Below are 115,343 nucleotides of genomic sequence, written 5' to 3'. Positions count from 1 at the left end.
ATGACAGGATTTTTATACATACTATTAACATGACCTTCTAAGTTTTTTAGAAGATGCATTTTATAAATATCCTCCTTAGTCTTATCTCTTTGAAAAAAACTTAAGATATATATCCATATCTTTATCCAAAGTGACTCTTCCATGAATTCTTTAGACAGAAAATCATCAATCTGCACGGTAGAATCTGAATTTAAGTAATTAGAATTATTTTCAGACAACACGGAAGAATTCAAGCTTAGATTCTTTTTAATCTCCCTTATCAATTTAGCCCTTGAATCTTTTGAAAGCTCACCAATAGAATCATATATACTAACATTACTCTTGTTCATAAAACCCCATTTATAAATGTTTAAATACACATCAAACAAATATTATTTTATGATATTTTAAGAATAAACTAAAACTATATTTTAACCTTAAAAAAAATAGTATTTCAACTATAATATATTTCTATATGAATATAGGCACTAATACTAAAGACATAATGAAAATTAGTAAAATCTTTAATAATAATAACTATGAATTTTTTCTAGTAGGAGGTGCTTTAAGAGACTTACTTCTTAAAAAGATACCTGATGATTTTGACTTCACAACAAATGCAACTCCAAAAGAAATAATGCGACTATTTCCAAATAATATACAAACAGGAATAAAGCATGGCACAATAAGCATAGTTTTTAACAAAAAAATTTTTGAAATTACAACTTACAGAATAGACATAGACTACGAAAATAAAAGATCTCCTAAAGAAGTAAAATTTACAAAAAGCTTAAATGAAGATCTTCAAAGAAGAGATTTTACAATAAACTCAATCGCAATGAATATACTTAACTGTGAAATAATAGACTACTATAATGGCAAACAAGACCTTAATAAAAAAATAATAAAATGCATAGGTGAACCAAACAAAAGATTTGAAGAAGATGCTCTTAGAATACTCAGAGCTGCAAGATTTGCATCCACGCTTGACTTTACAATTGATCAAAATACATTAATCTCCATGAAATATAAAAAAGCAAATATCCTGTTTTTATCAAAAGAAAGAATAAATAATGAATTTATTAAACTTCTAGAAGGAAAAAACCCAAAGAAAGGGATTAATTATCTACAAAAAATAAATTTCTTCAAATATTTTTTCAATATAGAAATAAACAAAAAATTAAAAAATAAAATTACCCTTTTAAACAAAAATAAATTTTATTTAAAAGCAATAGTTATTTTTACAATAAAAAAAGATATAAAATGTTTAAGGAAAAAGTTAGAATTACTTAGATTTTCAAATAAAGATATCAAATTAATACTATTCTATAAATCCATTATTAATGAAATTAACATTCTAAGAATTAAAACATTATATGAAGTCAGAATGTTATTAAGCAAAGCCACCAGAGAAAACTATAAGGAAATATTTGACATATATAAAGCCCTTAAAGGAAGGGATAATAAGCTTAAGTTTATAATGAATAAAATAAAAAGCAAAAAGTTACTAAAAGATCCTCTATCTTTAAAAGAACTGAAAATCAACGGCAACGACATCAAAGACCTTAAGTTAACGGACAATAAAAACATTGGAGAAATCCTCAATTATCTATTAAGAGAAGTACTAACTAATCCCAAATTAAACAAAAAAGAGATTTTAATTAAAAAAATTAAAGATCAATATTTGCAATAGTCTTAAGAGCCATTTCAGCTGCTATCATTTCAGCCTCTTTTTTAGATCTTCCTTTGCCATTAGATATAAATTTATCATTAACATAAAGTTCAACACAAAAAATTTTATTATGATCAGGCCCTAACTCTTTAGCTAACCTATAATTTGGCGAAATCTTATATTTCTTTTGAACATATTCCTGCAGAAGGCTTTTATAATCCTTAAAGTCACCACGATTAAACATCAACCTTATGTGAACTTCAAAAAGCTCTACCACAAAAGCTGAGGCTTTTAAAAACCCACCATCAAGATAAAGTGCACCAACAAAAGCCTCAATAGCATCTGCAATAATACCCTTCTTATTGCGGCCATCATTATTCTCTTCGCCCCTACCAAGCAAAATATAGTTGCCAAGGTTAAGTTCCCGAGCAATACTAGAGAGAGACTCTTCACTAACAATATAAGATCTGGCCTTACTAAGTTCACCTTCGCTCTTTTCAGGATAAAATTTATACAAATAATCTGTAATAATAAGATTAAGAACAGAGTCCCCTAAAAACTCTAATCTCTCATTATTAGCATATTTTTGATCAAATTCATTTGCATATGATGAGTGACTTAAAGACATATTTAACAAATCAATATCATTAAAATCAATATGTAAACCCATTAAGAACTCATCTAACTTTCTTCTCCGATCCGCATCCAACTTCACTATAGCAGAACCCATTATATCTAACCCTTTTTTTTCTCAATAAAAGCAACAACATCACCTATAGTCTCAAATTCACTAGCCTCATTTTCTGGGATCTTATCATCAAATGCTTCCTCAAGTAAATATAAAAGTTCATAAATATCAAGACTGTCTGCACCAAGATCCTCAACAAACCTAGACTCCATAGTAATTTCATCTTCTTTTTTATCAAGTTGCTCGGATATGATAGACCTAACTTTTTTAAAAATCTCACTTTGATCCATAAACAAACATTCCTCGTTCAAACTACAATCCTAATTCTAAGTATTGAATATCCCTATAATAACCACATTTTAAACATACTCTGTGTCTTATTACAAGATAACCACAATTTGAACACTCTTGAAGTTGAGGTAGTTTTTTCCTCATATTTATACTGCGCCTCGTCCTACTTCTAGACTTTGAAGGCTTAAATTTTGGAACAGCCATCTCTTTGTCTCCTTAAACATAAACAAACATATCTTAATAATATATATATTATTAAGATAATTTGTCAATAAATTTAGATTTCAACTTTTTTTGCACTAACTCTGGAATAAAACTTGAGAGATCAAAATTTTTATTTTTTATCAATTCTTTAACAAGATCTGACCTTACAAACAGATATTTATCACTACTTGGTAAAAATATTGTGTCTACTAAAGGACTAAGCTTGTTATTAACAACATATCTTTCAAATTCAAATTCAAAATCATGAAAAGCTCTAACTCCTCTAACAATAAAACCAATATCATTCTTTAAAGCATAATCCAAAATAATTCCATCATACCTATCCACAGAAATTTTTGACCATCCTAAAGACGCAACAACCTCAAGAGTAAGCTCATATCTCTCAATATCACTAAGCAAATATTTCTTAGCACTATTATTGGCAACAAGAATAATAACCTTATCAAAAATTAATGATGCTCTCTTCACTAAATCAATATGTCCCCAAGTAACAGGATCAAATGAACCAGGAAATAATGCTACTCTCATAATTAATAAAATTTAAATCCTTTATTCATATCTTGAAGAATTTTTTTTCGCCAAATAGGACGACTCTCTAAACTTTCAAAATCAATTTCTTTAACTATTTTAAAAGCCAAGTTATTTCCTCTAACAGACTTATCAACAACAAAAAATTTACCAATACCTCTATACACCAAACTCTCATTCTTAACAAGCTCATTCTCAGACTTTAACTTATCAATAGCACAATCAAAATGTATAGGCTTGTCCTCACCATTAAACTTCATAGACATACAAGAAAGAATATCTTTGATCTGCTTCTCACAAATAGGACATACTTCTTTCAATCTTATACGCAATCTGCGGTCTTTACTAATGCCTTTCTGTCTATTGCCCTTATAATTCTTTTGGCTATTAGAGTTAATACCCACAGATTTAATGTCATTAGTATTCAAAGTTGCAACATTTTGTTTTTTAGGCTCAGATTTTACTTTTCTCCTTTTCGAAAAAGGAACTTTGTTCTTTTTTCGAAAATCATTGCCATGGGCTTTACTTTGATCAGACTTCAATGCTATCTCCTTCATTCAATTATATCAGGCAAATATTTAATCTCTCCCTTAAATTAAACACAAGGTCAAAAGAACACTCCAAATGATTTAAACTTAGACATGGTATATTCTAATGCTGTATTTACCATATTTCTCATATATTTTCTATTAATCGAATATTCCAAATTTTCAAACGAATAAACATCCAGGAATTTTACCTCTATAAAATGCAAAACCTTATTTTTCTGTGCAATAATATCATCTCCCTGATTCATTATAATAATTTCTATCTATCATCTCATAATCATTTTCAAGCAAATATTTAAAGCAAAAACCTCGCCTCGATTTCCAATCTGCCACTATTCATAGTTTATTACTCTTCAATTTATATACAACAGATAAAATCTGTGCAACTACTTTAAAATACTTAGAATCAATAAAACCACCCTCATTAATCAAAAATAAGCTCTCGGATAAATATTTATCTTCCACAATAGGAACACCCTCTCGCTTAGCAAGCTCTTTTATAAGTAAAGCCTTCTCTCCCCTGGCCTTAGCTAAAATAAAAGGCGCTGGAAATTTAGTATCATATTTAATTAATAAAGCTAATTTTTCTCCACTCATATCTTATAATTAATGCTTTTAACTACTATTACTTCACAATCAAAATCTTCAAACTCGTTAATTGAATCTAATATTTTTATATCAGTAATATTATGACAAAAAAGAGAACTCTTAAGCTCTCTAATGATATTATCTAAACTAAAATCTGCATATATTCTTAATTTAAAGTCAGAACCGGAATTATTAATCTCACAAATAATTTTTTCTTGTTCACTCAAAAAATAAACGAAACTCCATTTATAAACTATCTCTAAATCTTTATAAGAAAATAAAAATAACAAACCGGTTCCTTCCATAAATTTAAAGGGAATCGAAATAATAAAATTATTATCGCTTTCAATAAAAATTGGCAGTTTGTTATCCTGTTCTCTTCCCCTAACTTTACTACCAAAATAATCATAAATTCGCATAAAATCCCGTTCTGTTATGCCTTGACCATGCAAAGCTAAAAGAAATTTTAGAACAAACTCATCTTTTATATTATCAAAAACATTCTTAAATAATTTCTTAGTTTTTTGATCTAAAGGATTACCCCCTAGTTTAAGTATAAATTTATCATTGCTTTCAAATAAATCTAAATCTCTAAATAAAGATACATAATTAACATGAATCAAAAAATTACCCGAAGTACTAATCATCTTAGCAAAATACTTAAATCCAACTTTCAAAGGCAAACTACTCTTTACTTCAAAATAGCTGCCTACAAAGGATACAAGCCACTTATTAAGACCAAGGGACTTAATAATTTCCAATTTGCCATTCAAAGGAACATTTTTATTTAAAGTAACTTTGGGTATTTGGGCGTTATTTAAGCTTCTTAATATCAAGACGCTCCTTCACCTTCATAGCAGCTTTTCCAATTCTATTTCTCATATAGTAAAGTTTAGCCCGCCTTACCTTTCCTCGCTTTAAAACCTGAACCTTTTCTATAATAGGTGAATGCATTGGAAAAATTTTCTCAACTCCAATACCTGAAGAAATTTTTCTAACTAAAAAAGTTTGTCCAATACCTTTATTTTGAATAGATATAACAAGACCCTCAAAATTCTGGACTCTCTCATTAGTGCCTTCAATTATCTTATAACTAACACGTATAGTATCTCCTACCCTAAAATCAAAACTTTCTGTTCTCTTTCCTTTAGCTTCAATTTTTTTTATTAAATCCATCATTTTCTCCTCTCATTTCCAAATATTTAAGGTACAAATCATATCTATTTTTCTTTGTTTTTTCAACAGACTTAATAAATCGCCATTTTTTTATTTCCTCGTGATGACCTGAAAGAAGCACATCAGGAACTTCCAATCCCTTAAATTCATAAGGTCTAGTATAATGAGGGTACTCAAGTAGTCCACACCCAAAACTGAAAGATTCCTCAAACAAGGAACTTGGATTTATTACACCATCTAACAATCGATATACGCTATCTACTATAACAAGAGCAGCCACTTCACCCGAAGATAATACATAATCTCCAACCGAAATTTCAAAATCAACATACAAATCAATCACACGTTGATCAAGCCCTTCATATCTCCCACAAATTATAACAAGTTCACTCCTCTTTGACAAGTCATAAGCCAATTTTTGAGTATATTTCAATCCAGATGGACTTACAAATATTGTGGTTTTTGATTTTGCATTTATGTACTCAAGAGCAGCACAGATAGGCTGGGCTTTCAAAACCATACCCGCACCCCCACCATAAGGAATATCATCACATCTTTTATGTTTATCATCAGAAAAATCACGAATAGATATGACCTCATAACTTATTATGCCTCTATCTATAACTTTTTTCATTATTGAATTTTCAAAAAATGGAGTAATAATTGAAGGAAATAAAGAGAGAATCGTAATTTTCATTTTAAGAGATCTAATACCTTAAGCTCAATAGTTTTCAATTTCCTATTAATATCTCCAAGATAAACATTTAAAAAGGGGACAAAAAACAATTTACTTCCAACTTTAACTTCAAGAAGAATCGATCTTACACACTCAAAAAAAGATACAACAACTCCCAACTCTTGTCCATTATTAACAAGCTTATACCCAATAAGCTCGCCAAAGTAATACTCATCTTCTTCCAGTTTAGATGCAAATTCATCACTTACCCATAACTCAAAACCAATTAAATCCTTAATAGGCTCAGGAGCATCAAATTCCTCAAATTTTAAAAACAATGAATTATTTCTTAAAAATACATCTTCAACTTTAACTTCAATTGACGAACAACATTCCTTTTTTAAAACTAACTTACTACCCTTTAAATCAAAAAAATCATTAAAACCATTGGATATGCTCTTAACTTTAGCATATCCATTAATTCCATAAGATGACAATATTATGCCTTTTACAAACATAAAATTAGTCCAAAATTTCTAGCTGAACTCTCCTATTTGTTTTTGCAGCACAAGCACTAAGAAGTGTCCTAATAGCCCTTGCAATGCGCCCTCTTCTTCCAATTATCTTTCCAACATCATTTGCAGAAACTCTTAATTCTAAAATAGTTGATTTCTCACCTTCAACTACATTCAACTTGACCTCATCTCTCTTATCTACAAGAGATTTTACCACAAATTCTATAAGTTCAATTTCATTACCGTACTCTTTCATTAAGTCCTCCTAACTCTCAACTTTAAAATTATTTTTATTTAAAATCCTCTTAACCGTATCACTTGGAATAGCTCCTTTGCCTATCCAATCTCTAAATTTATCCTCATTTATTTTGACTTGATTTTGTCTCTCAACAGGATGATAATACCCAAGCTCTTCAATGGCTCGTCCATCTCTAGGCGAAGCAGAATCCATTACTACAATTCGATAATAAGGTCTCTTTTTTGCCCCCATCCTTTTTAATCTTATTCTAACACTCAATCTACCATTCCTCCTTTACCTCCCAAAAGAGATGCTATCTTATTTTGAAAGCTCTTATTTTTCATTTTTTTCATCATTAACATCGTCTGACTAAATTTTTTCATAAGCTTATTTACCTCAAAAACTGTTGTCCCACTTCCCAAAGCTATCCTTTTCTTCCTTGAAGGACTATTTAAAATAACAGGATTTAATCTCTCCTTTTTAGTCATAGAAAGAATGATTGCCTCTTCTCTTTTAAGTTCTCTCTCATTGATACTGCGACCTAACATTTCCGATGAAACGCCTGGAAACATTCCCACCAAACTAGAAATCCCACCCATATTACGCATATACTTAAATTGATTTAAATAATCTTCAAAACTAAAACTAGCTTTTCTAATTTTCTCTTCAAGTCTTAAGGCCTCTTCTTTATCTATAACACTTTGGACTTTCTCAACAAGACTAACAACATCTCCCATGCCAAGAATTCGTGAAGCAACTCTATCTGGATAAAAAATATCAAGATCCTCAGGCTTCTCTCCAACTCCAACAAATTTAATGGGAGCTCCGCAAATAGTCTTAAGTGAAAGTATTGCACCACCCCTAGCATCAGAATCAAATTTTGTAAAAATTACACCCGTAATCCCAACACTCTCATTAAATTCCTTAGCAATATTTACAGCCACCTGACCTGTCATTGCATCTGCAACTAATATCGTCTCTGTAGGAGTCACAATATCCTTAATCTTTTTGATCTCTTTTAACAATAAATCTTCAACCTCAAGGCGCCCTCTAGTATCTACTATTACAGTATCAAAAAGCTCCACTTTGGCATATTCAATGGATTTTTTTACAACCTTAATAGGATTATTCTCACTCTCAAGAGCAAAAACAGAAATGCCAATTTGCTCACCTAAAACTTTTAGCTGCTCAACTGCTGCTGCTCTAAAAGTATCTGCAGCGACAAGAAGAACCTTTCGATTCTCTGATTTAAGTCGCATCGCAAGTTTTGCACATGTTGTAGTCTTACCAGAACCCTGAAGACCAAGCATCAGAATGCATGACAATTTATTAACGGGGTTTAAAATAAGCTCGGAATTCTTACCACCCAGAAAATTTACGAGTTTATCATTAACAATTTTAATAAACTGAGACTTAGGATCAATATCTCTTAAAACTTTAATCCCCTTTGCCTCTTCGACAACAGAATTTACAAAACGTCTTACAACTCTTAAATTAACATCAGCTTCAATTAAGGCATTCTTAATAGTGTCAATGGCAGCTTCAATATTTTTTTCATTTATCACAGATTTCCCAGAGACATACTTTACAAAATCTCTAAAACCTGCACCTAACTTCTCAAACACTAAAAATCACCTTCACTTGTAAAAAATCCTACAAAATATACAATACAAAAAAAGAAAATATTAATCAATATCTCCCCCTGTCAAATAGAATTTATTGAATATAACACTAGAAGCAGGCCCAACAACAGATACTTCAGTATCCAAAGAACTAAGCTTCAATACTATGCTCTCTTTATTTAACCCCTTTATTTCTTCTTTTAATAAATCAAAAAAACTCTTAAGTTTAAAACTTTGCCCATAAAGCACTAAATAATTAAAATCAAGTACTCTTTGGACATTAATAATAACTATTGCCAAATATTTTACTGTATCTTTCATTATTTTATGTATAAATTCATATTTATCATGAAGAGCAAAAATATCATATATCGTAACTTTTTTAAGCCTACCCTCATACTTGTCATAAAGCTCAGGAATCTCTCCATTCATAAACTCTTTTGAAATCAAACGCTGAAGTGCAAAATTAGATATTAACATATTAACACACCCCTTATTTCCACATGTAGGACAATTCTTCTCGCCTCCATAATCAATGACCATATGACTAACCATACCAGATTTATTATTAAATCCAGAATAAACATTACCATCAGACCAGATAGAAAGCTCAGCGGTATCTGTATAATCGAAAAACATAATGTTATCCACATTCTTACCCATAAATTCAGCAAGAGAAAGATTTTTAACATAACTCTCAAGATACACTGTAAGTGAAAAATACTCTTCTAATATAGCCTTAACAGGCACATCCTTTTCAATCCATGCACCATGGCTATCATTAACAATACCAGATTCCTTATCCTTAATAATACCAGTAATACTAAATCCCAATCCAATAAATTTATCCCTTGAAAAATTATGTTTCCAGATAATTTCAATCATGTGATCTTTAATTTTTTCTAAGATCTCATAAGCGCTAACTGGTGGTTCAAAAGAATAAATCTCACTTATTAAAACCTCACATTTAAGGTTTGCAATTCCTATTTGAAAATAATTACTTGAAATAATTACTCCCATTGAATATGCAAAATCTTTATTGATATCAAGAAGTATTTCTTTTCGTCCATGCTTTTTGATGCCTGATTCCTTCGAACCAACTTCAACCAAGATATTCTCCTTGATCATATGATTAGTAAGAATAGTCACAGCCGCATTCGTCAATGATAATTTACGAGCCAGATCTGTCCTTGAATACTGCATATTCTTCAAACTAAGGAGTATTTTTTTTCTATTACCACCTCTAATTGAAACCATGTTCTCACCCTGCATAACACAACCTCCTTTATTTTTAAAATAAAAAAATATTAATAATAAGACATAATATCAAAAAATCATCCTAATATTCTAGTAGCACTTACAAGACAAAAAGAATCTTTTTTAACAAAAAAAAATATCTTATATTTATTAATTTTTGAAATAATCCAACAAAGTATTAAAATACAAACTTTAAAGCTAACTAACTAAAGGACAAAACTGCTAAAACTTAAAAAAACAGCAAAAAATAAAATATAAAACATGTATCATATAGCTTCAAGACATAAATTTATGCACAAATTACTCTAACAACATTTTTAAAATAATCACTCACATTTTTCTTTAAAATATGAAAATTCCATAGTAAAAACTCCTCTGCCCTTAGTAGCACTTCTTAAAATAGAAGTATATCCGAAAAGTTTTTCAAAAGCTGCTTCGGCTTTTATTATCTCATAATCCTCAATGTTACTAATAGAATGAATCATACCACCAACAAAATTTAATGTAGAGACAACCTCCCCAGTATATTCAATAGGAGTTCTAATTTCTAATATCATTATTGGCTCAAGTTTAATAGGATTTGCCCTTTTAAAAAATTCATTAAAAGCAAGACCTGCTATTGACTCAATGACAGACTCATTGACCTTAGACTTATCATAATCCAACGAAGTAATCTTAACCCCCGTATCAATAATCGGATACCCAATAATGCCACTTGAAAAGGAAGAAGTAATACCCCTTAATATTGCAGCTTTAAACAAAGGTTCAACATTGCACTCAAATTCAATTTTATTTCCCTCACTTCTCATCAAAGGACTAACAATCATCCCAATTTTTATATCAAGTTCCTTACCTGCAAATATATTAACAAATTCAAATACATCATTAACTGTAACACTTAAACTCTCTCTATAGCTTACTTGGGGTTTACCTGTATAAACATTAAGTTTAAAATCATCTCTAATTCTCATAACAATAATCTCAAGATGTAGCTCGCCCATCCCAGACACCAATAATTGCCCCGTTTCCTTACTCTCCTTATAACTAAACGTAGGGTCTTCTTTAGCAATAATTTCAAGAACTTCTTTAAGCCTACCATCATCAGATGCTCTCTCTGGCTCAATAGATATTAAGACAACTGGCTCTGGGAATACCAAGGACTCAAGCATAATATCATTTCCCTCTTCAACAAGAGTATCTCCCGTTATAGAATATTTAAGCCCAATAACCGCCCCAATATCTCCTGCTTTAACTTCATCGATTTGCTCATTTTTATTTGAAAAAACTCGAAAAATCCTTGTAAATTTCTCACGTTTATTCTTAGCAATATTAACAACCCTTTTAGACGAACTTAGCTCCCCTGAATATACCCTAATAAAATAAAGATGTGCAGCAATTGCACTAAAATATTGAACCTTAAACACAAGTGCAGATAACCTTTTCTCATCTTTAGGCTCAATTGACACACTTCTATCCGTTTTTAAAGAATACGCATTAATTTTTTTTTCAAAAGGACTTGGAAGGTAATCCACAATCGCATCAATTAAAGGCTCTATGCCAATATTTTTAAGACTAGTTCCCATCAAAACAGGAATAATAAAACCACTAATAGTACATCTTCTAATCTCTTCAATTATAAGAGAATCATCAATAACAGAATTTTCAAGAAAAAGCTCAGTAATCCTTTCACTAAAATTGCTAAGAGAATCTATTAAATTTTCCTTAAAAATTTTAACATTCTCAACAAACTCCTCACGAACCACATCCTCAAGCACAATAGGTTTGCCATCTCTAAGTTCAAAATGTAATTCTTTATTGCGAATAATATCTATAACTCCTTCAAAGTTATTCTCACTACCAATTGGAATTTGTAAAACTATTGGAACTATACCAAATTTATTTCTTATATCCTCAACTACTTTAAAAAAATTAGCTCCTACACGATCCATTTTGTTAACGTAAGCAAGCCTTGGGATACCATACTTTGATGCCTGTCTCCAAACCGTTTCGGTTTGTGCCTGAATTCCATCAACCGCACTAAAAACAACAATACCTCCATCAAGAACACGAAGAGACCTTTCAACTTCAGCTGTAAAATCAACATGTCCAGGAGTATCAATAATATTTATTTGATGATCCTTCCAATAACAAGTAATAGCAGCAGCACTAATTGTAATACCTCTATCTTGTTCTTGTGTCATCCAATCAGTAACAGTATTACCAGAATCAACATCGCCTATTTTATGAGTCTTACCAGTATAATATATAATTCTTTCTGTAGTAGTAGTCTTACCAGCATCAATATGTGCCATAATCCCAATATTTCTAATTTCCATAAATCCCTCAAACACTATGAAAGCTATAGATTCTGCTATAGCTTTTTTCAATTAGATCATAATTATACTTAATTAATGCATACAAAAAAATATTAAAATTATTTTTATATCATATCATAAGATCAAATAACGTAACCTTTCTCACAATGCTCCATCTTATGCAATAATGCACACCCGCAACCACTTAACAAAGAACTGTACATCCATAAATACTTTTCAAAAGAAACAATAATATCATCTAAAACATTAGCTGTCCCATAATCAGATGTACTATCAATAAAACATCTTGTCTCAGATATATTCTTAAGAATGTCTTTAAGATTAGAAACAATACTATTAATTGAAGGCATAAGACTTGAAGTTGCATCTAAACTAATCTCATTAATAAATGATTTCTTAATAAATTCAGAACATCTAAACTCAGAATCATATCCAAGCGCTCTAGACCGCTCAGCTATAATATCGATAACCTCTGCAACATAATCATAAAGTTTCTCAGTTTTTTTATGAATCACAAAAAAATTAATATCCTTTATGTTCCAATGGATACCTCTCAAATTAGCATAAAAAACATGAAGTCCTGCTAACAATTCTTGAAGTTTTAAATTTATTTTATCTAAATCATCCTTCTTTAAATAACTTAAATGATTTGACATATTACGCTCCTACTTAAAATGACTAGATATATGTTATAATAACATTATTTTAGTATAAGTAGGCTCACTATGCAAAAGAAATTTATTTGCATTATTTTAATTTTTACAAGTCAATTTACACTCTTAGGTATAAATGAAGACCTAAAATTTCTTTACTCATCAATCCATAAATTAAGAGATGATCTAAACTTAAAAAAGCTAGAAATAGATAAAACTCTTGAGATAGTGGCAAAAGAATATGCAATAAATCTTAATAAAAACAAAATATTAACTCATACACTCTTTGGAACAACTCCTATGCAAAGAGTCAAAAAATATGATAAATATTTCTGTAGGATAAGAGAAATTCTAGCATCAGGGCTAGATGTTCAAGATGTAACGGGTGCCTGGCTTAAAAGTCCAAAACACAAAGAAGCCCTTTTAAACAAAGATACAAGTAAAATGGGAGGCTACGTACTACGAACACAAGACAAAAAAAACATATTTGTAGTCCTTTTCGGGGAAAAATTTTAAATAAATTGACATAAATCAAATTTATTTTATATAATGTTTTTCAGTATTAAAAGGGTTCATAGCTCAGTTGGTCAGAGCGCCTGCCTTACAAGCAGGATGTCGGGGGTTCGAATCCCTCTGGACCCAAAACACTTTTTCAGCATGATCAAAAGCATACTTTCTGCTCTCTTTATTGTTAGAAAATCTAACAAAAGTGCAAATTAGAGGTACCTATAGTAATTTTATTATTTTTCTTTAAGTTACCATAAAACACTACATAAAATGCAATTCCTTAGCCCAATAAGATATTTCTCTCTAGTATGTCTTTATATAGTTTAACACTTAAATATTTTAAGTTTAAAAATCAAGTCAATATTATTCTTATCTAAATCCTTACTTAATTCTTCTAAACACAAGCTAGCTTCATTCTTATTTTGAAAAAGTAAAATAAAAGCCCCACCCCTACCAGCACCACTCAATTTACCAGCAAGAGCCTTAAATTTTCTACTTCTCTCTATTACATAATCAAGAGCTCCTGAAGATAACCCCAAAGAATTTAAATAATTATTTGCAACATTCATATTATTCGCCAATAAAGCAATATCTCGTTTCTCAAAAGCAACATAAGAATCCCTTGCAACACAACCAAGTTTTTTAATAATTTCAAATTGATTATTATCAAGTGAAATCCTGTACAACAAATCAGATATTATCTTATTTGTTGTACATTCCCTTTTAACTGCTCCGATTAAAAAGTAAAAATTACAAAATGATATTCTTAGGTAACTTAAAGTACCATTTTGACGCTCTAAATAAAAAGTTCCATCTAACTCAACAAGCAAAATATCCATACCAGAAGATCTGCCATGAAAAATATTTTCAATTTCCCTTGCCAACAAAATTTTATCGTAAGTACTATATTCATCATGACTTACAATATATTCAGCAAAACATAAACTAAGACTGGCAGAAGAACCAAATCCCAATCCAACTGGAACTTGAGAAAAAATTAAAAATTCAATGGGCCTAACTTTATTAAACCTTTTATTAATAAAATATATTACTTCATCTATTTTTAAAGAAGGAACGCCCAAGTACTTCCAAGAATCAGAAAAGGTATAAACTAAGTGCATATAAAGAGGTATCGTAGCACCAATTACTGGAAAACCATAAACGGCACTGTGCTCGCCTAAGAATAATATTTTAGAAGGTTTTTTTATTATAAACATCTACTGAAATTTAACACCATCTAAATCTAGATTTATTGGTTCAATATTAAATTGTTTAAAAACTTCAGGATTTGGATTATAAACTAAAAAAGTTTCATTTCCAGCACCCAAAGCCTTAATCAAGGTACATTCATTTTCAAGATAAGAAAGACTTAAGGGCAAATCAGCAGAAATGCCTATCCTCCTCCCAATTTCTAATCCTATATCTTTTGCCAACTTCAAACTAGGCAGCAAACAACCAGAAAAATTACTAGCATTAAGAATAATTTCTTCCATTACAATATTAAGGTCTTTTATAAAACTTATTAAAGAAGCCCTATGTTCATTATATTTAATAATCGAACTAGTAGTCTTAACTGGACTTAAACCTTGCATTAAATAAAAATTATTAAAACATATTTTATCTAAAAGTTCATACGTAGGAGAATCTCCTCCTCTAAACCTAACAACACCGCCAAAAAGACTCGTAGCAATATCATATCCACTACCCATACCTCCCTGAGCATATCTGTAAGCTTCTAGACAATACATAAAAATTTTATCTTTAACAAAATAATTATTATCATTTAAAATCAAAAAAATTCCACATACAATCCCAACAGCAACAACAGCACTTGAACCAAATCCTTTTTTGACGCCACTATTTAAAAAAAAATTACTCGTATCAATATAAACATCAAAGGGAAAATCTTCTAAATTAGCAAAATATTTCTGTTTTAAATATCTAAACATCCTAAAAACAAAATCATCATTATTTTCTATTAAAGTAAAATTATCAATTTTGGTTTTTTTAGCAAAAAAACGCCAAGTATCACTTTGTTTAAAAGAAAAATAAGCTCTTTCTTTGATTGCAATTGAAAGTCCAAGACCACTTTCTTCCAAAATAAAATATTCACCCATTAAAAGTAAATTACCAGGCACTGAAAAATTCATTATATCCATTCCAAACCACTTCCAATCCTTGAAACAACAAAATCAACATCTCTAAAATTGCTAGTAAGTTCAGTTAAAACTAATTCCAAATCTTTCTTTAAACATAACACCTTAACCTGTGGCCCAGCATCCATCGTTTCAAAAACAGAAATACCTCTACTTCTAAGAGCAGCAATATACTTTATTAACTCTATAGTATTACTTTTAAAATAAATAATGGAAGATGATAACATTAAAGCAAACATACACTGATAACTTTTTACAATCTTAAGACCAAATTCGTTAAAATCTCCTTTTAACAAAAAATATAAAGCTTCTTTAAATATATTTCGACTAGACTTAATCCAAGCATCCCAATAAAATTTCTCCTGCCTGCAAATCTCCATGGCAGCCCTTGAAGACATATCTTTTTTTCTGCTATTAACTATAGCAAATATTATGCACAAATCATTAAAATAATTAAAATTATTTAACTGAAATGCACTCCTGGCTCCTTCCTTTAAAAAGGTAAATCCACCATAAATAGCTCTTGCTGCTGAAGCTGAGCCTATTCTTGCAAGCTGTGAAGCTTTTTGATGGGAATATTGATTAAAATATCTTAAAATACAAGCAGCAATAGATGCAAACCCAGAACTTGAACTTGCAAGTCCTGCGGCTGTTGGAAAATTATTTTCACTAATCACCCTAAACCCAACATTTGGCTCATTTAAGATTTTCCTTGCATAATTAAAAAAATTTATTTCCCTCTCTTGTAATACAATAGCCCTTGAATTTAAAATTATTTCATCCTTACATGATAATTCAAGTTCACTTATTGAATAAAATTTATCAATACTTACGGCAATGCTTGAAGTAGCTGGAATATTTAAAAATTTATCTCTCTTGCCCCAATACTTAATTAATGCCAGACTAGGATTTACCTTACATCTAATCTTCACACTACACTCGCAAATCCTTTAAAAGTTTAAGAGCAAAATCAAGAGAATAAATTCCACTGTCACTCATTTTCAATAATATTTTTTCTCTCTCATCACTTGAAAGATTATAATCCCTTTTAAGAAGATATAAAATCTTATTAACATGAAGTTTCATATGCCCTCTTTGAATTCCATCAAGAGCAAGTGCTCTTAAAGCCGCAAAATTACTTGCAAGACCAACACAAGAGAGAATACCCATAAATTCCTCTTTGCAATCAATTCCCATAATCTTAAAGCTCAATATAGCTGCTTCATGAGAACTAGCTGAACCTCCTTTAACTCCAACTTGTAAAGGCAATTCAATCTCTCCAATTAAATTTTCATTAGAAATATAAAATTTACTAAGAGGTAAATATCTACCGCTTCTTGAAGCAAACTTATGTATGCATGCCGCAAGAGCCCTTGTATCATTAAGCGTAGCGACACATAAACCCGTTATGCCATTCATAATACCTTTATTATTAGTAACAGCACGTTCCTCTTCAAAAAATCCTATCTTAGAAATAAGAGATATATTCTGAGCCAAAGCCAAAGATTCTTCATTATCTTTAAGCAAAGCATTAACATTTAATTTAAAATTAGCTTTTATAACAAAATCATTTGAATCATTGCTTAAAATTTTTAAAACACACTCATACCCAAACTCCAAAGTAATATGATGAGCCACCCTTTCAGCTACCGAATTCAGCAAATTTGAACCCATAGCATCACAAACATCTACATAGATATTTAATTTTTGAATACTAATTTCCTTAATAAACTTAGTCGAAAGCCTTCTAAATCCGCCACCCCTAAGCTCCATATTATGCAAAAGAGGCTTAGACCAAAGATCAATTTTTTCAAAAAGACTAAGGAGCATATCACTTAAATCTTTATCTGTTCTTATATAAACTTGAGCAATACCTAACACTTCACCCACAGAATAACTTAAATTAGCACTCTCAAGAATCTTAGCTGCAAAATTTAATGCGGCAATAACTGAAGGTTCCTCTGTAGCAATAGGTACAGCATAATACTTTCCATTTACCTTCAAATTTTTTACAATACCAATGGGGAAAGACAAATACCCAACATAATTCTCTATCATGTGACAAAGAAAATTCTCATCAACAGAATCATAAAAAAAATCGCAAGGATTCAATTTTAAAATACTCTTTAGCTCTTGTCTTTTATCTGAAATATTTTTATTTCTAAAATTCTCACTAAGTCTCATAAAAATCCTTAAAACTCTTAACATTAAACGGTAACGGATGACTTAAGAAATATTTATTTAATCTAAATTGTGTCAAATTTTTACTATTACTTAAAAGCATAGACATCTTTAAAACATATTCATAATCTTTTAAAAGTTTATATAAGGCATCCTCACCTCCCGCATAAAAAGCTCTAAGAATGGCTGATGCAATACCTACCAACTTAGCCCCAAGAGCAATGCCTTTAGCAATATCTATTCCCGTCTCATATCCTCCTGATGCAAAAATCCTATCTTTAAAAGAATCCTTAATACTAAGTAATGTTAAAACTGAAGATATGCCCCAATTAGAAAAACAAGACGCAACATTCATATTTTCTTCTTTAATTCCTTCGACCAAAACCCAGTTAGTTCCACCACTACCAGCAAGATCAACATAGGACACTCCAAGATCTAATAAACTGATAACACAACCCGGTGAAATCCCAAAACCTGTTTCTTTAACAATAACTGGTAAATTTGATGCATCACAAAGCCTAGCAATTGAATCCTTAATTCCTTTAAAATTTCGATCACCTCTTGAATTCATTAATTCCTGGCCTGAATTTAAATGCACAATTATGGCATCAACCTCAAGCTTCTTAATTATCTCAATTACTTTAAATATTCCAAATTCTCTTAACTGAATAGCACCAATATTTGAAAATAAAGGAATATTATCAGCATACTTTCTTAAGGCGAAATCTTTAATATATTCAGGATATTTAAATATAAGCTTAAAAGATCCAAGACCCATTGGAATTCTTAAGTTATTTGCAATCTCAACAAGAGACTTATTCAGTTTATTGCCCTCTTGAATACCCCCTGTCATTGATGATATAAAAATAGGCATAGCAATATCATAACCAAATATACTCTCACTTGTATCTATCTCGTAAAAATCAAGCTCACTGAGTGCATCATGCTTTAAATTAATAAAATTTAAAAGATTAACACTCTTACTAACATCTTCTTTATTTAAACAAATTTCAATCTGTCGTTTTTTATTATTTAATATATTAGGCTCGATACCCATAAACCCGGTATCCATCCTCTCTAATTTCCTTTAAATAAAAGCCTTGGGATTCACCTGGCGCGATCTTATTTTCAAAAAAATCTCTATACTCATCAAAGCTTGCATTATGCCTTACTGAGAGTATTTTATCAATATCCCAAGTCTTAACAACATATTGAGCATGATCTTCAACTGTAAGCTCATAAATAACCATAATATTACCAGATCCATAAGAACAAAAAAGTATTTTCTCCCCACTAATATCCTTTTTTGCAAACACTCGTTTCAAATAAGACATTAAAGACAAAAATATCGAACCTGTATATAAATTTCCCACTTCCTTAGAAGCCTCAACAGAATCATAAAAGTCTATTGATTCTAAATAAGCATTTCGCTCAGATTCATCTTCGCTATAATATTTCTTTAAAACATAATGCATTGAGTCTATGGGCATTTTTGCAAAAGGTACATGTAAAATAAATCTATAGTTAGGAAATAAATCCTTAATACCCATATTTTTCTTATATGCAAAATCCGCTAAAGCTTCTTCATTTGCCTTATTATAGCATTCAATAGAATAACGTCCCTTTACCTTAGCCTCAAGACTTCCAAATGGCCTAAAGAAATCATCAACATCATCAGTATAAACCCCAAATTCAGACAAATTAATAGATAAAACTTTTGGATTTTGTTCAATAAGCACTGCGGTTGCTCCAGCCCCTTGAGTAATCTCTGCTGTTGTAAGATTATTATAATGTGCAATATCACTAGAGAATACTATGCCATATTCAGATCTATCTAACTGACTCAAAATACTTGCGGCACTGTGCAAAGCAAGCGCAGAACCTGCACATGCATGCTGAGCTTGAAAAGTCAAGAAATTATTCTTTAAATCAATGCCAGCCAATTTCAAAGCCCCATAGACATAAGATGAGATTGACTTTGAATAATCTACCCCCGTCTCAGTTCCGCCTAAAAATATTCTCATCTTATCTAATTTAAGATTATTATTATCAAAAATTAGCTTAACAGCAGAACTAGCCATTGTAACACTGTCTTCATTAGGACTTGTAAATCTAAATGCCTTCTGAAGGGTTGCATCAATTGCTCTATTAAATTTCTTAAAAAAAATCTCATCAGAATTATATAAAGAATTGCTTAAAAGAACATTAAAATTTAAATAATTTAAAGGTAAAAAAACCCTAATATCACTAATACCTACTCTCATCGATTTCCTCCAATTAAAAAAATGATTGCCAAGTATTATACTATAGATCATAAAAACAGCAAAGTTCAATATAATATTGAAAGGAGACGGAAATCATGAAAATAGCAGTACTTCTATCTGGTGGCGTAGACAGCTCTGTAGCTCTTTATACAATGATACAAAAAGGATATAAGAATATAAAATGTTATTATCTCAAAATTTGGCTTGAAGATGAACTTTCTTACATTGGAGAGTGCCCTTGGAAAGAAGATATTAATTATGTAGAAGCTGTGTGTACAAAATTCAATGTACCATATGAAATCATCAGCTTACAAGATGAATATTACAAAAGAGTAGTAACTTATGCTATTGAAGAACTAAAAATCGGAAATACCCCAAGTCCAGATATATTTTGCAATCAAAGAATAAAATTTGGCGCATTCTTTGACAAGATCAATGAACATTACGATTTAATTGTCACAGGACACTATGCCAAAATAGAAAACAAAAATAATCATTACATACTTAAACAGGCCAAAGATAAAATAAAAGATCAAAGCTATTTCTTATCCCATCTCTCTAGAGAACAAATATCAAAATTGCATTTTCCATTAGGAGACCTATTAAAAACTGAAATAAGACAAATAGCACACAAAATAGATTTACCTAACAAAAACAGAAAAGACAGTCAAGGGATCTGTTTTCTTGGAAAAATCAAATATGATGAATTTATAAAATACCACTTGGGAGAACTTAAAGGTAATATAATCGAACAAGAAACGGGCAAAATACTTGGAACACATAATGGATATTGGTTTTTTACAATTGGACAAAGAAAAGGCATCAAACTCAGCCACGGTCCATGGTTTGTCACAGAAAAGGATATTCAAAATAACATTATTTATATCTCAAACAGAGTAAATTATCTGGAACAAGGAAAACACCAATTTCTAGTTCATAAAACAAACTGGATAAATAAACCAGTAAATAATATCAACTTAAACGCCAAAATAAGACATGGAGAAAAAAAAATAAAATGCAAAATAGAAATGTTAAAAAACGATATTATAAAAGTTGACTTAGAAGAAAAAGACTATGGAATCTCACCGGGACAATTCTGCATATTTTATCAAGAAGATGAGTGCCTGGGCGGAGCTCAAATCCTTAAAACATTAATATAAAAACATATATTTTTAATATCACTATTTATAGGGATAATTTAAATATCCCTATAAATTATTTATCAATCTTAAAGTAATCTACGGATTCCTTTAAATGTTTAACACTCTCCAACATTCTATCAGACATTGCTGAGAGTTCCTCACTACTTGATGCTGTTGTTTGAACCAATTGACTAACTTGTTCTATTGCATTCTTAAATTGTCCAATCTGATTACTCTGGTTAGAACTCTCACGAGTAATACTCTTAACAAGCCCAGCTGTTTTCTCCATTCCAGGAACAATCTGCTCAAAATTATTACCTGCTTTACTTGCAATAGTTAAACTCTTATGTGCAATATCAATAATTTCTCTAGCAGACTCCTTGCTCTGATCAGCAAGCTTCCTAACCTCAGCAGCAACAACTTCAAATCCTTTACCCTTATCCCCTACTCTAGCAGCTTCAATAGAAGCATTTAAAGCAAGTAAATTGGTTTGCCTCGTTATCTCATCAATAACGCTTATTTTATCTGTAATAACTTCCATCGCCTCAATAGCTTTAACAACAGATTGATGTCCATCACGAGTTTTCTCATTAGTGTTAACAGCAATACTCTCAGTAGTAGAAGCATTATCGGTATTCTCACTAACACCTTGGGATATCTGCTCAATATTTGCTGTCATCTCTTCTAATGTAGATGCTTGTTCAACTGCTCCAGAACTTAAATTTTGACTCGCATTTGCTATCTGAATTGCATTTTCATAAAGATAATCAAGATTCTCAATAACTCCTCTGACAACAGATGAAAAGTTAGATCTTAAAAGCTCCAAATTTTCATATAATCCATAAAGTTCTAAAGTTTTCCACTCTAAAGAATAATTTGAAACAGTAAAATCCCCAGAAGCAAGTCTTCCAGAATAATTTAAAATTCCATTTAAAACAGCACTAAGTTTACCTACAAGATAAATAGTAACCAATCCAAGAACAACTAAAGTAACTACAAAACTTATTCCCAAAATTAAAGTAGTAAGTCTAGACATATAATAAAAATCTCTTTCATTAGTTCTCAAATATACTATAAATGACATATTAGACAATTTACACTTTATCTTTTGAGCAAGTCCAATATATGCTTCGTCAAGAGGATCAACATAACGTCCTAAACTAATTTCTTTATTTTTTTGCATTAAATCTTCAGAAGTCTTCTTAACTACGTCATCATAGTAAGGATTAACACCAACTAAATTATCGCCAGGAAACCAAGTATGATGGATAAGAAATGAACCCGTTCTGTCAAATACCATAGCCCGACCGCGGCCTAATGCTCCAAAAACAATACCTTTAAATGAATTATAAAGATGATCGGTAGCATAAAAGATCATAAAATAACCAAAAATATCATTGGTATCACGATCTCTTAAAGGAACTCCTATTAATAAATAAGGGATTTGTCCTGCCTTATTCCTAACCTTAGAAATATCCTTCATCAAAACCTCTTCAACAGACCCAGAATCTGCCAAAAGAATAGAAGAATTATAAACAGAACTAGTGTTCCTTAAATTAACAAAATATCCCTTATCTGCAACAGAAATGCCATAATCACTATTATCTTTAACAGCAGTAGTAAATACTATCTCGCCTTTCTTATCAGTTATCATCAAGTTACTACCTCTGCCTGTCTTAAGCAAGATCTCAATTTGATCTAAAATAGCCTCTGTTCTCTTAGGCTTACTTTTAGCAATAGATTCAAATCTATCTGAAGAGTCTAAATACATTGAATTAATTTTAACCCTTTCTTCCATTGAGGAGAGATATATGCTTACAGAATTTTTGACATTGCCAATAAGATTTTCCATAAGATCTAACTGCTGATCTATTAAACTAGAACTAATCGTCATCCCAAATACGAAAAATAATACAGAAATAAAAATTGATATAAGAATACTAACAATAAGTAATATCCTAACTTTCAGCTTCAGTTTCATACACTAACCACCTCTTACAAAAATAAATTCTAAAAATCTGAAAAGTCCTCATCAAAATCTAAATTCTTATCGACAACATCAATAGCTTTCTTAGGATCTACCCTTTTATTAATAGACTCATAACTTACATTTGAATCACCATGTATATCATCTTGCCTATCTTTCAAAGATGGATTACTCTCCACATTCAAAGTGGCAAGACTCCCAGTTACAAAATCATCATCTTCATCGTTAAATGCATCAGAAATATTAACCTCAGAATCTTTAACTTTGAAAAAAGATATTACCTGTTTGAGCTCTTTTGCCTTTTCAAGCATTCTATCAGCCATACTTGAAAGCTCTTCACTGCTTGATGCTGAAGCTTGAACGACTTCTCCAACCTGATCAAGGGCCATTTTAAAATGCATAATTTGTTCATTTTGTTTGTAGCTTCCCTCAGAAATCCTCTTCACAAGATTGGTAGTTTTTTCTATTTCAGGTAACATATCCTTAAATATTAATCCAGCTTCCGTTGCCAATCTAGAATTCTCTTCAACTAATTCACCAATCTCAAGAGCAGACTCCTTGCTAAGATCAGCAAGCTTTCTAATTTCACTTGCTACAACAGCAAATCCCTTGCCTTCCTCCCCAGCCCTTGCAGCTTCAATAGCTGCATTTAAAGCAAGTAAATTAGTTTTTCTCGCTATCTCTTCAATAACGCTAACCTTCTCAACAATAGCCTGCATAGCCACAACAGATTCTTCAACAGCCTTACCCCCTATTTGAGCACTCTCATTAGTAATTAAAGCAATTCGTTCTGTTTCTTGGGAATTATGAGCACTCATCTTAACTCCAGCTGATATCTGTTCAATGTTAGCTGACATTTCTTCAAGTGTTGACGCTTGCTGTAATGCACTAGAACTTAAATTTTGACTTGAATTAGCAACTTCAACACTTGCCTTATTAACATAATTAATATTCCTTAAAACACTTGCAATAGCATCCGCAATTGCATTTCTCATTTTAATAACTTGTAACCCTAATGAACTAAGCTCATCAAAATACTTATCATTACCAATAACACAATCTTTATCTAAATTCCCTTGGACTATTTCCTTTACTAAATTTCTAATCAAATTTAACCTAGAACTAATAATTTTCTCTACCTTCGTTGAAAGAATAACAACCAATATGATAATGCCTAAGACAGAGCTTACAATAAATTTCAAAGCTAAACTGTCAATAACCCCATGAATATCCTCATAAGGGATTCTGGCAACAAGAATTCCACTATTCTCTCCAAGCTCACTGCTAATAGGCAATATGGCATAATAGTTATACAACCCCATCTCTGGAAGATACGCTTTCTCAATCTGATAAACTGGCACCTCAGTTGACACAATAGGTTGCCTAGGGGGCTTGGACAATGTATCCTTTAAAACATCAACAAACTTAGCACTAAGTTTAGAACTCTCATTATATTCTATTAAAGGATTAACAAGATTATTATATGGATCTAAATAAAATAAATTTCCTCTATTATAAAAACCAAATCTAGATCTATCTAATCTATCTCTTATAACATCATTAAGCAAATAACCTACCAAATAGCCAAGGAACACTTTATCTTCTGCTGAATATACAGGAACAACTATGGCAGAAGCCTTTTTATCCTTATAGTAGGATCTAACAGCAACTTCTCCTGCTATCCCCTCAGTAAGACCGGAATACCAGCCAATAAAACTCAATTTATTTTTCTTATACTCTTCTACAGATTTTTTAAAATACTCAGTATTTGACTCAGACTGACCAAAATCCATATTATTCGCATGTCTTGTAGTAACAATTACTTTACCTTCAAAATCTAGAAATGCAAATTCTTCATAAACAGTATCGAGCTTTAAATCCCACAATATATCATACAACCGACCCCGATATTTTTTATACCCCTTTACAGAATCAAGAACTATTTGAGAATTCTCTCTAAGCATGTCTAATTCGACCTCTGAAAACATCTGCCCACCATTTTTAATAGACGAATACTCATCCATGGTCTCAAGGGCTAAATTGGAACTTGCACCATCAATTATTATATAAAATGTATCTAATAAAGCCTGCATAGCAAAAGCAGCTCGTCTTGCTTGAGCTCTTGTAAGTTGCTTATAATAATGCTCTAAATAATTACTCAAAACAAACTTAAAAATTAAAGAAAAAAACAATATGGTTATCACTAAACATAAAAACAAAAATCCAACAAATCTGTGCTTAATTTTTAACATAAAACTACCCCGTAAATTAATCACTCACTTAATTAATTTAACAAATATAAGAATTAAGTAGATATCCCTCATAACTTTATATCAAAAAATATAATTCCCAAATAAACCCTAAATAATTCCACCTGTATCTTAAAAGAAATAAAAATAAAAATCAATCTTTTTTATAAGGTAAACCTAAAGCTTTAGGAACATAATTATTTTTTGAAAGAAACATAAGACTTAGAATCACAACAACATAAGGTAAAATGATTAATATTTTAAAAGGAATCTTTAAAGATAAAAAAGAAATTTGAGACATCATAACAACTAAGGTTCTTATAAAAGAAAATAAAAAACTACCCATCAAAATCCCAAAAGGTTGCCAATTCCCAAAAATTACCATAACAATGGCAATAAAACCTTGCCCACCAATAATTCCTTGCATATAACTTGAAGCAATCACAGTAGAGAGCACTGCTCCAGCAACTCCTGCAAATAATCCACTTAGAAGAACACAAAAAAACCTAATCATAATTACATTAACTCCAAGGGATTCTAAAACTTCTGGCTCTTCACCACTGGCTTTAATTCTAAGTCCAACTTTAGTATATTTAAACATAATATGAAAAAAAATAACACACATAATTGCAATATAGAGTGAATATCTTTTTCCAAAAATCTGAAATATAAAAGACTTTTTATCTAAAACTCCGTCAAAAAGTATGGGCAACTTAATATTTATTGGGGGAGTTGAAGCAGAACCGAAAATAAAAGTTCCAAACAACATAGCAATAGCCGGTCCCAAAAAATTAATAGCCATCCCAGTTATTATCTGATCTGATTTAAAAAAAATAGTAAAAATGGCATGAAGACTTGAAAGAATAAGTCCTGAAAGACCTCCAACAAAAATTGCAAATAATGGACTACCATAACAATATGCAACCGTAGCACCAACAAATGCTCCAAGAGCCATTGTACCCTCAAGACCAATATTTATTATTCCACTTTTCTCACTTATAAGCCCCCCAAGACCAGCCAAAATTAAGATCTGAGAATTTACCAATGTTTCGCTAATTAGAAATATTATTGCGTTTAACACTTTTTATACCCCCCAAGACTATCTTATTTAAAAAATGACTAGCAGAAATCACAATCACCACTATTCCTATCATCAAAGATACAATTGAAGAGGACAATCCCATTAAACTTTGAACTCTACTACTACCATAAAGCAAAATTGAGAATAAAGTACTTGAAAATATCATTCCTATTGGAGAATTATTACCAATCAAAGCGACAGCTATACCATTAAGACCTGTCCCTTCCATATAAGAAAGCTTAAATATTGCCTTAGTAACACCCATAACCTGTATAGCACCCGCAAGTCCCGCAAGTGCACCTGCAAGAAACATAGCAAACAGCAAAATTTTTTTAATATCAATTCCCACACGATAAGACGCTACAATATTATGTCCTACAGCACTTATTTTAAAACCAAGCATTGTCTTATTTAATAAAATCCACATTAAAATAGCAATAATAATCCCAATAACTATCCCAAAATTAAGAGGAGCCTTTAATAAATCATTAATAAATGGATGTTCTGCTCTATAAGCAAGTCCTTCAGATGAAAGTTTCCAAGAACCAAAAAAATCAATAAAAGCACTTTCTCGAATTGGCTTAGATAAATCACTGTTATTCTTTTTAATAGCAGGCAAATCTATGATTAGATTATTCACATGAAACAAAATCCAATTAAACATTATCCCTGAAATTACTTCATTGATGTTAAATTTAATTTTTAAATATCCAATTAAAATACCCAAAATTCCTGACGCTAAAAATGCAAAAATGAAAATGCAAATTACGTGTAATAAAGGAGAAAAATCCAAAAAAATTCCAGCTATTAAAGCTGAAATTGAACCAAGCATAAACTGACTCTCAACACCAATATTAAAAAGTCCTACTTTTAAGGCAATACCAATTGAAAGACCTGTAAAAATTAATGGTGTGGCATAGCTTATAATATACCCAAAATGCTTAGGAGAAGAAAATATAACTTCTATCATTATATAGTACATTCTAAGAGGAGAATATCCAAGAAGCAATACTATGAGTCCAAGAATTAAAATTCCTAATAAAAATGCAAAAAAGTTAATAAATATTGATGAATTTAAAAACGATACAATTATCTCTTTATATTTATAATTATTAATTTTCATTCAAATTACACCCATCATCATTTTACCAATAATCTCAGCATCAAAATTATCCTCCAAAATACCAACAATTCTCCCATCATACATTACAGCTATCCTATCACAAATACTCATAAGCTCATCAAGCTCAAAAGACACAAGAAGAATTGTCATTCCTGCATCTCTTTGCTCCATCATTTTTTTATAAATATTTTCAATAGCACCCACATCAAGTCCCCTTGTAGGTTGAACTGCCAAGAGAATATCAGGTTTTAAACTAATCTCACGTGCAACAATTACCTTTTGTTGATTACCTCCAGATAGATTTTTAACTTTGCTTAAAATATCTCTCGGTCTAATATCAAAAGAAACTGTAAGTTGTTCAGTTATCTTCTTAAGAAAAGTTAAATTAAAGTTAACAAACTGTTTTTTAAGGGTATTTAAAAATTTAAACCTTAATTTACTATCACACACATCACTACGCTCCATTTTTAAATAATTCACATTATCAAAACTCTTGATTCCAATATTTTGAAAAATATTAAAATCTAAAATAAGACCGTGGGTTTGTCTATCAGATGGAATATGGCCAATTCTTCTATCTATTATTTGTTTAACACTAAGACCCTTTATTGATTCAAAATTGCCATCAATCTTCTTAATTATGTCCCCACTAAAGATATCTCTAATACCAAGAATTGCCTCGATTAATTCTTCTTGACCGCTTCCTTCAACACCAGCTATTCCAAAAATTTCACCTTCTCTAAGATTAAAACTAATATTCTTAACTTTTAAAATACCTCGTTCATCTTTAACATTTAAATTCCTAACCTCAAAAACGTTAGTGTAATCAACAACCTGTCTCTTGGATATATTAAAAGAAGTTTCTTTGCCTATCATCAATTTAGTAAGCATTCTCTCATCAGTCTCAGCAACATCAAAAGTTCCAATCACTTTTCCAAGACGCATAATTGTACACCTTTGTGCCACAGCCTTTATTTCTTTTATTTTATGTGTAATAAGTATTATAGTATGCCCCTCTACAGCCAATATTTTTAAAACATTTATGAATTCATTAATCTCATTAGGAGTAAGCACCGCTGTAGGTTCATCAAAAATAATAATATCTGCATTCCTATAAAGAACTTTAAGTATTTCTATTTTTTGTCCCATTCCAACACCTAAATTTTCAATAGGCTTATCAGTATCTATTTTTAAACCATATTTTTCAGAAAGCTTAAGTATCTTATTTCTTGCACGATCATAATTAATAAAACCAAATCTTGAATCTTCATATCCTAAAATAATATTTTGCACAGCCGTAAATTTTGGAATTAACATAAAATGTTGAAAAACCATCCCAATGCCACTTCGAATAGATTCACTTGAATCTTTAAGTTTTAGTTCATTACCTTTTAAAAAAATTTGCCCGCTATCAGGTCTATGAATTCCATAAATAGTTTTCATTAAAGTGGTTTTGCCAGCACCATTCTCACCAAGAATTGCATGTATTTCTCCCTTTTTAAAGCTCATACAAATATTATCATTAGCAACAAAGTCGCCATATCGCTTAGTAACTTTATCTAAAATTAATATGTCTTGCATCAAAGATAACCTGAAATTTAACAAAGGTAAATAATATTTATTTATACCCTAACCAGACATGCTAAAACTAAAAACAAATATTTTCAAGAGATCTTCATAAAAAAAAATCAAAAATCATGCAAAATATCAAAAATCATGAAATAAACTTAATATAAAGATCAAAAATAATGATAAAATGAAGGCACATTATAATAATTACTTATCAAGAGGATTAAAATATGAAAATCAAAGCTTGCATTTTTGACATGGATGGAACTTTAATAAACAGCATCATGGATATTGCATTCTCAATGAACGCTGCTTTAAAAAAATTAGGATATACAGAAATTAAAACAGATGAATTTAACACTCTTGTTGGAAGAGGATATTCCAAATTAGTAGAGAACACTTTAGAACATCTTAACATAAACTTAAATAATAAGCACCTGAAAGATAATCTTTACCTAGAATTTGTAAAAGAATATAATCAAAATCTTTCTTCCCGAACAAAAGCATATGATGGTATACCAGAACTTTTACGAAAGCTAAACTCACTTAACATCCCTATTGGAATCTTAAGCAATAAAAACCACACAGAATTATTAACGATATCAAAAGATATATTTAAAGATATAAGCTTCTTTGAAGTGAGAGGCTACTCAGCAAGATTTGATGCAAAACCAGATCCTGCAAATGCACTTGACATGATCACAGAATTAAATATTACACCAGAAGAAATAGCATACATCGGAGACAGTGACGTTGATATGATAACTGCTCAGAATGCTGGATTTCTACCTATAGGAGTTTCATGGGGATTTAGAACAATAGAAGAATTAAAAGCAAGCGGAGCAAAATATATTTTAAATAGTCCATCTGAACTTCTGGACATAATCAAATGAAACTAAAAGTATATTTTCCACACCTATATCATTATTTATTTAATCATGAAAGCATAAAGGGATTGTCGGTCTTTGAAAAAGAAATTGAAATAATCAAATATCTAGAAGAAAATAAAAAAACTATTTCAACATTCATAGACGAAAACTTTAAATTCGATACTGATTCACTGACTCAATACGTTAAAGAAAAAACAGACATAATAATTACTTCCCTTGTTTTGTCAAATATTGAATCTATTGATCTAAATATTGTAAAAGACCTTTTTAACAAAAAATTTAATAAAAATAATTTAGAATTAATATTTGGCTCCATTAAAGCAAATCCTTACTTAAGAAAAGAATTTTTATATAATTTCAATGCCATAAGCAATGGGCATATAACATTTTATATAAATAAACTATTTGAAGACAAAAATTCCTACACAATATACCTAATCAAAAAAGAAAACGATATTCTTGATTCTTCAAAACTTGTAAAAAACTACATAAAAATTCTACTCTTATTAAGGGTTTTAATAATTAAGTTTTATTTAGAAAAAGAGATAAAATTAATTCCAAGAAATGTTGAAGATACATCAAGATTAGTTAGCAAAGAAATCAACTTTTTAGATGACAACACAGCTAATCTAATAACCCAAAGTCTGTTTAAGTATGAACATTTAAGTAACATGTCACCAATTGCAACACTAATATCCATTTTTTCAAACAGAACCAGAATCCCAAATATTAAAAACAATAGAACAAAAGGATTTATGGGATATGATGAGAGCTGGTTTTCAATAAAACAATCAAGCTCAAAAGACTATGATCCAAGAATTATTAAGGAACTTCTAGAAATAGCTAGGAAAAATAAATGGTAAAGATATTTGTAAATTTTTTTAAAGCTACTTTAATCACTTCGATACTTGCATTCCTAATAGAAGAATTATCAATAATACTTTTCTTACCATACAAGATTCGATTTGCCCTAATATTCATTGGCTTTTTATTCGATGCAATACTGATCTTTATTTTTTTTCATAAAATTTTAAAAGCTTATTTTTCACGAACATTACAAATATATATAAGAAATAATCTGTTTTTTGATTTAATCCATTGCCTAATTCCCTTAATATTTTATAGCTCCTATCAAATTCAAAATATAATTAATCCTTACGAAACAATTATAAGACCAATCATACTTTCACTTTTCAAATTAAGATTCTTAAGACTTCTTAGATTTAACGATTTAATGATTGAAATTTATTATAATCCAAAAGAAAAAAATCTAATTTTAATTGCATTTGCCAGAACATTCTCAATAAGTTTACTAATTCCATTCATATTTTTCATAATATTTTCAAGTTCAGGTTTTGCAAATACAATTCCAGAAAAGCAAGAATTTAATATCATAAAAAACATATCAATAACAACTGAAAAAAACTATATTAAAGAAAAATATCCATTTATACTAATAATTAAAGATATAGATAAAACAATATATTCTAAATCCGATGATATATTTTTCTATTATAGTCCTAGTGAATACAAAATTATTGAAATGGATCAAACAAAATTTTATATAGATAAATATCTGCAAAGAAAAAATGATTCTGTAATTGGGATATTTCTATTTACACTCTTTATATCATTTTCACTATTTTTAACAAATTTTTATAAGTTCTTTAAAGCAAGTTTTTTAAATCCAATCATACTAATGCAAAAAGTCTTACAAGATCCAATTGAATACAGAAAAATTCAAATTCCTTTTCATTTCAGCGAAGAAAAAGTATATGAAATGGCAAAAACCTTTAACAATCTTTTATTAAAAGACAAACTAAACGCAAAAAGAAAAAGCAAACTTCCCTTAGAAATTGAAAAAGTTAAAAAAATAATAAATAGCAATAAGGAACATCTATGATAAGAAAAATATTTATGCTACTCATTATTAACACATCAATCTACTCAAGACTAATAACAACTTCAATTGAAAAACGATCATCAGAAACAAATAGGCAATACTCCTCTTTTAATTTAATAATAGAAGAAGAATACTATACTCAATATCCAAAAAACACACATGAGATACAGATATATGAATTAACAGAAAATTTTTTAAAAAGCATTCTAAGGAATAACATTGATTACGCGACAATAACTCCAACTTACAAAGAAGCCAATAAATATTTACTTCAAAGTGAAATTATTGATAAGGATTTTTTAAAATATAAAATATTTAAAATAAAAACTATAGATTCACTTTTTAAAAGTTCAGCATTAATATACACCAAAAAGGGATTTTATAAGTTAGAACTACACATAGGTAATAATAACAAAAACAAATTAGAAATCTTCAACCTCAACATGTCATATTTCACAAAAAACCTAAATGAAATAAGTAATGAATTGATTTTTTATAAAAAATACTAAATAAGTAAACAATACTACTTCATTGAACAAATACAGACATAACTCTTTGAAGAACCTTGGCTCTATCAAGAGGCTTTACAATAAACGTCTTTGCACCTTTAATCAAACAATCTTTAACCAACTGTTCTTTTCCTAAAGCAGAAATCATTATTACTTTAGCATTTTTATCAAACTCCATGATATTAGAAAGACAAGTTATTCCATCCATCTTAGGCATAGTAATATCAAGAGTAACAACATCAATATTAGGATAATGATTTTTATATTTGATCACAGCCTCCTCGCCATCAGCAGCAGTATCAATAACATTAAATCCTTCAGAAGTAAAAATTTGTGTAAGCTGCTTTACAGTAAAGACTGAATCATCTACAATCAAAACATTAAAAGGAGCTCCGGTTTCATAATTAATCCCCTTTGGTTTATTTGTAGAATCCATAGAAATTGTAGTTTTCTGGATCATATTAAACCCTCTTTTCTCATAATAAGTATTTTCAACTTCATAATCATATCAAACCCTCTCTCTTATTGCAATATTAACCTCGATAATTTTACCATCTGGTAAAGTAAAAGGTACTATTAATGCTTCAGAACCCTTATTACTTATTTTCATATTTTCTCCATAAATAAAAGCTGGCGGGGTTATATCAAACACAAAACCCTTAGCATGCAAAGTAGTAACAAAATTACCAGCAATAATATTGCCAACTTCCGTAAGAGTTGCAGCTACCATCTCCTTAGTCTCTTCATCATCAAAATCAACATACTCCTCAAAATTCAACTTAGAAGCAACAAAAAGTGCAGTATCAATATCCATATCAATGATAATGCTACCTTCAACAGAACCTGCAAGCCCTACAATCACAGAAACCCCTTTTATTTTTTGATTTATCGACTTAAGTCCAGGACTGCCCATCTGAATATCTTCAACAAGCAACATATCCCTTAAAACTGAAGAAGCAGCATCTAAAAACGGCTCTATATAATCTATTCTCATTAATTTCTCCTTTAGATCCTTTTATACAAGTTAAAATATTCCACAGATCTATCTTTTACAAAAATATCATTGTTCTTAAGTTCTTCATTATCTCCCAAAATCAAAAGAGCACCCCTAACAGATTTTTCTGCAATCGCATCCAGAATTAAAACTTGCCCATCATCATTCAAGAAACATAAAACATCTCTTAAAAAAATAATTCCCAAATTCTCTGGAAATTCTGATAAAATGGCATCTGAATATTCAAATAAAATACTATTAATAATCTCTGGCTTGAATTTATAAACTCCCGGACTCTGTTCAAAAGAATTTTTCTTATAAATCTCGCTCAAATTGATCTCAGATTCTGAGAAAACTAAATTAGAAGTGCCAATCACCTTAATTAAATCATTATCAATAGCTGTTACCTTAAAAGGATTTTTATAAGACTCACATAAAACATTCACATAAGATATTGTCTCTTTTCCTTCACCACATCCAATCTCAAAAACATTTAAAACGGTACCAACATCACTCATATCATTAACATAATGCTTAACAATTTCATCTTGAAATCCTTTTAAATATTTATCATTCCATAAGCGCCCTGATGATTTTGAATAAAATTCACCTAAAAAGTCATCATAAGCTAAATCATTAATATTTGCAATATCTAATTTCATACTAACTTTCTTTAAAAACTCATCACTTACTAAAGACGCATTGAAAGAATATTTAAAAAGATTTTTTTTAATAACCTTTAAATCAACTAAATCATCCTTAGATGATGTTACAATCTCACTAACAGATGATTCTGGTAATTCTAAGGAATTATTACTATAAGACAATGATTCAGAATCAGAAGAATTTACCTTATCATCATTGCTACTATCTTCCAATAAAAGTTCTTCTTCTCTATCATAATTAAAAATCTTATCAACATCAAGAAGAATATATAATTTTCCACTATATTCCACTACTCCTTTTATGTAGCGTATAAGTGCTCCCTGAGATAGAACAGGATGAGGATCCTGAATCAGAGAAGAATCAATTGAAAAAACATTATTAACCTTATCAACAATAACGCCTATTAATAAATAGTCATTCCTAAGAACCATAATGTCTTCACGCTCTTTCTTAATGACTTCCAAATTAAACATTATTCTCAAATCAATAATGGAGATTATCTCACCTCTTAAATTATCAAGACCAACCACATATTTCTCAGCATTTGGGACATATGTAAAATTACTAGATTTCCTAATCTCCTTAACTTGCATAATATCTACTAAATAATTATCATTACCAATATTAAAAGATACTACTTTAAAATCCAAATTAACAGGGTTAATTCCTTTAACCTGCCTATTTAAATTAGGCTCACCTGAATATATCTCTTTTATTTCCATCATAAGACTATCCTTTCATATCCTTTAGATCAAAAAGCCTAAATACATCAATAATTAAGACAACCTTACCATTACCAAGTGTAGTAGCCCCAACTATTCCGGGACTTGACGCATACTTATCTTTAATAGGTTTTACAACAAAATCTTCTTCTCCAATAATAGAATCCACAATTATCCCTGCCTTTTTATCATTAATACTAATGACTATCAAAAACTTCTCATATAAGGTTTGATCGTCTTTTATATTAAAAAGCTCATCAAGCCTAAGCACAGATATAACTTCTTCCCTTAAATTATAAACTTCATGATCATTTTCAAGAAACTTAATATTTTCCTCACTAATTCTATGCGTTTCAAGAACACTATTTAAAGGAACAACATAAATCTCACTGCCTGATTTTACAAGAAGACCCTGCACAATCACCAACGTTAAAGGAAGCTTTATTTTAAAAGTAGTACCAACATTAACTTTTGAATCTATTATAATATTTCCATTTAATTTCTTAACATTACTCTTAACAACATCAAGTCCTACACCTCTACCAGAAACATCTGTAATTTGACTAGCTGTTGAAAATCCAGGTTCAAAAATTAAGTTAAGAACTTCACTCTCAGATAAAACCGTATCTTCCTTTATTAAACCTCTCTCAATTGACTTCCGCCTAATAATATTTGGGTCTATACCTCTTCCATCATCTTCAATCTCAATTGATATCACATTACCTTCATTCTTGGCACGCAAAACTATATGACCGGTTTTATCCTTACCATTGCTAAGTCTCTCATCAGCTGTCTCAAGTCCATGATCCATAGAATTCCTAATACAATGCATTAAGGGATCTACAAGATCATCTATGACAGATTTATCAACCTCCGTATCCTCCCCTTCAGTCCTAAGCTCTACAATTTTACCTAACTTCTTTGAAAGATCTCTTACCACTCTTGTAAATCTTGAAAAAATACCAGAAACTGGTAGCATTCTTGTCTTTAAAACACTCTCATGCAAATCAGTAATGATCCTAGAGAGCCTATTAGATGCAAATTTAGAATCTTGAAGAATTTTAAGCAATAAATCTCTTAAACCTACCATATCTTGTAAAGTTCTATCAATTTTATGCTCCACCAAATTTGCTATTTGGCTCTCAAGAGAACTTTCCAATTCCAAACCTACATCCTTAAAAATCATCTTTAAATCTACCAAGAAACTATTGCGAAAACTTTCTTGATAATCATAAAAATGATTAAAACCATAAAGGAAAGATGTCATATCAGAATTTATTTGATTATAAGCTGACTTACTTATAACAGCTTCACTTACAAGATTTAATATGGAATCTATCCTTTTACTATCGATCCTAATTAAATTGACATTCACAGCTGGCTTTTTTGATTCTTTAACAGGAGTATAACTCTCAACTTCGGTATTTAAATCTACATCTTTAATATTCTCCAAATCGATTTTCTTAATATCAAAACTAATAATAACATCTGATAAATCTACCTTTCTAGAAATACTATCCACTGAGGTATTTGATATTAAATAATATACAATAGAATCAAAAAACTTATCGGTTAATAAATCTTCACTATCAGGAATAGATTTATAAACTTCACCTAAGCTTTTTAACGCCTGCAACATTTGAAATCCAGAAATTGTTGCCATAGGATTATCTTTATTGAAATTTAACTTCACCTCAAATAACTCAGCATCACCAATATGCCCCCTTAAACTTATAAGCTCATCATTAGAAAGCTGCAATTCACCTTTAGATACAGCATCATGAACAACAGTATTTTTCTCTCTTAACTCTGCCTTTGCCAATTCACTACCAATATCAAATTCATCAATTGCATAACTTAAAGCAACATCAGACAAATCTATTTTTTCTGCAACATTACGTTTATTTAAAGATATTAAATAATAATCTACTCTGCTTAAAAACTTATCTGCAATAATTTGCTCATAGTTAGGAACAGTGTAAAGAATTGGTCCTAAGTCTTTTAAAGCCTGAAACATTTGTATGCCAGCAATTGTAGCCATAGGATTATCTTGATTAAAATAAATACTAACTCTTAAAACTTTTTGCTCAAGTCCTACAACTTCGCACATATCACTAAGTTCACGGGAAGAAAGCAAAAATTCATCATCATTTATTTTCTCTAAAGATACAACAGAAGTTGTTTGATGTCCATCTCCTAAAAATTCTCTTAATTTATTTTTAAGCTCGCTTACATCTTTTAAATAAACATCTCCATTAAGACGTGCATCAAGCATGCCTTTTATTACATCAAGTGCATTTAAAAGTAAATCAACAAGATCATTGCATATCTTTAATTTATTATCTCTAATAGCATCAAATACATCCTCAACAACATGAGTAAAACCTGAGAGTTCCATCATATCAACAGAAGCTGAACCGCCCTTAAGAGTATGTGCCGCCCTAAATATCTCATCAATAGTTTCTGCATTATTAGGGTCATCCTCTAATGACATAATATTCTCTTCAAGAGTATCTACAAGATTCTGAGCTTCCTCAAAAAAAATCTCTAAAAGCTCTTTATTATCTGAATCTAGCATTAGCCTATTTTTCCTATCTCAGCTTAATAGGGCAAAATCTTAAAGATTTAAGCCCTATTCACACATCATTAAATTTATTATTTTTCAGTTCGTTTTCCAGATTCATCATTACCGCCTTTCTCTAAGAAATTTTGGAAAGACTCACCTGGCATTGACACACTTTCTCTAATCTTTAAAACTCTCTTAAGAGCTTCCTGTGATTTCAATCGTCGAAGTGATTCCGCCCCACGTGTCTCATAAATCTTAAATACAGATTCATTATCAATATCAGAATCCAAGGAAACACTTAACTTACTATAAATAACCCTTACATCCTTGACATAAAAAATCAAATTCTGATCCCTTGAGCTATGAGATTTTAAAACCCTAAATGCCTTAAATCTCATCTTACTTGAAGGAAGAGGATAATTAGGAATGTTATCTTTAACCACTCTAGCACCTATGCCTGGAATATAATTAGGATTTGACCACACTAAATCTGCCCAACCTTTAAATTTCAAGGTGCCTAAAGGATAAACATATTCCATACCACTCATATCTTCAAATAAAACTTCAAGATCGATCTCATGACCCAAACTGTAAACAGTAACCTTAACTTCTTTCATAATTTTAATATTATCAATAAGACCTTTACCTAAAAACTGCTTACCATCCTCTCCAGCATAAAACGGAATCTTAAATGGAGGCAAAACCATTGCAGAAGATTGAGAATGACTTGGGAATAATATCCTCACTCCTAAGATTGTATCGCCTGCATATCTTTTAGATTCAGCCTTAACAACAGCTGGAACAACAACAGAATTTTTTACATAAGCCTGCATCCTAGCTGAAGGGGTCAAAAGAACAGTCCAATTACTTATTCCAAGGTCTAATACCATATCTTCTGCCTTCACAATACTTGAAGCCCCAGAATACACACGATCAACATAATCTGCAAGATCAAGCCGTGTTGAACTTGGATCTCTTGCAAGTTCAACAAAATCAAAAACTACTTCGCCAGGCTCATCTTTAAGGGAATTAGCACCTGCACCAGTTGCTTCTTGTCCGAAAATAGGACTTAAGATAATAAGAAAAAATAAAATAAAAATAATATTTCTTACTTTAGTCATAAAATTAACTCCTGCTACAAAATTATTTAAGCTGCTCATTTTAATTTTACAGCATATCCAAGACTGCCCCAATGCCTTAAACATCTAGAATATACCCCTCAATAAAAATAACAATTTCCCTAATATTTCCAGAATAGTTGAAATTAATTGTTTTTTTTAAAGATTCAACAAATAACTTTACTCTAAGTTTATCAGAGTCATTATACCCACCATTTTTGAAAGAACTATAAAACTCTTTTGAAAGATTTATAAAATATACATCATTGCTTATAAAAGAATACAAAAGCTTTACATTCCTTGTCGCAAATTGTAAAGAAAAACCTTTACTATTACCCAATAGAAAGTCTCCAACTAAAAAATCCAAATTCTCTTTAAGAGTTTTTTTCTCCTTTAAATATCTTAAATCAGAAATCAATTCATTTTCAGAATAAAAATAAAATACTTTTCTAAAGAAAATATTCTCATAATTTACAAAAATTATACATGAAGACCACAGAAAACTTAACAATAAAAGTGCAATTAGTATTCCAAGTAAATATTTATCTCTATTACGACCAAGAAAATTACAATAGATAGAATTATTTTTCAAAATCATATCCAAAACGTTATTTTTCATAAAACTCAATAAATTTAATTAAAGATTTAAGTACTAACATATTCATCTTACTCATATAATTGTAATCCAAAATTAACATCGCATCAGCAAGATTAGATAAAAACCCAATCTCAATTAACACAGCAGGCATACTACTATTTTTGATCACAAACCACTGCTCTTCCCTAATTGATCGTATCTTGGTTTCATATAAAACATCACTAAAAGTTTCATATAAAATCTCAGCTAATTTCTTTGACTCATATTTATACTGAATATCTAGTATATCATTAAGCTCCCTTAAGTATCTATTACCTCTAATATCATATCCTTTAAAATTTCTTACAACTTCTCTTTTTGAATCCTGAGGAAGATACCAAAATTCAATTCCCCTAGCTTCAGGATTTGGCGCATTATTTACATGCATTGATAAAAATATAACATTATTTGGAAAATCTGGTTTAATTGCATTTGCAAGTTCAGATCTATCTTGTAACGGCACGAAAACATCATCTACACGCGTTAGTAAAATATTCCTATCTAAAAAATAATTACTCAATATTTTATATAAATGAATAGAATAAGTTAAAGAAAAATCTTTCTCTAAAAGAGTAATATCATGTTCATTTATTTTATGAGTCACAACAGCTCCTCTATCATGTCCACCATGACCAGGATCGATTACTATCGATGTTATTCGTGGTTTACTGTAGCTTTGCAAAGATCTAAAATAATTTTTAATCTGTATCAAAGCCCTCTTGGTTACCAAAATCTCCCCATCCTTTAAAAGGATAGGATCTACGTAAATATAATAACCAATAGACGAGAGACCATATTCAAATCCCACCTTAAGCTTAAGATGTCCCTTCTCATGTTCAATTGTAATAATATCATTTTCAATGTTAAAGTTAAACTTAAAGCACTTACCATCAAATGAATCAAGAATATTAACATAATCAAATTCCCGGGCATCTAAAAATAGAGAGACAAAGATTAAATTAATCAATAATATTATTTTCCCAAAGTTCAATTGCACTCTTTAAGTCACCTTTAAACCTTAAGCTATTCTTAATAGTTTCATGTTTGATCTCTTTAAATTCTCTGCCAAATTTAAAAGGGTTAACGCCATATCTTAAACATAATTGCAAAAATCTAAGGAATGAAAATTTTATTCCGTTTCCAACAAAAATAGGAACATAATTTTTAAGCAAAAAGATCAAATAACTTCTATTTTTTGTTAAATCTTCTGGAACATTTAAAGCGGTATATTGTATGCGCAATTTTCTATAAATATGAATACTCTCCCCGAAATAAATAGCCCTAAGTCCAAAATCCAACCTTTGAAAATATTCGTTTTTAATCCTTCTATCAAAACCCCCTAGCTGAACAAACTTCTCTTTAGAGTAAAGACCACAATAATCCATAGTAATTAAAGTCTTCTCATAATCCTTCTCAGAATTTATTAAAATTACCTTTAATTTCTGCTGTTTATCAATAGTCGGAAGAAAAACTGATGGAACAACTTCTTCTTCCTTGTCAAAAAATTCTCCGCCAACAAGAAGTACATTCTTTTTAACTATTTCATCAAATATATTAGGAATCCAAAAAGGATTTAACAAGTACATATCACTTTGCAACACAAAAACAAAACTACAAATGGATTCTTTCATAGCTAAGTTAACCTTCTCGCCAGAATTCAAGTCATCAGAAAGTAAAATAAATTTCAATTTATCATAACTTTCTGAAATAAATTGAAGAGAATTCCTATTACTTTGCTTTTCAATAGAAATAATTTCTCTGATAAAATCAAAATTAGAGAGAAATTCAAATAAATCTTCTCTAAAAATTTTTGTACCTCTATTTAGAATTACAAAAGAAATTCCAAAAGTTGACCTTTGTACATAATTATTTTTAGACTGAATAACTGTATAAGAATAGTCATTACTCTTAAAATACATAAACTTACTTCAAAAATCCTTATAATTAAACTATAATAATTACATGGTAAGCACTAAAATGTTAAAAATAAGTATTTTAAACATCGATCAATTAAAATATAGCATAGTTATTGCCGTTTTAATACTTACAACATTTATAAGTTGCAAAGATAAAAATATAACCTACGACAAGAGAATAAAAAAAATACTTGATAATAATAAAATTGAATATAGAATAGACAAAGAAAATGATTTTATTGTATCAAAAACCATCAATGAGATAAAAATAGAAATAATAGTCAGATCAAAACTAAATTCATATAAAAATTCAAAAATAAGAGAAATATTTGGAATTGTCGAGATATTCGATGTCAATTCGGACAAAATCCAAGAAATATCAGAATCTCTAATGAGTGACAGCTACAATAACCGAGTTTTAGGCTCATGGGAAATCATTCATGATCCTGAAAGGGGCAATAATTCTTTAGTATATATTGTCAAAGCTGAAGAAAATGCAAAAGAAACCTTTTTACTTGATGCTCTTGAGGAAGTTGCAGCGACAATATCTATCTTTAAAAAGGTAATAACGGATAACAATACAGAAATCAAAATTAACAATACACCTAATGAAATTAATAATGATACCTTACAAAATGAAGACAAAATAAAAGACCATGCAGAAGAGGAGCTTCAAAAAATAAAAGCCGAGTAACTATTCTATATTCAAAGAATTAACATCAAAATTAAAATTTACCTTGTCACCTACCTTGATTTTAAATTTAGAAAAAGAACCCTCTGGAACCTCAAGAGCATACTTAACCTTATACCTAGAATTTACAATTCTTTTTGAAAAAGGAATCAAACTGTAAATTTCCTTAATAACACCTGCAGAATTAATATAAGCAATCTCAAGTGGCACAGAAGTATTTTTCATCCAAAAAGATAAATTTTCCTCTTTCTTAAAAATAAAAAGCATGCCATTATTTTCATTTATGTTCTTAGTTCCCATATACCCTTTAGCTCTAGTAAGTTCATCAAATGCAAGCTTAACAAAAAATTTAGTATCATTGATAATAATTTCTCTATCATATACATGACTGGTACAAGACACATAAAAAATTAATGCAAAAAGAGACCGCAGACTCAACTCTCCTTATTAACATAAGACTTTAATGTCATTCTTAAAATATTGCTACTTAAAACAACAATAGAATCACCAACATCCCAAATATAATCAAAAGGAGTTACAACAGTAGCATCACCAAATTTTTCCTTGACACCAAGAACAATAGAATATTGAGAAATCAACTTCCTATCAAAAACAAAAGTATACGAATAAAGCTTATCTTTATCAAAATTAAAATAAGCATATCTTAGAGGAGACTTACCTTCAAATCTTAAAGTTTGTGTTTTAGCATAAGAAAATTCAACTTCTTCAAGATCATAATAAAAAATAGAATTTTGACTAACATTATCCTCAACAGATTTAACATTATCTCCCATCTTAAAAGATAAGAAAACAGATAACAAATAAAAAACCGTAATTACCATATGAATTCATCCTTAGAAAAAAAGAATGTAAACAAAAAGCAAAACCATTAAAAAACTTGCAAATAAATAAAGCATGACATTAATATTAAATCCAAAATAAAATCTTGACCTTAAAAAACTACTATTATTCCAGGAACCCTTAAATTCTCCTCTCTGCCTTCTTCTAAAAGGACGTTTTGATTTTTCTTCAAAAGGACTATAACTACACTTTGGACAACCATTTTCAAATGCAGAAACAATACCCACATACCCACAATTTGGACACTCAAGATCACCTAGTTTAGCGTGACAATTTGAACACACAGATTTATCAAGTCCAACCTTTCCCCCACATTGTTCACAAAAAACCTCAAATTTGACTTTTTTCAAAGTATAATCCTTTAAATATAATATTTAAAAATAGTATACATTAATTATCATATAAAATATATTAATATAGGAAAACTAAAATGAAATCAGGATTTGTATCAATAATAGGTAGACCTTCAACGGGAAAATCTACAATTTTAAATTCAATATGTGGACAACAAATATCAATTATTTCATCTACACCACAAACAACTAGAAACAAAATAAAAGGAATATTTACAGATAAAAGGGGTCAAATTATTTTCATAGATACGCCGGGATTCCATCTAAGTAAAAAGAAATTCAATATAGCATTGATGAATAACGTATATTCTGCAATTACAGAAACAGAATTAATTCTTTACGTAATTGACATTCAAGATGAACCTGGTATTGAAGAAAATGAAATATTAACAATTATCAGTAAATCCAAAATTAATTTCCTAGTAGTCATCAATAAAATTGACATTCAAAAAACAAAAGAAAAAGAAATAATGCTATTTTTAGAAAAAAAAGGAATAAAAAAAGATAGTATTATAAAAATCTCTGCTGAGCAAAAAATCAATATTGAAGACATTAAAGATAAGATTTATGCGAATCTCCAAGAAGGTCCTCTTTATTACCCAAAAGAATATTATACAGATCAAGAAATGAACTTAAGAACTAGTGAAATAATTAGAGGCGTAGCTATTAAAAAGCTCAAAGAAGAACTACCATATTCTTTATACACACAGATCGAAATCTTAGAAGATAGAAAAAATAAACTTTTTATTAAAGCAAATATTATTGTAGCTGGAGAGAGTCAAAAGGGAATAATAGTCGGCAAGGGGGGGCAAGGAATAAAAACAATTGGAGAAGAAGCAAGAAAAATAATATCAAAAATATTTGAAAAAAAATGTGATTTATTCTTACAAGTAAAATTAAAAAAAAATTGGAATAAAAATCCTAAACTAATTAAAAATTTAATCAATTAGCACAATAATATCATAAAACATCTCTTTTAAAATCTTGAAACAAAAAACATAGAATGATAAAATCAAGCTTTAAACAGGGGTAATATTATGAAAACAGCTCACTGGGCAGATTATTACGCAAAAAAAATCATAAAAGAAAAGGGAAAAAAGGAACAATATACAGTTGCATCAGGCATCACTCCATCAGGAACTGTACATATTGGAAACTTTAGGGAAGTAATTTCCGTTGACCTTGTAGCAAGAGCATTAAAAGATACAGGTCAAAATGTAAGATTTATCTACTCATGGGATAACTATGACGTATTTAGAAAAGTACCTAAGAACATGCCTGATCAAGAATTACTGACAACCCATTTAAGACAAGCAATCACAAGAGTTCCTGACACTCAAACTAATCAGTCAAGCTATGCAAGAGCAAACGAAGTGGAATTCGAAAAATATTTACCTATTGTAGGTATCAAGCCGGAATTTATAGATCAAAGTCTAAAATACATGTCAAGTGATTATTCAAGTCAAATTAAATTTGCACTAGATCATAAAGATGAAATAGCAAAAGTGCTTAACAAATACAGAACAACAAAACTTGCAGACAACTGGTACCCTATTAGCATTTTTTGCACCAAATGCAACAGAGATACTACAACAATCAAAAATTATAATCATTGCTATTCTATTGAATACTGTTGCGAATGCGGTAACAAAGAATCACTCGATTTAAGAAAAACATGGGCTGTAAAACTTCTATGGAGAATTGATTGGCCAATGCGATGGAAATACGAAAACGTTGACTTTGAGCCTGCAGGAAAAGATCATCACAGTAGTGGAGGAAGCTTTGACACCTCGATAGAGATCGTAAAAATTTTTGGAGGAACTCCTCCCATAACATTTCAATATGATTTCATATCAATCAAGGGACGTGGTGGAAAAATATCCTCATCATCTGGGGATGTAGTATCGCTAAAAGATGTACTTGAAATATACACCCCCGAAGTTACAAGATTTTTATTTGCATCAACAAAACCCAACACGGAGTTTGCAATATCATTCGACCTTGATGTAATAAAAATCTATGAAGATTATGATAAATTTGAAAGAGTATATTATGGAATTGATGACATTAAAGAAAATAAAAAAGAAGCTTTTAAAAGAATTTATGAACTCTCTCAACCAAAATCACCAGACAAAGAAATTCCTTATCAAATTGGTTTTAGACATTTAAGCATGATTTGTCAAATTTTTGAAGGCGATAAAGACAAAATTTTTAAACTTTTAAATGACGTCAAAGAAAACCAAAAAGCAAAACTTATAAACAAAATTGAATGTGCCATTAACTGGATCAAAAAATTTGCACCTGAGGACTTTAAATTTTCACTAAGGCATACATTCGATAACATCGAACCCTTAAAGGATAACAACAAACAAGGAGTAACACAATTACTAGATTTCTTAAAAAAAGATTTCAATAATATCACTGAAAAAGAAATTCAAGATGAAATTTATAATATTTCAAGAAATAATAACATTGAACCACCATTATTCTTTAAACAACTTTACAATATACTAATTAATAAAGACAAGGGACCAAAATTAGCAGGATTTATTAAAATAATTGGAATTAAAAAATTTGAAGAAATTGTTAAACACTATATTTAGCTCTAATATTAAACTATTTAACATACAACAAGAAGAGAGCATTAACTTAAATGCTCTCTTCCTAATAGTCTTAATGACCTCTTTATTTTTTCTTTCCTTGATTAGCAACAGATTCCATAGCCGCCTTAATCTTATCCGCATCACCTAAGTAATAATGTTTAATAGGTCTTAGATCTTGATCAAGCTCATAAACTAAAGGAATACCAGTCGGAATATTGAGCTTTAAAATATCATCATCACTCATATTATCAAGATATTTAACAAGAGCTCTTAAGGAATTACCATGAGCAGCAATAATAACTCTTTTTCCTTCAATAATAGCTTTAGCAATTTTATCTGTCCAATACGGTATAACTCTTGCAACAGTATCCTTTAAACATTCTGTTGAGGGAAGCTCACTTTTAGGGATTCCTTTATATCTTAAATCATGAATTGGATGACGCTTATCAGACTCTTCTAAAGGCATAGGAGGAATATCATAACTACGTCTCCACATTAAAACCTGATCTTCTCCATACTTCTCAGCCGTCTCAGCCTTATTTAACCCTTGCAAAGCCCCATAATGCCTCTCATTGAGTCGCCAAGATTTCTCTACATCAATATAAGATTGACCCAATTCACGCAAAATAATATTTAAAGTATCATTAGCTCTGACTAACATTGAACTAAAAGCAATATCAAAAGAATATCCATTTTGTTTAAGAACTCTACCACCCTCTAAAGCTTCAGAAATACCCTTTTCAGAAAGCTTAACATCAGTCCAGCCTGTAAAAAGATTTTCTCTATTCCATTCACTCTCACCATGCCTAACTAAAACTAATTTATACATAAAATCTCCTAAGAAATGTTTTTTATTACTTCAATAACATTTTATCAATTAAATTAACACAAAATCTAATTAATGTTAATACTCAAGAATTCCCCCAAGTAATCATAAATACAATATAATTATTAGACATTTTACTAAAAAACTAATACTATTGCCTATCTCACTTTAATGGTATAATTTATTTTAAAGCCCTATAGATAAATCTATATTTAAGGATGATTCATAATGGAAGAACAAAAAAAGTTAGTCTCACAATACGCAATTGATCATTATGTAAAAAGCAACATGCATCTTGGAATTGGAACAGGAACAACCGTTTTTTATGCAATTAAATATTTAAGCAAAAAAATAAAATCTGGAGAATTAAAAAATTTGAAACTTTATCCAACAAGTAGTGATACAAAATATTTACTTGCAAAAGAAAATATTACATATGAATCCAAATTCACAAAATTGATCAAAAATATAGACATCACAATTGATGGAGCCGACGAAATTTTATTAGAAAAAAAAGCCCTAATAAAGGGTGGTGGAGCAGCTCATTTAATGGAAAAAATAGTAGCATACAATTCTCATCAATTATTGATTATTGCAGATGAAACAAAAATTGTACAAACTTTAGGAAAAGGGACATCTGTACCAATCGAAATTGTCCCAGATGCTCTTTCATTTATTACAGCTAACCTAGAAAAAATGAACTTTAACCCTGTTTTAAGAACTTGTAAATTTAAAGCAGGCCCAATAATAACTGATAATAATAACTACATCTTAGATGTAAAAATGAATATTGAAAATCCTAAAGAGACTGAAAAATACTTCAAATTACTTCCAGGAATACTTGAGATTGGTATTTTCAACCATCAAAATACCAAAATTATATACTATCAAAATGGACAGATTAAAGAAACTTAAAATTCACTTTAAAAGAAGTATTAATGAAATATTCTCTAATCAACCGAAGATAAAAATCCACTTTAAACCTTTCATGTCCATCTAAATAAAGAATATCATTGCTAAAAACAACTGATTTACTTAAACTCAAAAGATAATCAATAAACTTATAGAAATCTTCCTGATTATATATAAACCTACGCTTTAAAACAGAGACATCAAGACCATTCTTAGTTCCAAGATTTGTAATAAAATGACAAATAAAAAAATCTAAATCACTTAAACTCTCAAAAGTTGCCGAAGCTCTGGGACTCCCTAAAAAATTATCATCCTTCCTAATTACAGCCTCAAGACCATCACCTTTATGCGCAACAAGCAAACTAACAGAATTTATTCCAACACCCAAATATGGTTTAAGAGCCCAATACCTTGCATTATGTTTACTCTCATGCCCCTTTAAGGCAAAATTTGAAATCTCATAATTTATATAACCATTAGATTCCAAAAAATCAAGAGCATAAAACCAAAAATATTCAGCCTTAGCCTCATCATAATTACAAGAAACCCCTTTAAAAAGCTCAATCTCACAATTTTCTTCATCAATTAAAACTTCTGAAAGACAAATATGTTCAGGAGCACATGCAATTACCTTTACTAAATCACTCTTAAGATGCATTTTTTCTTGATAAGGAATATTAATACTTAAATCAATATTCAAATCAAAGTCAAACTTATGAATATTATCAATTGCATCATTTACTCTACCCACAGATATCCAAGAAGCACCCAAAATGCTTAAAAATTTTGAAGAAAAACTCTTTACATCAATACTAATTCTACTAACATAAAAATCATTTAAAATTGTTAAAAGCGAAGGTGTAATCTCTCCGGGATGCAATTCAAAGGTAAATTCATCTAATGTAACAAAATCAAAATTTCTAGAAAGAAAAGTTAAAAATGATTCTAAATTAGAATCATTACCAAATCCCAAAGTTTCGTATTTAATATAAAGGGTCTTAATTTTTGGAAAACCCAAAATCTCTAAGCAACAAGACAACTCATACAATATTTTATCAAAAAAAACATAACTAAAACATCTGGTAAGATCAATATAAATACTTAAATCCGTTAAACGCAAAAAATTCACTACTATATAAACGGCCTTTAAAAAATTTAAGTTTAATTATAATATATATAATGGTAGCATCAATTATAATGAATTTAAACAGATTCGATATAAAATGGGAAATAAAAACAAGAGGTTTGAATGTCTAAAGATTATTACAACATACTTGGAATACACAAAAATGCTACAATAGAAGAAATCAAAAAAGCCTATAAAAAATTAGCCATAAAATACCACCCTGACAAAAACAAAGGAAATAAATTTGCTGAAGAAAAATTTAAAGAAATAAATGAAGCTTATGAAATTCTCTCATCTCCTCAGAAAAAAACCAATTATGACAATTTTGGAAGTGCAGATTTTAATAATAATTTCAACACAGAGTCATTTAGTAAAGGATTTAAAAATACTGGATTTCATCATTTTGAAAACTTCGATTTATTCTCTGACATCTTTGGAGAATCTACAAGGGAAATACTTAAAGACAAAGAAATAACTATTAAAATTTCGTTATACGACGCTTATATGGGGGGAAGGAAATCTATATTAATAAACAATGAACAAATTGACATTAATATTCCAAAGGGCACAATTGAAACTACTAAATTAAAGTTCAATGGAAAGGGAAACATACATCCAATTTCTGGGAAAAGAAGTAATTTAATTATCAAATTTGAAATATCAAGTTATAAAAATTTTAATTTAAAGGAACGAAATCTAGAAACAAAAATTGCTGTATATCCATGGGAAATAGCTTTAGGTGGTGAAAAAATCTTTGAAACAATTGAAGGCAAAAAAATAAAGATAAAAATTCCAAAAGATACAAAAAATGGAGAAATACTTAAGTTAAAAGGTCTTGGAATGCCCGCACTTGGAAATACCATTAAAGGAGATCTTAAAGTCACGCTAATAGTAGATGTACCCAAAATCATTAATGATGAAGTAAAAAAAATATATGAAAGACTAAAAGAAATATATAATTAGAAATTTTAAACAAATAAATGTTCGAAATTTTTTAAGCTCTTCTCCCAATCAAGCTTGAGCTCATTAAGCCTACTCATTTTAAGTTCATATTCCTTAATTCCATCCTCGATATTATTAAAATTTTTATTAATGTCTACTGCAAATTGAATAATATCACCTTGACGGGGCGAAAGACTAAAGAAAGTAAATTTCCAACCCCCAGAATTTATAGTAGATATTATCCTTTTTTGAAAAACATAATCTGATATTAAAACAAGTTTTTGAAACTCTTTCCTACGCAAATAAATAAATTCATTCCACTCATTAAAAATAGCATCAGGTAATTCATCTAAGCCAATCTCAATAATATTACTTATTGACAAAAGGATATTGAGAGTCTCTAATAAATTCAAATAATAACTCTCAAAACACTGAATAGTAATATCTAGAAGAGAAATTTTAATAAGCAACTTAGATATATCAAGACTATGCTCTTTCATAATTTTTGATATTCTTTCTTTGGCATATTCCATAACAAATTTTTTATGTGTATCTTTAATATACTCACTTACTTTTACCTGTTCCACTTTTCCACAATACTCATCAATTTCTTTATTGATTAAATCCAGGCTATTATTATTAGCTTCATTGGAAAAGAAATCAATTGAGTTTGCCAGTCTTCCTAAAAACTCTTCTTTAATAAAAAAAGTGGCAATTTTTATACAAGAGTATGGGGTCTTATTTTTACTGTCAAATTCTTCAATCTTTTTTTTAAGATCCACTCTAAAATTCAAATATTTAAGTTTATCTAAAAATCTATTAAAAATATCCTCATTATTTAAAAGTACATCGCATTTTAAGTCTAGAAATTCTGATTCTGGATGATACTTTTTTATCAAATTTTTGATAGTGCTTAAAACATCACAAAACACCTTTTTATTAATATTTAAATTATCATTTAACTTTGAAGAAGAAGCACTAGCAATCTTAGCAATATCCTTATGAGTCTTATCTAAAAAGACAATCTTACATTTAAGCAAATTGGCATCATTAATAAGATTTGACTGCTCTTTATAAGAATAGTAATTTATTAAACTATACCTAAAAATACTAAAATTTAGATGTTTTTGAAAATCAAAAAACCTATAAAATCCTAATGAACCAAAATCAAAAAACTTCATATCATAATATTATAACAAAACATCTATTTAATTTTTTTATAACAACTTAAAAGAATAGGAGAAGCTATAAAAATTGAAGAATAAGTGCCAACAACAACACCTACCATAAATATTAAAGAAAAATCCTTAATAGCACCATCAGTAAACACATAAATAGAAAGCACAGCAACAAATGTCGTAATAGATGTTAAAATGGTTCTTGATAAAGTTTGCCTAATGCTTAAATTTAAAACATTTAAAAATGAAGTATCTGTCATATTCCTAGAATTTTCTCTAATCCTATCAAAAATAATTATCGTGTCATTTAAAGAATACCCAATAATTGTCAATATAGAAACAATTATTGAACTATTTATCTCTATTCTAAGTACCCCTAAAAAAACAACCACAAAAAGTATATCATGAATCGTTGCAAATATTGATGCAACAGCATAACTTAACCTAAATCTCAATGCCACATAAACTAAAATCAGTGCAAATGTTAAACAAACCAATAACATTGATTTTGTCCTTAAAATAGATGAAAAATTTGAATCAATAAAATAAGAATCAAGAATTTCAACATTAGCATCAAATTCAGTTCTCAACTTATTGATTAATGTACTGTGAATTTCTTTTTTTAAAGCATAATCAGTAATGTCTGACTTCACTATAATAGAAAAATAGCTCTTAGAAGCATCACTTGAAATAATTTCATTAACATCAAATGTTTTATAAACTGGAGAGAGTACCTTTTGCATATCATAATCTCTAATACCTGCTTTATCTAGTACAAAATTAATATTAACTCCTGAAGAAAAGTCTATTCCCCAATTATAACCATCATGATACATAAAAGTATAAATAAAACCTGAGAAAATCACACAAATACTAACTATTATAGCTTTATTTCCATATTTTAAAAAATTAAACACTTTTTGCATAATTTGAACTCCAAGAGATACTTACACATTTGCTTTTACTTAAAGATATAATAACTTCTAAAATAAACCTTGAAAAGATTAAACTACTAAAAAGTGATGCCACAATCCCTATAGACAAAGACCAAGCAAAACCTTGAATAGTCCCAGTTCCAAGAAGAGTTAAAAAAAGCACAGCAATAAATGTTGTAACATTTGAATCCATTATTGCCCAAAAAGCTTTTTTAAATCCATCCTCAAATGCTCTTCCAAATTTTCGTCCATTTCTAATCTCTTCCTTAATTCGCTCATAAATAACTATATTAATATCAACAGCCATACCCATAGTTAATACAAGACCTGCAATACTTGTAAGAGTCAAAGTAAAGTTAAATGCTGAGAGAATTGCCAATATTAAAAATAGATTATAAATAACCAATGAAAATCCTGCTACAAAACCACTCATCTTGTAATATGCCAACATAAATAAAAAAACTAAAACAAGTGCAAGAAGAGATGCTTTTATTCCAAGTTCAATTGTTTTCTCTCCCATAGTAGGTCCAATAACTCTTAGGTCATCTATCTTTATTTCAACTGGGAAAGCTGCTGTTTTAAACACAAGTGCAAGCTCATTAGCTTCCCTTTTATCAAAAGAATCTCCCTGAATTGAAACATTTCCTCCAGCAATAGCATGACTAATATTAGCCACTGATTTAATTTTCCCCTCCATAACCACAGCTAAAGCCTTGCCAATATTCTTTTGAGTAAAGACAAAAAATTTTTCACTTCCCTCATTATCTAGATTAAATGTAACTATATCCTTACCTGTTTTGTTATCATTTAAAACCCCAGCATCCTTAATATGGGAACCATCAAAAGAGCTCTCAACACTAGAATCAACAACATAATAATGAACACTAGATTCATCATCAATACCATAAGAATCCTTAACATACCATGGAAAAATTTTCTTATTATCTCCAAGTCCCATGCTATTCTTAATATCAGAAATAGAATAAAGAGGTCCAGCTTCTAGTATTTTAGCATTAAGCACAGAGGTAGCCTCATTATCAACTACATAAAAGGTTAAATTGCCTCTACCACTTAAAAGAGAATCAACTCGCTTCTCATCTTTTTCTCCAGGAACATCTAAGAAAATCTTATTCCCACCTGCTTCTCTTGTAATCTTAGGCTCTGTAAGTCCAAAGGTATCTACCCTATCTTTAAGTATCTGCATTGTACGCCCAAGAGCTTCTTCCCTTTCTAGAGCACTCAAAGTTCTTCCTAATTTCTGCTCAAGCTCTGAATAATCAAGAGAAATAGTAACACTCATTCCTCCAGACAAATCAAGTCCAAGTTGTATTATTTTGCTCTTATTCCTCTTTATATCTTCATAATACCTATAAATTTCAAGACTAAGCTCTTCAATATCAGTATCTGTTAAAAACCCATCTCTTAAAACTTTGACATTACTAAAATATTTGGGAAACTCTTTTCCATAAATCCTATAATTATTTTTAGCTACTGGAATTAAATATTTCAAATCATCTGGAATCTGAGCATCAGGATCTTTTTGATACAATTCCTTAAGTTTAACAAGAGAACTCAAAGCCTTATTTTTAGAATAATCCCTTAAAGCCTCTTTTGAATACGAACTAATTTTCTTATCCTCATCATTAGTAAAAAAATACCACTTTAGAGTAGGAAATATTAAAAGATAAGCAAATGATGTCACAAATAGTATTAATATAAATTTAGAGACTTTATTCATAAATAGCACCTTATTACGTTAATCTAAATTAAATATTACGCTAAATTAATATTTAATTAATAGTCATGTATTTTTGCTTCTAATACCTTAATTTTCGTCTTTAATTTCGTCAAAAATAACCTTTTCAACTGAACTTTTTATAAATTTTGCCTCAGAAGTTGGACTAATCTCAAGCACAACTTCTGAATCACTAACCTTCTTAATAACTCCAAAAATCCCACCTATAGTTAAGACCTTATCACCCTTTTTAAGGTTTTTGATCATATCCTTTCTTCTCTTCTCTTCTTTACGCTGAGGCGATATTACTAAAAACCAAAATATAGCAATTACGGGAATAAAAACCAATAAACTCCTAAAAAAACTACTGCTATGGCTAAAATCTTGCAATAAAAACATAAAATTTCCTAACTTTTAAACATAAGTCACTTTTATACTAGCAATATTATCAGGATAAACTACCCCAAAGAGGAGCTCAAGCTCCTCTTTTTTACTATAACTAGAATTGCTAATTCTATTATACTTATCAATTAAATACTCAATAAGAGTATTATCTTTCCTATAAAGAGCCTTACTAAAAGCACTTCTATAAAATCCAAGATTAAAAAGTTCTTCTGCGCTCTTACCTTTATGCTGGCTTAAAAGCTCTTTATCTATTATTGCCTTAGAACCATCATAACCTACACAAAAGACAAACTCATTTTCACTCAAATCTAGCTCCTTAGCATAATATAAATCCCTATAAATGAAAAATTTGTAAGTAAGACTAACTTACATCATTCCCATTCCAGGATCCATAGGGTAACCACCACCAGCACTACTCTTCTCTTCCTTAACTTCAGTAATAGCACACTCTGTTGTCAAGAGCAATCCTACAATTGAAGCTGCATTCTGAAGAGCACTTCTTGTAACCTTGGCAGGGTCAATTATACCACTCTCAATCATATTTACCCATTTAAAACTTGCTGCATCAAAACCGAGTCCTTTCTTGTCAGTTTTAATCTGATGAATATAAATAGAACTCTCAAATCCAGCATTAGAAATTATTTGTCTCATTGGTTCTTCAAGACTTCTCTTCACAATTTCAAAACCTTGCTTTTCCTCATAGCTAAGATTACTTGTATCAACTGTATCAAGATACAGAGCAACTTCAATAAGAGTTGATCCACCACCAGGAACAACACCTTCCTCAACAGCAGCACGAGTTGCAGATAAAGCATCCTCAACCCTATGTTTTTTCTCTTTAAGCTCCACTTCAGTAACAGCACCAACATTAATAACAGCAACTCCACCAACAAGTTTTGCAAGACGCTCTTGAAGTTTTTCTCTATCATACTCAGAACTTGTCTCTTCAATTTGTTTTTTAATAAGCTCCGCACGCTCTTTTATTGGCTCTTTATTTCCAGTATTAATAATTGTAGTATTATCTTTATCAACTCTTATTGATTTAGCCTGGCCAAGTTGCTCAAGCTCAACATTCTCAAGAGTAAGTCCCAATTCCTCACTAACAAGCACTCCTCCAGTAAGTATCGCAATGTCTTCAAGCATTGCCTTGCGTCTGTCACCAAATCCAGGCGCTTTAATTGCACAAACCTTCAAAGCCCCACGAACACTATTTAGAACAAGTGCAGCAAGAGCTTCTCCTTCAATATCCTCAGCAATAATTAACAAAGGCTTATTTGTGTTTAAAACCTTTTCAAGCACTGGTAAGAGTTCTTTAATTGTGCTAATTTTTTTCTCACATATTAAAATATAAGCATCATCAAAGCTTACACTCATATTTTCTTTATTTGTAGAAAAATAAGGGGACAAATATCCTCTATCGAATTGCATTCCCTCAACATAAGAGATTGTAGTATCAAAAGTCTTTGACTCTTCAACAGTAATAACCCCATCTTTTCCAACTCTGTCCATTGCTTCAGCAATTTTCTCACCTATCGAAGTATCATTGTTAGCAGAAATAGATGCTACCTGTGCAATTTCTTCCTTAGTAGTAATTTTCTTAGCGGATTTACGAATCTTATCAGCAGCCAAAGCCACCGCACGATCTATCCCTTTTTTTATTCCAATTGGATTAATCCCAGAAGAAACATTTTTAAGCCCCTCTCTTGCAATTGCATAAGCAAGTACAGTAGCTGTAGTAGTTCCATCCCCAGCTAAATCATTTGTCTTAATTGCAACTTCTTTTAAAAGTTGTGCTCCCATATTTTCAAACGCATTCTCAAGCTCAATTTCACGAGCAACACTCACTCCATCTTTTGTAACAGTAGGAGAACCAAATTTTTTATCAATTAAAACATTTCTCCCCTTAGGACCAAGAGTCACCTTTACAGCATTTGATAATTTTTCAATGCCGCTGAGCAGGCTCTTTCTCGCATCTTCATTAAAATATATGTCCTTAGCCATAAATTTTACTCCTTTTAAGTATAACAATTTAAAGTTAAATTAAAATAGCACATTATAAAGTTAGCATGAACTTCATACATATCACTATAAAAATATAATTTTTTTTCATTCATTAATCAAGCCAAAATAACATAAAAATCAAGAAACCTCTTTGCAGCAATTTACTGTAAAATCAATACCATTTATACTAATCTAATATATACTTATGTAAAGATCTCTTATGATGTTTAGAAAATTTAGAAACCCAAGAACTTATATTGTTATCATTTCAATAACTGCATTTGCTGAGAGTAAATTATATTCCATTTTATCAAATACCAAATATTTAATTGAAAACAAAAATTTAAGTTATAAGATACATTGGACATTTCCAACATATTTTTTTGAAATTTTAAAATTAAATTCAGAATTAAATGAATGGTTTCTTAAAAGACTTAAAAATAATGAAGATATTTACATTCCAAGCACGTACAGCGGCAGTCCTCATGAGTATATGTTACATGATGAAATACATGTAGATCTATACTGGGCTTTAAAGAACCCATTTAAAAGTGGATATAAAGATTTATTTAAAGATAATCCACATACATTTTACGTATACAATATGGAAAAATCAAGAAAGAGAGTGCTTGAACTATATAGAAACCTTAATTTTAACTACATAGAAGGAATAAGAATTGCAAAAAATAATAAAAAATATTTAGTTTTCTATAAAAATAACTGTCAATTACTCTCAGAAATCCAAGAACCTGAAATAAAAAAACAAAATGTAGATACGCTTATTTACTTTCATGAAATTAAAGACATTTACAATAATCAAGAATTAAAGAACTTTTTACTGTCTTTAAAAGAACTAGATGCAAACTTTTACAGTATTAAGATACAAAATCTAGAAGGCAAAAAAATAACCACAGAGCTCTTAGAAATCCCAGAGTTTAACTCATTAAAAGAACAGACATTAATGCTACAATTTCAAAACAAAAGACTAAAAGAATATCAAATAAATGAAACTTCTTTAAAAGAATTTTTAATTAATAAAAATTTTGAATATCACTTAACCAATCTAGAATCTATTACAAGTAGAAATCTTGAATACAACATGGAGGGCAATTTTACGCTATCTCATGAAAAATATCATGTAAAGTTTAAAGAAGGAAAACTAAATAAAATCAAATATAAAGAAAGAAAAATTGAATTTTTAGATTCTTGCAGAACCTACATTAAAATCTTATCAAAAAAAAATATAGTTATAGAACCAACCATTGAAAGTTCATTTTCATTCTCAAATGAAAAAACTGTAGGAATTAGACAATACTTAAATTTCAATGAAAAAGAAAAATCCATAATTGATTTCTTTCTAGACGAAAGCCTTGCAGGTTTTTTTATATCGATTAAAATAGCATGGCCTTCTGACATAACTTGCAATAATAAAAGCGTAAAGATAAATAATACAAATTATTTACTTGAATATTCAAGTCTAGAAATACCCATTTTCGAAGTTGAGAGAGGAACAAACTTAAAAATTACTGCAAGATACAATGATTCTGATACTTATGAAAAAATTATTGAAACAAAAAAAGATACAAAAGGATACATTAATGGCACAGAATTTTTAATATCTAAAGGAAACGATCAAAACAGTAATTTCTTCCTCGGTTTCTTAAATATCGAAAAATATATTATATACACAATCAATTATAAAATCGCAAAAAGAGGCTTTAAGAGATGGTTTATCTTAAATATAGGAGGCTCTTATAATACAGTAAAAGTTGAAGATTTGCAAAATTATTCTTTGAGTTTAAACTTGATATTAATCCCAATTAATAATAATTTCGATAATAAAATCAAGATAAACTCAAAAATAAAAACCTTACTTTTTTACCCAAATATAAAAAAAAATGAAAATAAATAGCTATCAGTAGCAAAATATTAATAAACCGTTATAAAATTATTTCTATAAGGACATTAAAGTACTTAATCTTAAATAATAAAGGGTATGATATATGAACAACAATACAATAGAGGTACATTCCACTTTAGAAAAAGTCGGAATTACTAATGACCCTATCTTGCTAAAATCATTAACAACAGAGTTGGGCATGAAAGCCTCGCATTCAAGAAATAGAATAATTTTACACATTGCTTCAAATCCAAAAGAATATTTTACAGCAAAAGAGATTTACAACAAATTAATAAAAGAAATACCAAGCTTATCAAAAGCAACAGTGTATAACACATTAAACATCTTGAAAGAACGTAATATTCTTAAAGATATAAAAACAACCGATCAAAAAGAAACAAGATTTTATCTAAGTTTGACTTCTACAATAGCTCACTTTAAATGCAACAAATGCAATCAAGTTTATCCCATCCAACTTGATGACATTAAAGATATTCTGAAAGACAAACTTGGAGAAGAATGGAAAACCAAATCTATAGAAATTATTTATTCAGGCTCATGTAACAATTGTTATCAACAATCTAAAGATGACAAATCTAATATTGATGATGAAAATAATTAAAGGAAAAAAATATATGCACATAAAAAACTCTATTTTTATCTTTATATTCTTACTTCTTTTAATAGTAGTAGGTCCAAAAATGAAAGTTAGAAATGAATTTGCCAAGATCAAAATTCCCAATAAACTTGAAGAGATTGATCAATATTTACTAATTGAGGAATCCAAGTTTAATCTAGAGGAAAATACAAAAAAAGAAATCATATGGAACGAAGCTCAAAAAAGAACAGAATACGCAGTAATATATATTCATGGCTTTGGAGCATCTAAAAACGAAGTTTATCCCATACCAAACAATATAGCCAAAGCATTAAACGCAAATATCTTCTTTACAAGACTTAAAGGACACGGAATTAACAACAAAGACGCATTTAAAGGTGTCAACACTCAAGACTGGTTAAGAGATATTGATGAAGCCATTCAAATTGGGCAATCAATAGGAGAAAAATTAATAGTCATTGGGACCTCAAATGGTGGGGCTTGCACTATCTGGGCATTAAAAAACTACCCAGACAAAATATACTCTGCCATTTTAATATCACCTAATATCTATCCTCAAGATAAAAGGACAAGCTTAATTTACTACCCTTGGGGACGTCAAATTGCTTACTTGATGACAGGCGGATATAATAAACCTGAAATAAGACAAAATAAAAGAACAGAATACAAAGAAGTCACAACATTCTATTCACCAATACAACAAATCGATTCAATCATTTCAATGATGGGTCTTGTTAAATTAATTAATGCTAATGGTTTTGATAAGATCAAAACTCCACTAACAATAGCTTACTCTCCAAACGACCCTACAGTAGACTCTAATGAAATAAATAAATTCATAAGTGAATATGGGGGACATAAAAAAACAATACCAATGATGCTTATTGAAGGCCTTCACTCTCATGTTTCTGTCGGAAATCATAGCTATAGAAGTGCTCAAAATACATCTTATTTAACAAAGTACGCAGTTGATTTTATTAAAAACATAAAAAGCAAGTGATATGCTTTTGCATATCACTTCTTAAAGAATTCAATTCAGTATTAATTGCCAAGAATTTCTTCAATTTCATTTTTAAGCACACTAACACCAGGGCCATAAACCACCTGCACTCCACTACTTTTGACAATAATTCCCTTTGCTCCAGTATTCTCCAGAGTATTTTTTAAAACTTTAAGAGAATCTTTTACAGTAACTCTAAGCCTTGTGGCACAACAATCAAGCTCAATAATATTATCAGACCCCCCAAGACCCATAATTACTTGAGACGCAACATTATCTTTCTTCCCATTTGCAACAGCAAGAAATGCATCATCAGCATTTATACTATCTTCCCTCCCGGGGGTCTTATAGTCAAATTTAGATATTAAAAAAGTAAAACTAAAGTAATATAGGAAAAACCAGAAAATACCTACCATTGGAACTAAAATCCAATTTGTTCTTGCATTTCCCTGCAAAATCCCAAAAAGAATAAAATCAATAAATCCTCCAGAGAAAGTCTGTCCTATTGTAATTTCTAGAATATGAGCAAACATAAATGCAAAACCATCAAACACCGCATGAATCACATAAAGAACTGGTGCTACAAAAAGAAAAGAAAACTCAAGGGGTTCTGTAATTCCCGTTAAAAAGGAAGTTAAAGCTGATGAAAACAAAAGTCCAAAAACTTTTGACTTTTGACTAGGCTTTGCAAGGCGATAAAGTGCAAGAGCAGCACCTGGCAAGCCAAACATCATAGTAATAAATCTTCCACTCATAAAACGACTAGTTCCAATAAAAAATTTATCAGTACTCTGAGATGCAAGTTCAGCAAAAAAAATGTTCTGGGTTCCTTCAACTAACTTACCATTAATAATTTCAGAACCACCAAGACCAGTTGTCCAGAAAGGCAAATAAAATATATGATGCAGTCCAAAAGGACCAAGTATTCGTAAAAAAATGCCGTAAATAAGGGTACCAACATATCCTGTCGCATCTACTAATACACCCACTCTGCTAATTCCAGACTGCATGAAGGGCCAAAATATAAACATACATACAGCAAGAAAAATATTTGAAAAAGAAACTACTATTGGTATAAATCTAGACCCTGAAAAAAATCCAAGAACTCTTGGAAATTCAATTTTATTAAACTTATTGTGAAGATAATAAGTCAAAATACCAACAATAATCCCACCAAAAACACCTGTCTCTAAAGTTTTAATCCCAAGTATCATCCCAACAGCTCCACTTGAGAAATCTTCAGCTTTTCCAAACATATCAACTAAAATGCCAATAGTAGAATTTAAAACAAGATACCCAATAAAGGCAGAAAGTCCCGCTGTTCCTTTGTCTGCTTTTGCAAGTCCAACAGCAACTCCAATTGCAAATATCGGGGGCAAATTAACAAAAATAATAGCACCTGCGGCACGCATTACATTAAACACTGACTGAATGGCAAACACATCCAAAAAAGAATATGCATTGATAGTTCCCGGATTAGAAAAAGCACCCCCAACACCTAAAAATAATCCTGCTGCAGGAAGAATAGCAATAGGCAACATAAAAGAACGCCCAAATTTTTGAGCATTCTCAAAAAATTTCCCCATAAAACCCTCCTATATGTCTGCAAAAAAACTCATCAGACATCATAAAAACCCTCAAATTTATTTAACCTCATTCTTTAACCTCATTTATTTTATCAACAAAACTTTTTGTAATTTCCATAGGTCGTGTAATAGCCCCACCGACAACAACCAAAGAAATTCCAAGTTCAAAACTTCTCTTAGCCTTAAGAGGAGTATCAATTTTCCCCTCAACTATTAATTTTGATTTGAAATTACACTTAAGTAAACTTTTTAAAAAGGCAAAATCATCATCTACAATATTACACCCTTCAGTATCCTTTGTATATCCATGTAAAGTCGTACCAATAAAATCAAATCCAAGCTTATCCGCATTAATAGCCTCTTCTAAAGAAGCAATATCTGCCATAAATAGCTGATTGGGATATTTCTTCTTAATCTTATTAAAAAACTCAGATAGCAAAAGACCATCGGGACGCTCTCTAAGAGTAGCATCCAGAGCAATGACATCAACCCCTTCACTACAAAGTTCATCGACTTCTTTAATAGTAGGTGTAATAAAAACAGGGAAATTGTTATAAACTCTCTTAATAATACCTATTATGGGTAAATCAACTTCTGATTTTATTTGACGAATATCTAGAACACTATTGGCTCTAATTCCAACCGCTCCGCCCATCTTTGCTGCTAAGGCCATTTTAGACATAATAAAACTACTATGCAAAGGTTCGCCTTCAAGAGCTTGGCAAGAAACAATTAGACCTCTTTTAATTTTTCCAATAATATCAAACCCTCCTATAACTTAATTGTTCACAAAAATCCTAAGTTTACAAACTATATCATTTTTGAAAAAGATGCAATTCACCGTTAATTTAAGCAGATGTAAAATACAGATTTTATATCTGCTTAAATTAAGCTATAATTTAACAATGTCAAGTAAAATCAACTGGTTCCCTGGTCATATGAAAAGAGCCTTGGACTTAATCCAGGCAAATCTTAAGAGAACAAATATTGTATTAGAAATACTTGACGCTAGAGCTCCAATTAGTAGCAAAAATCCACTAACTGAAAAAATAATTAAAAACTCAAATAAGGACAAAATAATACTTTTAAACAAATCAGATCTTGTAAAGACAAGAGAAATTTTGAAATGGAAAGAATATTTTGAAACACTTGGAAATAATGTACTAATCACAAATATATATAAAAAAGGAATGAAAAGACAAATTATCGACAACATAAAAAAAATAGCTAATGTAAAAAAAATTAAAACTTACACAGAAAAAATCAAAGTCTTAGTAATTGGGGTGCCAAATGTTGGAAAATCATCCATAATTAACCTACTTGTAGGGAAAAAAAGCACAAGTGTTGCAAACAAACCAGGACACACAAGAAATATACAAATATTAAAAGTAAACGAAGAGATTAATATCTTCGATATGCCAGGAATCTTATGGCACAATTTAGAAGACCAAGAAATTGCAAAAAAACTTGCAATACTAGATATGATAAAAAATGAAATAATAGACAATACAGAACTTGCACTATACCTACTTAAAGAAATGCATATAAATAACAAAAACAAATTACTAGATAAATATAATATCAAATCAACAGATTCACTTAAAATTCTAGAAGAATTTGCAAAAACAAGAAGATTTATAAATAAAAAACATGCAATAGACATCGAACGGGCATCAAAAATACTAATAAAAGAATACAGAGAAGGTAAATTTGGGAAAATTATACTTGACGTAAAATGCCATCATAACAATAAATAAAGTCATTTACATAAGCATTAATATAAAGTATAATCTAGTCTCATGTGATCCGATCGCCACATGAAAAAGGAGGGTCCCATTAGTTGTATAATCATATCCTAGAGATTAAAGACTTAAGTCATTACTATACTGATAATAGTAATAAAGTTCTAGATACAATTAATTTAAAAATTAAAAAAAATGAGTTCATTACTTTACTTGGTCCATCAGGATGCGGCAAAACAACCCTAATAAAAATTATAGGGGGCTTTTTAAATCAAACTGAAGGAGAAATTCATTTCCTATCAAAAGAGATTTCAAAAATTACGCCTAACAAAAGGGAAATTAATACTGTATTTCAAAACTATGCACTCTTCCCACACATGAATGTTTTTGACAATATTTCATTCGGACTTAGGATGAAAAAGATAAACAACAATTTAATAAAAGAAAAAGTAAAAGCCGTACTTTCCCTAATTGACATGCAAAAATACGCCTACAGAAATATTAATGAACTATCGGGTGGGCAAAAACAAAGAGTTGCAATCGCAAGAGCTATAATTATGGAACCTAAACTGTTACTCTTAGACGAACCACTCTCAGCTCTTGATTTAAAGATGAGACAAGAAATGCAAAGAGAGCTAAAAAAAATACAAAGAAAGCTTGGAATAACATTTATCTATGTCACACATGATCAAGAAGAAGCATTAACAATGAGCGATAGAATAGTAATAATGAATGAGGGGGTAATTCTTCAAATTGGAACACCTGAGGAAATTTACAATGAACCCAAAACAAAATTTGTAGCTAGCTTTATTGGAGAGAGCAATATTTTTGAAGGAACTTATGAAAAAGAATTCGTTGTTAATATGTTTGGTAAAGATTTCAAATGTCTTGACAAGGGATTTAAAAATAAAGAATCTGTTGATCTTGTAATAAGACCAGAAGATGTGAAAATACTGCCAAAAGGTCAAGGGCATTTAAGTGGAATAATTACTTCAGCAATATTCCAAGGCGTACACTACGAAATGACACTAGAGATACAAAAATCCAATTGGTTAGTTCAAAGCACAAAACTAACAAATGTTGGAGAAGAAGTTGATATTTCATTAGGCCCTGATGACATTCACGTAATGTGCAAGGAACAATAAATTATGAATAGAATAATTCTAATACTATATACTCTATTCTTATCAATATTCATCATCTTTCCTCTAATCATAATAATAACTTTAGGATTTTTTAATGAACAAAATGAGTTTACATTTGCAAATTTTATAAGATTACTAGAACCAAGCTACTTAAAAATTTTTTCAAGGAGCATAAATTTTGCCTTAATTACAACCATTTTTTGTATACTAATTGGATATCCTACAGCATGGTTTATATCCATGTCAAAAAAAAACGTTCAGAACATGCTCATAATAATGATAATACTTCCTATGTGGATCAACACCTTGCTTAGAACTTATGCTTGGATCAGAATATTAGGAAAAAATGGGATTATTAATAATTTGCTTGAAGCAATGGGATTTAAATCCATAGAATTGATCTATAATGAAAAAGCTGTAATAATTGGTATGATATATAATTTCTTACCATTTATGGTCTTACCAATATATATAGGACTCTTGAAAATAAAATATGAATATATTGAAGCTGCAAGAGACCTTGGTGCAAGAATGTGGCAAATATTATTATACATAAAGCTGCCATTAACATTATCATATCTTGCAACAGGAATAATCATGGTATTCATTCCTTCAATCACAGTGTTTATTATCTCAGATTTACTAGGTGGCGCTAAACAAATTTTAATCGGCAATTTAATTGAAAAACAATTTTTATTCGTAGAAGATTGGCATACTGGAGCTGCTATTTCATTTATTGTCATGATAGTAATATTAATATTTAATTTAACAATACTTAAGTTAATGCACAAAAACAACATAGAATAAGGATATTAATATGCTTAAAATACTAAAAAATACTTTTTTACTTTTGACATTTGGATTTGTTTATGCGCCCATATTAATTTTAGTAATTTATTCTTTTAATGCAGGGGACAATGGATTTTTTTACCAGGGATTTAGCCTAAAATGGTACAAAGAAGTCTTTGTATCACATCAAATAAAAACGGTCATATATAATACTTTACTAGTAGCAATACTATCATCCTTAATTTCCATTGCAATTGGTATCCTGGGAGCTTACAGTATTTACAAAACAAAAAATAAGAAAATAAAAACTATTCTCTTATCAATAAATAAAATACCAATAATTAATCCTGATATTGTAACAGGAATTAGTTTAATGACATTTTATTCTTTAATAAAAATACAGCTAGGTTTCTCTACAATGCTAATGTCACACATAATCTTCTCAACGCCTTACATAATAATAATAATTCTGCCTAAACTATATTCTCTTCCAGAAAATATTATTGATGCAGCTCGTGACCTTGGTGCATCAGAGAGTCAAATTTTTAAAAACATAATATACCCAGAAATAATTGGAAGCGTGGCAACAGGAGGCCTTATCGCATTTACATTATCGGTTGATGACTTTTTAATATCATTTTTCACAACAGGTCAAGGGTTTAATAACTTATCAATACTAATAAATTCTTTAACTAAAAAAGGCATAAAACCCATAATTAATGCCATTTCTTCCATATTATTCTTTGTAATACTTAGCCTATTATTTATTATTAATAAATGTGTAGGGATCAAAAAACTAACAGTAGATACAGAAATTTAATAATAAGGGGTTTTTTTTGAAAAAAATTTTAGTATCAATAATAATTTTAATAGTCATCTCTTGTTCTTCCCAAAAGAAACAAAATACTCTTAGTATCCTTAACTGGGCAGAATATATTGATGAAGAATTAATAGCCCAATTTGAAAGGGAAAATAAAGTAAAAATAAATTATGAATGCGTCAATAACAATGAAGAAATGATAGCAAAATTTAATAACACAAAAAGTTATTATGATATCATAGTTCCATCAGAATATTTGGTTGGAGATTTAGTAAGTACAAATAAAATTGAAGCTCTAGACTATTCAAAACTGCCAAATGTAAGAAATAACATGTTAGATGAACTTAAAAATCTAGAACATGATCCTGGTAATATTTATTCTGTACCTCTCTTTTGGGGAGTAATGGGAATACTTTACAACAAAACCAAAGTTAACATAAAAGATATGAATGAATTTGACATACTATTTAACGAAAAATACAAAAAAGAAATTGCAATGTTAGATTCACCAAAAGAAAATATTGGGGTAGCACTTAAAAAACTTGGTTATTCCTTAAATGAACACAATATATTTATAATCAAAAAAGCCGAAGAATTATTAAAAAAACAATCTCCCTTGGTAGTAGGTTATTTCTCAGATATTGCCGCAAAATCACTAATACTAAATGGTGAAGCATCCATTCAACTAACATGGAGCGGAGAAGCATTAGATGCAATGCGCAAAGATCCAAATTTAGACTTTTATGTACCTAGAAGCACAAATCTCTGGATTGATGTCATGGTCATTCCATCAGACGCACCTAATAAAGAACTTGCCCATAAATTCATAAACTTTCTTTATGAAAATGAGGCATCCTATGCAAACTATAAAGAGACAAACTATAACTCACCAAACAAAAATGTATTTAAGCAATTAAAGGAAGAAGCAAAGGACAATCCTGAAATTCAGCTATACTTAGAAGAAAGATTTGTTCCAAAAAACTTCTCAACACACGAGGTATTTAAAATGGTACCAAAAAAAATAAAAGAAGAACAAATGAGAATATATGTAGAATTATCATCTTAACAAAGAGCTAAGGCACCTTTTAAATGCAAGGTGCCTTATTAATCAAGTTTTAGTAGAATTTAAAAACTGATTTTTCAATCCCAAAAAAGCTATAGAGAAAATAATAATAATACCTAAGAACACTTGATAAAACAAAAATGGCATGATATCAAGTGGGGATATAGCCCCTTTTGCAATATTCATTACACTTATCATATGCATACCATATGGTAAAGCACCAATTAAAGCACAAGAAGAAATTGAAAGTAATGCCGCACAACGCTTAGGACATACAGAGTTAGCCTCAGATATACCCTTAGTAACAGTCTCATTAACTAAAATTGCAAGGCCACTATTTGAAAGAAAACCTGTTACCATAATTATTAAAAAAGTAATTGTAAACTCAGCGCTTCTCCTACACTTAGCTAAATACTTCAATTTAGTTAAAATCCACTCAAAACCCCCATGACTAATAGTCATATAAGAAATTCCTCCTGTAAAAATAACAAGAATAAGCATCTCACTCAAATCCAAAAGTCCCACATTAATCTTTTGAGCCATTGAAAGTAAAGTTAAATCACCATTTAAAATACCAATACCACCAGCAATCAATATGCCCAAAAACAAAACTAAAAATACATCTACTCCTAAGAACGCAAAAATTATAACAAAAAGGTAAGGAAGCACTTTCAAATAACTTATCTCCCCAAGCTCAACATTAACTTCAAGACCACCAATATAAGAGCCTAAAATAGCAAATGCTACAGTTGATAAAATAGATGCAGGAAATGTAAAAAAAACACCATTCCTAAAAACATCTATAATTTTAACTCCTTGCGTACGACTTGCAATAATAGTTGTATCTGATATTAAAGACATGCTATCACCAAAAGCGCCACCCCCAAGCACAGCTCCCGCAACCATGGGCAATGGAATACCACTCTTACCCGCTATTTCAAATCCAATTGGAGTAACAGCCACAACAGTTCCAAGGAAACTGCCAGTTGCAGTAGAGAGGAAAAGGCATATTAAAAATATTCCTGCTACCAACAAATTAGCGGGTATATACTTAAGTCCAATATTTGCTACGGTTTCAATGCTACCTATTTCTTTACAAACAGCGGAAAAAGCACCTGAAATCAGAAAGATGAAGGATATAAATATAATATCAGTCTGTGAGCATCCTTCAATGAATTCATTCAGCTTCTCTATAAACGAACCCTTAAATAAAAGGAATGCAGTAACAACAGCTAATAACATAGCAATTATTGGTGGCATCTGATAAAAAGCCATCTCTACACCTTGTATCTCTAAAGCCACTCCTGTTCCCACGTAAACAATAATAAAAACAAGGAAAGGAACAAGTCCTAAAAAATTCGGCCTTATATGACTACCTTTGTTCATTTTAAACCCCCTATATAATCCATATATTTATGAATTACCATTTGGATTTCTTATGCGATTTAAGAAATCCAAAATAAATTTAATTTTTAGCAACAACCTAAAAAATCCCTCTACATCAAAACCACTCATAAACAAAACCACAAAAAACAGAAAAATAGTCGACAAATAAAACCACAACCACCGATGAAAAGAACAAGACTTTCAACTCCATATGCAAACTACGATCTAACAAAACGCAAACAACTACGTTTAGAGGAGAACAATTTTTATGATAAGGAATGTCATCATCAATATATACCTACTTTGCAACCTTGCCATAAATAAACACAACGATCTTATTACTAATCAAGAAATATCATCAACTATAACAGGAAGAAATATAACTATAAAATCTGAAAAATTCTGCCTAGCATTAAATTCCCAGTTAAAAATCTATTCCAACCATTTCCTACTTATCATTACAACAAAAAAATTTGCCCTTTAAGCATCGAGAAAAAATTGAATCAACCATCTCTCTTTCTACTAAACCTTTTTTGCAACACATAAATAACTACAAATTTGCATAAATATCAATAATCTCACAATCCCTCCAATAGAAGACCTTTTTATGAAAAAAATAAATAACTCGCAATACTCAAAAAACAATCCATATAAAACTAACATAGCTTAAGACTAATACTTGAAATAGCTTTAATACTACCTATCCTTTTAAAAGGACAGAAAAACCTTTTGATAATAAAGAGCAAAAGCCCAACAAAATAGCATTTAACCTTAACTTAAAGGTCAGCATTTTTTACCTAAAATTCCAAAGATAAAAAGCAGTAAATAAATTATCTTAATTAATTATAAGTTTTAAAAACATAGATATGTATTTTAAATATTATACCACAAAATAAGATATTTAAGGATTTTATTTAAAAAATAAACTCATACTGAATAAAAAATTGAAGATTGAAAATAAAATTACAAATTGAATATACCAAAATTATAATTTTTAAAACAATAATCTTATTAAAACCGGTCAAGAAAAATAAAAAATCATTAAAGACAGTATTAAATATCTACAACAAAAAATAAAGCAAATGCAATATTTGATTTATCAATTTAGCAATTGTCAACCTAATATCTTCAATACCTACATCTTACGCCAAAAATGATCCTTTTCTAAAACCATATTTGCTTCAACTGGTCCTTCTGATCCATAAAAATAATCCCAATTCTTAATGTCTGCCCACTTATCAAGAATATCTGATACAAATTCCCAAGAACTATCAATCTCATCATTACGAGCATACAAGGTTCTATCACCCAAAAAAGCATCAAAAAGTAATCTCTCATAAGATTCACCAAAAAATTTGTTAAATGAAGCATGATAAGAAAATTCCATATTAGCTTCTTGAATCTCATAATTATATCCCGGGCGCTTAGTATTAAACTTAATTTCAATACCATCTCTTGGTTGAATTCTAAAAATCAAAGCATTTGAAAGATTATTTAACTCAGTATTAAAAATAGTAAACCCGGGCTTTTTAAACTGAATATATATTTCTGAAAATTTCCTCACAAGTGCTTTTCCCGTCCTAATATAAAAAGGAACCCCAGACCAACGCCAGTTATCAATAAACAATTTCATAGCCAAATAAGTCTCAGTATTTGAAGTACTTAAAAACTTAGCTTCTTCTCTATATCCTTTCTTTAAAACCCCTTGTACCTTAGAACACACATATTGTCCTTTAACAATATAATTTTGCATGGTCTTTCTATTTAATTTTTTTAAACTTTTTAAAACCTTAACCTTTTCATCATGAATAAAATCAGCATTAAATCCAATAGGAGGCTCCATTGCAATTAAACTTAAAAGTTGCAAGATATGATTCTGAACCATATCTCTTAAGGCACCAACAGAATCATAATACTCAGCCCTACCATCAATGCCAGCCTCCTCTGCCACGGTAATTTGAACAAAATCCACATAACGATTGTTCCAAATATTCTCAAAAATAGAATTCCCAAATCTAAATGTAAAAATATTTTGAACGGTTTCTTTACCTAAATAATGGTCTATCCTATAAATTTGTTCTTCTTTAAACACAGAATAAAGAAGAGAATTTAAACACCTGGCTGTATCAAGATTACTACCAAAAGGCTTTTCAAGGATAATCTTAGACAAGTAAGAAGTATTATTAAATGAATATGGCTTTAAATTCTCAATTATAGCCTCATAAAACTCAGGGGATGTTGAGAGGTAATATATCCTCTCTCTATTATCTAAAAGAGACGATAATTTTACATAAGCATCCTTTTCTCTAAAATCTCCCGACAAATAAACAAAAAATTTTAAAAAATTATCAACTAAAACAGCAGACTCTTCTTGCCACAAAGAGTCTTTAAGATAAATATTAAGTTCCTCATCAGTAAAGCTTCTTCGTGAGAATCCAATAACCCTAAAATTACTAATATGGCCATCTTTATATAAATTAAAAAGAGAAGGAATAAGTTTTCTTCTAGACAAATTACCAGTAACACCAAATATTACAACATCAAAATTAGATACATTCTTTTCTCTCATAAAAGATCTCCAACAGGTAATTATACTATTATTGCCACATCAAAACTATGTTGCAATTCCCTTGCTAAATAGTTTACCTACCTTAAATTTAATCACAATAAAACAGATTTAAAAACATATTTAAAACAAATATCATAAATTCTAAAAAATCAAATATCGGTATAGTGTATAATATAAAGCAATGAAAAATTTATCACTATTTACAGACTTTTACGAACTCTCAATGATGAATGCTTACTTCACGAAAAATATCAATCCAAAATCCAAATTTGAAATGTTTTTCAGAAAAACACCATTTAAAAATGGATACATAATTTTAGCAGGAATACACACATTAATTAATATTCTAAAAGAATTACATTTCAGAAAAGAAGAGATTGAATATTTAGAGAGTCTAGAATATTTTGACAAAAAATTTTTAGAATACTTAAAAACACTTAAATTAAATATAAAAATAAGCTCAATAGAAGAAGGAAGAATCGTTTTCCCACATGAACCCATATTAATCATTGAAGGCAATTTAATTGAACTCTTACTCATAGAAGGACTGGTATTAAATACAATAAATTTTGAAAGCCTAATTGCAACTAAAACAGCAAGAATTAAAGAAGCCGGAGCTACAAATTTAGCGGAATTTGGTCTTAGAAGAGCTCAAGGAATTAATGGTGCACTCTCAGCAAGTAAAGCTGCTTATATAGGAGGTGCTGACTTTACAAGCAATGTACTTGCAGGATATAAATACAATATTCCCGTAACTGGCACAATGGCTCACAGCTGGGTAATGAGTTTTAAAAGTGAAGAAGAAGCTTTTTGGGAATACGCTAAAATATATCCAAACAATGTAAGTTTACTAATTGACACTTATGATACACTTAACAGCGGTCTTAAGAATGCAATAAAAATTTTTAAAGCACTAAAAAACAAAGGACACAAAAATTTTTCTGTTAGAATTGACAGTGGCGATCTTGAATACTTAAGCAAAGAAGCTAGAAAAATACTTAATGAGAATGAACTATTTGAGGTAAAAATTATTATATCAAATGAACTTGATGAGGATATTATTATGTATTTAAACTCAATTCATGCTCCCATCGACTGCTGGGGAGTTGGGACTAATCTAGTTACTGCAAAAGGAGAACCCAATCTTTCAGGAGTATACAAAATGATATCAATTCAACAAAACGGTAAGTTTATTCCTAAAATGAAAATATCAAATAACGTTGACAAAGCAACACTACCCTCCCAAAAAGGGGTTGTCAGAATATACTCAGATGCACAAATGATTTTTGATCTAATTTTTTTAAAAGAAGAAGAGGAGGAAATAAAAGAAATGCTAAACTTAAAAAAGAAATTTACAATTTTTCACCCTATACAAGATAATATATTCAAAGAAATAAAAACATATGAAAGTTTCGAATTTTTAATACATACAGTTTTTGAAAACAGTAAAATTTGTCAAAACGCAAAGTCAAGTCTAGCACATATAAGAGAAAGGGTTCAAAGCGACCTTAAAAAAATTGATCATACATACAAAAGGCTCATAAATCCACACATATACAAAGTAAGCATTACAGAAAAATTAAAAAACTTAAAGAACAAACTCACTAAAGAAAACAAAATACGATAACACTATGTACAAGATATACAAAACAAACAAAGTAAGTAAAATTTACAATAAAATTAAAGAGCTAACTCAAAATGATGACATATTTAAAAAAGAAACTATTATCCTTTTAAAAAGGAACATTCTAGGCGAAGAAATTAAGAAATATCTAGCAACCCTGAATGAAGTTTCATATAACCTTAATATAAAACAAAACATAATGAAAACGATATATAACCTTTCAATAGAAAACCACAATATAAAAAATTTCTTAGAAAATAATACTTTGCTACTTTACTCAGAAACAGAAAAATTTATCCTGTATCACATATTAAAAGACAATAAAATAAAAGATATCAGGAAATTTAAATCAACAAAAAATAGATATATCTTTGCATCAAAGATAATAACTTTATTTCATAAATACTACTCCAAATTTTCAAATCTAATTGATCATTGGAGACAAAATGAACTTTTATTTGAAGACAAGAATAAAATCCACTACGAATCCATGCAAAAGGAAATGTTTGAAAAACTATTTGAAAATCAAATCAACATTCTTGATTTACATAAAAAAATAGAACAAGAAATAACAGATACTCGGCAAAGCATTGAAACAAAGAAAATAATAATCATTGGAGAGACTAGAGAAATTGACAGAAAAATTTTACACTGCTTGCAAAAAATTTTCGACATTACAGTATACGAATTAATACTTGAAGACATAACTCAAATCAAATCTAGCCTCATAGACGAACTCGTACCATTAAAAATCAAAAAATGCAACTCAAAGATACAAATAGAACAAGAAATTGACATCCAATTATTTGAAGAAAAAAATTTCTTAGCAAGTTTTAAAAACAATATCATAAAAGGGACTCCTCTATTAAACTTAGATAATAGTTTTAAAATAATAGAGGCAAAAACAAAAAAACGAGAGGTAGAAATTCTAGTAAACAATATTTTACATTCAACACAAAATAATAATTTAAAAATAAATGATATTGTAATAACTTGCCTACCAAAAGATATGGACATGTACTTACCATACATAGAAGAATTTTTAAATAAACACGAACTCGAGTTTACCATTCTAAATTCCAAAGATGTCTCAAAAAGTAAAAGCGTAATAGCACTAAAGCAATTAATGAAACTCTTCATTTCAACCAAGGGAACGATTAGTAATTTTAACAGAAAAGAAATAATTGAATTTTTAAGCAACACAAAAGTAATGAATAAATTCAACATCTCAATAAGTGAATTAGAATACCTAATAAAATTTAGTGACGCAGTGAATATTAATTTTGGAATGAATGATATTCATAAAGAAAACTTATCTTATGATAAGAACTTTTTAAATTCGTGGGAAGATGGTTTTAACAGATTTCTCACATCTGCAATTTTTAATTGCAAATATGAATGCAATAATTGCCAAGAAAGTATAAGCTTTCAAGATCCAGATTCAATAATCAGATTAATAAGCATAATAAAAAGCCTATATGAAGATATAATGTACTTTAAAGAACAAGAATATACAATATATGAATGGGCAGAAATAATGGATATCTTCATAGATAAATATATTAAACTTGAAGATAACAATAAAATTGATGAATATATAAATACAAGAATACAATACCTTAAAAATTTTTCAAAAGACTTTAATGAAAATCTTCACAAAGATTACATGGCAAAAATTAAAGACAGAAAAGTTGATTTTACGCTCTTTAAAGTAATGCTTGAGGAGAGCATAGAACAAAAAGCATATCAAATAAGTAATCAAAATACAGGCATACTTGTTGCAAGCTCTGATAAAATCGAATATTTACAAAAATCTGAAATCCATTTCTTAGGAAGTCATCAATTAAACGCAAGCATTCATTTTGATAACATGGATTTACTCAATGAATATTATGACTATATCAATCTGGAGCAAGATAACATTTCAAATTTAATTAAGATAATCTTTGCAGCATCAAACAAGTTCTATCTCTATTACTCACTAAGCGAATCTCTAAATCCAGATATCAATAAACCTAAAGTAATAAATAAAATAGTAAATTATATAAGAGACATGGGACTGGATCTAAAAATTGAAATACACCCAAATGAAAATTACGATTTTGAATACTTCAAATACGAAAAAGCCAATTACCTAATCAACTATGACACAGAAGCTTTTAATATTGCAAAATCACTACAAAAAGGCAAACATCCACACTTTAAACAGAAAAGACTCAAATTAAAAAAACAAATCACACTAGGAATAGAAGATATCAATAAAGCCATAACTAATCCATACAAATACTTTTACGAAGATATATTAAATGTACACATCAAAGACATAAGCCAAATTAGTGAAATTAAAGAAAAACAAGAAGAGCAAATTATTGACATTGAGAATTTTAATTATAAATTAATGAATAATTTCATACCAATACATGAATGCATAAAAGATGAACCCAATGAACACATAGCAGACAGAATAGATAACATTATTGAAAATCAAATTCAAAGAGGAATAATTCCCATAAACATCAAGAAAGAAACCATAAAAGAAGAATTTATAGTAAAGCTCAATGAAATTAAAAGTAATATTACTGCAAGTTTCCAAGAATTCTTCAAAATGCAGGAAACTGATATTATATTAAATAAAAGCATACCCATTAACTTCGAAGGCGAAACATTAGAATTTAAATTAAATGGAAAACTTAAAAACATATATAAGATAGATAATCGATATTATTACGTCAATTTAGAAAAAAAAGATTATGGCCAAGACAAAATTATTAAAAAAATAAACCTATATATAATAGGACTAATGTTAAAAAGTGCAATTGAAAACATAGATTCAATTCAAGAAATAAGAATAACTTATGAGACTTCTAAATTATCCCTTGGGAATCAATATACAAATGAAGAAATAAACTCCATAGATCTTGAAAATCTACTAAAACAAATAGCATATATTTCAAGCTATCCTACTCCCATTTATAAAGATTTAATACAAAAAAGTCTAATTAAAATAAAAGATATAAACGAATTTCGGGAAGTACTAAAAACACAAATCAGATATCCGCAAAAAAGCATTAGTATTAACAAATCCATGGAATTTATTCTTCAACAAAGAGATATAACATGGTGTCCATATTACAACAGATTTAAAGATACTCACGATTTAAATATAGACGACACCTTAGAAAAATTACTTCAGGATTTTTATGCTAAATTCATTAAGGTGCAAAGTTAATCACATGAAAGAAATAATAGATAAAATCAAATACAACGAAAAAATATTAATTGAGGCTTCAGCAGGAACTGGAAAGACCTACACACTTGAGCATACTATTACAAACTTACTCGTAGATAAAATGTACTCTCCAAGCGAGATCTTAGTACTAACATTCACAAAAAAAGCAACAGAAGAGATGCATATTAGAATATTAAAATCAATTGAGAATGCATATCAAAATTCAAAAACAGATAAATCCTTAAAAACCATTTATGAACAATCAAATAAAATCTTTATCTCAACTATAAACAAATTCGCACTATATGCTCTAAACAATTTTCAAATCGAAACAGAAAATTTTTCCAAATACAGTGTAAAAGAAAATTTTACATCAGAAATAGACGAAATAGTTTATGAATTTTTAAGAAAATCGGATTCATTAAAAAAAGAATTTGAAATCAAAGATGATGAATTTGAAATCTTTAAGTCTAAATTCAAAAATACAAAAGACATGACTCAATATATAAGACAAGGATATAAAAGAGACAAGACACAAGAACTTGGAAATTGGATAGAAACCCAAACGATTTTTAACCAAATGCTCACAAATAAGGATAAATTAATTGACAAGTACAACTTAATAGTTGAAGCATTAAACGAAATGACTATGGAAGAAAAGCGAACTTTCCTAAATAAACATAACCAAGGAATTAAAATATCAGAAATCAAATATAGTCATGAACAAGACATCATAAAAATAACAGACATACTTACAAACAACAAATTTTTCTGTAAAATAATAGAATCTAATCTTAAGAAAAATGTTACTCTTCTACCTAAGGAACTAAAAATACAAACAGCTTTAAGAGAACTTAGCCATGAAACAAATACAGATAAAGAAGATAAAAGCACACTTAGAAGATTTATTAACCTAAAAGTCGAATATAAAATACTTAAATACATAGAAAGAGAACTTGCAACTACCATTAATGCAGCAAATGCAATAGACCAAAAACAAATAATGCTAAACTTAAAAAAACACTTGGAATCTCATGATAACAGGCTATTAAATTCAATAAAAAACAGATATAAAATAATATTAATAGATGAAGCACAGGATTTAGATCTAATACAAATAGAAATATTTGAATTACTAAGCTCTTGTGGCATAAAACTAGTATTTATAGCTGATCCTAAGCAAATAATTTATACATTTAGAAATGCTGATATATCATTTTACAACCAAAATATAAAAGATAAAATAAAGGATGATGCAAGAATAACATTACTAACAAATTACAGATCAAATAAAAAATTAGTTGAACCTTTAAATATTATGTTTGATAACATCTATAATAAAACACGCACAGATGAAATCGAACAAATAGAATTTACCAAATCAACAACAGATCCTAAGAATGACGAAAATAAAATTTTTGTAAATGAACAAGAAATAGAAGCAATAAACATAATAGAAACTGAAGAAGATGAAAGTATCTTACAAAAAACAGCACTAACAATAAAATATTTACTAACAAACGGCAAAATTTATGATAATAATAAACTTAGGCAAATTAAAGAATCAGACATAAAAGTGCTTTGCAGGACAAGCAAGGAAGTAGATCTCATAGACAGAAAACTTAAAAATCAAGATATAAAAACGAATAAACTCGCAGAATCATTTTTTAAAACGAAAGAATTCAACTTAATATTTTACCTCATAAAATGTTTAGACAGAAAACAAAACTTTCAAACTCTAAACTATGTCTTAGTTAGCAAACTAATAAACCTTCCGTGGGAATTATACCTAAGTTTACTTGAAGAGAATGGAATAAAGCACATAGAAGAAGCTATTATTGACATAATATATTTACTTGAAAATCAAGAAATAACATTAATAGAGGCAATAGACGAAATCATATCAAAGAAAGATTTATGGCTCAATTTGGCAAAAAATTTTCGTAATACTACCTTCACTGAATTTGCACAATCAAAAAAAAGCTACAGGGAAATCCTAATAAATGAGGGAAAATTTGAGGAACTTAAGAACTATGAAACAAGCCTAGATTTTATTTCTAAAATTTACTATGAAGATAAAAACATAGAATCATTAATATCTACTCTAGAAGACCTAATACTCAATAAAGATATTGAACAAGATGAAGACAAAATCACTACTGGGGATAATCAAGCCATAGAAATACTGACAATACATAAATCAAAAGGACTAAGTATTAATATCGTATTCTTAATAGGTGATACTCAAAACAACGATAACCTCCTTAAAAAATCGGATACATTTTATAAATTTTACTCAAAAAACAAAATAGAATATGACTTTTTAAAATTAAAAGAAAATCAACAATTTGCGAAAAATAAGATTTTAAATGAAGAGAAAAACATTTTTTATGTAGGAACAACACGATCTAGATTTGCACTATTTATTATTAATCAAGGTGCAACAATAAATAAAATGTTAGAGCTAGCAGAAATAAAAACAATTGAAAAAATAAACCTAGACTTTAATGTATACAATCTGATTAAGACTAACCAATTCAATAAATTAGATAAAACCGATAACAAAGAGATAAAATTAATCCCCCCAAAACCAATAAATAAACACCTATTTAGAAAAGAATATACACACAGCTATACAAGTCTTGCAGCAATCCAGAAGTCCATCTACCATACAAATCAAGAAACAAGAAATGATGAGACTTTCAAGAATGATGCTACTTGTTCTGGGGAGACACTCCCAAGGGGCAAAGATATTGGTAATATTTTACATGCCATAATGCAAGACATAAATTTTAGCGGCGCAAAAGATAGTTTTGACAATTTTCAAAAAATCAATACTGATCTTATACAGAAAAAAATAGAATATTTTAATTCAAACCTAAATACACCCAAGTTACAAGAAATGCTAATAAAGATGATTTATAACATATTAAATACAAAAATTAGATTTATTGACGCAAGACTGTGTGATATCCAAGAATTGCAAAAAGAAATGGAATTTTTAATCAAAATAGATACAAAAATTTATGAACAAAAGTCTCTCTTTAAGGACCACAACAAGTTGGATTTAATATTAAATGACGGATACATAAAGGGAATTATTGATCTTATATTTAAGATAAATAATAAAGTATATATTCTAGACTATAAAACAAATTATCTTGGAGAAAATTTAAAAGATTATAACTTAACAAACTTAAAGAAGAAGATGAAACAAGAACAGTATGACTTACAATATAAAATCTACACACTTGGAATAAAAAAAATACTCTTTAAGAATATAGAAGAATATAACAAACATTTCGGGGGAGTAATATATCTCTTTACAAGAGCATTTCAAAAAAATATTAAAGAACAATCTAAAACACAAAATGGGATTTATTCCACCGTGCCAAATTTTAAAGAATTAGATTTAGAACAAATATATTTGCAATTAAAATATTAAAAGGAAAATATGAGAAATTATTTAGTCTTAAGAGAATTTTTAAAAGATCACAAGAGAAATTATTTAAATCCAGAACTCAAAATTTATGAAATAATTGAAATTTTAAACATAAACATAGAAAATTACTACAAATCACATTTACTTATAAGAAAAATAAAAAATGAAACGTGCGAAGAACTTACTATTTTTCTAATATTTCTATTTAATTATCTCTCTAAAGGACATTTAAGAGCTAATATTGATTTACTAATAAAAGATATTCAAAACACGATCAAATGTGCTTTCCTTGAATTAGAAGAAGAGGATCGATTTTATCAAAAATCAATAAACATACTAGAAGAACTTGAAAAATTTACAAAATCAATCAAAATACACGAAATGATCTTATCTTTAAAAGAAAATAATATAATGAAAGATTTTAATAAAGATGAAAAAATCACAACTCCTTTAATATTAGAAAATAATATTTATATCTATACTCAAAAAAATTTTAGAGAAGAAGAAGAGCTAATAAAAAAAATAGAACAAAGACTTAAAGATAACAAAAGTGAGATAAACGATCAAAGAATACAAAATATAATGGCCAAATTAAACACCAAGGATCTAAGTGAAGAACAAATCAATTCAATTAAGAAATCTTTAAAAAGTAATTTCTTTATACTCAGTGGTGGTCCGGGGACAGGCAAAACAACAACTATCAATTATATTTTAAAAGCAATTGATATTCACTTAAACGTCAAGCAAAAGGTAGCACTTGTAGCACCAACTGGAAAAGCAAGCCAAAAACTAAAATCAAGTCTAAAAGAACCATTTCAAAATCTTGAAACAAGATATAGCACAGTACAAAAATTATTAAAAATGTCATTCATCAGTAAAGACAATAAATATGATGAGGCTAACCCTCTAGAATTTGAAATAATAATAATTGATGAAGCATCTATGATAGATGCAAGTACTTTCTTAAAATTGTTAAAGGCAGTTAATACAAGCACAAAACTAATAATAACAGGGGATAAAAACCAGCTCCCATCAATAGCTGGAGGAAATGTATATTCAAGTCTTACAGCAATAAAAGAAATAAGAAATGAAAATGTAGAAATACTTAAAAAAAATTTCAGAAGTAACGATGAGATAAATTTATTAGCTGATGCAATATATAAAGAAGATACAGACCTAATCGATACTCGACTTAATGCCAACAAAAATATAATTCTAAAGGATATAAACAAAGTAAATATTGAAAACGAATTATTAAATCACATAAAAAATTTATACAAAAATATCTCTAATTTCGAACTCAGCTCACTAAACGACAAAGGAATTGAATCAATAATTAATGCCCTGCTTAACAACGTCATTTTATGTTCGAGAAATTTTGGAAAATTTGGAACAAAAAGAATAAATGAAATAATAAAATTATATTTGAAAAAAATCTATGGCAATTTAATTGGGCAAATAATTTTAATTACTCAAAATGACTATAAAAATGATCTATTTAATGGAGAAAGGGGCATCCTCTTTAGAGAAAATTCAAAAATTTACGCATTATTTAAAAAAGAAGATGAAAAATATAAAAAAATAAATTTTAATTTAATAAACAAATTTGAACTTAGTTTTGCAACAACAATACATAAAAGCCAAGGCTCTGAATATCAACATGTACAAATAATAATAGAAGATCATCCATTCTTAACTAAAGAACTACTCTACACTGCAATAACAAGGGCTAAAGAAAGCATAGAAATAATATCAAATAAAGATATCATTAAAAATGTTAGTCTAAAAACAATAAAGAGAGATTCAAAAATATTAGAGCACATAGATGCATTAAAATAAATTGACAAACAAAAAGAAAAACAATATAATCTTAAAGTATTGTATTTGGGGGTGTAGTTCAGATGGTTAGAACGCCTGCCTGTCACGCAGGAGGTCGCGGGTTCGAATCCCGTCGCTCCCGATAGTATTTTTAAAGCCATAAATTTTTACTAAATTTACTTTATTTCCATTTAATATGAATCGAAAAGGCATATAAACCAAAAGAAAAACATATCAATCACAAATCTATATTCAAACTATCACTAAAACTACCCTTAAGGTAGAATTATAAAATCAAAATTTTTAAAAATTCCACTAAAATAAAAAACTCATTTATATTTACAAATGTTTAAATTACCCTAAAGAAAGCTATTCAAGTTTTATTTTACCAAGAATATCCTTAACATCATCAAGACTACAAAGTTGTCCTCTAAGTGCTGTAGCAGTACCTGCTGCAACTCCAAATTTAAAAGAATCACAAAGAGAATTCCCATTTTGATATGCATATACAAATCCTGCAACGACAGAATCCCCTGCCCCAATAGTGCTTAAAGAATTAATTTGCGGAACACTAGCTACATAAGCATCTTTATTATTGATAAAAATAGCCCCCTTACTACCCATTGAGACTATAATATTTTGTACACCCCTTTCTATAAGCTCACATCCAGCATTAATTAAATCCTTATTAGAAATCAAATTCATACCCAAAAGTTCCTTAAGTTCATTAACATTTGGCTTTATTAAAAAAGGTTTAAGTTCTATAATCTCTTGCAAGGCAGGCCCGCTAGTATCAATAATTAACTTAACATTACTTGATAGACTTTTAGCTATCTCATTATAAGCACGACACCCAAGCGAGCTTGGAATACTCCCAGACATGATTAACACATCTTTATCTAATTTTTTTAATTTTAAAATCAAAGACTTAAAATCACTCTCAAGAATTGCAGGTGAATTCCCATTAATTTCTGTTTCTTTTTCTTCCGACATCATTTTAATATTGATTCTAGTATTGTCAACTATACGAATAAAATCATGCTTTATTCCCATCAAATCAAAATGGGTCTTTATATAATCACCCGTAAATCCACCCAAAAATCCAAAAGCAACACTTTCCGTTTCAAAATTCTTAAGTACATTACTTACATTTATTCCCTTCCCACCAGCAAAAAAATTACTCTTAACAACACGATTAAGACACCCTTTTTGAAACCCGTTTATAACTATTTTATAATCAATAGCAGGATTAAGAGTAAGCGTATATACCAAACCAATCTCCTTTATAATTAAGTAAAATCATTAAATAATCAAATATATAACAATTATATGTTACAATTAACATATATATTATACCTATTATAATATGGATACTACAGTATAGCAAGGAGTCTCCTATGCAAGATTTATTTTCTAAAAAATTAGTATTATTAAATTATGAAGCAAAAAGTAAAGATGATGTGATTGAAAAAATGGCCGACATGCTCAACGAAAATGGATATCTGAACAACAAAGAAAATTTTATAACAGATATTAAAAAACGAGAAGAAATAAGCGGAACAGGTCTTGAAGAATATATTGCAATGCCACATGCAAAAGGTAATTTTGTTGCAAAACATGGAATAGCTATATTAAGAATTACAGGGGATGGATTTGATTTTGATGCTTCCGATTTGAAGCTGTCAAGATTATTTTTTATGATAGCTGTTCCTGCAAACACAACAGGTGATACTCATATTAAAACAATATCTTATCTTAATAATATATTTAACAATGAAATTTTAAGACAGGAAATTATGAGTACAAATGATATAAATAGATTTTTAGAAATTCTTTTAAATAGCAACACAGATGTAATAACAAATGAAACTAGTTCTAAGAATTTCATTCTAGCAGTAACCGCCTGCCCCACGGGAATTGCCCATACATATATGGCAGCTGAAAGCCTAAAACGAGCAGCAGCTGAACTAAATGTAGAACTCAAAGTAGAAACTAATGGCTCTAGTGGAATTGATAATCTAATAGAAGAAGAGGAGATAAAAAGAGCAAAAGGCATAATTATTGCAGCAGGAAAAACTGTTGATAAAGAAAGATTTAATGGTAAACCACTAATTGAAGTTGGTGTAAAAGATGGTATACACAGGGCAAAAGAACTCATTCAAAACATTCTCGATAACAAAGCAAAAATTTATAAAAGCAAAACAGTAAAAGGAGAAACCAAAACAAATAAAAAAACAGGTGGTGCATATAAACACTTAATGAACGGTGTCTCCTTTATGCTTCCATTCGTAGTATCTGGGGGAATAATTATTGCAATATCATTTATGTTTGGCATCAAAGCTTTTGATCCAAACGATCCAAGCTATAATCAAATAGCAGATATTCTAATGCAAATTGGCGGTGGTAATGCTTTCTTCCTAATGATTCCAATACTTGCTGGGTATATTTCATTCAGCATAGCAGAACGTCCCGGACTTGCACCTGGAATGATTACAGGATTAATGATGAGTAAAGGAAATGCAGGTTTCTTGGGAGGCATCCTAGCAGGATTTATTGCAGGATACGTAACCTTAGCAATAAAATCAATAAGTAAAAAAATAATACCATCAAACATAAGTAGCATTAATCCCGTTTTAACCTACCCATTTTTCTCAGTACTAATATCAGGTGTTCTGACATATTTCTTACTAGCACCAATTGCATATATTAATATATCAATAACAAATATGTTAAACTCACTAAGCGGAACAAACATGGCACTACTGGGTGCACTGCTTGGTGGCATGATGGCAATAGACATGGGCGGTCCTGTAAACAAAGCCGCTTATGCATTTGGAATTGCAATGATAACTGCTGGGAATTATATTCCCCATGCAAGCGTAATGGCAGGGGGAATGATTCCTCCACTTGGAGTCGCACTTGCAACTAGCATTTTTAAAAATAAGTTCTCACAAGAAGAACACGAAGCCGGTAAAGTTTGTTACGTTCTAGGTGCATGTTTCATAACAGAAGGAGTAATTCCTTTAGCAGCCGCAGACCCTTTAAAAGTAATACCTGCTTGCATAATAGGTTCATCCATCGGAGGTTTTATGTCTGCATTATTTGAAGTAAAACTTATGGCTCCACACGGCGGTATTTTTATACTTCCAATAATAACTAACCCATTAATGTGGATAATATCTATTCTAGTGGGAACTTTAATAACAGGCCTATTAATAGGATTTATCAAAAGAGATAAGAAGTAATTCTTATCTCTTAAATAATATTTACATAAAACCTAATAAACCAATCTCAATTTTATTGGTCTCTCAAGACTTAAAGCTCTAATCATACCTAGTTTAAGTTCTAAACTATTTAGGTTAAGCTGTTTAAATCCAAATTGCTCTTGAATTGTCCTTGAAGTTTTGATTTTAACTGTAATATCAGAATTATCAATAAGATCACTTGCATGTGACGTAAAGTCTGATAAGAAATAAACTAATGCATCCTTATATTCCTTCTCAGACATTGGTATTTCTTCTGAAGGCAAGAGTGCTGCAAGAGCATCACTTACATCTTCCTTATTTTCATTAATGACCTTGGTAACATTTTTTAAATTAATATCCATATCAAGAATATTTTTCCCATTCTTGTTTTCTACCTTAAATATAGGCATTGTCTCCTCTTTAAGATAATCCTTTAAAACCTTAACCAAATTATCAAATTGAGCAACCAACTTAAGAGAATCGCCATTTGACTTAATACTTAAGAGTTTTAAACCTAATTTTTTTCCTTCATCACTAAAATATTTCTCTATTTTATCAATAGGGAAAAGGGGCATTTTAGCTATTTCTGCTCCTACAAGAGTTGCTACAAGTTCTTTTCTGATCCTTTCAAACTCTTTATTAACATTCAATATCAATGAAACTGTTCCACTAGCATCATCCTGTAAATTAATCTCTGAAACTGTAGTACAAGCAATAAATATTAAAGGCACAAGCATAAATTTATAAAATTTATCCATTTAACAATCTCCTTAACATATACACAAACATATATACATGTACTAGCTATTATAATAAAATATTAAGTACTAAAACAATGAAACTATAGGAGAACAAAAAAATGCATGACCACACACTAGATATATCACATTTCCAGAACCTATTAGATAAAAGCTTAACAGCATATCATCTAGTAAACTATATTGAACAAAAACTAGTATATTATCTTAATGCAAAAGAATTAAAACTTGATGATAAATGGACATTAGAAACAGGATATTATTATGTAAAAAAGGAAGGAACAAGTCTTATTGCATTTAACATTAACACCAATAAAATACATGAACCATTTCTAATAGCAGCAGCACACTCTGACAGCCCTGGACTGAAACTTAAAATAGAATCTAGCAAACACAAATGTAATGTATTCTCTCACCACATCGAGGTTTATGGTGGCCCAATAATTTCAACCTGGACTGACAGAGATTTAAGCTTAGCAGGAGTTGTATACTTTAACAAAGATGGAAGAATTAACTCAGAATTAATAACAATTGAAAATATCGGAATCATACCAAATGTCGCTATTCACTTAAACCGAAAGGCAAATGAAGGATTTGCATATGATACTCATGAGAACATTATGATCATCACAAGTTTTAAAAAAAGCATTAAAGAAAAAATTATAGAAAAACTACAAATATCTGAACAAGATTTCTTGTCATGCGACTTAATATTCACAGCATCTGAACCTGCTAAAATTATAGGTAGCGAGGGCGAATTTTTAGCATCCAAAAACCTCGATAACAAATCAGGATGTCATGCCATCATGAATGCATTTGTTCATACAAATAACAATAAAAATAAAGTGGCTGTATTTTTTGATAATGAAGAGATTGGATCTGCAACTTCCAGAGGAGCTGATTCAAAACTATTAACAGAAATCTTAGAAAGAATTAATCATGTTTTAAATCTAGGAAAAGAAGAACACTTAATTAAACTAAACAAATCATTCAATATCTCAATGGACGGTGCACATGGAACTCATCCAGGCTACATATGTAAACATGATCCAAATTATCAAATAAGCCTAGGAAAAGGCGTCACTATTAAAAGCAATGCTAATTTTAAATATGCAACAACAGCAAGTGGATGTGCAAAACTTAAAGCTTTAGCTATGAAAAATAACATTAAAATTCAAGAAATAATAATGAAAGCAAATACTAATTCCGGAACCACAATTGGTCCAATTGCAAACTCCCAAACAGGAATTGAAACCATAGACATTGGAACCCCAATGTGGGGAATGCACTCTTTAAGAGAAACTATCGCAATCTCAGATCATATAGAAGCAATAAAACTTCTCAGAGCATTTTTTGAAAATTGGAATTAAAATCTGGAACAAATAAAAGAAATCATTGTAGTCGAGGGCAAAGACGACAGCAAGAGAATAAAAGAGCTATTTAAGTGCACTATAGTTGAAACTGGTGGATTGTATCTTAAACAATCAACCATTAATGTTTTAAAAAAAGCAATAAAAACAAATGGAATCATTATTTTCACTGATAGCGACAAGGCAGGAGACCTAATTAGACAACAAATACTTAAAAGGATGAACTACTTAAATCAAGATAAAATTAAGCATGCCCACCTTAAAAGTAAAGATCAAGAAGTAGAAATGTCTTCTAAACTTGAAATAGCAACAATCTTAAGAAAGATAGGTACGTTTGATAACGAAAAACAAAAAGAAGGTTTAAGTTTAAATGATTTAATAGAACTTGGCATCACAGGAGCTCAATCCAAGAAAAGAAGAGAACAAATACAAAAACACTTCAATCTGGGCAATGGAAATAACAAAAAACTACTTGAAAGACTCAATTACTTTAAAATAAAACGAGAAGACATAGAAAAAGTAATCTTAATTAAAGAATTAAGACTCCCCCAGAAGGAATCGAACCTCCGACCAAGTGGTTAACAGCCACCTGCTCTACCGCTGAGCTATAGGGGACTTAATACCTAGATATTATGCTAAATTGAAAATATTTTGTCAAGCATACAAATCCAGAAAAAAATAATTTACTTAAATCTATAAGATTTTCAAAATAGCATCAGCCAGGATTCTAGAATCCTGGTCCCTAAGTTTAGAAGATCTAATGGCCCAAGCTTCCTCATCAAATGCCAAATTTCTAACTTCAACTAATAATTTAGTCTTAACAACATTATGTTTTAACACATAAAGGTTTTGTCCCTTAATATAAGGAGTTCTTTTAAAACCTTCGGTCATTTTTTCAATCACACTCTTAGAATGGGTATCAAATCCCTTCCCGTCCTCAGACTGGTAATAAAATCCCATACACCGAGGTGCACCAACACTATTATCAGAATGCAAACTAATATAGAGAATATCTTTTGCCTTAACATTTTTATACTTATTTATAAACTTCTTCGCAACAGCTAACCTTTTCTTCAAACCTTCCTGAGTACCGTTTATCCAAGAATCGACTGTATCAGTTTTATTTAAATCATAATCATTATAAACCTCATTCTTAACATTAACAAACGTATTATTAGCAGACACACTATCTCTAATTAAATGATCAGGGGATAAAATAGTAAGCTCAACATTAGCCCCATACTCTTTAAGATATACATAAAGTCTTAGAGCAATATCATAAACATATTCATCCTCGACAACAAAAATCTCATTATTAAGGCCATCTCTAGCTTTAACAATAGCACCAGGATCAAGTCCTCCATGTCCAGGATCAATAATTATTAATTTATTTTTTAGATTATTATTTTTAATCGGCCTAGATTGCACAAGACTTTCAAAACTTTTAAAAAGCTTACTTGCTTTCTTATAGGCATTCAGAGGAGAATACCAATCTTCTGAATAAAATTCACTTGGCTGACTTACTTTTTTAGGCTTATACCAATAATAAAAAACCCCATTAGCTTCAAACATAGGTATTTTAGGATCAAGTATAACTAAAGCACTAATATCAAAAGCATCTCTATTATTTAAAATATTGGAAAAATTTAAATCTAACTTTTTACTCTTAGCAGAAACAACATTTGCAATAGCTTTAACTTTGGTCTTAGAATCACTAGAATTATCCACAAATTGCCTTGGGTCTTTATTTGCAACAACTGGACCTCTTCTCTTATCATAAATTTTAAGTTCCTGATTATGAAAAATATTATTCCCGCCTAAATTATTCCAACTCTTAAGATCTTCAAGCAAAACTCCATATTTACGGGCAATACTATATAATGTCTCACCAACAGATACCCTATGGGATATAAACGTTTCACTACTGCCCTTTTCGGTCTTTAATTGTAAAGACTTAGGACTTGATGAATTTTCTTCAATAATTTTTGAGACATCTAAAATTGAATCCGCCTTTAAATTTATTGCCTTGTCTCCATTAAGACGGACAAGATGTTTTGCAGTAACACCATAAATATACGCAATCTTCCCAAGAGTCTCTCCTCGCTTTACATAATGGAAATGAATATCCCCAGAAACCTTTTTCAAATATAATTTTTGACCAATTATTAACTTCTTACTCTCTAGAGAATTAAATCTTATAATATCCGCAACACTAATATCAAAATCCACAGAAAGTTTTGAGAGTGAATCACCCTTTTTCACTATATATGGCTTTAAAAAGTCAGGCTCACTCAGATATAACTTAGAACCAACCTTAAGAATCTTAGAAGTCAAACTATTCCAGGCAACCAATTCCTTTTCTCTAATTCCATATCTTTTAGATATATCCTCAATAGTATCACCGACTTTGACAACATGAACTTTAGCATCAGGATCAAGATCACTTAACTTAGACTTCTCATCACCCTTCTTAGTAAGAACTTTGTTAACTTTAGAAGAACTTGGAATAACTAATACACGACCAATTCTAATACTCTCAGACTGCAGATTATTTACATTTTTCAGTTCTTTTATTGAAATCTTATATTTAAGAGAGATTGAATATAAGGTATCACCTTTAACAACCTCATGTTTAAAATCAGCATATAAACTAAAGGAACTTACTATCCATAAAACAATACTAAGACCTTTAATCTTAAAAATAAAAGGCCTAGTATTTCTCCTTAATTCCAGTATTTTGAACAGTATAATCATAAATGATCCAATAATAATCATACTTTTTTAAAAAAAAGGTATATCGTTTGGCTACATAAAAATGACCATCCTCAAAATACACATCAGACACAACTTTCCCCGTAGAATCTGTATAAGTTGTTTCAACAATAGAAAATTTATTTGGAACTTTTGCAATATCAGAATTACTATTATTCCATAAATATTCCTTATATTCTTCAAGCATACTATTAGAACCTGTTCTAAGTTCCTGCTTATAAAGATATGATTTATTTTGATCATTTAAAATAAGACTTTCAATGTCAATATATAAAAAGAATTTCTCTCTCTCCCCAAGCCGCAATGCTGAAAACAAATATTCAATAACTTTATCAGGAGATAAATTCTCTCTTTTTAAAACACTTTGAACCTCACGATTGGAAGACAAATTAGAAAAGTTGAATTTTTCTGCAATATCATCCATCTTCGGTTTCAAAAACAAGGTAATAACATTAGACTCTATACACTTTTGTGGATCTGAGATATCTGGAAAAAACTTGCCTCTAACAAAATAAACTCCATCTTTATCAAATTGCACAAATTGATTTAAGCTCATCATTACAGAAAATCTCTCATTAGGTCTCAAACTCAGAGTTCTTACAGGAATTGCAACATTCTTTGATCTATCCTTAACATATTCAAGAGATCTCTTAACTTTAATGTTAGTAGTATCTGTAACATCAAAATCAAAACCAAAAGTATTAATATCTCCTACCTCAAGAGTAAGTAAATCATCAGATAAATTGCTAAGCGAAACTTCAATAAAAACATTACTATTAACACGATAAATTGATTGATTGAAAAACTTTATCTTAAAATCAAGACCCTTATAATCCCTAGGAAAAAGCATAAAAGGAACAACCATAAGAGATATAACAAACAATAACTTCCTAAATTCCATAAACTCCTCAAAATCTAGTTATATTATACATAACGAAACGGAACATATCTATTAATATATAATATTATACTAAACTACAGAAACAAAAAGGTAAAAAATGAATATAGAAAAAGAATTAACTACCAGACTAAATGACAATCGAAATTTAAAAAAAATACAACAACTCATTAAAGAAAATCTACCCTTTACACTAGTAGGACATGAAGGATTTTTTGAAGCTTTTTTAATAAACAAAATAAAGGAATATAACGGTAATAATAAAATTATATTAATAGTTAACAATGAAAATATTGCAAATACACTCAAAGATGACTTAATGAAAATTACAGATAAAATATATGAACTTAATTATTTCAGTCCTCTTGTATATAAAGGCATCGGCTCAAAAAGTACAATCTTTAGCGAACGAGTAAAATTCCTAATCAATTTTTATAAAAATAATCCTGGGATCTACATTGTTTCATTAAAATCTCTACTTAGTAAAATCCCTACAAAAGAAAATTTATTTAAAAATATTTATAAGATTCAGACAAGCAAGTTAATAAACATAAAAAATCTTGAAAGCAACCTTATAAAACTAGGATATGAAAAAACAATGAGAGTTACATTACCTGGAGAATTTACAATAAAGGGTGAAATAATAGACATACACTCATTTAATAAGACAGAACCAATAAGAATTTCACTGCATACTGACACAATAAAAGAAATCAAATATTTTAATCCCTTAACCCAATTAAAAAAAGGCAATGAAATCCCCGAATTTGATATAATTCCTAAAAAGGAAATCATTTGGAATAACGAAAACATAACCAAATTAAAACACTACATAAAAGAAAATGAATATAAAAAATTATTTGAACAACTTGAAACAAAATATCATGCAAGAGCAGAAGAAATATTTTATCCGTTAATAGGAAACACATACCTAAGTCAAGAAATAAATGAAGATACACTTACTATAAATTTCAAAATACCAAATTTGCAAGAAGAGATCAAAAAAATCTACAAAGAGTATGAAAAACTTTATAGCCAAGCAATAGAGTCAGGAGAGAAAACAATTGCACCAAAAGAAATTTTCATAAACTTGAATGATTTAAAATTAAAAACTAATATTTTCTTCGTCAAAACTCCTGCAAATACACAAACAGAAGAACTTGTAGAATTTGAAATTGAGAGTGGGCGTAGATTTTTTTCAAATATTGCACTTGCAAAGGAAGAAATACAAAACTGGCTAAACAACGGATTTAAAGTAATTATTGCAGCAGAATCTAGTTCACAAAAAGAAAAATTAAAATACATCTTCAAAGATCTGCCAAAAATCAAAATTGAAGTTTTAAAAATATCAAGCTCACTTATAATAAACAAAGAAAAAATAGCCATTATCCTTGAATCAGATCTATTTAATAGAAGACAAAAAATAAATAAAGTTTTCGAATCATCAAAAACAAAACCTATTGATTCATTTATTGAAGTTGAAAAAAATAGTCATGTCGTTCACATCAACCATGGAATTGGAATATTTAAGCAGATCAAAAGAATCAAAACAAGTCTTCTTGAAAAAGATTATATTGAAATTGAATATGCGGATAATGAAAAATTATTTATTCCAATTGAGCAAACACACCTTATTCAAAGGTATATTGGAAATGAAACTCAAAATATAAAATTAGATAAAATCAGCTCAAAAACCTGGGAAAAGAAAAAAGCTCATACAAAGAAAAGAATTGATGCAATTGCCGATCAGCTTGTTTCACTCTATTCAGCAAGAGAAAGCACTAAGGGATTTCAATATCCTCAAGATAATGAATGGCAATTATTATTTGAATCAGAATTTGCATACGATGAAACTCCAGATCAACTAACAGCAATATCAGAAATCAAGCAAGATATGATGAGTTTAAAAGTAATGGATAGACTTTTATGCGGTGATGTTGGATTTGGTAAAACCGAAGTCGCAATGAGGGCTGCATTCAAAGCTGTCATGGGCACAAAACAGGTAGCAATACTCTCTCCAACAACAATTCTTACAGAACAACACTTCAATACATTCAAGAAAAGATTTAAAAACTTTCCAATTAAAATTGCAATGATAAGTAGATTTATAAAAAAATCAAAAGAAAGGGAAATTATTAAAAACTTAGAAACGGGCGAAATCGACATAATAATTGGAACACACAAAATACTCTCTAAGAAAATAACATATAAAAACTTAGGACTCATTATAATTGATGAAGAACAAAGATTCGGGGTACGAGAAAAGGAAAAACTAAAGGAAATAAAAGTCTCTGTTGACTGTCTTACCCTATCAGCAACTCCAATTCCGCGATCTCTTCATATGTCATTAATCAAACTAAGAGACATTTCGGTTTTAAAAACCCCACCTCAAAACAGAATTAAAATAGAAACTTATGTAGAAACATTCAACGAGCTTTTAATTAAACATGCAATAGAGCATGAACTCTCCCGAGATGGACAAGTATTTTTTGTGCATCATAATATTCAAGAACTAGATTTAATAAAAACAATGCTAGAAAAAATAGTCCCTTATGCAAGAATTGCAACCATTCATGCAAGACTTACAGGTGACCAAATTGAAAGTATCATGCATGATTTCATAAATAAATCATATCAAGTACTATTAGCAACAACAATAATTGAAAACGGAATAGATATTGAAAATGCAAATACAATAATAATTAACAATGCAAACAGATTTGGACTTGCACAACTATACCAACTAAGGGGCAGAGTTGGCAGAAGTTCGCAGAAAGCCTTTGCTTATTTCTTATATAAAGAAAACTCAAACTTAAACGAAAGTGCCATTGAAAGATTAAGAGCAATATCTGAATTTTCAGAACTTGGAGCAGGATTTCAAATTGCAATGAAAGATATGGAAATAAGAGGTGTTGGAAACCTACTTGGGAAAGAACAACATGGAGAGATCGAATCTATTGGACTGGATTATTACTTAACAATGTTAAATAAAGCAATTGAAAAACGCATGGGAAAAGATTCTAAGGAAGATAAAATCACTATTGAAATCAACTACAATGGATTTATTCCCGATAGCTATGTAAATAATGAACAAGACAAAATATCAATTTACAAAAAAATTTCAGTAATTCAAAGCGAAGAAGAAAATAACAAAATAAGAGCTGAAATTCATGACCGATTTGGACCAATTCCAGAAGAGCTTAATACCTTACTTATATTATCAGAACTGAAACTACTTGCCAAAAAACTCAATATTACGAGCCTTAAAGAAAGAAATGGATTACTTGAAATCGAATATTTAGATACAAATAGTATTCCTGTTTACAGGATAATGCAAATCATAAAAGATAATCCTACTACATTGAAAATAAATCCAGAATATAAAAATTCAGTTTTTCTAAACCTAAAAAATGTTAAAGGATCAGAAAAAATAAATTGCATATATAGACATTTGAATCTATTATTATAATAATCAAGTAAAGGATATGAAAATATTAACACTTAACACAGGAAGTTCTTCATTAAAATTTACACTCTATCAACATAAAAATACACAAATCCTAGCATCTGGAACAATTGAAAAAATAAAAACAAAAAAATCAATAATTAAAATTAAGACTCAAAATGACTTACTCGAAAAAATAGATAAACACATCAAATCACACAAGGAAGCATTAAAACAACTGATTAAAATATTAACAAACAAGAAATTAAATATCATAAACAATCTAAATGAAATTCAAGGAATAGGACACAGAATTGTACATGGAGGCCCAAATTTTAAAAATTCAGTAATACTTAATGAAAATATCTTAAGTGAACTTGAAAAAATATCCGCTCTTGCACCCCTTCACAATCCAACTGCAATAAAAGTCATAGAAATAACACTTAAAATATTCCCAAATGCAAAACAAGTTTTATGCTTTGACACATCATGGCATCAAACCATGAATGAAAATGCATTCTTATACGCTACACCATACTCTTGGTATAAAGACTATAATATCAGAAAATACGGATTTCACGGATTATCATATGCATATATAACTAAAAGAGTTGCAACAATACTTAACAAACATAAAAAAGATCTAAACTTAATAATACTACACCTAGGAAATGGATCAAGCATCAATGCAGTTAAAAAAGGAATATCTTACGATACAAGCATGGGGCTTACTCCTCTTGAAGGACTTGTAATGGGAACAAGAAGTGGGGACATAGATCCTGCGATTATTCCTTTAATGAGCAAATTACTAAATAAGACCCCAAGAAAGATTGAAGAAATACTTAACAAGGAAAGTGGTATGCTTGGCATATCTCTTAAGTCAAACGATCTAAGAGATATTTGGGAAGGGGTAAAAAATAATGAATATAATTCTAAACTTGCAGTTGAAATAATGGCTTATAGAATAAAAAAATATATTGGGTCTTACCTTGCAATTCTTGAATTCAATATTGATGCAATAGTTTTCACGGCTGGTATTGGTGTTACCGATTATGGAATAAGAGAACTATCACTAAAAGGATTTGAAAAGATTGGTATAGAAATTGATCTTCAAAAAAATAATTTAGCAAGAGAAAAAAACATAGAATCTGATATCTCAAGTGAAAAAAGTAAGACAAAAATACTTGTAATACCAACAAATGAAGAACTAACCATACTTGAAGATACCTACAATCTAATTACAGAACACTCACGAAATCTAAAATAAATTAAAATTATTATAAGGCAATCTTTAAGAACTGACTTACTAAATTAACTGAAATATCCTGTAGTACAAATCATATTAAAGCAAAGCTTTCCTCTTAACATCCTCAAGTACTCTCTCTCCCTTAATAATCTTAAGCAAAGTAAAAGCAAACTTGAAAGCCGTGCCAACACCCTTAGAAGTAATGAAATTATTACTAACAACCACATCCTCATCCACAAATTCACCATCAGTAATACCATCTTCAAAGCCCGGATAGCACGTAAACTTATTTGTACCCAAGAGTCCCTTTGCAGAAAGCACAACTGCTGGTGATGCACAAATGGCTGCAATCAACTTACCTTGTAAGTTCATATTTCTTAAAATCTTATCTAAACTTTGCGATTCAAAAAGATTTGTAGCACCAGGCATTCCTCCAGGAAGGATTATTAAATCAAAATGATCTGCACTACAATCTGATATTTTCTCATCAACCCAAAAAGTAAATCCTCTAGAACTTAAAACAACCCTATCGTCATTTAAACCAATAACCTTCAGATCAACACCACCACGTCTTAGAATATCCATAGGGACTACAGCTTCAATCTCTTCAAAACCATTGGCAAGCACAATTGCCACTCTCATAATACAAACTCCTTAATGCTGATGGAGGGACTTGAACCCACGACAACTCGGATATGAGCCGAGTGCTCTAACCAACTGAGCTACATCAGCTTGCAGCCATTAAAGTTTATAAATTCAAAGATATTTTGTCAATATAAAACCATATTCTTCAAGATAAACGCCCACTGCACTTAAAAGACTACAATCAATAAATATGCTAAAACTTTACTTATAAAATAAGTATTTGGTATTTTTTTAAAAAAAATAAAATTACTATTGAAAATCAATTAAATCTCTTAATATAAATTGGAATGAAAATAAAAAATTTATAACTTAAATAGGTTCATTTATTGAAATAATTTTAAAAACAATATGATATACTTATGAATCAAAAAAAAATAGAAGATTGGTATGGTTTAAATGAAAAAAATTGTTTGTATAACTATCTTTTTTATCCATAATAATTGTTTTCCATATAATTTTTGGACTATAGAAGATAAAGAAAAATTAATAGATAAAATAGTAAGCCAAATGAATGACAAAGAATTACTGGGTCAAATGTTTATGATAAGTTATCCAGGAAGCCAAATAACAAAATTTGCCCTGAACTTTATACAGGAAAAAAACTTAGGAGGAATCAAAATATTTGGATGGAATGCTCAAAATTTACACATGTTAATAGAAAGCATAAATAAAGCACAATCAATGTCGCAAAAAAATAGATTTAAAATACCTTTATTTATAGCAACAGATCAAGAAGGTGGATGGACACAACACATAAAACTCAAAACATCAAAGACAATAGGAAATCTTGGAATTACAGCTACTCTATCCCCAAACGATTCTTACCTTACAGGATATCACATAGCAAATGAGTTAAAACAACTTGGAATTAATCTAAATTTTGCACCCATAACAGACATTTACAGCAATGAAGAAAATTTTACAATAGGACCAAGAACATATTCAAATAATCCCCAAATCGTTTCTCTTTTTGCTCTAGCTTTTTACAAAGGACAAAAACAGGCGGGCATAATTTCAACAGCAAAACACTTCCCTGGGCACGGTAATACTGTTATTGATTCTCACATAAAAATGCCAATAATAAACTTAAATTTAAAAGAAGTGCTATCAAATGAATTAATGCCATATCAAATATTAATACAAGAAAATATTCCAATGATTATGAGCGGACACTTAGCATACCCAATGCTTACAAATGGCAAAGAAATACCTGCATCATCTTCAATTAAAATTATAAAGGAACTCCTTAGGAAAAATCTGAAATATGATAATTTAATAATAACAGACGATTTATTAATGAAAGCAGTAAAATATCAAAATGAAAGTATTTATGACACAATTGAAAGAATTATTAGAACTGAAACTGATATTTTATTAATATCAATAAACGAAAACATACAAAACAACGCTTACAATAAATTATTAAGTCTCATGCAAAAAGATAATGAGATAAGAGAAAATATCATTAAATCTAACAAAAGAATTCTTAGAATAAAATTAGAATACTTAAAAGAAAACAAAAACGAAGCAGAAATTTATCCAAATCATAAAAATGCTCAATCAATACCTACTAAAGAAGCTAAAAAATTTTTTGAACAAAATATATTAAGAGGAATAACGAAAATAAAGCTACTCAAAAAAGTATCAAAACATAAAAAAACACTTCTAATATCACCTTATAACACAATGGTTAAAGAAGGGAAAAAAATATTTCAAAATAGTTCCAGTTATTACTATGACTATTATCCCTTCAATAGTATAAATCCCACAAAATTACAAGAAATAAAAAACCTAATTAAAAAACACGAACAAGTTATTTTTAATCTCTCAACACCCGCTAGTCTAAAATATATAGAAAACTTAAAAGAATATGAAGATAAAATAAGTATAATTGTCTCACTTACACCCCAACACATTAAAAACCTAGACTGGATACAAAATATAGTAATAGTATATGGAACAACAACACTGTCATTTAAATCTGGATTCTTAACTTTAACAGAAGATTTTAATCCAAAAGGACAAATCCCCTTAATCAACTTTAAGACTTAATAGCACCCTTGATGTATGCAATTATTTGACTCTCTAAAAGATTTAAAGAACTATTTTTAACCTTAAACCCACTGGCATGCTTATGTCCCCCACCTCCAAAACATTTTGCAAGTTCACCCACATCAAAATATTCTCTAGAACGAAGCCCCACCAAAACAGAACCATCTTCAGTCTCTTTTAAAATAATTAATATTTCATTATTCTCAACATTAGTAAGAAGTGCATAAAACAGCTCATTAACACCACTAACATTAGTGTCCTTCTTAGAATTGAAAGGCAAAATAGTAAGCAATACTTTCCCATCGAAATAAGATTTAAGATTATTTAACATCACACCAAGAATATCTATTGAGGCTATACTCTTAACAGATTCAACATAATTATAAACATCTTTAAGACTTATGCCTTTAGACACAAGTCTAGCTATCATCTCAAAAGGTTCAGGATCACTACTTGAAATAAATCTAAAAAATCCTGTATCTGTACAAAATCCAACCAAAATATACCATGCCTCTTCTTTAGTAACTTCATACCCAAATTCTCTAACTAATTTTTCAATTAAAAAAGTAGTTGAGGGGGCAAAAGGATCAATATATCCAGGAACATCCAACTTATCGCCTGATGCATGATGATCAATAACAAGAATAGGCATATCTTTCACATAAAAAGCAAATTCATCTCCAATACGATTCAATATGGAGCAATCCAAAATAATAACAGCATAATCTGAAGATTCAATATCTGGCCATCTAGATAAAAACTTATCTTTAAAAGGTATTATTTCCTTTCTTACAAAAGGACCTTCATTTAACATGATAGCCCTTTTCCCTATTCTAGACAAAAAAGAAGCTAGAGCTAAAGATGAACCAATACAATCAAAATCAGGATCCTTATGCCCAATAATAATAAAATTATTGTATTTCCTAATAAATTCAATAACATCTATCATAAAAAAATATTAACAAACCTTTATACAAATCAACAATTATTACATCCTATAATTAAATATTCTACAATATTTTAATAGAAAATTATAAGCATCGTGATATAATTGACAATATCATAAACTTAAGGAGTTTTAAGTGGAACATAGTGAACAGAATGCAATTATAAAAGCATTTCAAATGGCTGAAACTGCAAGAAATAATGCATATTCACCGTATTCAAAATTCAAAGTGGGCGCTTGTATTAAAACCAAAGATAATTTATTTTTTCAAGGTTCAAATGTTGAAAATGCAAGTTTTGGAGCAACTCGTTGTGCAGAGCAAGCTGCAATGATGAACATGATATCATCTGTTGGTACACAAAAAATAGATTTTATATTAATTACAACAACTCCAGCAAGTGTGCCATGTGCAATATGTCGTCAAGTAATGTCAGAATTTTTTGAAGAAGATACTAAAATATTAATAACAGATCCTAATGAATTTAACGCCACTAAAACAGTCTCACAAACTTATACACTTAACGATTTACTTAAGGTTCCATTCAACAAAGAAGAATTATCAAGAATATTTAAAGCAAATCAAAAAACATAATCTAAAAACTTATGTAAAGACAAAATCTGAATATTAATTTAAAATACCAAGAGAAATAATGGCCCTTGCAAACTCACTTAATTTATCAGCTTTAAAAGTACATGCTGAGGAATCAAAAACCTCTAATATGAGTTTTTTCTCATCAATGCTAAATTCATAATCCACAACCTCTAATGACAAAAAGTTAATAATTGGAATAAACTTATCAATAAAAGCATATATTCCCTCATCAAAGTCAAAATTCTCATAATAATAATTGAATATATGCTCTAAGGATTTTTTATCAAAAATTTTAAGAAAATCATAAAAAACATTCTCAACACTCTTCACATTATTTATTAAAACTTCACCTTTAGAAATGCATCTTTTACATCTCTTAACAAAGAATTGAGATTGTAACATAAATCTTTCCCTCCCACCTTATTTAGGACATTAACAAAATTAATTGAACATTAAAAAAAATAATGTTATCTTTACACATAATAGGATTATGCAATAAAAAAAAGGGAAAGTGCAAATATGATCAAGATAATCAACGATAAAAATATCAATAAATGCACTCATTTAAAACTTGCAAGTCTAAAAAAAAACGAAATTTATATAGTTTACACAGAAAATAATATTAAGACAATATCATATCTAAAAGCTCAAATACAAGATAAAGAGATTAAAATTAATGATTTTTATATTGATCCAAATTTTAAAGCAGAAGGAATAGAGAGAGTATTAATTCATAACTTAATTTATTATGGCAAAAAAAATAAATTGCAAAAAATTTTATGCACAATTAATGACATAAAAGAAGAACTTAAAAAATTAGGATTTGAAAATAACAATAATATATATGAAAAAGACTTAATTTATGAAACAAAAAAAAATACACTTATAATGCGAATAGGATTTATATCAGTATTAGCAGAAGTAGCATCAATAATATCTAAACTTACTGTTGGGATTCTTTTTAGTTCATTCGCACTAATAGCAGATGCACTTCATGTTACATCAGATTTTATACTATCTACAATTACCTATTTTAGTTTAAAAATTACAAATCGGCCTGAAACAATTTATTATCCTTATGGATATAAAAAAATGGAAAACCTCATAGCATTTATTATAGGAATTATTATAATAATCTCAGGATTTACAATATTTTTAAGCACAACTGGACTTAACAAATTAATGAATTTTAGAAGTGAATCTGGATTGCATCTTCATCATCATGGCAATAATGACCATAATAATCATCACCATGATCATTATCATGAAGATAAAAAAACCATATTAGAAATATTTTCAAATAATTCTTTAAAAAAAAGTATTTGGATACCATTAATACCCTTCATATTCTTCCTAGTAAAGATAATTGAATATTTGGTAAAATTTCAAATCGGCAAAAGATATAACAACTATTTGCTTCTAGCATTATCATCATCTGATAAAAATTGTATATTCTCTCATGGAGGTACCACATTAAGCTTATTACTTGCAAATTATGTATGGACAGGATTTGATAAAATAATATCTATATGTATTAGTTTTATAATGATCAAAGAAGGATTACACGTAATTATAAACAATGCTAACAACCTTCTATCAAGACAAAACATAAACTTAAAAAGAGAAATAAAAAACACATTAAAAAATATTAATATAAATTTCAAAGAACTCAATTCCTTCTATCAAGGAAATGACTTAAGTCTCTATATCAAACTAGATTTAAGCTATGAAAACGACTTAAAAAATTTGATACAAAAAACAGAAAAAATAAAATATATAATCAAGAAACACCATAAAGAAATACATGAAATATACATTTTAATATAACAAAACAAAATCAATTGACACTTCAAGTAAAATTGTGTTAAATTATATTGCAAGACGCAGGGTGGAGCAGTTTGGTAGCTCGTCGGGCTCATAACCCGAAGGCCGTAGGTTCAAGTCCTACCCCTGCTATTTGAATATGTGGGGGATTAATGAACAGAAAAAACATAGCTAAAGGAAAGTTAGTAAGACGATTTGGTATTAATATCTTCGAACAACCCAAATACGATAAATTACTTAAAAAGAAACCTAATCCACCTGGAATGCATGGACGCTCTAGGAGAGCTAAAATCACAGAATATGGAAAACAACTAATAGAAAAACAAAAGGTCAAATTTACTTACGGTGTAAGTGAAAGGCAACTTACTAATATTTTCAAGGAAGCAAGAAGGCAACATGGAGTTACAGGGGATAATCTTTTAGCATTACTTGAGAGAAGAATTGATAACGTTATATACAGAGCTGGATTTGCTATTTCAAGAGCTCACGCAAGACAAATAGTTTCGCACGGGATTATCATGCTTAATGGAAGGAGAGTTACAATTCCCTCTATTACCCTAAGAGCAAACGACACAATACAAATAAAAGAAAAAGATAGCCTAAAGAAACTAGTTAGATCTAACATAGAAAAAACATCAACTCTTCGAAAATTACCAACTTGGATAGAAGTCAATGCCGATGATCTAAATGTAAAGGTAACCCGCCCTCCATCAAGAGACGAAATACCCACTCTTGCAAATGAACAAATGATTGTTGAATACTATTCCAAAAGAGCATAAGTCAGTAAGTAGCATATTACATGCTACTTACCTTTTTTCTTCTTAGTAAAACTCTTGCCAAAATTGCTATTTGAAAAAGACGAAAAGTTATTCTTAACTACATTTTTAATATGATCTTGAGAATTAAATGACACCCTACTACCTGAAGGCTTTCTAACTCCATCTTTCATATTTGCTCCTTAATAAACCTTAATAAATTTTAACACATAAAGCTCTAAATAATCCTACTAAATGATATTTAAATAGTCAAACACTTCTCCTAAATGAGATACATACTTAACATCAATATTGCCCCTAATATCTTCTGGAAGCTTAACATAATCTTTCTCATTATCCTTTGGAATAATAATTTTATTTATACCATTCCTATAAGCCGCAAGCACTTTTTCCTTAATACCTCCCACAGGAAGAACTGAACCTTTAAGAGTAACCTCTCCCGTCATAGCAAGATCTAAAGGCACTTTTTTATCAGACAAGACAGAAGCTATGGCTGTTGCAATGGTAATTCCAGCAGAAGGTCCGTCTTTTGGTGTAGCTCCTTCTGGAAAATGAAGATGAATTTCGGGGATTTCATTTATATCAAAATTAAGTTCAGAAGAATAAGTTTTCACAACAGAATAAGCCAATTGAACACTTTCTTTCATAACAGTCCCAAGACTACCTGTTAAAATGATATCGCCTTTTCTATCAAATTTAATAGCCTCAACAGGAAGTACAGCACCCCCATAACTTGTCCAGGCAAGCCCATAAACAAATCCAGAAGTATCAATCCTAATTAAATTAAATTTATATTCACAATCCACATAAAAATGAAAATTACTCATATTAATTATTTTGTAAATACCAGGAATATCAGGATCATGAGTAAAAAGCGAATTATTGCCATGCATCAAGGAACTTGGAAAATAGGAATTTCCTTCAATTATATCTTCCCGTGAGTAAACATAAAGTAATTCTCTTACAACCATTCTAAATAAATTGGTCAAAACTCTCTTCAAATTCCTAACTCCAGATTCCATAGTATAGTTCCTGATTATATGCAAAACAACATTATCCTCTATTTTTATATAGACTTTACTTAAAAAACTCTCTTTAATTATCTTTGGTATTAAAAAATTTCTTGCAATTTCTAATTTTTCAATACAAGAATATCCTTCTATCTTAATGATCTCCATCCTGTCAAGAAGAGGTCTAGAAACCTCATGTAGAGAATTGGCCGTTGCCACAAATAATACATTAGAAAGATCATAAGGAATTTCTAAATAATGATCAACAAATTTAGAGTTTTGCTCAGCATCTAAAACTTCTAAAAGTGCTGCTTCCGGATTTCCCTTATAAGTACTGTTAATCTTATCTATTTCATCAAGAAGAATCACGGGATTAGATTTTCCTGCAACTTTGATTGCATTAATAAAAACCCCCGGAAGAGCTCCAACAAAAGATCTCCGATGTCCTCTAATCTCCGTTTCATCTCTTAATCCACCAAGGGAAATTTTTGCAAATTCTCTAGAAAGAGACTTAGCAATAGATAAGGCAACAGAAGTTTTCCCAGTACCAGGTGGGCCTACTAGACACAAAATAGGTGCTTGAACTTTAGAATTAATATGATAAACAGCTAAAAAATTCATTATTTTTTCTTTAGCCTTATCCATACCATAATGAGAATTCTTTAAAATAAGTTCAATTTCTCTTAAAGAATTATTCATCACAGTATTTTCATTCCAAGGTAGGTCAAGTAACAATTCAACATAATTCCTAACAATATTAGCATCCGGTGAATTTGTATTCATACGAGTCAATCTAGATATTTCTTTTTCAATTCTAGGTTTAATATCCTCAGGAATATCTTTACAGTTCAATCTCTCAAGATAATCGTTCTCATCCTTACCTAATCTCTTTTGAATTTCCTTAAGCTGCTCATTCAAAAAATATTCTTTTTGTCCCTTATCAAGTCTAGTCTTAACCTTAGTCTTAATATCTTTTTTAAGCATTAAAAGCTCAGTCTCAATACTTAAATTTATGATCAATTTTTCTATTCTAACTTTGACATCTAATTCTTGTAAAAGTTCTACCTTGACCTTATATCCCAAATTCATACTAGACGCTATAACATCAACAAGTTTAGCTGGACTATCAAAAAAATTGCTACTCTCATCATCCTCTAATGTTTTAGTGGGCAAATAAGATCTATAAATATCATAAGCTTCTCTTAAAAATTTAGAATAAGTAAAAAGTTCGCTATTAAATTCACATTTATCGGATATAAAATCAATCTTTGCTCTAAAATAATTCTTCTGTTTTAAAATACTTTTAATAATAACCCTATCCTGAAAGTTGACTAAAATTTTTATCAAAGTTTCAGTAACCTTTACAACTTGAATAAGTTTTGCATAAGTACCAATAGAATATAAATTTTCTAAACTGATTTTGCCATTATCATCAGATTTAAGATCATTAACACAAAAAAATAAGATCAATCTACCTTCTAACATAGACTGATATATTGCATTAATCGAGATACTATCATCAAAATTAATCCATAAAGTTACATTGGGGAAAAAAACATTTTGTCTTAAGAGAATCACTGGAAGATCATCTCTTTTAGAATTAATTAGATTTAGAATTGATTTCATAAAGTTCTTTTGCCCAAGGCTTATGAACATGCCTTCCTGTCAAAATAAAGGGCTCAATATTGCTATTTAAAACAGACTCTTTAGTAACAATAACTTTTTTAATTTGCTTAGTTGAAGGTATTTCAAACATCACATCTTTAAGTAATTCTTCTAAAATAGAACGCAACCCTCTAGCACCTGTATTTTTTAGCATGGCTTCTTCTGCAATTGCATTAAGTGCATCCCTTTCAAATACCAGTTCAACATTATCCATTTTAAACATATGATAATATTGTTTCACGATAGAATTCTCAGGTTCAATTAATATTTTAATTAAATCTTCCTTTTCTAGCTTCTCAAGATAAGAATGTACAGGAAGCCTACCTACAAATTCTGGAATGAGTCCAAATTTAACCAAATCTTCCATTTCCAAATATTTTAAAGAATTATCCTCCCTTGAATCTTTTTTACCAGCAGATGAAAAGCCAATGGAACTTTTATTAATTCTTCTTTTAATAATATTTTCAAGTCCCACAAACGCCCCACCACATATAAATAGTATGTCTTGCGTATTGATTTCAATAGTCTCCTCATAAGGATGTTTTCTCCCACCCTTTGGCGGTATATTTGCAATAGTGCCTTCAATTATTTTCAATAAAGATTGTTGAACACCTTCTCCAGATACATCCCTTGTAATTGAAACATTTTCACCTTTTTTTGCAATCTTATCTATTTCATCTATGTAAACAATACCTCTTTCTGCAAAACTCACATCTCCATTAGCAGCATGAATCAACTTAAGTAAAATATTCTCAACATCCTCTCCCACATATCCAGCCTCAGTAAGCGTTGTAGCATCTGCTATTGCAAATGGAACATTCATCTCATCTGCCAACTTTTTTGCAAGTAAAGTTTTACCACTCCCAGTAGGACCTACAAGCAATACATTAGATTTCTCAAGTTCAATTCTACTCCCTTCCTTCTTATTACCCTTAAATATCCTTTTATAGTGATTATAAACAGCAACGGACAATACTTTCTTTGCATCTTCCTGTCCAATAACATATTTATCTAAATGACTTTTAAGTTGCTTAGGGGTTGGAAGGGATCTTGAAGATCTACCCCTTTCAGGTTTTTCTGTATCTTCTTTAAAAAGATTATGACATATTTTAGAACATTCAAAACAAATAGCAACAGACTTTGCTGAAATAATTCGTCCTTCAACTTCAGCATTAGTACGCCCACAAAAAGAACACCCTTCAATTTTTTGACTTTTACTTTTTGCCATATAAAATCTCACCCAAAATAAAACTAATTTCTTACCAAGATACCATCAATAATTCCATAATCAAGGGCATCTTTTGGTGTCATAAAATAATCTCGCTCGATATCAAGAGATAATTTCTCTTTAGAAACCCCTATCTTATTAGACATAATATCTATTATTAATCTCTTAAGCCTTATAATTTCATTTGCTTGTATGCTAATATCACTAGCTTGACCGCCTATTCCACCCCAAGGCTGATGAATCATTATTCTTGAATATGATAATGACTCTCGTTTTCCTATAGCACCTCCTGCAAGCAAGAATGCAGCCATTGAAGCTGCCTGACCAATGCAAATCGTTCTTACATCTGGCTTGATATATTGCATAGTATCATAGATTGCAAGTCCTGAAGTAATACTACCTCCAGGAGAATTTATATAAACGTATATATCTTTCTTAGGATCTTCAGACTCCAAGAAAAGAAGTTGAGCAATGACTGTGTCTGCTCTTATATCATTAATCTCACCGCTCAAAAAAATTATTCTATCCCTTAACAATCTTGAATATATATCAAACACACGCTCATAATTTCCAGTATACTCCACAACAGTAGGCACTAAATTATGCATATATTCTCTTATCATTATTCACCCGTTTTATGTTTTATAATTAATAAAATCTCTAAAGGCAACTTCTTTAAGTTTAATTTCCTTCACATTTTTTAAAATTTTATCTTTAACCTTTTGCTTCTTAATTTCATCTTTTAAAATTCCAAGCAATTTCTTCTCTTTATAAAATCTCTTAACCTTTGAAAGTTTCATCTCTGTATCTTCAGCCTGTTTAACAAGCTCTTTTTCTAAATCAGCATCTGTAATTTCTGTTAAATCATTATCTACTATTTTTTGGAAAACTAACTTAGACTTTAACCTTTTAAGTACATTCTCCTTAAAAATATCACTAACACCTTCCAAACCTATATAAGCATCATTTAACTTCTTAAGATCAATCTTATTTTGGTCGGAAAATTCGCTTAGAACATTTTTAAGTTCAGCCTCAAACATAGCAGATGGAATCTCTATGTTTAGCTTCTCTGCAACATCAGACAACAATTTTGAAAATTTAAGAGATTCACTTTTTTCCTTAACAAGCCTTAACATATTCTCTCTTATATCTTTCTTAAGATCTTCTAAAGTATCAAAACTATCTTTAATATCCTTTGCAAAAGCATCATCAAGTTCAGGAAGATCACGCTTCTTTATATCTTTAACAATAACCTTTAATCTCTTAAAAGAATTAGCAAGCTCACTAAACTTATAATCCGCACCATAATTTTTCTCTATTATTTTCTCTTCATCCTTCTTCATTCCAATAATGTCATCATCAAATCCATAATAATTATCAGACTCACCAATAGTAAAAACAAAATCTTGCCTCTTTGTTGTTAAGATCTCATTTAAATAATCATCAAGTTCCACAAAGTCTACTCTAACAATACTGCCTACCTTAACATCACCACTATCAGCAACAACCATTGCATTTTCAAGTTGCAATAATTTAAGCTCATTCTCCACATCAGAATCAGAAACAATAACATCTGGAATTTCTACCTCAACATTAAATATATCAGGCATCTCAAATTCAGGATAAGCCTCATAAACAACAGTAAACTCAAAATTTTTATTGAAATCTATTTCTAATTTTTCATCTAATATTTTAGGAACAGCATAACTCAATGGTTTATAAGTCGCCCTTTTAAAAAATTCTTCTAAAGACTTATGAATAAGTTTTTCTATAGTAAGAGCTTTTATATTATCGGAATATTTGCCTTCAATAATACTTAAAGGAACTTTTCCTATCCTAAAACCTTTAATCTTAAGACGAGAAGAATAATCCTGTAAAATCTCGTTGTATTTACCTTTAACAAATTTTTTTGAAATTCTAATAACAGCCTCAACCTTAGAACCGGGAATCAATTTTACATCATTATTTAATATCACATTATTCCTCTAATTAAAATGTATTAATGTTACTCATTGCTAAATTTAAGCGAAAGACGGGATTCGAACCCGCGACTTCCACCTTGGCAAGGTGACACTCTACCCCTGAGTTACTTTCGCATTTCTTGCAGAAGGTGGGACTCGAACCCACATGCCCAGGGCACTAGATCCTAAGTCTAGCGTGTCTGCCAGTTCCACCACTCCTGCATACCTTAGGTAGTATACAAAACTTAAAAAGCTTTTTCAAGTATAAAACTAACGTTTCACACCCAGCAGGATTCGAACCTGCAACCTTCGGATTCGAAGTCCAATGCTCTATCCAATTGAGCCATGGGTGCAGTTTAACAACAATAAAAGGTGATCGACGGGACTTGAACCCGCGCCGTCCGGAACCACAATCCGGCGCTCTACCAACTGAGCTACAACCACCAATTATACTCAACTATACTCAATTACATGTAAATTCATTTTATATATATTCAAAGAGTAAGTCAACTAAAACATATACTTAAAATCAAGCAATATAAAACACAAAATTTATAAAGTCTCTAAACTCTTCTTCAAGAAATTATAAACTCTAATAGTTGAAGCAATATCAACCCGTTCCCTTGGTGTATGAGGAGACTTAATCCAAGGTCCAATTGTAACTGAATCTATTCCTCCAAATTTTGCAGATATTATTCCAGTCTCAAGACCAGCATGAATCACTACAGTTTTAGCCTCTTTTAAATACATATCTTTATACACATTCTTAAGATGGTTTAAAAGTTTACTATTCTCAGCTGGCTTCCAAGAAGAATAATCATAAACTATTTTCAAATTAGCACCAGAGAGATCACTAATAGCCTTTAAATGATTAAAGATATATTCCTTTTCAATATCTAACAAAGATCTTATTGTAAATACAAACTGATACTCATTACCAACCTTTAAAAGACTGGCAAAATTTAGAGACGTTCTAATAAGTTTTTCATCATAATTCTCAACCTTTTGAACCCCATGCAAAAATGCCATGCCCATATTTAAAAGCTTATCTTGAGACATATCATCCAAAACATTACCGGTAAAATTTACTCTCCTTAAAAGAATTTCAAAATCAGAATCAAAAGTATACATCTCTTGTGCATGACGCTTAAATGACTTTAATTCTCTCTCCAATAAAACATAATGCTCAGCTTCAATTAATATTAATGCCTTTGCCTCTCTAGGAATTGCATTACTTTTGTCCCCACCAAATATATATCCAATCTCAAATTCCATGCTTGCTCTAAGGAGATTTAAAGCAAAAAACATCAATTTCAAAGAATTTGCTAAATCAACATGAATATCAGCACCAGAATGGCCTCCCTTAAGACCTGTAAAAAAAATCTCAACACCTGTTTTTTTTCTACTTTCCCTATATTGCGGTTCAAAGTTAATGTGAACAAGTCGAGAACCAGCACAACCAACTAAAAAATAACCCTCTTCTTCTCCATCAAGATTAATTAACATCTTCCCACCACATAAATTAGAGTCAAGTCCAATAGCACCTATTAGTCCTATTTCCTCATCAACAGTAAAAAGAAGTTCCAAATCAGGATGTTTAAAAGTCAAAGACTCACTCATAATAGCAAGCATCATAGCAACCCCAATCCCATCATCAGCACCAAGAGTAGTACCTGATGCACGGAAATATCCATTATCTTCAATGACATTGATCGGATCTTTTTCAAAATCATGCATAACAGATTCATTTTTTTCACAAACCATATCTGTATGGGCTTGCAAAATAATGGGCAACATATTGCTACAGCCATTAGCCTTAACCACAACTACAATATTACCGATACTATCTTCCTTAAAGGAATATCCAAATTTTTTAGCTTCTTCCTTAATAAAATTACTAATACCTTTTAAATTTTTTGAACATCTAGGAATTTGAGTTATTTGCTTAAAATAACGAATTACAACATTTTCCATCTTTATCCCCTAATAAAACCTAACCTATTTAAGATTAAATATATTTATTACATGCTATCATAGCATATTTCAAAAATTGACCTAAAACATACACTATTTTAAAATTTCAAATTTGTGCAAATAAACCACCTAAGTAAACCTGGTCTTCCTACATCTAGCACCTGCAACTATTAAAAATCCCATCATCAATAACAATCACACACTGAAACTCATGAATCCTAAATTAATTTAAGGCAAGTTAGAAAACTTTAGCACCATCTGGATATTCCACAACAACCCTAAAATTCTCAGGAAAAACAAAAATCTTTCTGGATTTAGACTGATCAAAATCGCAAGCCACAACCGGAATACCATATTTGGCTAACGAATTAACGGCAAACTCTGAATTCTCAATGCCCACCCTTATTGTCGCTTTGGCCATAAAATTAGCACCTCCAAAAAGTTTGGCTCTAAGATTACTTTTTGATGCACCACTCTCTAGCATAGCATCAATTAACATAGGAATAGCATAAACTCCATACCTACCTTTCTGTGCAGCATTTATCACTGAATCAGATTTAACTAACACATAATGATTTACTCCTATAAGCTTAAGCAGCTCATCATAAAGTACAACAGAAACACAAGAACCAAGTATTGTAGAGATAACCCTATCATTCGACACAAAAGCTTCACCTGGCACTATTATTGTAACATCTCTCTTTAATTTAAAATTAAAATGATTTAACATAAAACCAATTACTCTCTTAAAATTTTTTATAAACATCCATAAATGCTATTAAAATTTATAACTCTTAAACGAAACCAAACAAATCAATTTAGCACCTCTAAGTTAAAAGTATCCAAAAATTAATATTCCCACTACCTCATTATTTTTAAGTGGGGCAATTAATGCTTTTATACTAGACTCTACTACCTTAAACTGTATTTCTTCAAAAAAAGATATTAAAAAGTTTTTAAAAGAAATATTTATCATGTCCCATTATAGATCTTTTTTCTAATTTTACCAATGAAAAGGAAATCGAGAATAATTACTAAAGCCATATTCAAATAATTTCTGTGCAATGAAGGCACGCTTTTTCTCTCCAACACTATTAATTCCCTTATTAACTCCCAAGACAACCGCTATTAATCTTATATCATCTTTTTTGGCTGTAGCAACTAAATTTAAACCAGATGTCTTAATATAACCGGTTTTTAATCCATCAGCATAAGGATAATTAAATATTAAAACATTTCTATTCTCTTGTTTTAAATTTAACATCTTTGAAGAAGAAGTACTGCCTAAATTTTCAGACCTTGGATAAATAAAATCTCTAAGAGAATGTATATCGAGCATAAATTCAAATTCTTCTATGTAGGCTCTTGCAAATAATGCCATTTCTAATGCTGTGATCTGATTACCATTGCAATAACCCGATGTATCAACAAAATTCATATTTGCAAGTCCCAAGTTTAAAACATTAATATTCATTAAATTAACAAAATTGATTAAATTCTTCCCAACTATAAATTCAGCAATTGCAATAGCAGCATCATTACCTGAAGAAATCACAAGACCTTTAAGCAACTCCTCAAAATTCACCTTATGACCCTCTTCTAAAAACATTAATGAAGAACCTAAAGGCAAATTATAATACGATGCGGCACTGCTAATAGGAACAATAGTCTTCAAATCTATATTTTTTTTCCTTGCCTCAACTAAAGCAGTATAAATAGTAACGAGCTTAGTAAGCGATGCTGGTGGAAAAATTAAATTTGGATTTTTGGCATAAAAAATACGTTTAGTATCATAATCAATCAAAACAACTGATTTAGCATCTTGAGTTACTCTCTCAATCTCAAATAAATCAATTGAAAAAAGCTTACCAAATACACTAAATAAAATTAAAAAGCTTGGAATAGTAAAGATAATTCTCATAAAGCAACATTATGTGTTATTATATAAAAATTTGTTATAAAATTAAATGGTAAATCTAAAAAGGAGTGCATATCTTATTATGAATTTTTATGATTTCATTAAAGCCTTAGTACCAATTATGCTAATAATCATTGGACTTGGGATAATAAAAAAACCAGCATACTATGTGATACCAATATGCTTAATAGTCACCATGACAATAGTCCTACTTGATAAGAATCTAGGAATAGCTAATACGAGTCTTGCAATATTTGAGGGAACAATAATGGGAATATGGCCTATAATTATTGTAATAATAGCTGCTATCTTCACATATAAAATGGCTGAAAGGCAAAATGACATGAAAATTATAAAAACCATGTTATCAAATGTATCCTCTGACAAACGAATAATAGTTTTACTTGTAGCATGGGGATTTGGTAATTTCTTAGAAGGAGTTGCGGGATACGGAACTGCCGTAGCAATTCCCGTATCAATACTAATAGCAATGGGATTTGAACCATTCTTTGCCTGTCTTCTATGTTTAATCATGGATACATCTTCAACTGCCTATGGCTCAGTAGGAATCCCTATAATATCTCTAGCCCAAGCAACAGGATTAGATGTTATGAGGTTATCATATGATATATCTTTACAACTAATACTGCCAACTCTTATTATACCATTTATACTAGTTATGCTTGTAGGGGGAGGGATCAAAGCTCTTAAGGGGGGAATGTTTATCCTTACACTACTCTCAGGAGCATCAATAGCAATTTCTCAAGTTTATGTTTCAAAAACCTTAGGCCCAGAGCTTCCCGCAATACTTGGAAGCATACCCGCAATGGCAATAACAATAATTTATGCAAAGCTTTTTGACAAAAAAGGTACAACTAATAACAACATAAAAGTATCAGCAATGCAAGGCTTTCTTGCATGCTTGCCTTACATTTTGATAGTTTCACTCATAATAATTGTTTCACCACTCTTCTATGGAATAAATAAATATCTATCAAACTTTAAAACTACTCTTTCAATTTATCCAGGTGCAAATCCACTACAATTTAAATGGCTAACCTCACCAGGCCCCCTAATTATTCTTGCAACAGTAGTGTCTTACTCAATCAGAGGCGTTTCTATAGTTGAACAACTAAAAACATTCGCACTTACAATAAAAAAAATGGCATTATCTTCTTTTGTAATTATTTGCATAGTATCAATATCAAGATTAATGACACATAGCGGCATGATAAAAGACCTTGCAGATGGCATATCAACACTGACAAATACATCATACCCATTATTTAGTCCATTAATTGGAGCTCTGGGCACTTTTTTAACAGGAAGTGATACCGTTTCAAATGTTCTATTTGGACCCTTGCAAACACAAATTGCAGCAAATATTGATGTTAATCCTTACTGGCTTTCAGCCGCAAACACAACAGGAGCAACAGGGGGCAAAATGATCTCACCTCAAAATATTACAATAGCAACAACAACCGCAGGACTTATTGGGCAAGAAGGAAAATTATTATCAAAAACCATATCGTATGCTCTTGGTTATATTTTCATATCAGGCATTTTAGTTCACTTTTTATTATAAATAAAATCTAATAAATAAGACTAACATAGTTATTTTGTTAGTCTTATTTATTAAAAATCAATATAAACCATACTAACACTTGAATTTTTATCTAAGAATTAATATCATGAATACCCAAAGACAAAAAATACATATTATTTAAAACTTCTAACGAAGCCCTAAATCTTACAACAAAGGAGATATGAAAATGAAAAAAATGATCATATTATATGTCTTTATAATACTGCTAAGCACTACCACGGTTTTTGCAGACGATTTAAATACAGATACATCTAAATCAAACCCATGGAGTCCTAAATTCACATTCGAAAACAGCAGTGAATTTAGGTTTGATATGGATGAACTCATTCCTGGTTTGGAAAATAAAAGCCAGATAGGATTTAAATTTACACCATTTGAAAAAAATAAAGAAGTAGGCAAGGATGATCCTTTCTCAGCTTACATTAAAATAGAGGATTTGTTTATAAAAGCTCAAGGAAAAAAGGATGCCATACTTAAAATTAATGTAGGAAATATTACAGCAAAAATAAACATGTATGATTTCTATCTTAAAATGGAATCAATGACTAATTTTGATTTTAATCAAGAATCATTATTTAGTTTCGCGCCAATGACTAGCATTCAAAGTAAATATTACGGTTTCCCAAGCAATAACAGCGCCACAAGAAGAACAATTCTTGCAAAAGGTACAGCAAAAAAAATAGGCACACTTCAGTTTGGATACACTCTTCCACAATTAGAACTTGTGCTTGCAATTGGAGCAACAGGAACAGGTAACAGAAACCATCAAAAAAATGCTAACGATTCAGCGGATGATAAAAAGAAAAAAGAAGAAACTCCTTACAACGATACCTATCGAGGTATGCTTTATGGAACTCAGGTAAAATGGAAGCCAATAAAAAATGAACTAGAACAATACGGCTCAAATGTCATTGCAGAAACTCCATTTGAATTAAACTTTGGAATCTCAGGAGCAATCGGAAACTCAATATTTAATCATTCATCAATAACATATGGACTTAAAGACACAGCTATTGACTCAGATCTAGTTAGCCCAACTTTATCAAATGCATCTATTATGACCTCTATCGGATTTACTTACAAACTTGGTCTTACAAAAATCAATAACAGAAATACTTACCTCTTATTACAAACAGGCTCTGATTTAGGCATAGATCCATTTGCAAGCGATTTCTCTATACTTGGACACATCTCCAAAAAAGCAAATACAGATGACAAGTCTCAATTCGATCCAAAAGGGAATAAACTTCAATTTGATACAAAAAGAACCACTAATTTTGCATTTTCCATAGGAACTGGTATCGGTTTAGCTTGGAATACAGATGAAGGTGAGAAAGAATCATGGTCAATTAATGGAGGTAGCTCCTACAGTAAAAGAATATTTGGCACACAAAACAAAAAATCTGGAATTGGAATTGGAATTACCTACGGACAAAATTTATATAAGCCTACATCTTCAAACAACATAATACAGGAAATCGCTGCAAAAACATTTAAAACCTTCAATGCTGAGATTTCAACTTATGAAGATAACAAAAAAGGCATTATTCCTGGTCTTGGATGGATAGCCTCAATTGGGGTTTATGAGCTATTAAAAGAACGACCTCAATCAGATGATATAATAACCATTCTCACACCCAATACTGCTAATGCTACTACTACCAATAATCAATCGGTTTCATTTGCTGATGCGACCAAGATTGGAGGTGCTTTATACATCGATTACGCAATACCTGTTGAATCTGTATCACAAAATACATATATAATTCCATATGTAGGTACTCATTTTTTAGGATCACTTAAAGGTTCAGATAAAAGCCTATATTTAAAAGCTGGATTAGAGCTAGACAAATTCATCAAATTAACCTCAATATCACTTGGATGGGACTCAAACGATCTTTTCGCAAAAAAAGATCAAAAGGGAAGTGTCTTCTTACAACTTAAAATAAACTTGAATGAATAAATAAAAAAAATCGTTTAAAGAGTAGAAATCTACTCTTTAAACAGTCTATCAAATTTATTTAAAATATAAAATACTATGTATGGGTTAAATGCAAAGAGTGACATTACTATTTTAAATTTCGTTCTTTGCAAATCTTTTCATAAGCATCTTGAATTTTAATAAATTTTTCATTAGCCTCTCTTTGTTTAATAGGTTCATTTGCAAATCTATCCGGATGGTATTGTATGACCAACTTTTTATAAGCCTTCTTTATGTCATCATCACTAGCATTATACTTTAAACCCAATACTTCATAAGGATTAACAATCTCTATATTAATATTTTTATAAGCATCATAACTTTCAAAATCAAGTTCAAGAAACGAACTAACATATCGAATAAATTTATCCCCTTCCAAGTTTCCATATCTAGCTAAATTATTAATCTCTTTAAGAGCTGAGACAAGCCATACAAAAAGATCTTTATGCTGAAAGTATCCAAGCTTCAGCGTATATAATATTTTGTCTGCATTTCTGTTCTGAGTAACAGAAAAATGAAATATATTATAAAGTTCTGTCTTATGTTTCTCGGATAAATTTAACGAACTAATTATAAAATTAATATAATTTAATTGCTCACCAGTCATTGACCCCAAAATAGAAATCAACTTGGCCATTAGTAAAAAAGACAATTTATAAAATTCAAATTCCCTTGATTTAGAATAAGAGTAATCTCTTGTTGTGTATATCCTAAACCCACCTAAAATGCTGGAGATTATAAAAAAAATAAAAAATATGAAAAACATACTTAAAAGGAAGGGACTAAAAATTAAAATAAATGGCAATAACAACAAGAAAATTTGAAACAAATTAGACACCTAAATAAACAACCTGTAAATCAAAATCAAGGCATATCGAAACTACTAATAAATTCTATGACTTCTCGTTTTATTTTTTTAAGCTCATCTGCAGATTTAGTCTTTAAAGCCCTAATAATGA

General features: G+C 29.7%; 104 protein-coding genes, 9 tRNA genes and 1 pseudogene (2 of these 114 running past the window's edge). 38 read left to right on the top strand and 76 right to left on the bottom strand.

Going from position 1 to position 115,343, the window contains the following annotated elements; translation table 11 throughout:
• On the bottom strand, window positions 1-329 hold the 5' portion of the coding sequence (locus bhYOR_RS03575) for a hypothetical protein (RefSeq protein WP_025434116.1). Its footprint begins 1,438 nt before the window's first position; the window shows 329 of its 1,767 coding nt (coding positions 1-329); the start codon lies at window positions 327-329; its stop codon lies off the left edge, out of view.
• A gap of 125 nt (window positions 330-454) precedes the next feature.
• Here bhYOR_RS03575 and bhYOR_RS03570 point away from each other — a divergent pair, with 125 nt between their 5' ends.
• Complete coding sequence (locus bhYOR_RS03570; protein ID WP_025400010.1) at window positions 455-1,672, top strand: CCA tRNA nucleotidyltransferase; 1,218 nt, start codon at window positions 455-457, stop codon at window positions 1,670-1,672.
• Here bhYOR_RS03570 and rnc read toward each other — a convergent pair.
• The 17 genes from rnc to bhYOR_RS03485 form a co-directional block, all read right to left on the bottom strand.
• Window positions 1,650-2,381: a ribonuclease III gene (gene rnc / locus bhYOR_RS03565; RefSeq protein WP_025400009.1), complete on the bottom strand. Its 732-nt coding sequence runs from the start codon at window positions 2,379-2,381 to the stop codon at window positions 1,650-1,652. The two genes, bhYOR_RS03570 and rnc, sit on opposite strands and share 23 nt — an antisense overlap.
• 5 nt (window positions 2,382-2,386) lie before the next feature.
• Window positions 2,387-2,629 (bottom strand): acyl carrier protein, encoded by a 243-nt coding sequence (acpP, locus tag bhYOR_RS03560; protein WP_025400008.1) that lies wholly within the window; start codon window positions 2,627-2,629, stop codon window positions 2,387-2,389.
• A gap of 22 nt (window positions 2,630-2,651) precedes the next feature.
• Window positions 2,652-2,834: a 50S ribosomal protein L32 gene (gene rpmF / locus bhYOR_RS03555; protein ID WP_025400007.1), complete on the bottom strand. Its 183-nt coding sequence runs from the start codon at window positions 2,832-2,834 to the stop codon at window positions 2,652-2,654.
• 51 nt (window positions 2,835-2,885) lie between these two features.
• On the bottom strand, window positions 2,886-3,383 hold the full coding sequence (gene coaD / locus bhYOR_RS03550) for a pantetheine-phosphate adenylyltransferase (protein ID WP_025400006.1): 498 nt from the start codon (window positions 3,381-3,383) through the stop codon (window positions 2,886-2,888).
• A gap of 2 nt (window positions 3,384-3,385) precedes the next feature.
• The gene (locus tag bhYOR_RS03545; protein ID WP_025400005.1) at window positions 3,386-3,925 is read right to left on the bottom strand and encodes a hypothetical protein; all 540 of its coding nucleotides are present in this window, start codon (window positions 3,923-3,925) and stop codon (window positions 3,386-3,388) included.
• 65 nt (window positions 3,926-3,990) lie between these two features.
• Window positions 3,991-4,179: a YraN family protein gene (locus bhYOR_RS03540; RefSeq protein ID WP_025400004.1), complete on the bottom strand. Its 189-nt coding sequence runs from the start codon at window positions 4,177-4,179 to the stop codon at window positions 3,991-3,993.
• A gap of 88 nt (window positions 4,180-4,267) precedes the next feature.
• Complete coding sequence (locus bhYOR_RS03535; RefSeq protein WP_025400003.1) at window positions 4,268-4,528, bottom strand: EscU/YscU/HrcU family type III secretion system export apparatus switch protein; 261 nt, start codon at window positions 4,526-4,528, stop codon at window positions 4,268-4,270.
• Complete coding sequence (locus bhYOR_RS03530) at window positions 4,525-5,355, bottom strand: hypothetical protein (RefSeq protein ID WP_025434115.1); 831 nt, start codon at window positions 5,353-5,355, stop codon at window positions 4,525-4,527. Before bhYOR_RS03530 ends, bhYOR_RS03535 begins: the two co-directional genes overlap by 4 nt.
• Entirely contained in the window at window positions 5,333-5,695 is a 363-nt protein-coding gene (gene rplS, locus bhYOR_RS03525; RefSeq protein WP_025400001.1) for a 50S ribosomal protein L19, read from the bottom strand. Before rplS ends, bhYOR_RS03530 begins: the two co-directional genes overlap by 23 nt.
• Complete coding sequence (gene trmD / locus bhYOR_RS03520) at window positions 5,673-6,392, bottom strand: tRNA (guanosine(37)-N1)-methyltransferase TrmD (RefSeq protein ID WP_025400000.1); 720 nt, start codon at window positions 6,390-6,392, stop codon at window positions 5,673-5,675. The genes rplS and trmD overlap by 23 nt, the downstream gene beginning before the upstream one ends.
• Window positions 6,389-6,889 carry a ribosome maturation factor RimM gene (gene rimM / locus bhYOR_RS03515; RefSeq protein WP_025399999.1) on the bottom strand — a complete coding sequence of 167 codons (501 nt, stop codon included), beginning with the start codon at window positions 6,887-6,889 and terminating at the stop codon, window positions 6,389-6,391. Before rimM ends, trmD begins: the two co-directional genes overlap by 4 nt.
• A 4-nt stretch (window positions 6,890-6,893) precedes the next feature.
• Window positions 6,894-7,142 (bottom strand): KH domain-containing protein, encoded by a 249-nt coding sequence (locus bhYOR_RS03510; RefSeq protein WP_011772630.1) that lies wholly within the window; start codon window positions 7,140-7,142, stop codon window positions 6,894-6,896.
• A gap of 9 nt (window positions 7,143-7,151) precedes the next feature.
• Window positions 7,152-7,403: a 30S ribosomal protein S16 gene (gene rpsP / locus bhYOR_RS03505; RefSeq protein WP_025399998.1), complete on the bottom strand. Its 252-nt coding sequence runs from the start codon at window positions 7,401-7,403 to the stop codon at window positions 7,152-7,154.
• A complete protein-coding gene (gene ffh / locus bhYOR_RS03500; RefSeq protein WP_025434114.1) occupies window positions 7,400-8,749 on the bottom strand; it encodes a signal recognition particle protein in 1,350 nt (449 codons plus the stop codon). Before ffh ends, rpsP begins: the two co-directional genes overlap by 4 nt.
• Before the next feature lie 60 nt (window positions 8,750-8,809).
• A complete protein-coding gene (gene badR, locus bhYOR_RS03495) occupies window positions 8,810-10,018 on the bottom strand; it encodes a host adaptation transcriptional regulator BadR (protein ID WP_025399996.1) in 1,209 nt (402 codons plus the stop codon).
• Window positions 10,019-10,329: 311 nt separating this feature from the next.
• Complete coding sequence (fusA, locus tag bhYOR_RS03490; RefSeq protein WP_247088249.1) at window positions 10,330-12,339, bottom strand: elongation factor G; 2,010 nt, start codon at window positions 12,337-12,339, stop codon at window positions 10,330-10,332.
• A 122-nt stretch (window positions 12,340-12,461) separates the two neighbouring features.
• Window positions 12,462-12,995, bottom strand: a complete 534-nt coding sequence (locus bhYOR_RS03485; protein WP_025399994.1) for a Dps family protein — start codon at window positions 12,993-12,995, stop codon at window positions 12,462-12,464.
• 69 nt (window positions 12,996-13,064) lie between these two features.
• Here bhYOR_RS03485 and bhYOR_RS03480 point away from each other — a divergent pair, with 69 nt between their 5' ends.
• Both bhYOR_RS03480 and bhYOR_RS03475 read left to right on the top strand, forming a co-directional pair.
• Entirely contained in the window at window positions 13,065-13,508 is a 444-nt protein-coding gene (locus bhYOR_RS03480; protein ID WP_025399993.1) for a CAP domain-containing protein, read from the top strand.
• 52 nt (window positions 13,509-13,560) lie between these two features.
• A tRNA-Val gene (locus tag bhYOR_RS03475) sits at window positions 13,561-13,634 on the top strand.
• Between the two features lie 188 nt (window positions 13,635-13,822).
• On the opposite strand, the gene mvk is transcribed toward bhYOR_RS03475, so the two are convergent.
• Genes mvk through bhYOR_RS03445 form a run of 6 tightly spaced genes read right to left on the bottom strand, consistent with a single transcriptional unit; the run spans window position 13,823 to window position 20,100 of the window.
• A complete protein-coding gene (mvk, locus tag bhYOR_RS03470; protein WP_025399992.1) occupies window positions 13,823-14,716 on the bottom strand; it encodes a mevalonate kinase in 894 nt (297 codons plus the stop codon).
• On the bottom strand, window positions 14,717-15,658 hold the full coding sequence (locus bhYOR_RS03465) for a GHMP family kinase ATP-binding protein (protein WP_025399991.1): 942 nt from the start codon (window positions 15,656-15,658) through the stop codon (window positions 14,717-14,719).
• A complete protein-coding gene (gene mvaD / locus bhYOR_RS03460; RefSeq protein ID WP_025399990.1) occupies window positions 15,649-16,587 on the bottom strand; it encodes a diphosphomevalonate decarboxylase in 939 nt (312 codons plus the stop codon). Before mvaD ends, bhYOR_RS03465 begins: the two co-directional genes overlap by 10 nt.
• 1 nt (window position 16,588) lies before the next feature.
• On the bottom strand, window positions 16,589-17,839 hold the full coding sequence (locus bhYOR_RS03455) for a hydroxymethylglutaryl-CoA reductase, degradative (RefSeq protein ID WP_025399989.1): 1,251 nt from the start codon (window positions 17,837-17,839) through the stop codon (window positions 16,589-16,591).
• Window positions 17,829-18,893 carry a type 2 isopentenyl-diphosphate Delta-isomerase gene (fni, locus tag bhYOR_RS03450; protein ID WP_025399988.1) on the bottom strand — a complete coding sequence of 355 codons (1,065 nt, stop codon included), beginning with the start codon at window positions 18,891-18,893 and terminating at the stop codon, window positions 17,829-17,831. Before fni ends, bhYOR_RS03455 begins: the two co-directional genes overlap by 11 nt.
• Window positions 18,877-20,100 carry a hydroxymethylglutaryl-CoA synthase gene (locus bhYOR_RS03445; protein ID WP_025399987.1) on the bottom strand — a complete coding sequence of 408 codons (1,224 nt, stop codon included), beginning with the start codon at window positions 20,098-20,100 and terminating at the stop codon, window positions 18,877-18,879. The genes fni and bhYOR_RS03445 overlap by 17 nt, the downstream gene beginning before the upstream one ends.
• Before the next feature lie 95 nt (window positions 20,101-20,195).
• Between bhYOR_RS03445 and mnmA the strand changes: the two genes are divergently transcribed.
• On the top strand, window positions 20,196-21,260 hold the full coding sequence (gene mnmA, locus bhYOR_RS03440; RefSeq protein ID WP_025399986.1) for a tRNA 2-thiouridine(34) synthase MnmA: 1,065 nt from the start codon (window positions 20,196-20,198) through the stop codon (window positions 21,258-21,260).
• A 55-nt stretch (window positions 21,261-21,315) separates the two neighbouring features.
• On the opposite strand, the gene bhYOR_RS03435 is transcribed toward mnmA, so the two are convergent.
• The 5 genes from bhYOR_RS03435 to bhYOR_RS03415 all read right to left on the bottom strand — a co-directional run bounded on the left by bhYOR_RS03435 (window position 21,316) and on the right by bhYOR_RS03415 (window position 29,266).
• Window positions 21,316-23,217 (bottom strand): methyl-accepting chemotaxis protein, encoded by a 1,902-nt coding sequence (locus tag bhYOR_RS03435; RefSeq protein WP_025399985.1) that lies wholly within the window; start codon window positions 23,215-23,217, stop codon window positions 21,316-21,318.
• A gap of 35 nt (window positions 23,218-23,252) precedes the next feature.
• The gene (locus tag bhYOR_RS03430) at window positions 23,253-25,481 is read right to left on the bottom strand and encodes a methyl-accepting chemotaxis protein (RefSeq protein WP_025434113.1); all 2,229 of its coding nucleotides are present in this window, start codon (window positions 25,479-25,481) and stop codon (window positions 23,253-23,255) included.
• Between the two features lie 151 nt (window positions 25,482-25,632).
• The gene (locus bhYOR_RS03425; protein ID WP_025399983.1) at window positions 25,633-26,559 is read right to left on the bottom strand and encodes an ABC transporter permease; all 927 of its coding nucleotides are present in this window, start codon (window positions 26,557-26,559) and stop codon (window positions 25,633-25,635) included.
• Window positions 26,531-27,682, bottom strand: a complete 1,152-nt coding sequence (locus bhYOR_RS03420; protein ID WP_025399982.1) for an ABC transporter permease — start codon at window positions 27,680-27,682, stop codon at window positions 26,531-26,533. The genes bhYOR_RS03425 and bhYOR_RS03420 overlap by 29 nt, the downstream gene beginning before the upstream one ends.
• Window positions 27,683-29,266, bottom strand: a complete 1,584-nt coding sequence (locus bhYOR_RS03415) for an ABC transporter ATP-binding protein (RefSeq protein ID WP_025399981.1) — start codon at window positions 29,264-29,266, stop codon at window positions 27,683-27,685.
• A 215-nt stretch (window positions 29,267-29,481) separates the two neighbouring features.
• Here bhYOR_RS03415 and bhYOR_RS03410 point away from each other — a divergent pair, with 215 nt between their 5' ends.
• The 4 genes from bhYOR_RS03410 to bhYOR_RS03395 are packed head-to-tail and all read left to right on the top strand — an operon-like array spanning window position 29,482 to window position 32,553.
• A complete protein-coding gene (locus bhYOR_RS03410) occupies window positions 29,482-30,144 on the top strand; it encodes an HAD family hydrolase (RefSeq protein ID WP_025399980.1) in 663 nt (220 codons plus the stop codon).
• Window positions 30,141-31,004 carry a hypothetical protein gene (locus tag bhYOR_RS03405; RefSeq protein ID WP_025434112.1) on the top strand — a complete coding sequence of 288 codons (864 nt, stop codon included), beginning with the start codon at window positions 30,141-30,143 and terminating at the stop codon, window positions 31,002-31,004. Before bhYOR_RS03410 ends, bhYOR_RS03405 begins: the two co-directional genes overlap by 4 nt.
• Window positions 30,998-32,044 carry a hypothetical protein gene (locus bhYOR_RS03400; protein ID WP_025399978.1) on the top strand — a complete coding sequence of 349 codons (1,047 nt, stop codon included), beginning with the start codon at window positions 30,998-31,000 and terminating at the stop codon, window positions 32,042-32,044. The genes bhYOR_RS03405 and bhYOR_RS03400 overlap by 7 nt, the downstream gene beginning before the upstream one ends.
• Entirely contained in the window at window positions 32,041-32,553 is a 513-nt protein-coding gene (locus bhYOR_RS03395; RefSeq protein WP_025399977.1) for a hypothetical protein, read from the top strand. Before bhYOR_RS03400 ends, bhYOR_RS03395 begins: the two co-directional genes overlap by 4 nt.
• A 19-nt stretch (window positions 32,554-32,572) precedes the next feature.
• Here bhYOR_RS03395 and bhYOR_RS03390 read toward each other — a convergent pair whose 3' ends face one another.
• From bhYOR_RS03390 to bhYOR_RS03355, 8 genes are all read right to left on the bottom strand, one after another.
• Window positions 32,573-33,013: a response regulator gene (locus bhYOR_RS03390; RefSeq protein ID WP_025399976.1), complete on the bottom strand. Its 441-nt coding sequence runs from the start codon at window positions 33,011-33,013 to the stop codon at window positions 32,573-32,575.
• 48 nt (window positions 33,014-33,061) lie between these two features.
• Window positions 33,062-33,547 carry a chemotaxis protein CheX gene (locus bhYOR_RS03385; RefSeq protein ID WP_025399975.1) on the bottom strand — a complete coding sequence of 162 codons (486 nt, stop codon included), beginning with the start codon at window positions 33,545-33,547 and terminating at the stop codon, window positions 33,062-33,064.
• Between the two features lie 11 nt (window positions 33,548-33,558).
• Window positions 33,559-34,935, bottom strand: coding sequence for a CheR family methyltransferase (locus bhYOR_RS03380; RefSeq protein ID WP_025399974.1), 1,377 nt, complete (start codon window positions 34,933-34,935; stop codon window positions 33,559-33,561).
• 7 nt (window positions 34,936-34,942) lie between these two features.
• Window positions 34,943-37,513 carry a chemotaxis protein CheA gene (locus bhYOR_RS03375; RefSeq protein ID WP_025399973.1) on the bottom strand — a complete coding sequence of 857 codons (2,571 nt, stop codon included), beginning with the start codon at window positions 37,511-37,513 and terminating at the stop codon, window positions 34,943-34,945.
• 77 nt (window positions 37,514-37,590) lie between these two features.
• Window positions 37,591-38,622 carry a flagellar filament outer layer protein FlaA gene (locus bhYOR_RS03370; protein WP_025434111.1) on the bottom strand — a complete coding sequence of 344 codons (1,032 nt, stop codon included), beginning with the start codon at window positions 38,620-38,622 and terminating at the stop codon, window positions 37,591-37,593.
• A 76-nt stretch (window positions 38,623-38,698) separates the two neighbouring features.
• Complete coding sequence (locus tag bhYOR_RS03365) at window positions 38,699-39,238, bottom strand: hypothetical protein (RefSeq protein WP_025434110.1); 540 nt, start codon at window positions 39,236-39,238, stop codon at window positions 38,699-38,701.
• A complete protein-coding gene (locus bhYOR_RS03360) occupies window positions 39,228-40,223 on the bottom strand; it encodes an N-acetylmuramoyl-L-alanine amidase family protein (protein WP_025399970.1) in 996 nt (331 codons plus the stop codon). The genes bhYOR_RS03365 and bhYOR_RS03360 overlap by 11 nt, the downstream gene beginning before the upstream one ends.
• Window positions 40,216-41,175, bottom strand: a complete 960-nt coding sequence (locus bhYOR_RS03355; protein WP_025399969.1) for a glycosyltransferase family protein — start codon at window positions 41,173-41,175, stop codon at window positions 40,216-40,218. The genes bhYOR_RS03360 and bhYOR_RS03355 overlap by 8 nt, the downstream gene beginning before the upstream one ends.
• 58 nt (window positions 41,176-41,233) lie before the next feature.
• On the opposite strand from bhYOR_RS03355, the gene bhYOR_RS03350 reads away from it, so the two are divergent.
• The gene (locus bhYOR_RS03350) at window positions 41,234-41,866 is read left to right on the top strand and encodes a hypothetical protein (protein ID WP_025399968.1); all 633 of its coding nucleotides are present in this window, start codon (window positions 41,234-41,236) and stop codon (window positions 41,864-41,866) included.
• Here the strand turns inward: bhYOR_RS03350 and bhYOR_RS03345 are convergent, their stop codons facing one another.
• The 3 genes from bhYOR_RS03345 to bhYOR_RS03335 are packed head-to-tail and all read right to left on the bottom strand — an operon-like array spanning window position 41,867 to window position 43,074.
• Window positions 41,867-42,301 carry a DUF192 domain-containing protein gene (locus tag bhYOR_RS03345; RefSeq protein WP_025399967.1) on the bottom strand — a complete coding sequence of 145 codons (435 nt, stop codon included), beginning with the start codon at window positions 42,299-42,301 and terminating at the stop codon, window positions 41,867-41,869.
• Complete coding sequence (locus bhYOR_RS03340; RefSeq protein WP_025399966.1) at window positions 42,298-42,705, bottom strand: hypothetical protein; 408 nt, start codon at window positions 42,703-42,705, stop codon at window positions 42,298-42,300. Before bhYOR_RS03340 ends, bhYOR_RS03345 begins: the two co-directional genes overlap by 4 nt.
• Before the next feature lie 12 nt (window positions 42,706-42,717).
• Entirely contained in the window at window positions 42,718-43,074 is a 357-nt protein-coding gene (locus bhYOR_RS03335) for a zinc ribbon domain-containing protein (protein WP_025399965.1), read from the bottom strand.
• Window positions 43,075-43,154: 80 nt separating this feature from the next.
• Between bhYOR_RS03335 and era the strand changes: the two genes are divergently transcribed.
• The gene (gene era, locus bhYOR_RS03330; RefSeq protein WP_247088209.1) at window positions 43,155-44,027 is read left to right on the top strand and encodes a GTPase Era; all 873 of its coding nucleotides are present in this window, start codon (window positions 43,155-43,157) and stop codon (window positions 44,025-44,027) included.
• A gap of 87 nt (window positions 44,028-44,114) precedes the next feature.
• A complete protein-coding gene (lysS, locus tag bhYOR_RS03325) occupies window positions 44,115-45,680 on the top strand; it encodes a lysine--tRNA ligase (protein WP_025399964.1) in 1,566 nt (521 codons plus the stop codon).
• An 82-nt stretch (window positions 45,681-45,762) separates the two neighbouring features.
• Here lysS and gpmA read toward each other — a convergent pair whose 3' ends face one another.
• A complete protein-coding gene (gpmA, locus tag bhYOR_RS03320; RefSeq protein WP_025399963.1) occupies window positions 45,763-46,509 on the bottom strand; it encodes a 2,3-diphosphoglycerate-dependent phosphoglycerate mutase in 747 nt (248 codons plus the stop codon).
• 225 nt (window positions 46,510-46,734) lie between these two features.
• Here gpmA and rpiA point away from each other — a divergent pair, with 225 nt between their 5' ends.
• Entirely contained in the window at window positions 46,735-47,421 is a 687-nt protein-coding gene (rpiA, locus tag bhYOR_RS03315) for a ribose 5-phosphate isomerase A (protein WP_025399962.1), read from the top strand.
• On the opposite strand, the gene psgB is transcribed toward rpiA, so the two are convergent.
• On the bottom strand, window positions 47,408-48,547 hold the full coding sequence (gene psgB, locus bhYOR_RS03310; RefSeq protein WP_051480136.1) for a HemN-related non-iron pseudo-SAM protein PsgB: 1,140 nt from the start codon (window positions 48,545-48,547) through the stop codon (window positions 47,408-47,410). The genes rpiA and psgB overlap by 14 nt on opposite strands.
• Window positions 48,548-48,667: 120 nt before the next feature.
• Between psgB and bhYOR_RS03305 the strand changes: the two genes are divergently transcribed.
• Window positions 48,668-49,507, top strand: a complete 840-nt coding sequence (locus tag bhYOR_RS03305) for a DnaJ C-terminal domain-containing protein (RefSeq protein ID WP_025434108.1) — start codon at window positions 48,668-48,670, stop codon at window positions 49,505-49,507.
• Between the two features lie 5 nt (window positions 49,508-49,512).
• Here bhYOR_RS03305 and bhYOR_RS03300 read toward each other — a convergent pair whose 3' ends face one another.
• The 6 genes from bhYOR_RS03300 to groL all read right to left on the bottom strand — a co-directional run bounded on the left by bhYOR_RS03300 (window position 49,513) and on the right by groL (window position 55,740).
• On the bottom strand, window positions 49,513-50,667 hold the full coding sequence (locus tag bhYOR_RS03300) for a hypothetical protein (protein ID WP_025399959.1): 1,155 nt from the start codon (window positions 50,665-50,667) through the stop codon (window positions 49,513-49,515).
• Window positions 50,668-50,690: 23 nt separating this feature from the next.
• A complete protein-coding gene (gene secF, locus bhYOR_RS03295; RefSeq protein ID WP_025399958.1) occupies window positions 50,691-51,590 on the bottom strand; it encodes a protein translocase subunit SecF in 900 nt (299 codons plus the stop codon).
• On the bottom strand, window positions 51,574-53,337 hold the full coding sequence (gene secD, locus bhYOR_RS03290; protein WP_025399957.1) for a protein translocase subunit SecD: 1,764 nt from the start codon (window positions 53,335-53,337) through the stop codon (window positions 51,574-51,576). Before secD ends, secF begins: the two co-directional genes overlap by 17 nt.
• 87 nt (window positions 53,338-53,424) lie before the next feature.
• Entirely contained in the window at window positions 53,425-53,733 is a 309-nt protein-coding gene (yajC, locus tag bhYOR_RS03285) for a preprotein translocase subunit YajC (protein WP_025399956.1), read from the bottom strand.
• 15 nt (window positions 53,734-53,748) lie between these two features.
• Complete coding sequence (locus bhYOR_RS03280; RefSeq protein ID WP_025399955.1) at window positions 53,749-54,045, bottom strand: hypothetical protein; 297 nt, start codon at window positions 54,043-54,045, stop codon at window positions 53,749-53,751.
• A 60-nt stretch (window positions 54,046-54,105) separates the two neighbouring features.
• A complete protein-coding gene (groL, locus tag bhYOR_RS03275) occupies window positions 54,106-55,740 on the bottom strand; it encodes a chaperonin GroEL (RefSeq protein ID WP_025399954.1) in 1,635 nt (544 codons plus the stop codon).
• 223 nt (window positions 55,741-55,963) lie between these two features.
• On the opposite strand from groL, the gene bhYOR_RS03270 reads away from it, so the two are divergent.
• The 3 genes from bhYOR_RS03270 to bhYOR_RS03260 all read left to right on the top strand — a co-directional run bounded on the left by bhYOR_RS03270 (window position 55,964) and on the right by bhYOR_RS03260 (window position 59,259).
• Window positions 55,964-57,652, top strand: a complete 1,689-nt coding sequence (locus bhYOR_RS03270; RefSeq protein WP_247088207.1) for a histidine kinase — start codon at window positions 55,964-55,966, stop codon at window positions 57,650-57,652.
• 91 nt (window positions 57,653-57,743) lie between these two features.
• Window positions 57,744-58,262, top strand: a complete 519-nt coding sequence (locus bhYOR_RS03265; RefSeq protein ID WP_025399952.1) for a transcriptional repressor — start codon at window positions 57,744-57,746, stop codon at window positions 58,260-58,262.
• A gap of 13 nt (window positions 58,263-58,275) precedes the next feature.
• Window positions 58,276-59,259: an alpha/beta hydrolase gene (locus bhYOR_RS03260; RefSeq protein WP_025434107.1), complete on the top strand. Its 984-nt coding sequence runs from the start codon at window positions 58,276-58,278 to the stop codon at window positions 59,257-59,259.
• A 41-nt stretch (window positions 59,260-59,300) separates the two neighbouring features.
• Here bhYOR_RS03260 and bhYOR_RS03255 read toward each other — a convergent pair whose 3' ends face one another.
• Window positions 59,301-60,845 (bottom strand): PTS transporter subunit EIIC, encoded by a 1,545-nt coding sequence (locus bhYOR_RS03255; RefSeq protein WP_025399950.1) that lies wholly within the window; start codon window positions 60,843-60,845, stop codon window positions 59,301-59,303.
• A gap of 67 nt (window positions 60,846-60,912) precedes the next feature.
• A complete protein-coding gene (locus tag bhYOR_RS03250) occupies window positions 60,913-61,605 on the bottom strand; it encodes an N-acetylmannosamine-6-phosphate 2-epimerase (RefSeq protein WP_025399949.1) in 693 nt (230 codons plus the stop codon).
• 145 nt (window positions 61,606-61,750) lie between these two features.
• Here bhYOR_RS03250 and ylqF point away from each other — a divergent pair, with 145 nt between their 5' ends.
• From ylqF to bhYOR_RS03225, 5 genes are all read left to right on the top strand, one after another.
• Window positions 61,751-62,602: a ribosome biogenesis GTPase YlqF gene (gene ylqF / locus bhYOR_RS03245; protein ID WP_025399948.1), complete on the top strand. Its 852-nt coding sequence runs from the start codon at window positions 61,751-61,753 to the stop codon at window positions 62,600-62,602.
• A gap of 83 nt (window positions 62,603-62,685) precedes the next feature.
• Window positions 62,686-63,732 carry an ABC transporter ATP-binding protein gene (locus bhYOR_RS03240; RefSeq protein ID WP_025399947.1) on the top strand — a complete coding sequence of 349 codons (1,047 nt, stop codon included), beginning with the start codon at window positions 62,686-62,688 and terminating at the stop codon, window positions 63,730-63,732.
• A gap of 3 nt (window positions 63,733-63,735) precedes the next feature.
• Complete coding sequence (locus tag bhYOR_RS03235; RefSeq protein ID WP_025399946.1) at window positions 63,736-64,539, top strand: ABC transporter permease; 804 nt, start codon at window positions 63,736-63,738, stop codon at window positions 64,537-64,539.
• A gap of 10 nt (window positions 64,540-64,549) precedes the next feature.
• Complete coding sequence (locus bhYOR_RS03230) at window positions 64,550-65,341, top strand: ABC transporter permease (RefSeq protein WP_025434106.1); 792 nt, start codon at window positions 64,550-64,552, stop codon at window positions 65,339-65,341.
• Between the two features lie 16 nt (window positions 65,342-65,357).
• Window positions 65,358-66,407 (top strand): ABC transporter substrate-binding protein, encoded by a 1,050-nt coding sequence (locus bhYOR_RS03225; protein WP_025399944.1) that lies wholly within the window; start codon window positions 65,358-65,360, stop codon window positions 66,405-66,407.
• A gap of 42 nt (window positions 66,408-66,449) precedes the next feature.
• Here bhYOR_RS03225 and bhYOR_RS03220 read toward each other — a convergent pair whose 3' ends face one another.
• Both bhYOR_RS03220 and zwf read right to left on the bottom strand, forming a co-directional pair.
• Window positions 66,450-67,790, bottom strand: coding sequence for a Na+/H+ antiporter NhaC family protein (locus bhYOR_RS03220; protein ID WP_025399943.1), 1,341 nt, complete (start codon window positions 67,788-67,790; stop codon window positions 66,450-66,452).
• 1,135 nt (window positions 67,791-68,925) lie between these two features.
• Window positions 68,926-70,359 carry a glucose-6-phosphate dehydrogenase gene (gene zwf / locus bhYOR_RS03215; RefSeq protein ID WP_025434105.1) on the bottom strand — a complete coding sequence of 478 codons (1,434 nt, stop codon included), beginning with the start codon at window positions 70,357-70,359 and terminating at the stop codon, window positions 68,926-68,928.
• Window positions 70,360-70,540: 181 nt separating this feature from the next.
• Here zwf and bhYOR_RS03210 point away from each other — a divergent pair, with 181 nt between their 5' ends.
• The 5 genes from bhYOR_RS03210 to bhYOR_RS03190 all read left to right on the top strand — a co-directional run bounded on the left by bhYOR_RS03210 (window position 70,541) and on the right by bhYOR_RS03190 (window position 80,614).
• On the top strand, window positions 70,541-71,986 hold the full coding sequence (locus bhYOR_RS03210; RefSeq protein WP_025434104.1) for a nicotinate phosphoribosyltransferase: 1,446 nt from the start codon (window positions 70,541-70,543) through the stop codon (window positions 71,984-71,986).
• A 4-nt stretch (window positions 71,987-71,990) separates the two neighbouring features.
• Window positions 71,991-75,212, top strand: coding sequence for an exodeoxyribonuclease V subunit gamma (locus bhYOR_RS03205; protein WP_025399940.1), 3,222 nt, complete (start codon window positions 71,991-71,993; stop codon window positions 75,210-75,212).
• Between the two features lie 4 nt (window positions 75,213-75,216).
• The gene (gene recB, locus bhYOR_RS03200) at window positions 75,217-78,657 is read left to right on the top strand and encodes an exodeoxyribonuclease V subunit beta (RefSeq protein WP_025399939.1); all 3,441 of its coding nucleotides are present in this window, start codon (window positions 75,217-75,219) and stop codon (window positions 78,655-78,657) included.
• 9 nt (window positions 78,658-78,666) lie between these two features.
• A complete protein-coding gene (recD, locus tag bhYOR_RS03195; RefSeq protein WP_247088205.1) occupies window positions 78,667-80,493 on the top strand; it encodes an exodeoxyribonuclease V subunit alpha in 1,827 nt (608 codons plus the stop codon).
• A 47-nt stretch (window positions 80,494-80,540) separates the two neighbouring features.
• Window positions 80,541-80,614 (top strand) — tRNA-Asp (locus tag bhYOR_RS03190).
• A 227-nt stretch (window positions 80,615-80,841) separates the two neighbouring features.
• Here bhYOR_RS03190 and pfkB read toward each other — a convergent pair.
• A complete protein-coding gene (pfkB, locus tag bhYOR_RS03185) occupies window positions 80,842-81,744 on the bottom strand; it encodes a 1-phosphofructokinase (RefSeq protein ID WP_025399937.1) in 903 nt (300 codons plus the stop codon).
• Window positions 81,745-81,869: 125 nt separating this feature from the next.
• Here pfkB and bhYOR_RS03180 point away from each other — a divergent pair, with 125 nt between their 5' ends.
• A complete protein-coding gene (locus bhYOR_RS03180) occupies window positions 81,870-83,717 on the top strand; it encodes a fructose-specific PTS transporter subunit EIIC (RefSeq protein WP_025399936.1) in 1,848 nt (615 codons plus the stop codon).
• A 32-nt stretch (window positions 83,718-83,749) separates the two neighbouring features.
• Here bhYOR_RS03180 and bhYOR_RS03175 read toward each other — a convergent pair whose 3' ends face one another.
• Entirely contained in the window at window positions 83,750-84,475 is a 726-nt protein-coding gene (locus bhYOR_RS03175; protein WP_025399935.1) for a hypothetical protein, read from the bottom strand.
• A 101-nt stretch (window positions 84,476-84,576) separates the two neighbouring features.
• Here bhYOR_RS03175 and bhYOR_RS03170 point away from each other — a divergent pair, with 101 nt between their 5' ends.
• Together bhYOR_RS03170 and rnmV are read left to right on the top strand one after the other, a co-directional pair.
• Window positions 84,577-85,845 (top strand): M18 family aminopeptidase, encoded by a 1,269-nt coding sequence (locus tag bhYOR_RS03170; protein ID WP_025399934.1) that lies wholly within the window; start codon window positions 84,577-84,579, stop codon window positions 85,843-85,845.
• A 3-nt stretch (window positions 85,846-85,848) separates the two neighbouring features.
• Window positions 85,849-86,427 (top strand): ribonuclease M5, encoded by a 579-nt coding sequence (rnmV, locus tag bhYOR_RS03165; RefSeq protein ID WP_080684295.1) that lies wholly within the window; start codon window positions 85,849-85,851, stop codon window positions 86,425-86,427.
• On the opposite strand, the gene bhYOR_RS03160 is transcribed toward rnmV, so the two are convergent.
• The 3 genes from bhYOR_RS03160 to bhYOR_RS03150 form a co-directional block, all read right to left on the bottom strand.
• Window positions 86,389-86,460, bottom strand: a tRNA-Asn gene (locus bhYOR_RS03160). The genes rnmV and bhYOR_RS03160 overlap by 39 nt on opposite strands.
• A gap of 78 nt (window positions 86,461-86,538) precedes the next feature.
• The gene (locus bhYOR_RS03155; RefSeq protein WP_038452342.1) at window positions 86,539-88,599 is read right to left on the bottom strand and encodes a LysM peptidoglycan-binding domain-containing protein; all 2,061 of its coding nucleotides are present in this window, start codon (window positions 88,597-88,599) and stop codon (window positions 86,539-86,541) included.
• Window positions 88,556-89,518, bottom strand: a complete 963-nt coding sequence (locus bhYOR_RS03150) for a hypothetical protein (RefSeq protein WP_025399932.1) — start codon at window positions 89,516-89,518, stop codon at window positions 88,556-88,558. Before bhYOR_RS03150 ends, bhYOR_RS03155 begins: the two co-directional genes overlap by 44 nt.
• Before the next feature lie 97 nt (window positions 89,519-89,615).
• Between bhYOR_RS03150 and mfd the strand changes: the two genes are divergently transcribed.
• Entirely contained in the window at window positions 89,616-92,984 is a 3,369-nt protein-coding gene (mfd, locus tag bhYOR_RS03145) for a transcription-repair coupling factor (RefSeq protein WP_247088203.1), read from the top strand.
• A gap of 16 nt (window positions 92,985-93,000) precedes the next feature.
• Window positions 93,001-94,227: an acetate kinase gene (locus bhYOR_RS03140; RefSeq protein ID WP_025399930.1), complete on the top strand. Its 1,227-nt coding sequence runs from the start codon at window positions 93,001-93,003 to the stop codon at window positions 94,225-94,227.
• A gap of 75 nt (window positions 94,228-94,302) precedes the next feature.
• Here the strand turns inward: bhYOR_RS03140 and bhYOR_RS03135 are convergent, their stop codons facing one another.
• Both bhYOR_RS03135 and bhYOR_RS03130 read right to left on the bottom strand, forming a co-directional pair.
• Entirely contained in the window at window positions 94,303-94,848 is a 546-nt protein-coding gene (locus bhYOR_RS03135; protein WP_025399929.1) for a DJ-1 family glyoxalase III, read from the bottom strand.
• A 16-nt stretch (window positions 94,849-94,864) separates the two neighbouring features.
• A tRNA-Met gene (locus bhYOR_RS03130) sits at window positions 94,865-94,938 on the bottom strand.
• A gap of 420 nt (window positions 94,939-95,358) precedes the next feature.
• On the opposite strand from bhYOR_RS03130, the gene bhYOR_RS03125 reads away from it, so the two are divergent.
• Window positions 95,359-96,903: a glycoside hydrolase family 3 N-terminal domain-containing protein gene (locus bhYOR_RS03125; protein ID WP_051473520.1), complete on the top strand. Its 1,545-nt coding sequence runs from the start codon at window positions 95,359-95,361 to the stop codon at window positions 96,901-96,903.
• Here the strand turns inward: bhYOR_RS03125 and bhYOR_RS03120 are convergent.
• Entirely contained in the window at window positions 96,893-97,852 is a 960-nt protein-coding gene (locus tag bhYOR_RS03120; protein ID WP_025399927.1) for a DHH family phosphoesterase, read from the bottom strand. The genes bhYOR_RS03125 and bhYOR_RS03120 overlap by 11 nt on opposite strands.
• 133 nt (window positions 97,853-97,985) lie before the next feature.
• On the opposite strand from bhYOR_RS03120, the gene cdd reads away from it, so the two are divergent.
• Window positions 97,986-98,441 (top strand): cytidine deaminase, encoded by a 456-nt coding sequence (gene cdd / locus bhYOR_RS03115; protein WP_025399926.1) that lies wholly within the window; start codon window positions 97,986-97,988, stop codon window positions 98,439-98,441.
• A gap of 33 nt (window positions 98,442-98,474) precedes the next feature.
• On the opposite strand, the gene bhYOR_RS03110 is transcribed toward cdd, so the two are convergent.
• Entirely contained in the window at window positions 98,475-98,843 is a 369-nt protein-coding gene (locus tag bhYOR_RS03110; RefSeq protein WP_025399925.1) for a hypothetical protein, read from the bottom strand.
• 117 nt (window positions 98,844-98,960) lie between these two features.
• On the opposite strand from bhYOR_RS03110, the gene bhYOR_RS03105 reads away from it, so the two are divergent.
• The 3 genes from bhYOR_RS03105 (at window position 98,961) to rpsD (ending at window position 101,044) form a co-directional block, all read left to right on the top strand.
• The gene (locus bhYOR_RS03105) at window positions 98,961-100,268 is read left to right on the top strand and encodes a cation diffusion facilitator family transporter (RefSeq protein ID WP_247088201.1); all 1,308 of its coding nucleotides are present in this window, start codon (window positions 98,961-98,963) and stop codon (window positions 100,266-100,268) included.
• A 55-nt stretch (window positions 100,269-100,323) separates the two neighbouring features.
• A tRNA-Met gene (locus bhYOR_RS03100) sits at window positions 100,324-100,397 on the top strand.
• Between the two features lie 20 nt (window positions 100,398-100,417).
• Window positions 100,418-101,044 carry a 30S ribosomal protein S4 gene (gene rpsD, locus bhYOR_RS03095; protein ID WP_025399923.1) on the top strand — a complete coding sequence of 209 codons (627 nt, stop codon included), beginning with the start codon at window positions 100,418-100,420 and terminating at the stop codon, window positions 101,042-101,044.
• Between the two features lie 23 nt (window positions 101,045-101,067).
• Here the strand turns inward: rpsD and bhYOR_RS03090 are convergent, their stop codons facing one another.
• From bhYOR_RS03090 to bhYOR_RS03030, 13 genes and pseudogenes are all read right to left on the bottom strand, one after another.
• Window positions 101,068-101,214 (bottom strand): hypothetical protein, encoded by a 147-nt coding sequence (locus bhYOR_RS03090; RefSeq protein ID WP_086936087.1) that lies wholly within the window; start codon window positions 101,212-101,214, stop codon window positions 101,068-101,070.
• Window positions 101,215-101,271: 57 nt separating this feature from the next.
• A complete protein-coding gene (lon, locus tag bhYOR_RS03085; RefSeq protein ID WP_025434102.1) occupies window positions 101,272-103,677 on the bottom strand; it encodes an endopeptidase La in 2,406 nt (801 codons plus the stop codon).
• Window positions 103,652-104,944 carry an ATP-dependent protease ATP-binding subunit ClpX gene (gene clpX / locus bhYOR_RS03080; protein WP_025399921.1) on the bottom strand — a complete coding sequence of 431 codons (1,293 nt, stop codon included), beginning with the start codon at window positions 104,942-104,944 and terminating at the stop codon, window positions 103,652-103,654. The genes lon and clpX overlap by 26 nt, the downstream gene beginning before the upstream one ends.
• 23 nt (window positions 104,945-104,967) lie before the next feature.
• Window positions 104,968-105,552, bottom strand: a complete 585-nt coding sequence (clpP, locus tag bhYOR_RS03075; RefSeq protein WP_025399920.1) for an ATP-dependent Clp endopeptidase proteolytic subunit ClpP — start codon at window positions 105,550-105,552, stop codon at window positions 104,968-104,970.
• A 27-nt stretch (window positions 105,553-105,579) separates the two neighbouring features.
• Window positions 105,580-106,920, bottom strand: a complete 1,341-nt coding sequence (tig, locus tag bhYOR_RS03070) for a trigger factor (RefSeq protein ID WP_025434101.1) — start codon at window positions 106,918-106,920, stop codon at window positions 105,580-105,582.
• Between the two features lie 48 nt (window positions 106,921-106,968).
• A tRNA-Gly gene (locus bhYOR_RS03065) sits at window positions 106,969-107,040 on the bottom strand.
• A 6-nt stretch (window positions 107,041-107,046) separates the two neighbouring features.
• Window positions 107,047-107,127: transfer RNA gene (locus bhYOR_RS03060), tRNA-Leu, on the bottom strand.
• A gap of 57 nt (window positions 107,128-107,184) precedes the next feature.
• A tRNA-Arg gene (locus tag bhYOR_RS03055) sits at window positions 107,185-107,258 on the bottom strand.
• 17 nt (window positions 107,259-107,275) lie between these two features.
• A tRNA-His gene (locus tag bhYOR_RS03050) sits at window positions 107,276-107,350 on the bottom strand.
• Window positions 107,351-107,457: 107 nt separating this feature from the next.
• A complete protein-coding gene (gene pepD, locus bhYOR_RS03045; RefSeq protein WP_025399918.1) occupies window positions 107,458-108,879 on the bottom strand; it encodes a beta-Ala-His dipeptidase in 1,422 nt (473 codons plus the stop codon).
• A 238-nt stretch (window positions 108,880-109,117) separates the two neighbouring features.
• Window positions 109,118-109,609, bottom strand: coding sequence for a chemotaxis protein CheD (locus bhYOR_RS03040; RefSeq protein WP_025399917.1), 492 nt, complete (start codon window positions 109,607-109,609; stop codon window positions 109,118-109,120).
• 102 nt (window positions 109,610-109,711) lie between these two features.
• Complete coding sequence (locus bhYOR_RS03035; protein WP_155265589.1) at window positions 109,712-109,855, bottom strand: hypothetical protein; 144 nt, start codon at window positions 109,853-109,855, stop codon at window positions 109,712-109,714.
• Window positions 109,855-110,800 (bottom strand): annotated as a pseudogene (locus bhYOR_RS03030) (D-alanyl-D-alanine carboxypeptidase family protein); the annotation flags it as partial. The pseudogene bhYOR_RS03030 and the gene bhYOR_RS03035, both read right to left, overlap by 1 nt.
• 79 nt (window positions 110,801-110,879) lie before the next feature.
• On the opposite strand from bhYOR_RS03030, the gene bhYOR_RS03025 reads away from it, so the two are divergent.
• On the top strand, window positions 110,880-112,382 hold the full coding sequence (locus bhYOR_RS03025) for a lactate permease LctP family transporter (protein WP_025399916.1): 1,503 nt from the start codon (window positions 110,880-110,882) through the stop codon (window positions 112,380-112,382).
• A gap of 187 nt (window positions 112,383-112,569) precedes the next feature.
• Complete coding sequence (locus tag bhYOR_RS03020; protein ID WP_025434100.1) at window positions 112,570-114,366, top strand: integrin-binding adhesin P66 family protein; 1,797 nt, start codon at window positions 112,570-112,572, stop codon at window positions 114,364-114,366.
• Window positions 114,367-114,472: 106 nt separating this feature from the next.
• On the opposite strand, the gene bhYOR_RS03015 is transcribed toward bhYOR_RS03020, so the two are convergent.
• Window positions 114,473-115,222 carry a J domain-containing protein gene (locus tag bhYOR_RS03015; protein ID WP_025399914.1) on the bottom strand — a complete coding sequence of 250 codons (750 nt, stop codon included), beginning with the start codon at window positions 115,220-115,222 and terminating at the stop codon, window positions 114,473-114,475.
• A gap of 26 nt (window positions 115,223-115,248) precedes the next feature.
• A protein-coding gene (glyA, locus tag bhYOR_RS03010; protein WP_025399913.1) for a serine hydroxymethyltransferase crosses the window boundary here: on the bottom strand, window positions 115,249-115,343 show its 3' portion. The gene runs 1,159 nt beyond the window's last position; 95 of the gene's 1,254 nt are visible here — the last part of the coding sequence; its start codon lies beyond the right edge, outside the window — the gene reads right to left on this strand; the stop codon is at window positions 115,249-115,251.

This window comes from Borrelia nietonii YOR (assembly GCF_023035795.1).
Taxonomy (GTDB): domain Bacteria; phylum Spirochaetota; class Spirochaetia; order Borreliales; family Borreliaceae; genus Borrelia; species Borrelia hermsii.
This window is presented reverse-complemented; position numbering and strand designations above follow the sequence as displayed.

What these genes read in the sequence shown, in the direction of transcription:
- bhYOR_RS03570 (WP_025400010.1), top strand. Translation starts at nt 455, where the DNA reads ATGAATATAGGCACTAATACTAAAGACATAATGAAAATTAGTAAAATC.
- rnc (WP_025400009.1), bottom strand. Translation starts at nt 2,381, where the DNA reads ATGGGTTCTGCTATAGTGAAGTTGGATGCGGATCGGAGAAGAAAGTTA.
- acpP (WP_025400008.1), bottom strand. Translation starts at nt 2,629, where the DNA reads ATGGATCAAAGTGAGATTTTTAAAAAAGTTAGGTCTATCATATCCGAG.
- rpmF (WP_025400007.1), bottom strand. Translation starts at nt 2,834, where the DNA reads ATGGCTGTTCCAAAATTTAAGCCTTCAAAGTCTAGAAGTAGGACGAGG.
- coaD (WP_025400006.1), bottom strand. Translation starts at nt 3,383, where the DNA reads ATGAGAGTAGCATTATTTCCTGGTTCATTTGATCCTGTTACTTGGGGA.
- bhYOR_RS03540 (WP_025400004.1), bottom strand. Translation starts at nt 4,179, where the DNA reads ATGAATCAGGGAGATGATATTATTGCACAGAAAAATAAGGTTTTGCAT.
- bhYOR_RS03535 (WP_025400003.1), bottom strand. Translation starts at nt 4,528, where the DNA reads ATGAGTGGAGAAAAATTAGCTTTATTAATTAAATATGATACTAAATTT.
- rplS (WP_025400001.1), bottom strand. Translation starts at nt 5,695, where the DNA reads ATGGATTTAATAAAAAAAATTGAAGCTAAAGGAAAGAGAACAGAAAGT.
- trmD (WP_025400000.1), bottom strand. Translation starts at nt 6,392, where the DNA reads ATGAAAATTACGATTCTCTCTTTATTTCCTTCAATTATTACTCCATTT.
- rimM (WP_025399999.1), bottom strand. Translation starts at nt 6,889, where the DNA reads ATGTTTGTAAAAGGCATAATATTGTCATCTTATGGAATTAATGGATAT.
- bhYOR_RS03510 (WP_011772630.1), bottom strand. Translation starts at nt 7,142, where the DNA reads ATGAAAGAGTACGGTAATGAAATTGAACTTATAGAATTTGTGGTAAAA.
- badR (WP_025399996.1), bottom strand. Translation starts at nt 10,018, where the DNA reads ATGCAGGGTGAGAACATGGTTTCAATTAGAGGTGGTAATAGAAAAAAA.
- fusA (WP_247088249.1), bottom strand. Translation starts at nt 12,339, where the DNA reads ATGGAAATTAGAAATATTGGGATTATGGCACATATTGATGCTGGTAAG.
- bhYOR_RS03485 (WP_025399994.1), bottom strand. Translation starts at nt 12,995, where the DNA reads ATGTCAAATCATTTAAGTTATTTAAAGAAGGATGATTTAGATAAAATA.
- bhYOR_RS03480 (WP_025399993.1), top strand. Translation starts at nt 13,065, where the DNA reads ATGCAAAAGAAATTTATTTGCATTATTTTAATTTTTACAAGTCAATTT.
- mvk (WP_025399992.1), bottom strand. Translation starts at nt 14,716, where the DNA reads ATGTTTATAATAAAAAAACCTTCTAAAATATTATTCTTAGGCGAGCAC.
- bhYOR_RS03465 (WP_025399991.1), bottom strand. Translation starts at nt 15,658, where the DNA reads ATGGATATAATGAATTTTTCAGTGCCTGGTAATTTACTTTTAATGGGT.
- bhYOR_RS03455 (WP_025399989.1), bottom strand. Translation starts at nt 17,839, where the DNA reads ATGAGACTTAGTGAGAATTTTAGAAATAAAAATATTTCAGATAAAAGA.
- fni (WP_025399988.1), bottom strand. Translation starts at nt 18,893, where the DNA reads ATGGGTATCGAGCCTAATATATTAAATAATAAAAAACGACAGATTGAA.
- bhYOR_RS03445 (WP_025399987.1), bottom strand. Translation starts at nt 20,100, where the DNA reads ATGAGAGTAGGTATTAGTGATATTAGGGTTTTTTTACCTTTAAATTAT.
- mnmA (WP_025399986.1), top strand. Translation starts at nt 20,196, where the DNA reads ATGAAAATAGCAGTACTTCTATCTGGTGGCGTAGACAGCTCTGTAGCT.
- bhYOR_RS03430 (WP_025434113.1), bottom strand. Translation starts at nt 25,481, where the DNA reads ATGTTAAAAATTAAGCACAGATTTGTTGGATTTTTGTTTTTATGTTTA.
- bhYOR_RS03420 (WP_025399982.1), bottom strand. Translation starts at nt 27,682, where the DNA reads ATGAAAATTAATAATTATAAATATAAAGAGATAATTGTATCGTTTTTA.
- bhYOR_RS03410 (WP_025399980.1), top strand. Translation starts at nt 29,482, where the DNA reads ATGAAAATCAAAGCTTGCATTTTTGACATGGATGGAACTTTAATAAAC.
- bhYOR_RS03405 (WP_025434112.1), top strand. Translation starts at nt 30,141, where the DNA reads ATGAAACTAAAAGTATATTTTCCACACCTATATCATTATTTATTTAAT.
- bhYOR_RS03400 (WP_025399978.1), top strand. Translation starts at nt 30,998, where the DNA reads ATGGTAAAGATATTTGTAAATTTTTTTAAAGCTACTTTAATCACTTCG.
- bhYOR_RS03395 (WP_025399977.1), top strand. Translation starts at nt 32,041, where the DNA reads ATGATAAGAAAAATATTTATGCTACTCATTATTAACACATCAATCTAC.
- bhYOR_RS03390 (WP_025399976.1), bottom strand. Translation starts at nt 33,013, where the DNA reads ATGATCCAGAAAACTACAATTTCTATGGATTCTACAAATAAACCAAAG.
- bhYOR_RS03385 (WP_025399975.1), bottom strand. Translation starts at nt 33,547, where the DNA reads ATGAGAATAGATTATATAGAGCCGTTTTTAGATGCTGCTTCTTCAGTT.
- bhYOR_RS03380 (WP_025399974.1), bottom strand. Translation starts at nt 34,935, where the DNA reads ATGGAAATAAAAGAGATATATTCAGGTGAGCCTAATTTAAATAGGCAG.
- bhYOR_RS03375 (WP_025399973.1), bottom strand. Translation starts at nt 37,513, where the DNA reads ATGCTAGATTCAGATAATAAAGAGCTTTTAGAGATTTTTTTTGAGGAA.
- bhYOR_RS03370 (WP_025434111.1), bottom strand. Translation starts at nt 38,622, where the DNA reads ATGACTAAAGTAAGAAATATTATTTTTATTTTATTTTTTCTTATTATC.
- bhYOR_RS03365 (WP_025434110.1), bottom strand. Translation starts at nt 39,238, where the DNA reads ATGAAAAATAACGTTTTGGATATGATTTTGAAAAATAATTCTATCTAT.
- bhYOR_RS03355 (WP_025399969.1), bottom strand. Translation starts at nt 41,175, where the DNA reads ATGTATTTTAAGAGTAATGACTATTCTTATACAGTTATTCAGTCTAAA.
- bhYOR_RS03350 (WP_025399968.1), top strand. Translation starts at nt 41,234, where the DNA reads ATGTTAAAAATAAGTATTTTAAACATCGATCAATTAAAATATAGCATA.
- bhYOR_RS03340 (WP_025399966.1), bottom strand. Translation starts at nt 42,705, where the DNA reads ATGGTAATTACGGTTTTTTATTTGTTATCTGTTTTCTTATCTTTTAAG.
- era (WP_247088209.1), top strand. Translation starts at nt 43,155, where the DNA reads ATGAAATCAGGATTTGTATCAATAATAGGTAGACCTTCAACGGGAAAA.
- lysS (WP_025399964.1), top strand. Translation starts at nt 44,115, where the DNA reads ATGAAAACAGCTCACTGGGCAGATTATTACGCAAAAAAAATCATAAAA.
- gpmA (WP_025399963.1), bottom strand. Translation starts at nt 46,509, where the DNA reads ATGTATAAATTAGTTTTAGTTAGGCATGGTGAGAGTGAATGGAATAGA.
- rpiA (WP_025399962.1), top strand. Translation starts at nt 46,735, where the DNA reads ATGGAAGAACAAAAAAAGTTAGTCTCACAATACGCAATTGATCATTAT.
- bhYOR_RS03305 (WP_025434108.1), top strand. Translation starts at nt 48,668, where the DNA reads ATGTCTAAAGATTATTACAACATACTTGGAATACACAAAAATGCTACA.
- bhYOR_RS03300 (WP_025399959.1), bottom strand. Translation starts at nt 50,667, where the DNA reads ATGAAGTTTTTTGATTTTGGTTCATTAGGATTTTATAGGTTTTTTGAT.
- secF (WP_025399958.1), bottom strand. Translation starts at nt 51,590, where the DNA reads ATGCAAAAAGTGTTTAATTTTTTAAAATATGGAAATAAAGCTATAATA.
- secD (WP_025399957.1), bottom strand. Translation starts at nt 53,337, where the DNA reads ATGAATAAAGTCTCTAAATTTATATTAATACTATTTGTGACATCATTT.
- yajC (WP_025399956.1), bottom strand. Translation starts at nt 53,733, where the DNA reads ATGTTTTTATTGCAAGATTTTAGCCATAGCAGTAGTTTTTTTAGGAGT.
- groL (WP_025399954.1), bottom strand. Translation starts at nt 55,740, where the DNA reads ATGGCTAAGGACATATATTTTAATGAAGATGCGAGAAAGAGCCTGCTC.
- bhYOR_RS03270 (WP_247088207.1), top strand. Translation starts at nt 55,964, where the DNA reads ATGTTTAGAAAATTTAGAAACCCAAGAACTTATATTGTTATCATTTCA.
- bhYOR_RS03265 (WP_025399952.1), top strand. Translation starts at nt 57,744, where the DNA reads ATGAACAACAATACAATAGAGGTACATTCCACTTTAGAAAAAGTCGGA.
- bhYOR_RS03260 (WP_025434107.1), top strand. Translation starts at nt 58,276, where the DNA reads ATGCACATAAAAAACTCTATTTTTATCTTTATATTCTTACTTCTTTTA.
- bhYOR_RS03255 (WP_025399950.1), bottom strand. Translation starts at nt 60,845, where the DNA reads ATGGGGAAATTTTTTGAGAATGCTCAAAAATTTGGGCGTTCTTTTATG.
- ylqF (WP_025399948.1), top strand. Translation starts at nt 61,751, where the DNA reads ATGTCAAGTAAAATCAACTGGTTCCCTGGTCATATGAAAAGAGCCTTG.
- bhYOR_RS03235 (WP_025399946.1), top strand. Translation starts at nt 63,736, where the DNA reads ATGAATAGAATAATTCTAATACTATATACTCTATTCTTATCAATATTC.
- bhYOR_RS03230 (WP_025434106.1), top strand. Translation starts at nt 64,550, where the DNA reads ATGCTTAAAATACTAAAAAATACTTTTTTACTTTTGACATTTGGATTT.
- bhYOR_RS03220 (WP_025399943.1), bottom strand. Translation starts at nt 67,790, where the DNA reads ATGAACAAAGGTAGTCATATAAGGCCGAATTTTTTAGGACTTGTTCCT.
- zwf (WP_025434105.1), bottom strand. Translation starts at nt 70,359, where the DNA reads ATGAGAGAAAAGAATGTATCTAATTTTGATGTTGTAATATTTGGTGTT.
- bhYOR_RS03210 (WP_025434104.1), top strand. Translation starts at nt 70,541, where the DNA reads ATGAAAAATTTATCACTATTTACAGACTTTTACGAACTCTCAATGATG.
- bhYOR_RS03205 (WP_025399940.1), top strand. Translation starts at nt 71,991, where the DNA reads ATGTACAAGATATACAAAACAAACAAAGTAAGTAAAATTTACAATAAA.
- recB (WP_025399939.1), top strand. Translation starts at nt 75,217, where the DNA reads ATGAAAGAAATAATAGATAAAATCAAATACAACGAAAAAATATTAATT.
- recD (WP_247088205.1), top strand. Translation starts at nt 78,667, where the DNA reads ATGAGAAATTATTTAGTCTTAAGAGAATTTTTAAAAGATCACAAGAGA.
- bhYOR_RS03180 (WP_025399936.1), top strand. Translation starts at nt 81,870, where the DNA reads ATGCAAGATTTATTTTCTAAAAAATTAGTATTATTAAATTATGAAGCA.
- bhYOR_RS03175 (WP_025399935.1), bottom strand. Translation starts at nt 84,475, where the DNA reads ATGGATAAATTTTATAAATTTATGCTTGTGCCTTTAATATTTATTGCT.
- bhYOR_RS03170 (WP_025399934.1), top strand. Translation starts at nt 84,577, where the DNA reads ATGCATGACCACACACTAGATATATCACATTTCCAGAACCTATTAGAT.
- bhYOR_RS03155 (WP_038452342.1), bottom strand. Translation starts at nt 88,599, where the DNA reads ATGATTATACTGTTCAAAATACTGGAATTAAGGAGAAATACTAGGCCT.
- bhYOR_RS03150 (WP_025399932.1), bottom strand. Translation starts at nt 89,518, where the DNA reads ATGGAATTTAGGAAGTTATTGTTTGTTATATCTCTTATGGTTGTTCCT.
- mfd (WP_247088203.1), top strand. Translation starts at nt 89,616, where the DNA reads ATGAATATAGAAAAAGAATTAACTACCAGACTAAATGACAATCGAAAT.
- bhYOR_RS03140 (WP_025399930.1), top strand. Translation starts at nt 93,001, where the DNA reads ATGAAAATATTAACACTTAACACAGGAAGTTCTTCATTAAAATTTACA.
- bhYOR_RS03135 (WP_025399929.1), bottom strand. Translation starts at nt 94,848, where the DNA reads ATGAGAGTGGCAATTGTGCTTGCCAATGGTTTTGAAGAGATTGAAGCT.
- bhYOR_RS03125 (WP_051473520.1), top strand. Translation starts at nt 95,359, where the DNA reads ATGAATGACAAAGAATTACTGGGTCAAATGTTTATGATAAGTTATCCA.
- bhYOR_RS03120 (WP_025399927.1), bottom strand. Translation starts at nt 97,852, where the DNA reads ATGATAGATGTTATTGAATTTATTAGGAAATACAATAATTTTATTATT.
- bhYOR_RS03110 (WP_025399925.1), bottom strand. Translation starts at nt 98,843, where the DNA reads ATGTTACAATCTCAATTCTTTGTTAAGAGATGTAAAAGATGCATTTCT.
- bhYOR_RS03105 (WP_247088201.1), top strand. Translation starts at nt 98,961, where the DNA reads ATGATCAAGATAATCAACGATAAAAATATCAATAAATGCACTCATTTA.
- rpsD (WP_025399923.1), top strand. Translation starts at nt 100,418, where the DNA reads ATGAACAGAAAAAACATAGCTAAAGGAAAGTTAGTAAGACGATTTGGT.
- bhYOR_RS03090 (WP_086936087.1), bottom strand. Translation starts at nt 101,214, where the DNA reads ATGAAAGATGGAGTTAGAAAGCCTTCAGGTAGTAGGGTGTCATTTAAT.
- lon (WP_025434102.1), bottom strand. Translation starts at nt 103,677, where the DNA reads ATGAAATCAATTCTAAATCTAATTAATTCTAAAAGAGATGATCTTCCA.
- clpX (WP_025399921.1), bottom strand. Translation starts at nt 104,944, where the DNA reads ATGGCAAAAAGTAAAAGTCAAAAAATTGAAGGGTGTTCTTTTTGTGGG.
- clpP (WP_025399920.1), bottom strand. Translation starts at nt 105,552, where the DNA reads ATGCATAATTTAGTGCCTACTGTTGTGGAGTATACTGGAAATTATGAG.
- pepD (WP_025399918.1), bottom strand. Translation starts at nt 108,879, where the DNA reads ATGGAAAATGTTGTAATTCGTTATTTTAAGCAAATAACTCAAATTCCT.
- bhYOR_RS03040 (WP_025399917.1), bottom strand. Translation starts at nt 109,609, where the DNA reads ATGTTAAATCATTTTAATTTTAAATTAAAGAGAGATGTTACAATAATA.
- bhYOR_RS03035 (WP_155265589.1), bottom strand. Translation starts at nt 109,855, where the DNA reads ATGATAAATATTTCTTTTAAAAACTTTTTAATATCTTTTTTTGAAGAA.
- bhYOR_RS03025 (WP_025399916.1), top strand. Translation starts at nt 110,880, where the DNA reads ATGAATTTTTATGATTTCATTAAAGCCTTAGTACCAATTATGCTAATA.
- bhYOR_RS03020 (WP_025434100.1), top strand. Translation starts at nt 112,570, where the DNA reads ATGAAAAAAATGATCATATTATATGTCTTTATAATACTGCTAAGCACT.